This window comes from Allotabrizicola aquatica (SeqCode), assembly GCF_965194375.1.
GTDB classification, from domain to species: Bacteria; Pseudomonadota; Alphaproteobacteria; order Rhodobacterales; family Rhodobacteraceae; genus Tabrizicola_A; species Tabrizicola_A aquatica.
On record NZ_CBDAEL010000003.1, the window covers coordinates 55,947 to 168,233 of the forward strand.

At 63.0% G+C, this 112,287-nt stretch carries 107 protein-coding genes and 2 pseudogenes (2 of these 109 running past the window's edge); 44 read left to right on the forward strand and 65 right to left on the reverse strand.

Going from position 1 to position 112,287, the window contains the following annotated elements; all coding sequences use genetic code 11:
* Positions 1-1,090 carry the 3' portion of a transketolase gene (gene tkt, locus AC72UB_RS05570; RefSeq protein ID WP_505188897.1) on the forward strand. Its footprint begins 926 nt before the window's first position, so the window shows 1,090 of its 2,016 coding nt (coding positions 927-2,016); its start codon lies off the left edge, out of view; its stop codon occupies positions 1,088-1,090.
* Positions 1,091-1,145: 55 nt separating this feature from the next.
* Here the strand turns inward: tkt and AC72UB_RS05575 are convergent, their stop codons facing one another.
* Complete coding sequence (locus AC72UB_RS05575; protein ID WP_505188898.1) at positions 1,146-2,120, reverse strand: DUF808 domain-containing protein; 975 nt, start codon at positions 2,118-2,120, stop codon at positions 1,146-1,148.
* Positions 2,121-2,312: 192 nt separating this feature from the next.
* Here AC72UB_RS05575 and gap (AC72UB_RS05580) point away from each other — a divergent pair, with 192 nt between their 5' ends.
* From gap (AC72UB_RS05580) to AC72UB_RS05595, 4 genes are all read left to right on the forward strand, one after another.
* Positions 2,313-3,317 carry a type I glyceraldehyde-3-phosphate dehydrogenase gene (gap, locus tag AC72UB_RS05580; protein ID WP_505188899.1) on the forward strand — a complete coding sequence of 335 codons (1,005 nt, stop codon included), beginning with the start codon at positions 2,313-2,315 and terminating at the stop codon, positions 3,315-3,317.
* A 13-nt stretch (positions 3,318-3,330) separates the two neighbouring features.
* On the forward strand, positions 3,331-3,474 hold the full coding sequence (locus AC72UB_RS05585; protein WP_463289309.1) for a hypothetical protein: 144 nt from the start codon (positions 3,331-3,333) through the stop codon (positions 3,472-3,474).
* Between the two features lie 116 nt (positions 3,475-3,590).
* Positions 3,591-4,592, forward strand: coding sequence for a type I glyceraldehyde-3-phosphate dehydrogenase (gap, locus tag AC72UB_RS05590; RefSeq protein WP_505188900.1), 1,002 nt, complete (start codon positions 3,591-3,593; stop codon positions 4,590-4,592).
* A gap of 175 nt (positions 4,593-4,767) precedes the next feature.
* Positions 4,768-4,926, forward strand: a complete 159-nt coding sequence (locus AC72UB_RS05595) for a DUF1127 domain-containing protein (RefSeq protein ID WP_463289307.1) — start codon at positions 4,768-4,770, stop codon at positions 4,924-4,926.
* 60 nt (positions 4,927-4,986) lie between these two features.
* On the opposite strand, the gene AC72UB_RS05600 is transcribed toward AC72UB_RS05595, so the two are convergent.
* Positions 4,987-5,649: an HAD hydrolase-like protein gene (locus AC72UB_RS05600; protein WP_505188901.1), complete on the reverse strand. Its 663-nt coding sequence runs from the start codon at positions 5,647-5,649 to the stop codon at positions 4,987-4,989.
* 84 nt (positions 5,650-5,733) lie between these two features.
* Between AC72UB_RS05600 and glmU the strand changes: the two genes are divergently transcribed.
* From glmU to AC72UB_RS05615, 3 genes are read left to right on the forward strand one after another with little or no spacing between them, the layout of a single operon-like run.
* Positions 5,734-7,083 (forward strand): bifunctional UDP-N-acetylglucosamine diphosphorylase/glucosamine-1-phosphate N-acetyltransferase GlmU, encoded by a 1,350-nt coding sequence (gene glmU, locus AC72UB_RS05605; protein ID WP_505188902.1) that lies wholly within the window; start codon positions 5,734-5,736, stop codon positions 7,081-7,083.
* Positions 7,083-8,900 (forward strand): glutamine--fructose-6-phosphate transaminase (isomerizing), encoded by a 1,818-nt coding sequence (gene glmS, locus AC72UB_RS05610; RefSeq protein ID WP_505188903.1) that lies wholly within the window; start codon positions 7,083-7,085, stop codon positions 8,898-8,900. Before glmU ends, glmS begins: the two co-directional genes overlap by 1 nt.
* Complete coding sequence (locus tag AC72UB_RS05615; protein ID WP_505188904.1) at positions 8,897-9,580, forward strand: DNA alkylation repair protein; 684 nt, start codon at positions 8,897-8,899, stop codon at positions 9,578-9,580. Before glmS ends, AC72UB_RS05615 begins: the two co-directional genes overlap by 4 nt.
* A 90-nt stretch (positions 9,581-9,670) precedes the next feature.
* Here the strand turns inward: AC72UB_RS05615 and AC72UB_RS05620 are convergent, their stop codons facing one another.
* From AC72UB_RS05620 to yajC, 9 genes are read right to left on the reverse strand one after another with little or no spacing between them, the layout of a single operon-like run.
* Positions 9,671-10,207, reverse strand: a complete 537-nt coding sequence (locus AC72UB_RS05620; RefSeq protein WP_505188905.1) for a DsbE family thiol:disulfide interchange protein — start codon at positions 10,205-10,207, stop codon at positions 9,671-9,673.
* On the reverse strand, positions 10,200-10,361 hold the full coding sequence (gene ccmD, locus AC72UB_RS05625) for a heme exporter protein CcmD (protein ID WP_505188906.1): 162 nt from the start codon (positions 10,359-10,361) through the stop codon (positions 10,200-10,202). The genes AC72UB_RS05620 and ccmD overlap by 8 nt, the downstream gene beginning before the upstream one ends.
* Positions 10,361-11,089 carry a heme ABC transporter permease gene (locus AC72UB_RS05630; protein WP_505188907.1) on the reverse strand — a complete coding sequence of 243 codons (729 nt, stop codon included), beginning with the start codon at positions 11,087-11,089 and terminating at the stop codon, positions 10,361-10,363. The genes ccmD and AC72UB_RS05630 overlap by 1 nt, the downstream gene beginning before the upstream one ends.
* Before the next feature lie 51 nt (positions 11,090-11,140).
* Entirely contained in the window at positions 11,141-11,797 is a 657-nt protein-coding gene (gene ccmB, locus AC72UB_RS05635) for a heme exporter protein CcmB (protein WP_505188908.1), read from the reverse strand.
* Positions 11,794-12,423: a heme ABC exporter ATP-binding protein CcmA gene (ccmA, locus tag AC72UB_RS05640; RefSeq protein WP_505188909.1), complete on the reverse strand. Its 630-nt coding sequence runs from the start codon at positions 12,421-12,423 to the stop codon at positions 11,794-11,796. The genes ccmB and ccmA overlap by 4 nt, the downstream gene beginning before the upstream one ends.
* The gene (locus AC72UB_RS05645; protein ID WP_505188910.1) at positions 12,420-12,779 is read right to left on the reverse strand and encodes an Mth938-like domain-containing protein; all 360 of its coding nucleotides are present in this window, start codon (positions 12,777-12,779) and stop codon (positions 12,420-12,422) included. The genes ccmA and AC72UB_RS05645 overlap by 4 nt, the downstream gene beginning before the upstream one ends.
* Before the next feature lie 3 nt (positions 12,780-12,782).
* Entirely contained in the window at positions 12,783-13,760 is a 978-nt protein-coding gene (gene secF / locus AC72UB_RS05650) for a protein translocase subunit SecF (protein WP_505188911.1), read from the reverse strand.
* Positions 13,761-13,774: 14 nt separating this feature from the next.
* Entirely contained in the window at positions 13,775-15,442 is a 1,668-nt protein-coding gene (gene secD / locus AC72UB_RS05655; RefSeq protein WP_505188912.1) for a protein translocase subunit SecD, read from the reverse strand.
* 13 nt (positions 15,443-15,455) lie between these two features.
* Positions 15,456-15,791: a preprotein translocase subunit YajC gene (gene yajC, locus AC72UB_RS05660; RefSeq protein WP_463290923.1), complete on the reverse strand. Its 336-nt coding sequence runs from the start codon at positions 15,789-15,791 to the stop codon at positions 15,456-15,458.
* 186 nt (positions 15,792-15,977) lie between these two features.
* Between yajC and AC72UB_RS05665 the strand changes: the two genes are divergently transcribed.
* Genes AC72UB_RS05665 through AC72UB_RS05675 form a run of 3 tightly spaced genes read left to right on the forward strand, consistent with a single transcriptional unit; the run spans position 15,978 to position 19,021 of the window.
* Positions 15,978-16,988 (forward strand): glycosyltransferase family 2 protein, encoded by a 1,011-nt coding sequence (locus AC72UB_RS05665; protein WP_505188913.1) that lies wholly within the window; start codon positions 15,978-15,980, stop codon positions 16,986-16,988.
* Positions 16,989-17,021: 33 nt separating this feature from the next.
* On the forward strand, positions 17,022-18,311 hold the full coding sequence (gene serS / locus AC72UB_RS05670) for a serine--tRNA ligase (RefSeq protein ID WP_505188914.1): 1,290 nt from the start codon (positions 17,022-17,024) through the stop codon (positions 18,309-18,311).
* The gene (locus tag AC72UB_RS05675; RefSeq protein WP_505188915.1) at positions 18,308-19,021 is read left to right on the forward strand and encodes a TspO-related membrane protein; all 714 of its coding nucleotides are present in this window, start codon (positions 18,308-18,310) and stop codon (positions 19,019-19,021) included. The genes serS and AC72UB_RS05675 overlap by 4 nt, the downstream gene beginning before the upstream one ends.
* Positions 19,022-19,053: 32 nt before the next feature.
* Here AC72UB_RS05675 and der read toward each other — a convergent pair whose 3' ends face one another.
* From der to AC72UB_RS05690, 3 genes are all read right to left on the reverse strand, one after another.
* Positions 19,054-20,523 (reverse strand): ribosome biogenesis GTPase Der, encoded by a 1,470-nt coding sequence (gene der, locus AC72UB_RS05680; RefSeq protein WP_505188916.1) that lies wholly within the window; start codon positions 20,521-20,523, stop codon positions 19,054-19,056.
* 46 nt (positions 20,524-20,569) lie between these two features.
* A complete protein-coding gene (locus tag AC72UB_RS05685) occupies positions 20,570-21,925 on the reverse strand; it encodes an outer membrane protein assembly factor BamB family protein (protein WP_505188917.1) in 1,356 nt (451 codons plus the stop codon).
* An 81-nt stretch (positions 21,926-22,006) separates the two neighbouring features.
* On the reverse strand, positions 22,007-22,678 hold the full coding sequence (locus AC72UB_RS05690; RefSeq protein WP_505188918.1) for a tetratricopeptide repeat protein: 672 nt from the start codon (positions 22,676-22,678) through the stop codon (positions 22,007-22,009).
* Between the two features lie 288 nt (positions 22,679-22,966).
* Between AC72UB_RS05690 and AC72UB_RS05695 the strand changes: the two genes are divergently transcribed.
* Positions 22,967-24,595, forward strand: coding sequence for a calcium-binding protein (locus tag AC72UB_RS05695; protein ID WP_505188919.1), 1,629 nt, complete (start codon positions 22,967-22,969; stop codon positions 24,593-24,595).
* On the opposite strand, the gene AC72UB_RS05700 is transcribed toward AC72UB_RS05695, so the two are convergent.
* From AC72UB_RS05700 to AC72UB_RS05725, 6 genes are all read right to left on the reverse strand, one after another.
* Positions 24,592-25,002: a DUF1499 domain-containing protein gene (locus AC72UB_RS05700; protein WP_505188920.1), complete on the reverse strand. Its 411-nt coding sequence runs from the start codon at positions 25,000-25,002 to the stop codon at positions 24,592-24,594. The two genes, AC72UB_RS05695 and AC72UB_RS05700, sit on opposite strands and share 4 nt — an antisense overlap.
* An 11-nt stretch (positions 25,003-25,013) precedes the next feature.
* On the reverse strand, positions 25,014-25,979 hold the full coding sequence (gene speB, locus AC72UB_RS05705; protein WP_505188921.1) for an agmatinase: 966 nt from the start codon (positions 25,977-25,979) through the stop codon (positions 25,014-25,016).
* A 114-nt stretch (positions 25,980-26,093) separates the two neighbouring features.
* Positions 26,094-27,182: a RelA/SpoT domain-containing protein gene (locus AC72UB_RS05710; protein WP_505188922.1), complete on the reverse strand. Its 1,089-nt coding sequence runs from the start codon at positions 27,180-27,182 to the stop codon at positions 26,094-26,096.
* A gap of 289 nt (positions 27,183-27,471) precedes the next feature.
* A complete protein-coding gene (locus AC72UB_RS05715; protein WP_505188923.1) occupies positions 27,472-28,869 on the reverse strand; it encodes an aminotransferase in 1,398 nt (465 codons plus the stop codon).
* A gap of 66 nt (positions 28,870-28,935) precedes the next feature.
* Entirely contained in the window at positions 28,936-29,340 is a 405-nt protein-coding gene (locus tag AC72UB_RS05720; RefSeq protein ID WP_505188924.1) for a DUF6636 domain-containing protein, read from the reverse strand.
* 83 nt (positions 29,341-29,423) lie between these two features.
* Positions 29,424-30,587 (reverse strand): M20 aminoacylase family protein, encoded by a 1,164-nt coding sequence (locus AC72UB_RS05725; RefSeq protein WP_505188925.1) that lies wholly within the window; start codon positions 30,585-30,587, stop codon positions 29,424-29,426.
* Positions 30,588-30,641: 54 nt separating this feature from the next.
* On the opposite strand from AC72UB_RS05725, the gene mazG reads away from it, so the two are divergent.
* The 3 genes from mazG (at position 30,642) to AC72UB_RS05740 (ending at position 33,666) form a co-directional block, all read left to right on the forward strand.
* Positions 30,642-31,493, forward strand: a complete 852-nt coding sequence (gene mazG / locus AC72UB_RS05730; protein WP_505188926.1) for a nucleoside triphosphate pyrophosphohydrolase — start codon at positions 30,642-30,644, stop codon at positions 31,491-31,493.
* A gap of 124 nt (positions 31,494-31,617) precedes the next feature.
* Positions 31,618-32,619, forward strand: a complete 1,002-nt coding sequence (locus AC72UB_RS05735) for a Fe(3+) ABC transporter substrate-binding protein (protein WP_505188927.1) — start codon at positions 31,618-31,620, stop codon at positions 32,617-32,619.
* 111 nt (positions 32,620-32,730) lie between these two features.
* Entirely contained in the window at positions 32,731-33,666 is a 936-nt protein-coding gene (locus tag AC72UB_RS05740; protein ID WP_505188928.1) for a nucleoside hydrolase, read from the forward strand.
* A gap of 28 nt (positions 33,667-33,694) precedes the next feature.
* On the opposite strand, the gene AC72UB_RS05745 is transcribed toward AC72UB_RS05740, so the two are convergent.
* Entirely contained in the window at positions 33,695-34,792 is a 1,098-nt protein-coding gene (locus AC72UB_RS05745; protein ID WP_505188929.1) for an anhydro-N-acetylmuramic acid kinase, read from the reverse strand.
* 60 nt (positions 34,793-34,852) lie between these two features.
* On the opposite strand from AC72UB_RS05745, the gene tyrS reads away from it, so the two are divergent.
* Complete coding sequence (gene tyrS, locus AC72UB_RS05750) at positions 34,853-36,103, forward strand: tyrosine--tRNA ligase (protein WP_505188930.1); 1,251 nt, start codon at positions 34,853-34,855, stop codon at positions 36,101-36,103.
* Between the two features lie 93 nt (positions 36,104-36,196).
* Here tyrS and AC72UB_RS05755 read toward each other — a convergent pair whose 3' ends face one another.
* On the reverse strand, positions 36,197-36,769 hold the full coding sequence (locus AC72UB_RS05755; RefSeq protein WP_505188931.1) for a peptidylprolyl isomerase: 573 nt from the start codon (positions 36,767-36,769) through the stop codon (positions 36,197-36,199).
* Positions 36,759-37,268 carry a peptidylprolyl isomerase gene (locus AC72UB_RS05760; RefSeq protein WP_505188932.1) on the reverse strand — a complete coding sequence of 170 codons (510 nt, stop codon included), beginning with the start codon at positions 37,266-37,268 and terminating at the stop codon, positions 36,759-36,761. Before AC72UB_RS05760 ends, AC72UB_RS05755 begins: the two co-directional genes overlap by 11 nt.
* Before the next feature lie 134 nt (positions 37,269-37,402).
* Here AC72UB_RS05760 and AC72UB_RS05765 point away from each other — a divergent pair, with 134 nt between their 5' ends.
* From AC72UB_RS05765 to AC72UB_RS05790, 6 genes are all read left to right on the forward strand, one after another.
* A complete protein-coding gene (locus AC72UB_RS05765; protein WP_505188933.1) occupies positions 37,403-38,593 on the forward strand; it encodes a phosphoglycerate kinase in 1,191 nt (396 codons plus the stop codon).
* A 159-nt stretch (positions 38,594-38,752) separates the two neighbouring features.
* On the forward strand, positions 38,753-39,646 hold the full coding sequence (locus AC72UB_RS05770; protein WP_505188934.1) for a fructose bisphosphate aldolase: 894 nt from the start codon (positions 38,753-38,755) through the stop codon (positions 39,644-39,646).
* A 115-nt stretch (positions 39,647-39,761) separates the two neighbouring features.
* Positions 39,762-40,064 carry an FtsB family cell division protein gene (locus AC72UB_RS05775; RefSeq protein ID WP_463290902.1) on the forward strand — a complete coding sequence of 101 codons (303 nt, stop codon included), beginning with the start codon at positions 39,762-39,764 and terminating at the stop codon, positions 40,062-40,064.
* A gap of 225 nt (positions 40,065-40,289) precedes the next feature.
* Entirely contained in the window at positions 40,290-41,279 is a 990-nt protein-coding gene (gene pdhA / locus AC72UB_RS05780; RefSeq protein WP_463290411.1) for a pyruvate dehydrogenase (acetyl-transferring) E1 component subunit alpha, read from the forward strand.
* A 13-nt stretch (positions 41,280-41,292) separates the two neighbouring features.
* Positions 41,293-42,672 (forward strand): pyruvate dehydrogenase complex E1 component subunit beta, encoded by a 1,380-nt coding sequence (locus AC72UB_RS05785; RefSeq protein WP_505188935.1) that lies wholly within the window; start codon positions 41,293-41,295, stop codon positions 42,670-42,672.
* 11 nt (positions 42,673-42,683) lie between these two features.
* Positions 42,684-43,982, forward strand: coding sequence for a pyruvate dehydrogenase complex dihydrolipoamide acetyltransferase (locus tag AC72UB_RS05790; RefSeq protein WP_505188936.1), 1,299 nt, complete (start codon positions 42,684-42,686; stop codon positions 43,980-43,982).
* A gap of 134 nt (positions 43,983-44,116) precedes the next feature.
* On the opposite strand, the gene cysE is transcribed toward AC72UB_RS05790, so the two are convergent.
* The 21 genes and pseudogenes from cysE to fabF form a co-directional block, all read right to left on the reverse strand.
* Entirely contained in the window at positions 44,117-44,929 is an 813-nt protein-coding gene (gene cysE, locus AC72UB_RS05795) for a serine O-acetyltransferase (protein ID WP_463290406.1), read from the reverse strand.
* Positions 44,868-45,272 carry a DUF7742 family protein gene (locus AC72UB_RS05800; RefSeq protein WP_505188937.1) on the reverse strand — a complete coding sequence of 135 codons (405 nt, stop codon included), beginning with the start codon at positions 45,270-45,272 and terminating at the stop codon, positions 44,868-44,870. The genes cysE and AC72UB_RS05800 overlap by 62 nt, the downstream gene beginning before the upstream one ends.
* A gap of 4 nt (positions 45,273-45,276) precedes the next feature.
* Positions 45,277-49,169: pseudogene (locus AC72UB_RS05805) on the reverse strand (baseplate multidomain protein megatron).
* Between the two features lie 13 nt (positions 49,170-49,182).
* Positions 49,183-49,614, reverse strand: coding sequence for an NlpC/P60 family protein (locus AC72UB_RS05810; protein ID WP_505188938.1), 432 nt, complete (start codon positions 49,612-49,614; stop codon positions 49,183-49,185).
* Positions 49,611-50,498, reverse strand: coding sequence for a phage/gene transfer agent baseplate hub protein (locus tag AC72UB_RS05815; RefSeq protein ID WP_505188939.1), 888 nt, complete (start codon positions 50,496-50,498; stop codon positions 49,611-49,613). Before AC72UB_RS05815 ends, AC72UB_RS05810 begins: the two co-directional genes overlap by 4 nt.
* The gene (locus tag AC72UB_RS05820; RefSeq protein ID WP_505188940.1) at positions 50,495-51,127 is read right to left on the reverse strand and encodes a phage distal tail protein, Rcc01695 family; all 633 of its coding nucleotides are present in this window, start codon (positions 51,125-51,127) and stop codon (positions 50,495-50,497) included. Before AC72UB_RS05820 ends, AC72UB_RS05815 begins: the two co-directional genes overlap by 4 nt.
* Before the next feature lie 12 nt (positions 51,128-51,139).
* Complete coding sequence (locus AC72UB_RS05825) at positions 51,140-51,793, reverse strand: RcGTA-type gene transfer agent tail tape measure protein (protein ID WP_505188941.1); 654 nt, start codon at positions 51,791-51,793, stop codon at positions 51,140-51,142.
* A complete protein-coding gene (locus AC72UB_RS05830) occupies positions 51,780-51,989 on the reverse strand; it encodes a rcc01693 family protein (protein WP_505188942.1) in 210 nt (69 codons plus the stop codon). The genes AC72UB_RS05825 and AC72UB_RS05830 overlap by 14 nt, the downstream gene beginning before the upstream one ends.
* Entirely contained in the window at positions 51,986-52,306 is a 321-nt protein-coding gene (locus AC72UB_RS05835; RefSeq protein ID WP_463290398.1) for a gene transfer agent family protein, read from the reverse strand. Before AC72UB_RS05835 ends, AC72UB_RS05830 begins: the two co-directional genes overlap by 4 nt.
* Positions 52,307-52,318: 12 nt before the next feature.
* Complete coding sequence (locus AC72UB_RS05840; protein ID WP_505188943.1) at positions 52,319-52,732, reverse strand: phage major tail protein, TP901-1 family; 414 nt, start codon at positions 52,730-52,732, stop codon at positions 52,319-52,321.
* Between the two features lie 51 nt (positions 52,733-52,783).
* Positions 52,784-53,182: a DUF3168 domain-containing protein gene (locus tag AC72UB_RS05845; RefSeq protein WP_505188944.1), complete on the reverse strand. Its 399-nt coding sequence runs from the start codon at positions 53,180-53,182 to the stop codon at positions 52,784-52,786.
* Positions 53,179-53,529 carry a head-tail adaptor protein gene (locus tag AC72UB_RS05850; RefSeq protein WP_463290395.1) on the reverse strand — a complete coding sequence of 117 codons (351 nt, stop codon included), beginning with the start codon at positions 53,527-53,529 and terminating at the stop codon, positions 53,179-53,181. Before AC72UB_RS05850 ends, AC72UB_RS05845 begins: the two co-directional genes overlap by 4 nt.
* The gene (locus AC72UB_RS05855) at positions 53,526-54,122 is read right to left on the reverse strand and encodes a head-tail connector protein (protein WP_505189134.1); all 597 of its coding nucleotides are present in this window, start codon (positions 54,120-54,122) and stop codon (positions 53,526-53,528) included. The genes AC72UB_RS05850 and AC72UB_RS05855 overlap by 4 nt, the downstream gene beginning before the upstream one ends.
* Before the next feature lie 97 nt (positions 54,123-54,219).
* A complete protein-coding gene (locus tag AC72UB_RS05860; protein WP_505188945.1) occupies positions 54,220-55,428 on the reverse strand; it encodes a phage major capsid protein in 1,209 nt (402 codons plus the stop codon).
* Between the two features lie 36 nt (positions 55,429-55,464).
* Positions 55,465-56,001: an HK97 family phage prohead protease gene (locus tag AC72UB_RS05865; protein ID WP_505189135.1), complete on the reverse strand. Its 537-nt coding sequence runs from the start codon at positions 55,999-56,001 to the stop codon at positions 55,465-55,467.
* Between the two features lie 49 nt (positions 56,002-56,050).
* Positions 56,051-56,293 carry a GTA head formation protein, RCAP_rcc01685 family gene (locus AC72UB_RS05870; protein WP_505188946.1) on the reverse strand — a complete coding sequence of 81 codons (243 nt, stop codon included), beginning with the start codon at positions 56,291-56,293 and terminating at the stop codon, positions 56,051-56,053.
* A complete protein-coding gene (locus AC72UB_RS05875; protein ID WP_505188947.1) occupies positions 56,290-57,546 on the reverse strand; it encodes a phage portal protein in 1,257 nt (418 codons plus the stop codon). Before AC72UB_RS05875 ends, AC72UB_RS05870 begins: the two co-directional genes overlap by 4 nt.
* 118 nt (positions 57,547-57,664) lie before the next feature.
* A complete protein-coding gene (locus AC72UB_RS05880) occupies positions 57,665-59,011 on the reverse strand; it encodes a DNA-packaging protein (RefSeq protein WP_505188948.1) in 1,347 nt (448 codons plus the stop codon).
* Positions 58,962-59,285 carry a hypothetical protein gene (locus tag AC72UB_RS05885; RefSeq protein ID WP_505188949.1) on the reverse strand — a complete coding sequence of 108 codons (324 nt, stop codon included), beginning with the start codon at positions 59,283-59,285 and terminating at the stop codon, positions 58,962-58,964. The genes AC72UB_RS05880 and AC72UB_RS05885 overlap by 50 nt, the downstream gene beginning before the upstream one ends.
* 186 nt (positions 59,286-59,471) lie before the next feature.
* The gene (mltG, locus tag AC72UB_RS05890) at positions 59,472-60,653 is read right to left on the reverse strand and encodes an endolytic transglycosylase MltG (RefSeq protein ID WP_505188950.1); all 1,182 of its coding nucleotides are present in this window, start codon (positions 60,651-60,653) and stop codon (positions 59,472-59,474) included.
* 3 nt (positions 60,654-60,656) lie between these two features.
* Positions 60,657-61,916 carry a beta-ketoacyl-ACP synthase II gene (fabF, locus tag AC72UB_RS05895; RefSeq protein WP_505188951.1) on the reverse strand — a complete coding sequence of 420 codons (1,260 nt, stop codon included), beginning with the start codon at positions 61,914-61,916 and terminating at the stop codon, positions 60,657-60,659.
* A gap of 195 nt (positions 61,917-62,111) precedes the next feature.
* Between fabF and AC72UB_RS05900 the strand changes: the two genes are divergently transcribed.
* The 5 genes from AC72UB_RS05900 (at position 62,112) to AC72UB_RS05920 (ending at position 69,099) form a co-directional block, all read left to right on the forward strand.
* Complete coding sequence (locus AC72UB_RS05900) at positions 62,112-62,738, forward strand: TetR/AcrR family transcriptional regulator (protein ID WP_463290386.1); 627 nt, start codon at positions 62,112-62,114, stop codon at positions 62,736-62,738.
* 51 nt (positions 62,739-62,789) lie between these two features.
* Complete coding sequence (locus AC72UB_RS05905; RefSeq protein ID WP_505188952.1) at positions 62,790-63,866, forward strand: efflux RND transporter periplasmic adaptor subunit; 1,077 nt, start codon at positions 62,790-62,792, stop codon at positions 63,864-63,866.
* A gap of 6 nt (positions 63,867-63,872) precedes the next feature.
* Complete coding sequence (locus AC72UB_RS05910) at positions 63,873-67,172, forward strand: efflux RND transporter permease subunit (protein WP_505188953.1); 3,300 nt, start codon at positions 63,873-63,875, stop codon at positions 67,170-67,172.
* Positions 67,173-67,352: 180 nt separating this feature from the next.
* On the forward strand, positions 67,353-68,237 hold the full coding sequence (locus tag AC72UB_RS05915; protein ID WP_505188954.1) for a DMT family transporter: 885 nt from the start codon (positions 67,353-67,355) through the stop codon (positions 68,235-68,237).
* Positions 68,230-69,099, forward strand: coding sequence for a lysophospholipid acyltransferase family protein (locus AC72UB_RS05920; protein ID WP_505188955.1), 870 nt, complete (start codon positions 68,230-68,232; stop codon positions 69,097-69,099). Before AC72UB_RS05915 ends, AC72UB_RS05920 begins: the two co-directional genes overlap by 8 nt.
* Before the next feature lie 25 nt (positions 69,100-69,124).
* On the opposite strand, the gene AC72UB_RS05925 is transcribed toward AC72UB_RS05920, so the two are convergent.
* A complete protein-coding gene (locus AC72UB_RS05925; RefSeq protein ID WP_505189136.1) occupies positions 69,125-69,826 on the reverse strand; it encodes a DUF1223 domain-containing protein in 702 nt (233 codons plus the stop codon).
* A gap of 238 nt (positions 69,827-70,064) precedes the next feature.
* On the opposite strand from AC72UB_RS05925, the gene acnA reads away from it, so the two are divergent.
* Positions 70,065-72,752, forward strand: a complete 2,688-nt coding sequence (gene acnA / locus AC72UB_RS05930) for an aconitate hydratase AcnA (RefSeq protein ID WP_505188956.1) — start codon at positions 70,065-70,067, stop codon at positions 72,750-72,752.
* 322 nt (positions 72,753-73,074) lie between these two features.
* Here the strand turns inward: acnA and AC72UB_RS05935 are convergent, their stop codons facing one another.
* Positions 73,075-73,533: a hypothetical protein gene (locus AC72UB_RS05935; RefSeq protein ID WP_505188957.1), complete on the reverse strand. Its 459-nt coding sequence runs from the start codon at positions 73,531-73,533 to the stop codon at positions 73,075-73,077.
* A gap of 88 nt (positions 73,534-73,621) precedes the next feature.
* On the opposite strand from AC72UB_RS05935, the gene moaA reads away from it, so the two are divergent.
* From moaA to AC72UB_RS05950, 3 genes are all read left to right on the forward strand, one after another.
* Positions 73,622-74,635 carry a GTP 3',8-cyclase MoaA gene (gene moaA / locus AC72UB_RS05940; RefSeq protein WP_505188958.1) on the forward strand — a complete coding sequence of 338 codons (1,014 nt, stop codon included), beginning with the start codon at positions 73,622-73,624 and terminating at the stop codon, positions 74,633-74,635.
* Positions 74,636-74,757: 122 nt separating this feature from the next.
* Positions 74,758-76,116, forward strand: a complete 1,359-nt coding sequence (locus tag AC72UB_RS05945; protein ID WP_505188959.1) for a cytochrome ubiquinol oxidase subunit I — start codon at positions 74,758-74,760, stop codon at positions 76,114-76,116.
* 4 nt (positions 76,117-76,120) lie between these two features.
* Complete coding sequence (locus AC72UB_RS05950; protein ID WP_505188960.1) at positions 76,121-77,119, forward strand: cytochrome d ubiquinol oxidase subunit II; 999 nt, start codon at positions 76,121-76,123, stop codon at positions 77,117-77,119.
* A gap of 22 nt (positions 77,120-77,141) precedes the next feature.
* Here the strand turns inward: AC72UB_RS05950 and AC72UB_RS05955 are convergent, their stop codons facing one another.
* The 4 genes from AC72UB_RS05955 to argE all read right to left on the reverse strand — a co-directional run bounded on the left by AC72UB_RS05955 (position 77,142) and on the right by argE (position 82,205).
* On the reverse strand, positions 77,142-78,308 hold the full coding sequence (locus tag AC72UB_RS05955; RefSeq protein ID WP_505188961.1) for a M20 aminoacylase family protein: 1,167 nt from the start codon (positions 78,306-78,308) through the stop codon (positions 77,142-77,144).
* A gap of 81 nt (positions 78,309-78,389) precedes the next feature.
* Complete coding sequence (locus AC72UB_RS05960) at positions 78,390-79,640, reverse strand: Hsp70 family protein (protein ID WP_505188962.1); 1,251 nt, start codon at positions 79,638-79,640, stop codon at positions 78,390-78,392.
* 67 nt (positions 79,641-79,707) lie between these two features.
* Entirely contained in the window at positions 79,708-81,051 is a 1,344-nt protein-coding gene (locus tag AC72UB_RS05965) for an NAD(P)/FAD-dependent oxidoreductase (RefSeq protein ID WP_505188963.1), read from the reverse strand.
* Positions 81,048-82,205, reverse strand: a complete 1,158-nt coding sequence (gene argE / locus AC72UB_RS05970; protein WP_505188964.1) for an acetylornithine deacetylase — start codon at positions 82,203-82,205, stop codon at positions 81,048-81,050. Before argE ends, AC72UB_RS05965 begins: the two co-directional genes overlap by 4 nt.
* Before the next feature lie 244 nt (positions 82,206-82,449).
* On the opposite strand from argE, the gene AC72UB_RS05975 reads away from it, so the two are divergent.
* The 5 genes from AC72UB_RS05975 to AC72UB_RS05995 all read left to right on the forward strand — a co-directional run bounded on the left by AC72UB_RS05975 (position 82,450) and on the right by AC72UB_RS05995 (position 88,198).
* Positions 82,450-83,460: an ABC transporter ATP-binding protein gene (locus tag AC72UB_RS05975; RefSeq protein WP_505188965.1), complete on the forward strand. Its 1,011-nt coding sequence runs from the start codon at positions 82,450-82,452 to the stop codon at positions 83,458-83,460.
* Positions 83,453-84,505 (forward strand): ABC transporter ATP-binding protein, encoded by a 1,053-nt coding sequence (locus AC72UB_RS05980; protein WP_505188966.1) that lies wholly within the window; start codon positions 83,453-83,455, stop codon positions 84,503-84,505. Before AC72UB_RS05975 ends, AC72UB_RS05980 begins: the two co-directional genes overlap by 8 nt.
* Complete coding sequence (locus tag AC72UB_RS05985) at positions 84,502-86,202, forward strand: peptide ABC transporter substrate-binding protein (RefSeq protein WP_505188967.1); 1,701 nt, start codon at positions 84,502-84,504, stop codon at positions 86,200-86,202. The genes AC72UB_RS05980 and AC72UB_RS05985 overlap by 4 nt, the downstream gene beginning before the upstream one ends.
* 87 nt (positions 86,203-86,289) lie before the next feature.
* Positions 86,290-87,297, forward strand: a complete 1,008-nt coding sequence (locus AC72UB_RS05990; protein WP_463291501.1) for an ABC transporter permease — start codon at positions 86,290-86,292, stop codon at positions 87,295-87,297.
* Positions 87,290-88,198, forward strand: coding sequence for an ABC transporter permease (locus AC72UB_RS05995; protein ID WP_505188968.1), 909 nt, complete (start codon positions 87,290-87,292; stop codon positions 88,196-88,198). The genes AC72UB_RS05990 and AC72UB_RS05995 overlap by 8 nt, the downstream gene beginning before the upstream one ends.
* 29 nt (positions 88,199-88,227) lie before the next feature.
* Here AC72UB_RS05995 and AC72UB_RS06000 read toward each other — a convergent pair whose 3' ends face one another.
* From AC72UB_RS06000 to AC72UB_RS06015, 4 genes are all read right to left on the reverse strand, one after another.
* Complete coding sequence (locus AC72UB_RS06000; protein WP_505189137.1) at positions 88,228-89,511, reverse strand: DUF3422 family protein; 1,284 nt, start codon at positions 89,509-89,511, stop codon at positions 88,228-88,230.
* A gap of 168 nt (positions 89,512-89,679) precedes the next feature.
* On the reverse strand, positions 89,680-91,125 hold the full coding sequence (locus AC72UB_RS06005; RefSeq protein ID WP_463291503.1) for an NAD(P)(+) transhydrogenase (Re/Si-specific) subunit beta: 1,446 nt from the start codon (positions 91,123-91,125) through the stop codon (positions 89,680-89,682).
* Positions 91,126-91,135: 10 nt separating this feature from the next.
* A complete protein-coding gene (locus AC72UB_RS06010; RefSeq protein WP_505188969.1) occupies positions 91,136-92,713 on the reverse strand; it encodes a Re/Si-specific NAD(P)(+) transhydrogenase subunit alpha in 1,578 nt (525 codons plus the stop codon).
* 50 nt (positions 92,714-92,763) lie between these two features.
* A complete protein-coding gene (locus AC72UB_RS06015) occupies positions 92,764-93,222 on the reverse strand; it encodes a methyltransferase family protein (RefSeq protein ID WP_505188970.1) in 459 nt (152 codons plus the stop codon).
* Between the two features lie 204 nt (positions 93,223-93,426).
* Between AC72UB_RS06015 and kynU the strand changes: the two genes are divergently transcribed.
* The 3 genes from kynU to AC72UB_RS06030 all read left to right on the forward strand — a co-directional run bounded on the left by kynU (position 93,427) and on the right by AC72UB_RS06030 (position 96,736).
* Positions 93,427-94,620 carry a kynureninase gene (gene kynU, locus AC72UB_RS06020; RefSeq protein WP_505188971.1) on the forward strand — a complete coding sequence of 398 codons (1,194 nt, stop codon included), beginning with the start codon at positions 93,427-93,429 and terminating at the stop codon, positions 94,618-94,620.
* Between the two features lie 227 nt (positions 94,621-94,847).
* Entirely contained in the window at positions 94,848-95,681 is an 834-nt protein-coding gene (kynA, locus tag AC72UB_RS06025) for a tryptophan 2,3-dioxygenase (RefSeq protein ID WP_505188972.1), read from the forward strand.
* A 128-nt stretch (positions 95,682-95,809) separates the two neighbouring features.
* Complete coding sequence (locus AC72UB_RS06030) at positions 95,810-96,736, forward strand: L,D-transpeptidase (RefSeq protein ID WP_505188973.1); 927 nt, start codon at positions 95,810-95,812, stop codon at positions 96,734-96,736.
* A gap of 86 nt (positions 96,737-96,822) precedes the next feature.
* On the opposite strand, the gene AC72UB_RS06035 is transcribed toward AC72UB_RS06030, so the two are convergent.
* Positions 96,823-97,509: a D-lyxose/D-mannose family sugar isomerase gene (locus AC72UB_RS06035; protein WP_505188974.1), complete on the reverse strand. Its 687-nt coding sequence runs from the start codon at positions 97,507-97,509 to the stop codon at positions 96,823-96,825.
* A 36-nt stretch (positions 97,510-97,545) separates the two neighbouring features.
* Positions 97,546-98,886, reverse strand: a complete 1,341-nt coding sequence (locus AC72UB_RS06040; protein WP_505188975.1) for an MATE family efflux transporter — start codon at positions 98,884-98,886, stop codon at positions 97,546-97,548.
* A gap of 78 nt (positions 98,887-98,964) precedes the next feature.
* On the opposite strand from AC72UB_RS06040, the gene AC72UB_RS06045 reads away from it, so the two are divergent.
* A complete protein-coding gene (locus AC72UB_RS06045) occupies positions 98,965-99,600 on the forward strand; it encodes a TetR/AcrR family transcriptional regulator (protein WP_505188976.1) in 636 nt (211 codons plus the stop codon).
* Here AC72UB_RS06045 and AC72UB_RS06050 read toward each other — a convergent pair.
* Both AC72UB_RS06050 and AC72UB_RS06055 read right to left on the reverse strand, forming a co-directional pair.
* Positions 99,586-100,200 (reverse strand): DUF3291 domain-containing protein, encoded by a 615-nt coding sequence (locus AC72UB_RS06050; protein WP_505188977.1) that lies wholly within the window; start codon positions 100,198-100,200, stop codon positions 99,586-99,588. The two genes, AC72UB_RS06045 and AC72UB_RS06050, sit on opposite strands and share 15 nt — an antisense overlap.
* Positions 100,200-100,973: a gamma-glutamyl-gamma-aminobutyrate hydrolase family protein gene (locus AC72UB_RS06055; RefSeq protein ID WP_505188978.1), complete on the reverse strand. Its 774-nt coding sequence runs from the start codon at positions 100,971-100,973 to the stop codon at positions 100,200-100,202. The genes AC72UB_RS06050 and AC72UB_RS06055 overlap by 1 nt, the downstream gene beginning before the upstream one ends.
* Positions 100,974-101,165: 192 nt before the next feature.
* Between AC72UB_RS06055 and copM the strand changes: the two genes are divergently transcribed.
* Complete coding sequence (copM, locus tag AC72UB_RS06060) at positions 101,166-101,525, forward strand: CopM family metallochaperone (protein WP_505188979.1); 360 nt, start codon at positions 101,166-101,168, stop codon at positions 101,523-101,525.
* Positions 101,526-101,543: 18 nt separating this feature from the next.
* On the opposite strand, the gene AC72UB_RS06065 is transcribed toward copM, so the two are convergent.
* Positions 101,544-102,443 carry a DMT family transporter gene (locus AC72UB_RS06065; RefSeq protein ID WP_505188980.1) on the reverse strand — a complete coding sequence of 300 codons (900 nt, stop codon included), beginning with the start codon at positions 102,441-102,443 and terminating at the stop codon, positions 101,544-101,546.
* Positions 102,440-103,663, reverse strand: a complete 1,224-nt coding sequence (locus tag AC72UB_RS06070; protein ID WP_505188981.1) for a pyridoxal-phosphate-dependent aminotransferase family protein — start codon at positions 103,661-103,663, stop codon at positions 102,440-102,442. Before AC72UB_RS06070 ends, AC72UB_RS06065 begins: the two co-directional genes overlap by 4 nt.
* A gap of 261 nt (positions 103,664-103,924) precedes the next feature.
* Between AC72UB_RS06070 and AC72UB_RS06075 the strand changes: the two genes are divergently transcribed.
* Positions 103,925-105,595: an ABC transporter ATP-binding protein gene (locus tag AC72UB_RS06075; RefSeq protein ID WP_505189138.1), complete on the forward strand. Its 1,671-nt coding sequence runs from the start codon at positions 103,925-103,927 to the stop codon at positions 105,593-105,595.
* Positions 105,596-105,598: 3 nt separating this feature from the next.
* Positions 105,599-106,363, forward strand: a complete 765-nt coding sequence (gene ygfZ / locus AC72UB_RS06080; protein WP_505188982.1) for a CAF17-like 4Fe-4S cluster assembly/insertion protein YgfZ — start codon at positions 105,599-105,601, stop codon at positions 106,361-106,363.
* A 51-nt stretch (positions 106,364-106,414) separates the two neighbouring features.
* Here ygfZ and hisI read toward each other — a convergent pair whose 3' ends face one another.
* Positions 106,415-106,774: a phosphoribosyl-AMP cyclohydrolase gene (hisI, locus tag AC72UB_RS06085; RefSeq protein WP_505188983.1), complete on the reverse strand. Its 360-nt coding sequence runs from the start codon at positions 106,772-106,774 to the stop codon at positions 106,415-106,417.
* A gap of 63 nt (positions 106,775-106,837) precedes the next feature.
* On the opposite strand from hisI, the gene AC72UB_RS06090 reads away from it, so the two are divergent.
* A complete protein-coding gene (locus AC72UB_RS06090) occupies positions 106,838-107,284 on the forward strand; it encodes an iron-sulfur cluster assembly scaffold protein (RefSeq protein WP_505188984.1) in 447 nt (148 codons plus the stop codon).
* A 134-nt stretch (positions 107,285-107,418) separates the two neighbouring features.
* Here AC72UB_RS06090 and AC72UB_RS06095 read toward each other — a convergent pair whose 3' ends face one another.
* From AC72UB_RS06095 to ctrA, 4 genes and pseudogenes are all read right to left on the reverse strand, one after another.
* Complete coding sequence (locus tag AC72UB_RS06095) at positions 107,419-107,541, reverse strand: hypothetical protein (RefSeq protein ID WP_463290509.1); 123 nt, start codon at positions 107,539-107,541, stop codon at positions 107,419-107,421.
* Positions 107,542-107,698: 157 nt separating this feature from the next.
* Positions 107,699-109,783: an ATP-dependent DNA helicase RecG gene (recG, locus tag AC72UB_RS06100; RefSeq protein ID WP_505188985.1), complete on the reverse strand. Its 2,085-nt coding sequence runs from the start codon at positions 109,781-109,783 to the stop codon at positions 107,699-107,701.
* Positions 109,780-111,894: an NAD-dependent DNA ligase LigA gene (gene ligA, locus AC72UB_RS06105; RefSeq protein ID WP_505188986.1), complete on the reverse strand. Its 2,115-nt coding sequence runs from the start codon at positions 111,892-111,894 to the stop codon at positions 109,780-109,782. Before ligA ends, recG begins: the two co-directional genes overlap by 4 nt.
* A gap of 57 nt (positions 111,895-111,951) precedes the next feature.
* Positions 111,952-112,287: pseudogene (gene ctrA, locus AC72UB_RS06110) on the reverse strand (response regulator transcription factor CtrA); it runs 371 nt beyond the window's last position.

Sequence of the window (112,287 nt, forward strand, 5' to 3'; positions counted from 1 at the left end):
TGCTGAATGGTCCGCCCGTGTGGCCAGCCTTTCGGCGGCCAAACAGGCCGAACTGATCCGCATCTTCTCGGATGAGGCCCCGGCCAAACTGCCCGCCGCCATTCGCGCGGTGAAAAAAGCCGCCGTGGCGGCACCCGCCAAACTCGCCACCCGCTCGGCCTCGGAAAAGGTGCTGGCGGCGGTCAATCCGATCATGCCAGAAACCTTTGCCGGTTCCGCTGACCTGACCGGATCGAACAACACGAAGACCGCCGATCTGGGCGTGTTCAATACCGACACCCCCGCAGGCCGCTACATGTATTGGGGCATCCGCGAGCATGGGATGGCGGCGGCGATGAACGGCATGGCGCTGCATGGCGGCGTGCGGCCCTATTCGGGCACCTTCATGGCCTTCACCGACTATGCCCGCCCCTCGATGCGCCTCTCGGCCCTCATGGGCCTGCCAGTGGTCTATGTCATGACACATGACTCGATTGGCCTTGGCGAAGACGGCCCGACCCACCAGCCGGTGGAACATCTGGCCATTTCGCGCAGCACCCCGAACACCTTGGTGTTCCGCCCGGCGGATCTGGTGGAAGTGGCTGAATGCTGGGAACTGGCCTTCAACCAGAAATCCACCCCGTCGGTCATGGCGCTCTCGCGTCAGAACCTCGCGGCCGTGCGGCTTACTCACACCAACACCAACCTCTCGGCCAAAGGCGCCTATGTGCTGGCCGAGGCGACGGGCAAGCGTCAGGTCATCTTGATGGCCACCGGCTCGGAAGTGGAAATCGCGCTGAAGGCCCGCGAGATGCTTGAAGCCCAAGGCATCGGCACCCGCGTGGTCTCCATGCCCTCGATGGAGCTGTTTGCCGCTCAGGACGAAGCCTACCGCAAAAAAGTCCTGCCTGCAGGCCCGGTGCGCGTGGCGATTGAGGCGGGCGTACGCATGGGCTGGGACCGCTGGCTTTTGGGCGAGCGGGGCCGTGACACCAAGGCCGATTTCGTCGGGATGTCGTCCTTCGGGGCATCGGCCCCTTATGACCGGCTTTACAAGGAATTCGGCATCACCGCCGAAGCCACGGTTGAAAAGGTGAAGGCACTGCTTTGACCGCAAATCGCTTCGAAGAGATTTGTAAATTCGTTCGAACGAATTTGGGCCGCGCTTAATGCGCGGCCTTTTTCTTGCCCGTGACCGCCGACCACAAAGGCCCGATCACCCGCGTCGCGACAGGAATCAGCGCCACCCCAAGGGCAAGGCCCAAAACCCCGTCGATCCCGGCCTGCACAGCCCACAGGACAAAGCCCGACGCCACAGGCACCGCATGGGCGGCCGTCTCGGCGATGTGGTGGATTGCTTCATAAGGCCAGGGCCAGAGATGCGTCACCTCTAACCCATGCAGCACGATAGACCCGCCGACCCAAAGCATGGCCGCCGTGCCCACCGCGGACAGAACCGCCATCAGTTTCGGCATCGCCACCACCAACCCACGCCCAAAGGCCCGCGCGGCGGCGGTCTTGCGGTTGGCCGCCATATGCAGCCCAATGTCGTCCATCTTCACGATCAGGGCCACCGCCCCATAGACCGCCGCCGTGATGAACACCCCCACCACCGCGAGCGTGATGCCTTGCATCCAGAAACTGGGGCTTTCCACGGTGGCCAAGGCAATCGTCATGATCTCGGCCGACAAGATGAAATCGGTCTTGATCGCGCCCGCCACCTTTTCCTCTTCCAGATGCGCGGGGTCTTCGGTGTCGAAATCCTCGGCCACCTCGGGATCGGCATGTGGGAACAGAAGATGAAACACCTTCTCCGCCCCCTCAAAGCACAAATACGCCCCGCCCAGCATCAACAAAGGCGTGATCGCCGCAGGCAGAAGGTAATTCAGCGCCATCAGCCCCGGAAGTAAGATCACCAGCTTGTTCTTCACCGACCCCAGCGCAATGCGCCAGATGATCGGCAATTCCCGATCGGCGGAAAACCCATGCACATACTTCGGCGTCACCGCAGCGTCATCGATCACCACGCCCGCCGCCTTGGCCCCCGCCTTGGCCGCCGCCGCCGCGATGTCATCGACGCTGGCCGCGGCCACCTTGGCAATCGCCGCGACGTCATCCAACAGCGCCAGAAGTCCACTCATCGCCTCAACCTCCTGCCAAGCCTTCCTCTCTCTACCCCGCGCAGCCTGCTAAGGCAAAGCCTGTGACTTGTTAGCGCGAACGCGGCATGTTTGCGATAACACTCTGAAAAACCGTCGCTTTTGCGCTTTTTGCACCGGCGCACCTGCGGTATAGCGCGTCAGGGGCATTTCTTGTTGGACAGGATCAGGCGCATGACCATCACCATCGGCATCAACGGTTTCGGACGTATCGGGCGCTGCACGCTGGCCCATATCGCGGAATCGGGGCGCAATGACGTGCAGGTGGTGGCGATGAACGCCACCGGGCCGATTGAAACCAACGCCCACCTATTGAAATATGATTCTGTCCATGGCCGCTTTCCCGGCACGGTGAAGGTCGAAGGCAACACGCTCGACTTGGGCCGGGGCCCGATCCGCGTGATGTCGACCTACAACCCTGAAGAGCTGGACTGGGACGGCGTTGATATCGTTCTGGAATGCACCGGTAAATTCAATGACCGTGACAAGGCCGCTGTCCACCTGACGCGCGGGGCCAAGCGGGTCTTGGTCTCCGCCCCCGCCAAGCGCGCTGATCTGACGGTGGTTTACGGCGTCAACCACCGCAGCCTTCTGCCCGAGCATCTGGTGGTCTCGAACGCCTCGTGCACCACCAACTGCCTTGCCCCCTTGGCCAAGGTGCTGAACGACGCCATCGGCATCGAAGCGGGCATCATGACCACGATCCACAGCTACACCGGTGACCAGCCCACGCTGGATCGCCGCCACAAAGACCTCTACCGCGCCCGCGCCGCCGCCATGGCGATGATCCCCACCTCCACCGGTGCCGGCAAGGCGATTGGTGAAGTTTTGCCGGAGCTTGCGGGCAAGTTGGACGGCTCGGCCATCCGCGTGCCCACCCCCAACGTCTCGGCGGTGGACCTGACCTTTGTGGCTGGAAAATCCGTCACGGTCGACGAGGTCAACGAAATCATCCGCGAAGCCTCGCTTGGTAAGATGAGCGCGGTGCTCGCCTATGACCCCGAGCCCAAAGTCTCCATCGACTTTAACCATACACCGCAATCTTGCATTTTCGCCCCGGATCAGACCAAGGTGGTCGGAGGCCGCACGGTGCGCGTGCTGGCTTGGTATGATAACGAATGGGGCTTTTCCTGCCGTATGGCCGATGTGGCCGTCGCGATGGGGCGGCTTCTGGGTTAAACCGGGAGGGGCTTTGACCGACCGCATCGCTTTTGTTCTGGCCGGGGTCATCGCCTTGGCCGTGCTGGCCGACCTTGCTTTGAACAGCGGGTCGGCCCTTCTGTTCCTCTCACGCAAGCTGATCGACCTGATTGAGCTTGTCGCCATCTGGCGCTGACGCCGCATCTGAGCAGAATTTGACCGATCCAAGCTTTGCAGCTTGATCTTTTCCTTCATATGTCGATGTTAGCGCTAACGAAGCATGCGCGAGTCGCAGCCCAGAGAGGGAACGCCATGACCGTCAAGGTAGCCATCAATGGATTTGGCCGCATCGGCCGCAACATCCTGCGCGCCATCATTGAATCGGGGCGCACTGACATTCAGGTCGTCGCCATCAACGACCTTGGCCCGGTTGAGACCAACGCCCACCTTGTGCGCTTTGATTCTGTCCATGGCCGCTTTCCCGCCACCGTGACAACGGGCGAGGATTGGATCGACGTTGGCCGCGGGCGCATGCGCGTGACTGCGCTGAAAAACCCGGCCGATCTGCCGTGGGGCGACGTCGATATCGTGCTGGAATGCACCGGCATCTTTACCAGCAAAGAAAAATGCGCGGCCCATCTGGAAAACGGGTCAAAGCGCGTTTTGATCTCTGCCCCCGGCGACGGCGCCGACAAGACCATCGTTTTCGGCGTCAACCACAAGACCCTGACCGCTGCCGACATTGTGGTGTCCAATGCCTCGTGCACGACGAACTGCCTGTCTCCGGTGGCACAGGTGCTGAACGCGGCCATCGGCATTGAAAAAGGCATGATGACCACGATCCACAGCTACACCGGCGACCAGCCGACGCTGGACACCATGCACAAGGACCTCTACCGCGGCCGCGCCGCTGCCTTGTCGATGATCCCCACCTCGACCGGGGCCGCCAAAGCGGTCGGGTTGGTCTTGCCCGAGTTGAAGGGAAAGCTGGACGGTTTTGCCATCCGCGTGCCCACCCCCAATGTGTCGGCAGTGGATCTGAAGTTCATCGCCAAGCGCGCGACCAGCGCCGAAGAGATCAACGCGGCCATCAAGGCGGCAGCCGATGGCCCGCTCAAGGGCATTCTGGGCTATACCGAGTGGAAGAATGTGTCGTCGGATTTCAACCATGATCCGCATTCTTCCGTGTTCCACATGGACCAGACCAAGGTGATGGACGGCACCTTCTGCTCGGTTCTTGCCTGGTATGACAATGAATGGGGCTTTTCCAACCGGATGGCCGATACAGCCGTGGCGATGGGCAAGCTTCTGTAATTAAATAATATTTGGCAAAGTGCCCTCGGGCGCCCTTTTGCTATGCGTCAGACGCATAGCGGAAAGCCCATTTTCCACGGTTGTTACCGCTAACGCCGCGGGCCATATGCTGCACATGCGAATAAGGGGTTGGCCATTCGGGCCGCCCGGTCGCACGTCGAAAGGACATATGATGATGAACCTGATCACCCGCCTGCGCAGCATGGCCGCCGAACAGGCCACCTACCGCCGCCTGCGCGCCGAAATCGCCGGGCTCAGCCACGCCGAGGCGCTGGACCTTGGGATCTTCCCCGGTGACGCCGACCGCATCGCGCGCCAAGCTGTCTGGGGATGACCGCCGTCTGGGGCTAACCCCTCAAACAACACGCTGGATCGGGCCCCTAGGGGCCCTTTTTCATGCCAAAAGCCGCGCCGCCAGCGCTGGCAGATCGTCGTAGTGATCCAAAAGCGCCTCGGGTTGCAGCCGCTCAATCGCGCGGCCCTCGGGGCCAAAGGTGACCAAGGCCACCGGCACCCCCACCGCAAGGCCGGTGTTTCGATCGGTCTCAGTGTCGCCAATCAACATCGACCGCCGCACATCTCCCCCTGCCCGCGTGACCGAGGCCACATAGGGCGCCGCATCGGGCTTGCGCGTCGGCAAGGTATCCGCCCCGATCAGCGCCCCGAACAAGGGCGCAATCCCCAAGCGCCGCACCAGTTCTACCGCCAAGCCCTCGGGCTTGTTGGTGCAGATCGCGGTGGCAAAGCCAAGGCCACGCAAAGCCTCCACCGCGGCCACCGCCCCGGGATACAACCGAGTGTGGGTGTCGATCCCCTCGGCATAGGCCGCCAACAGCCGGGGATAGTGCCGCGAGATGTCGTCCTCGCTGACCGCAATCCCCAGCCGCGTATAGCCCGCCCGCAGCATGGCCCGCCCACCGTGAAAGGCGACCAGCCGGTCACGCCCGTCCAATACCGCGCCATGGCCCTCGGCTTCAAAACAGGCATTGGCGGCGGCCAAGAGGTCATCGCTGGTATCGGCCAGCGTGCCATCCAGATCAAACACCACAGTGCGCATATTGTAACCTTCCGTGAACCATCGCGGGCTTGCAGTGCCCGTGATCCGGGGTAAAACGGGCGGCATCGAATTGAAAGGGGCGTCATGCCGGTTTCGTTGATTGTTCTGGCCGCAGGCATGGGCACGCGGATGAATTCCGACCTGCCCAAGGTCTTGCACAAGGTGGCCGCGGCCCCGCTTTTGCATCACGCCTTGCAGGCCGGTGCCAGCCTTGCACCTGAGAAGGTGGTCGTTGTCACCGGTCACGGGGCCGAGGAGGTCGCGCGCGCCGCGCGCGACTACGACGAGGCGACGGTGACCGTCCTGCAAGAGCCGCAGCTTGGCACCGCCCATGCCGTCGCCCAAGCCGCACCACTTCTGGCAGATGCCACGGGCGATGCCATCGTTCTGTACGGCGACACGCCCTTTATCCGCCCCGAGACGCTCGAGGCGATGCTTGCAGCCCGCAGCGCGCATGCGGTGGTGGTCTTGGGCTTTCACGCCGCCAATCCCGGCCGCTATGGCCGTCTGCTGACCCAAGGCAATGACCTTTTGGCCATCCGCGAATTCAAAGATGCGACAGATGAGGAACGTCTGATAACCCTTTGCAATTCAGGCGTGATCTGCGCTGACGCCAAAACGCTTTTCTCGCTGGTGGCCGATGTGGGCAATGCCAATGCGAGCGGCGAATACTACCTGACCGACATCGTCGAACTCGCCCGCGCGCGCGGCCTCTCAGCGGGCGTGGTGATCTGCGACGAGGCGGAAACCATGGGCATCAACACCCGCACCGAACTTGCCGCCGCCGAGGCCGCCTTTCAGGCGCGCGCCCGCGCCGAGGCCTTGGACAATGGCGTCACCCTGACCGCCCCCGAAACCGTGTTCTTCGCCCTCGACACCCACATCGGCCGCGATGCCATCATCGGCCCGAATGTCCTCTTTGGCCCCGGCGTCACCATCGAATCTGGCGCGGAGATTAAAGGCTTTTGCCACCTAGAAGGCTGCCATGTGTCGCGTGGGGCCGATGTCGGCCCCTTCGCCCGCCTGCGCCCCGGGGCAGAGCTTGCCGAAGATGTCCATGTCGGCAATTTTGTGGAAATCAAGAACGCCATTCTGGACGAAGGCGTCAAGGTGGGCCATCTGAGCTATATCGGGGATGCCGATGTGGGCGAGTTTACCAACATTGGCGCGGGCACCGTTACCTGCAACTACGACGGCGTGATGAAGCACCGCACCCGCATCGGCAGACGCGCCTTCATCGGCTCGGACACCATGCTGGTCGCCCCCGTCAGCATTGGTGACGGCGCGCTGACCGCCTCGGGCTCGGTCATCACCGAAGATGTGCCCGCCGAGGCTGTGGCCTTGGCCCGGGCCAAACAAGTGAACAAGGCAGGACTTGCCACCAAGCTTTTTGAACGGCTGCGCGCCATTAAGGCCGCGAAAGGAAAATCATAATGTGCGGAATTGTTGGGGTTTTGGGCCATCACGAGGTGGCCCCCCTTTTGGTCGAGGCGTTGAAGCGGCTGGAATATCGCGGCTATGACAGCGCCGGGATCGCCACCATCAACGAGGGCAAGCTGGACCGTCGCCGCGCGGTGGGCAAGCTCATTAACCTCTCCGATCTTTTGGTCCACAACCCCCTGCCCGGCAAATCCGGCATCGGCCACACCCGCTGGGCCACCCATGGCGCGGCCACCACGCTGAACGCCCATCCGCATCTTTCGGGCCGCGTCGCGGTGGTGCACAACGGCATTATCGAGAACTTCCGCGAGTTGCGCGCCGAGCTTACCGCAGGCGGGGCGGTGTTCGAATCTGAAACCGACACCGAAACCGTCAGCCACCTTCTGCGCCACCATTTGGACAAAGGTGCAAAACCCATTGAGGCCGCGCGCGAAACGCTCAAACGCCTGCACGGGGCCTTTGCGCTCTGCATCCTCTTCGAAGGCGAGCAAGATCTGATGATCTGCGCCCGCAAGGGCAGCCCCTTGGCCATCGGCCATGGCGATGGTGAGATGTTCGTCGGCTCGGACGCCATCGCGCTCGCACCAATGACCGACCGCATCACCTATCTGGAAGAGGGCGACTGGGCCGTCATCACCCGTGGCGGGGCGCAGATCTTTGATGAGGCGGGCCATCTTGCCAACCGCCCCGAGGCGCGGATTCAGGTTGACCAGACCCGCATCGAAAAGGCCGGTTACAAGCATTTCATGGCCAAGGAAATCGCCGAACAGCCGGTGGTGATTGCCGACGCGCTCAAGCATTACGTGTCGGGCGAAAACACCCTGCGCCTGCCTGCCGAGCTTGATTTTGCGGCTGTGGACCGTCTGACCATGGTGGCCTGCGGCACCGCAAGCTATGCCACCCATGTGGCGAAATACTGGTTCGAACAGATCGCGGGCCTGCCCGTCGAAATCGACATCGCGTCGGAATTCCGCTACCGCGAGCCGCCGCTGTCGCCCCACCAATGGGCGCTGTTTGTCAGCCAATCCGGCGAAACCGCCGACACGCTGGCCGCGCTGCGCTATGCCAAGGAACGCGTGGGCAAGGTGGTCTCGGTGGTCAATGTGCCGACCTCCTCGATTGCCCGCGAAAGCCATCTGGCGCTGCCGATCATGGCGGGGGTCGAGGTGGGGGTCGCCTCCACCAAGGCTTTCACCTGCCAGCTGACCGTGCTGGCCATTCTGGCGCTGAAAGCCGCCGTCGACCGGGGCCGTCTCGACGCGGCGGGCCTTGCCGCGCACCTCACCGCGCTGCGCAGCCTGCCGGGCCTGATGAACCACGCGCTGGCGCTCTCCACCGATGTGGCCGCCGTCGCCAAGGACCTGGCCGAGGCGCAGGATATCTTGTTCCTGGGCCGTGGCCCGATGTATCCGCTCGCCTTGGAAGGTGCGCTGAAGCTCAAGGAAATCAGCTATATCCACGCCGAAGGCTATGCGAGCGGAGAGTTGAAGCACGGCCCCATCGCGCTGATTGACAACCGCGTGCCGGTGATCGTGCTGGCCCCGCGCGATGCGCTTTTCGACAAGACCGTGTCGAACATGCAAGAGGTCATGGCACGCCACGGCAAGGTGGTGCTGATCTCGGACGCCGCCGGCATCGCCGAGGCGGGTGCGGGCTGCTGGAAGACCCTCACCTTGCCCGAGGTGGCCCCACAATTTGCCCCGATCCTCTATTCGATCCCGGCGCAGCTTTTGGCCTATCATACCGCCATCGCCAAAGGCACCGATGTGGACCAGCCGCGCAATCTGGCCAAATCGGTGACAGTGGAATGACCGTCAGCCTTGATCAGGCCATCGCCGCGCTGGAGGCATTGGCCAACCCCGAGAAGGCCACCGAAATGGCGGCCTATCACAAATCCACCCGCCGGTTCTTCGGCGTCAGCGTGCCGCAGATCGACGATCTCACCGACGCATGGCGCGCCGAGTGCACGCTGGACGAACGGCTTGCCTTGGCCGCAGCGCTTTGGGCGGCCGATATTCATGAGACCCGCGTGGCGGCGGCCAAGCTTTTGACCCAAGCCCGCATCCGCCCGGATGACGAGGGCGCATGGCAGCTTTTGCAAAGCTGGGTGCCTGATTCCGATGGCTGGTCTTTGGCCGATCACGCCATGATCGCCGCGCAAAAGCGGCTGGTCTGGCAGCCCGACCGGATCGAGGCGGTTGAGGGCTGGACCAATAGCCCCCACATGTGGACCCGCCGCGCCGCCATGGTCATCACCCTGCCCTATGCCAAGCAAAACCACCCCAAACCCTTAGAAAACGCCATCCGCGAGCGGGTTCTGGACTGGGCCGTGCGCTATGCAACAGACCCGGACTGGTTCATCCAGAAATCCGTGGCGTGGTGGCTGCGCGATCTGTCCAAACATGACAAACCCCGGGTGGAGCGCTGGCTGGCCGAGCATGGCGACAGCTTGAAACCCTTTGCCCGCAAAGAAGCGTCCCGGCATTTCTGATCGCGCAGCTCCTCGTCGACTTCGTCGCGCGTCGGGGTAAACCGAGGAGAAGCCGAAGGCGCCCGACGAGGTGCACGGCGAGACGCCCAATTACTCCGCCGCCAGCGCCTTCTCCAGTTCCGGCCGGAAACGCTGCAGATAATCATCGCCCACCAAGGGGCCGATGAAGCGATAGACCACCTCGCCCTTGCCGTTCACGATAAAGGTCTCGGGCGGGGCGGTGACGCCCCATTCCAGCCGCGTCCGGCCCTTGGGGTCAAAGGCGATGCTGGCAAAGGGATTGCCATCATCTGCCAAAAACGCCAGCGCATCCCCCTCACGGTCCATCATATTGACGCCGATCACCGGAATGCCTTCGGCAGCCAGCGCGGTCAGCGTCGGATGCTCCGCCCGGCAAGGGGGGCACCATGAAGCCCAAAAGTTCACCAACACAACGCGACCCTGTGCCAGATCGGACTGCACCGGCGCTGGAATTCCCGGCAAGGCCGCCTGCTCAATCGCGGGGGCCGGCTTGCCCAGAAAGACCGAGGGCAGATCATTAGGATTATCGCGGGTCATGCCCGTATAAAACAGCACCGCCAGCCCCAAAAACAGCAACGGCGGAATCAACAACAGCCACTTAAGCATCGCCTGCCCCTTCCTGCCGCGCCTCAACCTCGTGCAAGGCCTGCTTTACCCGGCGGCCCTGCCACAGCGTCACCGCCACCAGCCCGACCAACAGCGCAATGGTCGAGACATAAGACCAAATCACCGCATCGGCGTATTTTCCCAGATCAGGCATCAAGCCAACCTCTCGCGTGACAACAGCGCCTGCAACCGGCGGGCGCGAATTTCAGTGCGGGTGCGCATCAAAACCAGCATGACGAACAACAGGACAAAGCCGATGATGCAAACCAAGAGCGGGAACCAATAGACATCCGACACATTCTCTTCCTTGTCCAAAGACAGGCTCGCCCCTTGATGCAGGCCTTGGTTCCAAAACAAGACCGCATAGCGCGACAAAAAGGCAAAGACCGATCCCACAATAGCCAGAACGCTGGTCAGGTCCGCCGCCGTGTCGGGGTTCTCCACCGCCGCCCAAAGCGCGATATAGCCCAGATAGAATAAGGCAAGGATCAGGAACGACGTCAGACGCGGGTCCCAAGCCCACCATGTGCCCCACATCGGCTGGCCCCAGATTGCCCCGGTCACCAGCCCGATCACGGTAAAGACCAGCCCAATCGGGGCCGCCGCCTTGGCCGCCAGCGCCGAGACATGATGCCGCCGGATCAGCCAGATCAGCGAGGTGACCAGCATCATCGTCCAGGCCGAGATGGCCATCATCGCGGCAGGCACATGCAGGTAGATGATCTTGACGGTGGAGCCGAACTTGTCAGCGTCCGGTGTGAAGAAAAAGCCCCAGACCAGCCCCACCACCAGCGTGATCGCCGTCAGCCCGCTGACCCAAGGCAACAAAAGCCCCGAGGTCTGCATGAACTTTTTCGGGTTGGCATATTCCCAGATCGACATGGTTTATCCTTGGATTGCCGCGCGCTGCCGTTTGCTTAGCATGGCGCGGGCCTAACGCAAATTGACGCGGATTGCCGCAGATGCGGCAAAGGGCAACAGGGCCAGCGACCCAGCGGTGATCGCGGCCAAAAGCGCAAGCGGCGTACCGACGGCCATGCCCACAGCGCCCCGCTTGACCACCTCGGCCCCGAAAATCAGCGTTGGCATGTAAAGCGGCAGCACCAACAGGCTCATCAACAGCCCGCCGCGCTTGAGCCCCACCGTCAGCGCCGCGCCAAAGGCCCCGATGATCGACAGGGCTGGAGTGCCCAATGCCAAGCTGATGACCAACCACACATAGCCCGGCCCCGGCAGGTTCAGCAGAACGCCCAGCACAGGCGCCACCAGCACCAAAGGCAGCCCCGTCACCAGCCAATGCGCCAAGGCCTTGACCGCCACCGCGCCCTCCATCGGCACGGGCGAGGTGGCCAAAAGGTCCAGCGAGCCATCCTCGAAATCCAAGGCAAAGATGCGGTCGAGCGACAAAAGGCAGGACAAAAGCGCCCCCACCCACAGGATGCCAGGTGCAATCTTGGCCAGCGTCGCGGGTTCCGGCCCCACGCCCAAAGGCACGATCACCGCCACCAGCAGGAAAAACGCAAGGCCCAGCCCAAAGCCGCCGCCCGCGCGAATGGCCAATCGCAGATCACGGCTCAGAAGGGCGATCATGTGAAGGCCTCATCAAAGGCCGAGCGCACCCCGCCTTGCGACAGTTTGCGCGCCTTGAACGGGGTCAGGTCGAGAACATCGGCCTCCAAGCCCAGATCGATATGCGTGGCAATCAACGCCGCCCCCCCGGCGGCCAGATGGTCACGCACCACCGCGCCAAAAAGCTGGACCGAGGCCACGTCCAAAGACACCGTCGGCTCATCCATCACCCAAATCGCCCGTCCGCTGACCAAAAGCCGCGCAAGACCAAGGCGGCGCTTTTGCCCGGCCGACAGGTTCGCCGCCCGCCGGTCGGCCAATTCGCGCAGCGCCATCCGATCGATCGCGGCACCCACCGCATCGGTGCCAAAGACCCGCGCCCAGAAGGTCAGGTTTTCCGCCACTGTCAGCGTGGCCTTCACCCCATCGGCATGGGCGGCATAGGTGATGCTATCCGCGGCCGTCTCAACCCGGCCCTCCAAGGGCGGCTGCAACCCGGCTATGGTGCGCAGAAGCGTGGTCTTGCCAATGCCGTTAGGTCCGCGCAGCACCAAGGCCCGCCCCGGCTCCAGCGCAAAACTCACCCCTTGCAAGACCGGCACCCCGGCCCGCGCCACGGCCAGATCGTGCACCGCAAGGCGCGTCATGGACCCACCGGCAACAGGGCGGCGGCAATCCGGCGCCCCTCTCCCAATAAGACGTTATAGGTGCGGCACGCGGCGGGCGAGGACATCGGCTCGACCCCGATCCCTGCTGCCTCTAGTGCGTCACGAAAGGCGCGCGGCACCGGGGTGATCTGCGGACCAAGCCCCACCAAAAGGACGTCAATCCGCCCTGCCAGCGCCAAAGGCGTGGCGCTGTCACCCAGCCCACCCCAACCGCCCGCATCCCACGGCGTCACCAGCGTCGCACCCTGCAAGGCATGGGTCCCCACCCGGAAAAAACCCGGCCCATAGCCCTCAATCGCCAAGGCAGCCCCGTAGCTGACCTCGATCAGGCGCATGGCTTAGGCGTCCACATCGGCGAATTCGTGATCCGCCGGTTTGCCGGTCTTGGGCTTGTCGCTGCGGTCCAGCCCCAGCATCAAGACGATGTTTTTGGCCACGTAAAGCGTCGAATAGGTGCCGATGATCACGCCAAAGAGCATGGCAAAGACAAAGCCCCGGATCACATCGCCGCCCAAGATCACCAGGCAAGTCAACGACAGTAGTGTGGTCGTCGCCGTCATGATCGTGCGGCTCAGCGTCTCGTTCGCGGTCAGGTTCATCATCTCGCGCAGCGGCATCGCTTTGTACTTGGCCAGATTCTCTCGCAGCCGGTCAAAGATCACCACCGTGTCGTTGATCGAATAGCCAAGGATGGTCAGCAAAGCCGCCACGATGGTCAGGTCGAACTTCAGCTGAAAGATCGCAAAGACGCCAACGGTCACAACCACATCATGGATCAGGGCGGCCACGCTGCCGACGGCGAATTGCCATTCAAAGCGCAGCCAGACATAGATCCAGATCCCCAAAGAGCCCGCCGCCACAGCCAAAAGCGCGGCCCAAATCAATTCAGCGGAAACCTTGGGCCCGACCGATTCGACCGAGGGGAAGGTAATCGCCGGGTCCACGGCGCGCAGCGCCCCTTCAATGGCGGCAATGGTTTCGGGGGTGATCGCCTCTTCGCCCTCTTGGGCCTCAATCCGCACCATCGCAACATGCTGATCTTCGCGGAAGGTCGGATCAAAGACCTGCGTGATGGCGACATCGCCCAGATCCAGCCCTGTCATCGCCTCGCGGTAGACGCCGACGTCCACCGCCTGCGTGCTCTCGGTGCGAATGGTGGTGCCGCCTTTGAAATCGACACCAAAGTTCAGCCCCATGATCGCCACCGCCAGAATGGAGACGACAACCGCCGCGATGGAGGCCCCGAAGGTCACCCACTGCAATTTGAAGAAATCGATGTTGGTCTTGACCGGAACCAGCCGCAAACGCCATGCCATGATATCGCTCCCCCTCAGACCACAAGCTCTTTGGGCTGTTTCCAGTTGATGTAGGACGTCACGATCAAACGCGTCACCAAGATCGTCGTGAACATCGAGGTGAAGATCCCGATCCCCGTCGTGACCGCAAAGCCGCGCACGGCGCCAGAGCCAATCACGAACATGATAAGCGCCGTGATCAACCCTGTGATGTTACTGTCCAAAATGGCCGAGAACGCGCGCTCAAAGCCCAGTTCAATCGCCCGGGCGGGTGACTTACCATCGCGCAACTCCTCGCGGATGCGCTCAAAGATCAGCACGTTGCTGTCCACCGCGATGCCCGTCGTCAAGACGATCCCGGCGATGCCCGGCAATGTGAGCGTGGCCCCAATCGTCGACATCAACGCAATCAGCAAGGTCATGTTGATCGCCAGAGCGATATTGGCAAAAACGCCGAACAGGCCATAGCTGAGCACCATATAGCTCGCCACGGCGATCAGCCCGACGATGCCCGCCATCTTGCCCGCATCAATGCTGTCTTGGCCCAGTTCCGGGCCAATCGTGCGCTCTTCCAAAAACACCATCTTGGCCGGCAGGGCGCCCGCGCGCAGCAAAACGGCGAGGTTGGTCGATTCCTCGACCGTGAAATTGCCGGTGATGATCCCCGACCCACCCGCGATATGGCTTTGGATCGTCGGGGCTGAAATCACCTCATCATCCAAGACAATCGCAAAGGGCTCGCCGATATGGGCGGCGGTATAGTCGCCAAACGCGCGCGCGCCTGTCGGATTGAACCGGAAACTCACCGCAGGGCGGCCGTTTTGGTCAAACGACGGCTGGGCGTCGGTCAATTCGTCGCCGCCCACCACCGATTCCTCGGCGATGATGTGATAAACGCCCTCTTCATCGGCATCGGCCACCAGCCGGTTGCGCGGCCCCGGATCGGCCCCCGCATCCGAGGTGCGACCCAAGACCTGATGGAAGGTCAGCTTGGCTGTCGTGCCGATGACCGCCTTCAACTCCTGCGCCGAGCCAATGCCCGGCACCTGAATCAGGATCCGGTCATCGCCCTGCCGCTGGATCGTGGGTTCGCGCGTGCCCACCTCATCCACCCGGCGGCGAATGATCTCAAGGCTTTGCTGCACCGTGCGGCTGTCGCTGGCCAGACGTTCGGCCTCAGACAGTTGCACAATGATCTCCAACCCCTCAACCGACACGTCAAGGTCCGAGGCCCCTGCCCCGGTTAGCGTCATCACCGGCGTGGCCAGTGCCCGCACCTTTTCCAAGGCCACGGGCACACCATCCGGGTTCGAGATCGCCACGCGCAACACGCCGGGCACCGAGGGCTGACGGCGCACCGCGCCCACCTCGTCCCGCACTTCGCGCAGCGCATCGCGCACGTCGGGCCACAGCCCGTCGATCCGCTGGGCATAGACATCTGCCACTTCGACGCGCGCCAAAAGATGCGCGCCGCCCCGCAGGTCCAACCCAAGGCTCATCAGAGCCGAGGGCAAGACATCGGGCCACAAGGCACGGTCGGCGGCCTGCGCCTCGGTGGCCACGCCACCGTTGGCCTCGATCACCTTCACAGCGTCATTGTGACGTTCGACTTGCGTGTAGAGCGCGTTTGGAACAGCGGCCAGTATCCCCCAGCCAACAACCAAAACGATCAACAAACGCTTCCACAGCGGGGTATGCAGCATGATAAAAGTGCCTTCAGGCGGCCGCAGCCGGTTCAGTCTTGTTCATCACCTGAACGATGGTGTGCTTCATGACCTTAACTTTGACGCCCTCGGCAATCTCGATATCCAAGACGCCATCATCGCCCACACGGTGAATTTTGCCGATGATGCCGCCTTGGGTCAGCACCTGATCACCCTTGCGCAGGGCTTCGATCATCGCCTTCAGCTCTTTCACCTTCTTTTGCTGCGGACGGATCAGCAGGAAATACATGATCGCAAAGATCAGGATCAACGGCAAGAAAGAGCCAAGGGCAGCCCCGGCCCCACCAGCGGCACCAGCATCTTGCGCATAAGCGGCGGTCACGAACATCAGAAGTCCTCTCGTTGGGGCACCACGGGCCCAGTATGGTTCGGCGTATAGATCGGCGCGCACCCTACCCTTGGCCAATGACCGGCGCAAGGTTGCCACGCTCCTCGCTGTCACTTGGGCAAGCCCCGTGCAATGCGCAAGAGATTTGGCTATTCATTCCCCATCCATTTGACAAAAAGGGCCATTATGGCGCGTATTTTTTTGCTTTCAGCGATGAAGAACGAAGGGCCCGACGTGTTGGAATGGGCGCTTTACCATCGGCTGATCGGTTTTGATCACATACTTGTTTACACCAATGACTGCACGGATGGCTCAGATCGGCTGTTGGATGCCATCGCCGATCTCGGCTGGTTAACCCATCACCGCCACACCCCGCCCGCTGGGACATCGCCACAAGATGCGGTCGCAGCCCTCGCCAAAACGGACCCCGTCATTCGAGAGTCTGAGTGGGGGATGTGGCTCGATGCGGACGAGTTTCTTGTGGTGCATGCGGGCCAGCGACAGGTGGCGGACCTTGTCGCCGCCGCCCGCGGGGCCGACGCGCTTGCGCTCAACTGGCGCAACTTTGGCGATTGTGGGCATCAGACCACGCCTGCGGGGCTGGTGATTGAAAACTTCACCCACGGCATGAGGCTAGACAATCCGCAAAGCCGCAGCGTGAAAACGCTGTTCCGCCTGACCCCGCGCATCGCAGATTTTGCCATCCACCGCCCGATCATCACGACAGGCGAAGAGATCGCCTTTCGCGACGGTGGCGGAAAACCCCTGCGTCACCACTTCCAGTTTGACCGCAACAAGGACAACCGCCCCAAGCACCGCGTCCCCGAAGGCCGCCAAAGCTGGAAAATCGGTCAGATCAACCACTACCCGATCAAGGCGCTGGACCGCTATCTTCTGAAACGCCTGCGCGGCAACGGGCTTGAACCCGATTGTGCGCCCGAACGCTTTGATCCGGAATATCTGGACATCTTCAACTTCAACGACGTGCAGGACCTCAGCCTGCACCGAGATCTGCCTGTGCTGAAATCGGCCATGGCGACCGCACTCGCCACACCCGCCATCGCCGCGGCGTATGCCGAGTGCGCCGCCCGCGACGCCGCCCGCCGGGCCGAGGTTGCCCCGCTGATCCCGGCCCTACTGCCCCTGCGCTACCGCCGGGGCGGCCCCCCTTCCCCCTTGCAGGCGAATGGGGCATAACCCGGCCAGCCATTTGCCACACGAGGCCCAGACATGCACGACATCCGCGCCATCCGCGAAAATCCCTCCGCCTTTGATGCGGCCCTCGCACGCCGGGGCCTGTCGCCGATGTCGCCCGCCATTTTGGCCCTCGACAACAACCGCCGCGCAAAGATCTTGGCGTCCGAGACCGCCGCCGCCGCGCAAAATGCCGCCTCGAAAGAGGTGGGTGCCGCTAAGGCGCGCGGAGACGACGCCGAGTTTGAACGCCTTCGCGCGCTGGTGGCCGAGAAAAAGGCCGAAATCGCCAAGCTGACCGAAGAAGCCGCCGACGAGGACAGCGCCCTGCGCGACATGCTGATGCGGATCCCGAACCTGCCTTTGGATGCGGTGCCGCAAGGGGCCGATGAAAACGACAATGTCGAAATCCGCCGCTGGGGCACACCCCGGACCTTTGATTTCACCCCGCATGAACATTTCGACATTGCTGGCGTCAAACCGGGGATGGACTTTGAAACCGCCGCCAAACTCTCGGGCGCGCGCTTTGTCGTGCTGCGCGGCGCGGTGATCCGCGTCCACCGTGCGCTTGGCCAGTTCATGCTGGACACCCATATCAACGATCATGGCCTGTCGGAAACTTGGACCCCGGTTCTGGTGAAGGAAGAGGCGATGTATGGCACCAACCAACTGCCGAAATTCGCCGAGGACAGCTATCAAACCACCAATGGCTGGTGGCTGGTGCCAACCTCCGAGGTCACGCTAACCAACACCGTCGCGGGCGATGTGCTGGACGAGGCGCAACTGCCCATCCGCATGACCGCCCTGACCCAATGCTTCCGCTCGGAAGCCGGGTCTGCGGGCAAGGACACCTCGGGCATGCTGCGCCAGCACCAGTTCGAAAAGGTCGAGATGGTCACGATCTGTGCGGCGGATAAGGCGCTGGACGAGCACGAGCGCATGACCAAATGCGCCGAAGCCATCCTTGAAAAGCTGGGAATCCCCTATCGCACCATCGTCTTGTGCACCGGTGACATGGGCTTTGGCGCGCAGAAAACCCATGACCTTGAGGCGTGGTTGCCGGGCCAAAACAAATTCCGCGAAATCTCAAGCGTTTCCACCTGTGGCACCTTCCAAGCCCGCCGCATGAACGCCCGCGCCAAAGCCCCCGGCGGCAAGCCCGAGTTTGTCGCCACGCTGAACGGATCGGGCCTTGCGGTCGGGCGCTGCCTGATTGCGGTTTTGGAAAACGGCCAGCAGGCCGATGGATCGGTCGATCTTCCGGCAGCCCTGCACCCCTATCTCGGCGGCAAGACCCGGATTTCGGCCTCAGGCGTGCTCGAGTGAGCGTCGCGCGGCTGATCCAACCCGCGCTTTTGCTGGCGATCCTCGCCATGGTCGCCGCCCCGGCGCTGACCCCCGCCTTCACGGGCTATGATCCGGCAACCTTCCCGGTGCGGATCGAGCGTCCCGCGATCCAACCCGCTGGCTATGCCTTTTCGATCTGGGGGCTAATTTACCTTTGGCTGCTGGCCCATGCCGTCTTTGGCCTGTTGAAACGCCGCAATGACCCGGCCTTTCTGCGCCCGGCCCTGCCGCTCCTGGTCTCGGGGCTTTTGGGCAGCGTCTGGCTGGCCATCGCCTCCAGCGCACCGATCACGGCCACATTCGTCATCCTCGTGATGGGCTGGCTGGCGATGCTGGCCTATCTGCGTGCCGACCAGACCCAAGACCGCTGGCTTTTGGCGGCACCTTTGGCGATTTACGCAGGCTGGCTGACCGCCGCCTGTGGCGTGTCGGTGGGGGTGATCTTGGCGGGATACGGGGTGCTGTCGAACACGGGCGCGGCCCTACTCATGCTGACCGTGGTGATCGCGGTCGCCTTGTTCGTGCAGGCCCGCCGCCCCAAGATGCCGGTTTATGGAGCCACCGTGGTTTGGGCCGCCATCGGCGTTGTGTTGGCCAATTGGGCCGATACCCAGACCGTCGCCCTGACCGCGGCAGGCGGCGCGCTGATCGTCGCCCTCTGGACCCTCATCACCCTACGCCGCGCCTAAGACAAAAGCCCCAACCGGGGCCTTTGCAGGGCTTACTCGCCCGTGTTCTTTGCCTTGTGTTTGCGCAACCGGCTGGGCGTGTGGAACTTGCGTTCCTTCCACGGATTTTCATTGGCTTGGCTGCGGAAAAACAGCCGAATGGGCGTGCCCGGCATGTCAAAATGATCGCGCAACCCATTGACCAGATAGCGTTTATAGCTTTCGGGCAATTCATCGGGGCGCGAGCATTTCACCATGAACCCCGGCGGGCGGGTTTTCACTTGGGTCATATAGCGCAGCTTGATCCGGTGGCCCCCGGGGGCCGGTGGCGGATGCGCCTCTGTCATGGCCCCAAGCCAGGTGTTCAGCCGCGCCGTCGGCACACGGCGGTTCCAGACGTCATGCGCTTTGCGGATGGCGTCGTGCAGCCGGTCCAAACCCCGGCCTGTCTTGGCCGAAACCGTGACCAAGGGCGCGCCGCGCAACTGCGGCAAAAGCCGCTCGAACATCTCTTTCAGATCGGCCAGCTTTTCCTGCTTGTCGTCCTCAAGATCCCATTTGTTGATCGCCACCACCACCGCACGACCCTCGGTCTCGGCAAAGTCGGCGATCCGCAAGTCTTGGGTTTCAAACGGAATTTCTACGTCCAGAAGGACGACCACCACCTCGGCAAAGCGCACGGCGCGAAGCCCGTCCGACACCGACAGCTTTTCCAGCTTTTCGGTGACCTTGGCCTTCTTGCGCATGCCAGCGGTGTCGAAAATCCGGATCGGCGTGCCCTGCCACTCGGCCCGGACTGAAATCGCATCGCGGGTGATCCCGGCCTCGGGGCCTGTCAAAAGGCGATCATAGCCCAGAATCTTGTTGATCAGAGTCGATTTGCCCGCATTCGGGCGGCCAATCACAGCGATCTGCAGCGGCTTCTTGGCGGTCGGGTAATGGGCGAATTCATCGGCCTCAAGCTCGGCCTCATCTTCCGAGATATCGACATCCACCACCGGGGCGTTTTCCGCCTCACGCTCGGCAAACTCGCCCTCAAGCGGTTTGAGCATGTGGTAAAGGTCGTCCATCCCCTCGCCATGTTCGGCCGACAGCCGCACAGGCTCGCCCAGACCCAAGGAATAGGCCTCCAAAGCGCCTGCGTCGCCTGCTTTGCCCTCGGCCTTGTTGACGCCCAAGATCACCCGCGCCGATTTCTTGCGCAGGATCTCGGCAAAAACCTCGTCCGAAGGTGTCACCCCCACGCGGCCATCAATCAGGAAGAGGCAGACATCGGCCATATCCACCGCGCGTTCGGTCAAGCGCCGCATCCGGCCCTGAAGGCTGTCGTCGGTGACCTCCTCCAGCCCCGCCGTGTCAATCACGGTGAAGCGCAGGTCAAACAGCTTGGCATCCCCCTCGCGCAAATCGCGCGTCACACCGGGCTGGTCATCCACCAGCGCCAGCTTGCGGCCCACAAGCCGATTGAACAGGGTCGATTTTCCCACATTGGGGCGGCCTACGATGGCCAGCGTAAAGCTCATGATGCGTCCGTTTCTCTCAAGCCGCCCCCCTTACAGGGCTTTGGCCCTAACGGAAAGCGTGAAGTTGCCCATTGGTGCCAACCACAAACAGCATCCCCGCCGCCAGCGCCGCCGGCGAGGCTGCGCCTCCGGGGATTTCAGCCGATCCGACCATCGCCCCATCTACCGGATTGAAGAGCCGCAGCCCGCCGTCCGAGGAGACAATCGCAATCCGCCCACCGGCCAGAACCGGCCCGTAATGCGCGGTGATTTCCTTCCAGCGCTTGGGCTTTTCGGCCTTGTAATAGGGCATCTGCACCGCCCAGATCACTGCCCCGCTTTGGGCGTCAAGACGCACCAGCTTGGCCTGGTCATTGACCACAAAGACCGATCCCCCCACCACCAAGGCGGGGTTCATCGCGCCCTCATTCGCCGTCCAAAGCCGCTGTCCGGTTTGCGCGTTAAAGGCTGAGGTCCGCCCCGAAGCCGAGCCGACATAAACCGCCCCACCGGCAATCACCGGATCGCCCGTCAGATCGGACGTGCCCGCCGCATAGGCCCGGCCAAGCCGTTGGCCTGCCACTGCACCGCCCCAGCTGCGCGTGCCATCCTCGGGCTTGATAGCGGCCACCTCGCCCCCGGCGAAGGGCAAGAGCACGAGCCCCTCCCCCACCCCCGGAGAGCCGCTGCCCACCATGCCCGACACCGCACGCGTGCCGCTGACGCTCCAGCGCTGTTTGCCGCTTGTGGCATCCACGGCCACAGCCGTGCCATCGCGCGCCACGGCATAGACCGTGCCGCCGTCAACCGCCGGTGCGCCGATCACAGGTGCATCAAAGCGCTGGCGCCACTGCACCGTGCCGGTCGCGGCATCCAGCGCCACCAGTTCCCCAAAGGCCGTGGTGACAAAGAGCTGCCCGCCCTGCGCGGCCAAGCCGCCGCCCGAGACTTCGGACGCGTTCTTGTCAAACTCGGCCCGCAGATCGGCCTGCCACAGCACAGCGCCCGAGGTCGAAAGACCCGTGACCTGCGCGCGCGAATCCATCGCAAAGACCCGGCCATTCGCCACCACGGGCGCGGCTGTCAGGCGGTTGCGCTTGGAATTGCCCGCGCCGATCGCGGCGCTCCACACCCGGACAGGCGCGGCCGACAAGGCCCCATGCGGCCCAGAATGGCGCACTGACCCGCCGCGATGGGTCCAATCGGCATTGGCCACGGCGCCCGGCAGCGCAATCGGACGCGCCTCGTTTTGCAGCACAAAGGCTTCGGCGGTCGGATCAGGCTGGCCCTCAACCGGGATCGAGGCTTCCAAGGGCGTGCGCAGATCAAACCGCTCGCCTTCCAGCACGACATCGCGTTCGCAGCCCGCGAGTGCGGTCGCCAAAAGCGTCATCCCCAGGATTGGCCGCAAACCCCCTGCCATCGCCCGTCTCTCCACTTGCCGAACCGTCATTGCCGCCTCAATTCACATCGCCCCGGCCCAAGGGCCAAAGGCTTTTCGTCATCAACCCTGATCGGGCGCAGCTTCAGCCGTTTCGGGCAAGCTGCCCCCCAGCGCGGTGATCATCTGTGCCGCGCGCGCCCGCAGACCCTGCGTCGCCTCTTGATCCTGCATCAGCGTGGCGAGCGCGGCAATTGCCGCCTCGGTGTTGCCCTCTTCGAGCATCAGATAGGCCAGCTGCTCGGCCGCCATCACCCGAAATGCCCGACCGGGGGCGGAAATGCCCTCAAGCGCTGCGCGGCGGTCGGCCAAGGCCATATCGGTCCCCGCCACCATCACCCGGCGCAACTGCGCCATGTCGCGGTAAATCTCGGGCTGGGTGACATCGGCGATCAAAGCGTCCAAGGCCGCCAAAGCCGCCGCTTTATCCTCGGCAGGGTCCGAAGCGACCATCAACGCGCGCAGGGCAAGCTGCGCCCCATCAGCCGGAACAGACCCCATCGCGGCGCGCCGTTCGGACGCACCCCCAATGTCCAGCGCATCCAGCATCGCCTCGCCAAAGCCCTCGGCCCGGGCCAGCGCCTGCGCCTTTTGCCATTCGCTATAGGCCGCACCGCCCACGATGGCGACCACCAAAAGACCGCCGATCCAGCCGTATTTGCGGAACATCGCAAACAGCCGGTCACGGCGCACCTCTTCGGTCACCTCCTCGATGAAACTGTCGGGATTGCTCACTTCCGTGCCTCTCCTTGGCGGCCTGTCGGGTCTCTGCCCACGGGCCTTGTTCGGTCCACCATCAACCCTTGGGTCAACTCTTTGGTTTGTCTTACAGGGCTTGCGCCCGCCCGCCAAGCCCTTGCGCCGGAATGGGCTCAAATCTGCACGCCCAAATCTGGCCGGGGTGCCCTTGCGCGCCCATCCCCCCCCTGCGACGTCGCCGGGCAAAGACCGCGATTGCGCCCAGCTTGGGCCACAATCCCACGTCAAACTGCGCATTGATCGCGGTTCTTCACAGGTTCCAGAATGGACGTCGCCACCCTCGTCAACCTTCTCCTCTTCGTTGGGGCCTTTGGTGCCAGCCTATCCTCGGACGATGACAGCCCCAGTTCCAGTGCCGCAAATGACCGTCTTTATGACGAAGACAATTACAGCCGCACCGACCGGTTTGCCGAGGGAGATGACACCGTCACCGCCGATGCCGACAACCTAGCCTGGTTTATGGGGGGCGGCGATGACGATCTCACCGGCTCGTCAGCCGCCGATTACGCAGATCTTGGCTCGGGCGACGATCAGGCGGCTATGGGGGCGGGCAATGACATTGTTCTGGCCGGAGCGGGCCACGACACGTTGCATGGCGAGAATGGCAATGATCTTTTGCGGGGCGAAGAGGGCGATGACAACATCTTTGGCGACCTCGGCGATGACAGCCTGGCCGGTGAGACGGGCAATGACCAGCTTGCGGGTGGCAGCGGGGCCGACATCCTGTCGGGCGGCCTGGGCGATGATCTGATCTCGGGCTTTTCCATCCAAGGTGGGGCTGCGGCTGGAATGGGTGCCCCTGATGGCGCCGACCAGCTTTTTGGCGGGGCGGGCGATGACAGGCTGATCTTGGGCCGGGGTGACAGCGCCACCGGCGGCGCGGGTGCCGACCGGTTCGAGATGGACGCGCGCTGGCGCGAGGGGGAGGCAGCCTTTGTGATTGCCGATTACCGGGCGGGTGAGGACAGCCTTGTGCTACAGCACCCGATCACCCTTGATCCCAACACCTCACTGCCTGTGGCACCGACCCTGACCGTCCAGACCACGCCCGATGGGCTGTCGAGCCGGATCTTGCTGAATGGCGAGGTGGTCGCCATCGTGGAAGGCGTGCCCGATCTCGACCCTGAAGCGATCACGTTGCAGGTCGACCCCACGGTGGATGCCGGATACCGCGCGGACGGCTTTGACAGCACCCTGCCCGGCACGCCCAGTGGCGACAACGCCACTGGAACCACAGGAGACGACTATGGCCGCTTTGGTGCGGGCAGTGACAGCGTCAGCGCCGGGGCGGGCAACGATTCGCTCTTGGGCGAGGATGGCGCCGACAGCCTGCTGGGCGAGGCTGGCAATGACACCCTGTCCGGCGGCCAAGGCGATGATGCGCTGGCAGGCGGGGTGGGTGATGATCTTTTGCGCGGCGAGATCGGTCAGGATGCGCTTGTCGGGGATGACGGGGACGACAGGCTCTATGGCGGGGCGGGTGATGACACCCTTTCGGGCCACGGGCCGGACGGCGCGGGTGGCACCGCGCCTACCATCGACGGGGCGGATCGGCTGTTCGGGGGCGACGGGGCCGATGCGCTGATCCTTGGCAAGGGCGATTTCGCCAATGGCGGCGCCGGGGCCGATCTCTTCTGGCTCGACGGCAGTTCCAACGCCGACGCCACCACCTTCGCGACGATTGACGACTACCTGCGCGGCACCGACCAGATCGAGGTGCATTACACCCCAATCCTTGGCACCAACGGCGTAGAGGTGCCGCCGACCCTTTCGGTGATCATGGGGCCAAACAACGCCTATGCAGTCATCCTGTTCAACGGCGCCCCCTTGGCGCATGTCACAGGGGCGACCACGCTGACCACCGCCGATATCCGGCTGGTGCGCGAAAGCTAAAGCTGGGCGAGCCAATCCTCAAGCCGCGCCCGGTTCACCCCCAGATCCGACCGCCCGAACCGCAGCCGCGACCAGACCGCGAGCCCCTTTGGCCCGGCCTCGGCGGTTATGTAATCGGGAAAGCCCCAAAGAGCCGAGCGCGCGACCCAGGTCATCCGCCCCTCTTCCACGCTGCCCGCCAAGAGCCGCACCCTTGGGCTGGCCTCGGCCACCGCTGCCAGCCGCGCCAGCCCCGCGCGGCCATCGGCCATCGGCACAAGCGCCCGCGCCCCGCCGGGATCGGTCACGATCCCGGCCGCCGTCGGCATCCCTTCCAGCGGTTGATGCCAGCGCGCCACCACATCGGGGGCGAGCCGCACATAGGCGGCCATCCCCGCAAAACAGGCCAACAGAAGCCAAAAGATCATCCTACGCGTCCTCACCTTTGCGTCTTGGCCCAGTGGTAAAGGCAGACCAACTCATGCGCCACATGAGCCCCTGCAATCGCCGTGGCTCCGGTGGTGTCATAGGGCGGCGAGACTTCCACCACATCGCCCCCCACCATGTTGATCCCCGCAAGGTCGCGCAGACAGGCCGCCGCCTGCCAAGACTGCAAACCGCCCCAAACCGGCGTGCCGGTGCCCGGCGCCGCCGAAGGGTCCAAACAATCAATGTCAAAGGTGACATAGGTTGGCCGATTGCCGACAATCTCTTTGGCCCGCGCCACCACATAAGCGCAGCCCCGCTCATGCACGGTCCGGGCGTCGATGAACTCCACCCCCAGATAATCGTCACAGGCCGTGCGGATACCGATCTGAACGCTGGTCTTGGGGTCGACGAGGCCGGTCTTCACCGCCTTGTAGAAGAACGTGCCATGATCGATCCGGCTCATATCGTCGTCTTGCCAAAGATCGGAATGGGCATCGAAATGGATCACTGACATCGGGCCGTATTTCTCGGCATAGGCGCGCAGGATCGGCAGGGTGATGAAATGATCCCCCCCCAGCGTGATGCTGCCCGCACCCGCGCTGAGGATCGTGCGGATGTGGTCGGTCACGAGACCCGGAAAGCTGGGGGTATGGGCATAGTCAAAGGCCACATCGCCGTAATCGACAATGGTCATCTCTTCCAAGGGGTTGGTCGGCCAGCCATAGGGCGGATCAAAGGGCTGCAAGGCGCTCGCCTCGCGGATCGCGCGGGGGCCAAAGCGCGTGCCGGTGCGGTGCGTCACAGCTTGGTCAAAGGGCACGCCCGTGATCGCGAGATCCACCCCTGTGAGGTCCTTGGTATAGGTGCGGCGCAGGAAACTGGTCGCCCCCCCAAACGCGTTTTCAAAGGAAAGCCCCCGCTTTGATGCACGGGTAAAGGCGGTGTCCACCTCGTCTTTGGCGTCTTCCATGGCCATGATGTATCTCGGAAATTTACAGATCGCGTCGTCGTTATGGCAGGCCCCGGAGACGCCGCGGATCACATGGGCAAGGGTGAGGGTGGCGGGTGAGGGGGTGGGGTGTCAAGGGTCTCACTCTTTAGGACCCTGTTTTCCGGCAAATGTGTTGAACACCCCTAAAGAACTTGGCTCGGAGCGCACTTCAGCCAACGAATTTCGCGACTTAGCGCCAGATAACAAATCACTTGCTGACAAACCCATAGCATCCGGCCTTGCACCCAAACCAGCGAGGGCATTGTAAGTTGGCTCGCGGACTAATGCTTGCCTCATGCGCGACACTTCATGCTTCAACCGATCGATTGTATCCTGCTTTTCCTCCGCGCTTTGTTTCACTCCTCCCAATTCCAACGATAGCTTGTCTATCTGGGCAAGCGCTTCATCAAGCTCACTTCGAATTACTTCGGTTTCCTGTGCGCTCTTCGAAAGCGAGTTGCTCAACTGTAGTGCATAAGTCGACATTTCATCTGCCATGCCGGAAAGTCTGTTAAGGATCGCACTAGCATGCGCTACGAGATGGTCCTTTGAAAAATTTGGATATCTTATTCTATGGTCTACTTCGCTCCAACCTTCCTCGAAAACGGTTCGAACCTGAATTTCCAAGTGAAGCTTACGTTTTATGGGCTTAACAGTTTTTACATAGTGGATTGATCTATATCCTTCAGGGTGAAATCTAACTTGTAAACCAAGTGATTTATAGTGTTCTGTCCACTCGTCTGGATCGCCCTCGCGTAGGTTGGCAACTGGATCTTCTTTATTTTGGAAGAAAGGATCAAGAAACTCATGAATTTGCGCAAAATCTCCCTTAAAGAGATGCAAGGCCCTTATTCCCACTAAATCTGTAACTCGATCAAAATAGTTATCGCCCGATATATCAGTATACCCTTCTTTCTGTTCATTCCTTTTTCGGACAATTTTTGCCATAAGATGGTCAGCGCTCTTTACTCTCCATCGCACTGAATGAACACCATGAATTGACTGAATCAGACTGGCATACATGCTTGCACTCTGCGATAGAGATTTGATCTGTTGTTCGTGATCATCCCCTATACTGCGCAGTTCACGCCATTCGATCTTTGCTCCCACCCATTCATGAGGAGAAATCCGGTTACTCTTACAAAAATCTACTCCTAAGGCGTCCAGGTCTTTGGGAAAATCACTCATCTTCGTCCTCGATCAAATAATCAGCGCAATACAACCCTTACGCTAGTCGTGTACGAGTAGGCATTCAAGCGAAACTCAACACAGGGCCGCGCCCGACCTCGGGATGGCGCGCCGAGGCTGGTTCTAGGCGCTTTATCCGTCAACCCCTCCCACCGAAGTTCTGCTGGCCACGCTCGCAAACGCGCCCTCCCGGGGGGAGGTCGGGCGCGGGCCGGCGGCGCATACGCGCCTTGATTCCGGCCTTTTGGCGGCGCAAGCGCCGCGAGATTTCGAGCCGAAAGGCCGCGGCTCACCCCACCCGATACCCTTCGCGCACCAGATCATCCGTGACCTTGGCAATCGCCTTGCGCAGCGTGTCGACCACAAAATCCACCTGACCTTCGGTGATCGTCAGCGCCGGGCTCATCACGTTCAGATGGCCCAAGGGCCGCACCATCAGCCCAAGGCTTTCGGCATAGTCCGAGATGCGTTTGCTCTCGTTCGCCTCATCCGGCAACAGCGCCTTGGTCGCCTTGTTGGCCACCGATTCCACGCACATCATCAGCTTGCGGCCGCGCACGTCGCCCACCAAGGGCAGGTCCGACAGACCCGCCAGACGCGTCTCGAAATAGGTCCCGACGCGGGCGGCATTGCCCAGAAGATCCTCGCGCTCCATGATCTCGATGTTCTTCAACGCCGCCGCGCAGGACACCGGATGGCCGGAATAGGTAAAGCCCGTCGTAAACCAGCGATGCCCCCCTTCCGCCATCACATCCCAGATGCGGTCGGACATGATCATCGCGCCCAAAGGCACATAGCCCGAGGTCAGCCCCTTGGCCGTGGCCACCATATCGGGCATGACGCCGAACTCATCCCAAGAGGAGAACCAGTGGCCCAGACGGCCAAACGAGGTCACCACCTCATCAGCAATGAACAGGATGTCGTGGCGCTGGCAGACCTCCCACATCCGTTTCAAATAGCCCTCTGGCGGCACGATGATGCCCCCGCTGGCCTGAATGGGTTCCGCGATGAACCCACCGATGCGGTCCGCCCCCTCACGGGCAATCAGCGCCTCAAACTCAGCGATCAGATGGTCGCAGAACTGGGCCTCGGTCATGTGGTCGGGGCGGCGGTAAAGGTAGGGCGAGGAGAGGTGGTAGATGCCTTCGGACTGATACCGGAACTCGTCCACCCGGTCGCCATTCCGCTTACCCACCGATTGGGTCAGATAGGTGGAGCCGTGGTAGGAGTTTTCGCGCGCCACGATCCCGGTTTTCTGTGGGTTGCCCTTGCAATGGTGGTAAAAGGCGACCGTGCGCACCGCCGTCTCGACCGCCGTGGAGCCACCGGTGGTGAAGAACACCCGGTTCAGATCGCCGGAAGCAAGGCTGGCCAGTTTGCCCGCCAAACGGGCTGCGGTGTCCGAGGTGACGTCGCAGAAATAGTTGGTATAGGCCAGTTGCATCGCCTGATCCGCCATGGCCTGCGCCATCTCGGCCCGGCCCAGCCCGATGTTGGTGCACCACATGCCGCCGATGGCGTCAAAGTATTCGCGCCCCGAAGCATCCCACAGCTGGCACCCCTGCCCTTTGACCATCACCAAAGACCCCGCCGCCTCGAACGCGCCAAAGTTCACCCAAGGATGCACCGCATGGGCGCGGTCCAACTCAAAAGGGTTGTCATTTGGCAGGTTCAGCGGGGCGTTCATTTTGAATCTCCAGTCAATATAACATCTGACTAGCCGATTCCCGCAAAAAACGCCACCAGAATTTGATCAAAAGACGCTTTGCTTGGCCTTTGACACCGTAAACCCATGCCCAGAGTCATTCGTGCAGGTCATGCCTGATTGGGCAGAACTGCAGGTGATCCCACCCAGACTGATCTCTTGGCCGTACCCAAGCTCGAGCCCCGCATCATCGGCCACGGTATCCGACACGCAGGCCAGATAGCCCTCACCTGTCGCGTCCACCGCGAAACTGTTGCCCCAGTCAAATTCGCAATCTGCAGGCGCGCTGGTGAAGCTTTGAGCCGTTATCTGGAAGATATCACAGCGCGCGCCGGTATAGTCTGCGCTGACAGTCAAACCGCAGTGAATGTTGCCGGAGGGCGAATGGAAGGCGATGTATTCATCGGCCAGAACCGGCGTCGAGATAAGGCAAAGGGCGAGGGCAAACCGCATGGGATGTTCCTGTTATGGAAAAAGCGCGAGGCCAGAGCATCGCGCTTTTTGTGCCTGACAGGAACAGGCATTTGACAGGGGGCTTAGGCCAAAGGCTGCGCGCGTTCGACCAGCCTTGCGAAGAAGCTGGCGCCAATCGGGGCGGCTTCGTCGTTGAAGTCATAGGCGGCGTGGTGCAGGCCTGCGCCGGGGCCAGTACCTAGGAAAAGATAGGCGCCGGGGCGGGCTTCGAGCATGTAGGAAAAGTCCTCGGACCCCATTTCGCGCACAGAATTACCGTTCACCAGCCCCTCGCCCACCACTTCAGAGGCCACTTCGCAGGCAAAAGCGGCGTTTTCGGCGCGGTTGATGGTGGCGGGATAGCCCCAGTCATAATCGATGCGCGCCTGCACACCGTAGGCGGCGGCATGGCCTTCGACGATCTCATAGAACCGCTTTTTCAAAAGCGCCCGCACATCGGGCTTGAAGGACCGGATGGTGGCGCAAAACATCGCCTCTTCGGGGATGATGTTCGAGGCCGTGCCGGTGTGGATTTGCGTGACCGAGACCACCGCCTCATCCAGCGCATAGACATTGCGCGGGATGATGGTCTGGATCGCGCCCACCATGCCGACCACGGCCACCACCGGGTCCACGCATTCATGCGGGGTGGCACCATGGCCGCCCTTGCCGGTGATATAGACAAAGGCCGTGTCCACACTTGCCATCAGCGCATCGGGCGTGGTCAGGAACTGGCCAAAGGGCACGTTCGGGGCGTTGTGGATGCCGTAAACCTGGGTGATGGCAAAGCGGTCCATCACGCCCTCTTGCACCATGACCTGACCGCCGCCGCCGTCTTCCTCGGCGGGTTGGAACAAGAGCGCCACCCGGCCCGAGAATTTGCGGGTTTCGGCCAGATATTTGGCCGCGCCCAGAAGCATGGTCACATGGCCATCATGGCCGCAGGCGTGCATCTTGCCGGGGATGGTCGAGGCATGCTCGGCCTTCGTCAGCTCTTCGATCGGCAGCGCGTCCATATCGGCGCGCAGGCCGATGGTCGGCCCAGCTCCCTGCCCGTTGATGATGGCAACGATGCCGGTCTTGGCGATGCCGGGGTGAATCTCATCCACGCCGATCTCTTTGAGCCGATCGATGATGAAGGCGGCGGTGTTGTGACAGTCAAACGCCAGCTCGGGATGCTGGTGCAAATGGCGCCGCCAGCCCTTCATTTCTTCGGCATAGGCTGCGATACGGTTGAGAAGGGGCATGGGCGACTCCTGATGTCTGGCCTTTGATCAAATCGCAAAACCGGGGACTCGGCAATGACAGATGCGGCATCCGACCGTCTTGTTCACGACCTTGAGGGCGGAATGCCCCGGCTTTTGGAGATCATGCGGCGGTTGCGCGACCCGGTTGCGGGATGCCCTTGGGACATTGAGCAGACCTTCGCCACCATCGCGCCCTATACGCTGGAAGAGGCGCATGAGGTGGCCGATGTGATCGAACGGCAGGCTTGGGACGAGTTGCCGGGTGAGTTGGGGGATCTTTTGTTTCAGGTCGTCTATCACGCGCAGATGGCGCGGGATGCGGGCCTCTTTGGCTTTGACGAGGTGGTGCGGGCGATCTCGGACAAGATGGTGGCGCGCCATCCGCATGTGTTCGGGGCGGAGAGCCGCGAGAAATCCGCCGCGCAGCAGGTCGCCGATTGGGAGAAGATCAAGGCCGCCGAGCGCGGGCCTGCGGGGGTCTTGGATGGCGTGGCGCTGGGGCTTCCGGCGCTGGTGCGGGCGGTGAAGCTGCAAAAGCGCGCGGCTCGGGTGGGGTTTGACTGGCCCTCCACCGATGAGGTTCTGGCCAAAATGCGTGAGGAAATGGCCGAATTGGTCGAGGCACGCGAGAGCCTTGGACCCGATGAGGTGGTTGAGGAGTTTGGCGATCTGATGTTCGTGATGGCCAATCTGGCGCGGCACATGCAGGTGGACCCGGAAGCCGCGCTGCGCGCCGCGAATGCCAAGTTCACCAGGCGGTTTGCGAAGATCGAGGCTTGGCTGGCCGAGGCTGGCAAGACCCCGGCGATGAGCGATCTGGCCGAGATGGATGCGCTGTGGAACCGCGCCAAGTTTGAGGATAAGGCGAAGGCCGGGTCCAAGACCCCGACCGGAACGCCGGGGTGATCTGGGGAAGCCTCCGGCGGGAGTATTTTGGCCAAGATGAAACCAATTCTTTTTGTCAGGTATTGACCCGAGTAAAAGACTCGGGTTATTGAGGCCGTGCAATTTCCGACTAAAGGACTCAGTGATGCGATCTTCTCTTCTGGCTCTTGCCCTTCTGTCCACCGCCCTGCCCGCACTGGCGCAGGAGGTGAATGTCTATTCCCACCGCCAGCCCGAATTGCTGCAGCCGCTGGTCGATGCCTTTACTGCCGAGACCGGCATTGCCGTGAATGTGGCCTTTGTTGACAAGGGAATGGCCGAGCGGCTGGTGGCCGAGGGCGACCGTTCACCCGCCGATCTGGTGCTGACGGTCGATATCGCGCGGCTGATGCAGGTGGTGGATGCCGGCGTGATCCAGCCCGTGCAATCGGATGTGTTGGAGGCCAATATCCCGGACTCACTGCGCGATCCCGCGGATCAGTGGTTCGGCCTGACTTCTCGCGCGCGCATTGTCTATGCCTCGAAAGAGCGGGTGCAGCCCGGTGAAGTGACGACCTATGAAGATCTGGCCACAGAAAAGTGGAAAGGCCGCATCTGCTCGCGTTCGGGTCTGCATGATTACAACGTGGCGCTTCTGGGCGCGGTGATTGCCCATTATGACGAGGCGACTGCAACGGCCTGGGCCGAGGGTCTGAAGGCCAATCTGGCGCGCAAGCCTGACGGCGGCGACCGCGATCAGGTCAAGGCGATTGCGGCCGGGGAATGCGACATTGCCATCGGCAACACCTATTACATGGGTCAGATGCTGGACGATCCCGAGCAGGTTCCGGCGGCCGAGTCCGTGAACATCGTGTTCCCGACCTTTGCAAGCGGCGGCACGCATCTGAACATCTCGGGGGTGGCGATGACGGCGGCGGCACCGAACAAAGAGAACGCGTTTAAGTTCATGGAATGGCTGTCGGGAGACGCGGCGCAGAAGATCTATGCCGAGACGAACCACGAATACCCGGTCAAGCCGGGCGTTGAACGTTCGGCGCTTGTCGCCTCCTGGGGCGAGTTCACGGCCGATACCAAGACCTTGGCCGAGATCGCGGCGCAGCGTCCGGCGGCGGTGAAGATCATGGAGACCGTGAACTTCGACGGCTGATCGGGAATTTCCAAGACAGGCGAACGGGGGCCGGGTGCGGCCCCCTTTTTCTTTGACCCTGCGGATAAGGTTGGGCTAGCTAAGCGTCTTGACCGGCACGGAGGCCCGCACATGACCCGCAAGATCATCATCGACACCGACCCCGGGCAGGACGATGCCTTTGCCATCCTCTTGGCACTGGCCAGTCCCGAGTTGGAGGTTCTGGGGGTGACGGCCGTGGCAGGCAATGTGCCCTTGCAGTTCACCGAAAAGAACAGCCGGATCATCTGCGAACTGGCAGGCAAACCACAAACGCGGGTTTATGCGGGCTGTGATCGGCCGATCAAGCGCAAGCTGGTCACGGCGGAATATGTGCATGGGCAAACGGGCCTGAACGGGCCGCAACTGGCCGATCCGAGCATGGCGCTTCAGGCGCAGCATGGCGTTGATTTCATTATTGAAACCCTGCGGCGTGAGCCCGCGCATACGGTGACCCTATGCCCGCTTGGCCCCCTGACCAACATCGCGGTGGCCTTTGAAAAGGCGCCCGATATCGTCGCCCGCGTGCAGCAGATCGTGCTGATGGGCGGGGCCTATTTTGAGGTGGGCAATGTCACACCTGCGGCCGAGTTCAACATCTATGTGGACCCTGAAGCCGCGGACATCGTGTTCAAATCGGGCGTGCCCTTGGTGGTGATGCCCTTGGATGTGACCCACAAGGTGCTGACCACCCGCGCGCGGGTGGAGCGGTTCCGCGCCATGGGCACCGAGGTCGGCCGCGTTTGTGCCGAGTGGCTGGAGTTCTTTGAGCGCTATGACATGGAGAAATACGGCAGCGATGGCGGGCCTTTGCATGACCCGACGGTGATTGCCTATTTGTTGCAGCCGGGGCTTTTCAAGGGGCGGCATATCAATGTTGAAATCGAGACGGGGTCGGAATTGACCCTGGGCATGACGGTGGCCGATTGGTGGGGTGTGACGGGCCGTCCGGCCAATGCGCTGTTTATCGGCAGTGTGGATGCGGATGGGTTCTTTGATCTTTTGACCGAGCGGATTGCGCGGCTGTGATGCCTCTTCGTCGCCGTGCCGGCGCTCATCAGCGCGACGGACGGCTGATCTGACCACCGCCCACAGCGGCGGACACGCCGGTGGTTGTGGGGCATGACGTGGGCAGGCCGCGCATGACGCGCACGGCAAGATAGGCGAAGGCCTGCGCTTCCAGCATGTCGCCGTTCAGGCCCGCCGCCTCGACCGGCGCCACCGGGCAAGAAAGCCGCGTGGCGAGTTCGCGCATCATCGTCGCATTATGCCGCCCGCCCCCGGCGACAAGAAGCCGCGTCACGGGGCGGGGAAAGTGCTCGGCCCCGCGGGCGACCGAGGCGGCGGCGATGGCGGTGAGGGTGGCGGCGGCATCTGCGGGCGAGAGGCCCTCCACCACCTGCAGCGCGGCGTGAAACTCATTGCGGTCCAAGGACTTCGGCGGCATTTTGAAGAAATAGGGATGGTCCAGAAAGCTGGCCACTGCTGTCTCATCCACCCGCCCACTGGCCGCCAAGGCGCCGCCCTCATCTTGCGCGCGGCCTAGCCGGGCCTGCATCAGATCGTTGATCGGCGCATTGGCCGGGCCGGTGTCAAAGGCCAGAAGCGCGCCGGAGGCGTCGGGGGTGGCACAGCTTGGATCGACCCAAGTCAGGTTGCCTACCCCGCCCAGATTGAGAAAGGCGACGGGTTCGGTCGCCCCCGCCCATTTGGCGCAGGCGAAATGGAAGAACGGGGCCAAGGGCGCGCCCTGACCGCCCATCGCCACATCGTTTGATCTAAAGTCCCAGACCACGGCGGTGCCCAAGAGTTCAGCCAAGAGCGCGCCGTTGCCGCATTGATGGGTGCCGCGCTGGCCGGGGTCATGCGCCAAGGTCTGGCCGTGAAAGCCAACGACATCTGCCCCCGAAAAGCGCTCCAAAAGCTCGGCATGGGCGCGCTCAATCACTTCAGCGGCGGCCTCGACGCCCGGATCACCGGGCCAGCGGCCAAAGGCGGCGCGGATCGTGGCACGCTCAGCCTCACTCAGCGGGCGATAGGCGTGGGGGCCAAATTCGGCAATCGTCTCGCCATCGGTGAGCACCATGGCGGCATCCACCCCATCCAGAGAGGTGCCCGACATCGCGCCCAAAGCCCAGATCGGCCCCGCTTTCATGCCTTCCCCTGCCCCTTTTGCCCCGCTATACCGCTGCCATCCTTAAAGCATGAGACGGCCATGACCTACCATCCGAAATCCGACTTCCTGCGTGTGATGTTCGAGCGCGGCTTTGTGGCCGATTGCACGGATTATCAGGCGCTTGACGAGGCTTTCAAGGCGGGCGTGGTGCCGGGCTATATCGGCTTTGATGCCACGGCGAAATCGCTTCATGTGGGCAGCCTGATCCAGATCATGATGCTGCGCTGGTTGCAGAAAACCGGCGGCAAACCGATTGTGCTGATGGGCGGCGGGACCACCAAGGTGGGCGATCCCAGCTTTCGCGCCGATGAGCGTCCTTTGCTGACCAATGCCCAGATTGATGACAACATCGCCGGGATCAAGCGGGCCTTTTCGCCCTATGTGACCTTTGGGACCGGCGCCACCGATGCGGTGATGGTCAACAATGCCGAATGGCTGGATGATCTGAACTATCTGGAATTCCTGCGCGTGATCGGGCGGCATTTCTCGGTCAACCGGATGCTGAGTTTTGAATCGGTCAAGTCGCGGCTGGACCGCGAACAAAGCCTCTCGTTCCTTGAATTCAACTATATGATCCTGCAAGCCTATGATTTCCTTGAGCTGAACCGCCGCTATGGCTGCTTGTTGCAGATGGGCGGGTCGGATCAGTGGGGCAATATCGTGAACGGTGTGGACCTGACACGCCGGGTGATCGACCATGAGGTTTATGGCCTGACCTCGCCTTTGTTGACCACGAGCGATGGCAAGAAGATGGGCAAGTCGCAATCGGGCGCGGTCTGGCTGAATGGCGATATGTTCAGCCCCTATGAGTTCTGGCAGTTCTGGCGCAACACGACCGATGCCGATGTGGGCCGGTTCTTGAAGCTGTACACTGAATTGCCGATTGATGAGTGCAACCGTCTGGGTGCCTTGCAAGGATCCGAGATCAACGGGGCCAAGATTGTCTTGGCCAATGCGGTGACGACGCTTCTGCACGGGGCCGAGGCTGCGGCGGCGGCCGAGGCCACTGCGCGTGAGGTGTTTGAGCGGGGCGGCGTGGGCGATGATCTGCCCACCGTCACCGTGTCGTCCGTTGATCTGGCCGAAGGGCTTGGGATTGTTCAGCTTTTCGTCAAGGCGGGGCTCGCTCCTTCGGGCAAAGAGGCCAAGCGGCTGATCTCGGAAGGCGGGGCCAAGGTGAATGATGAAACCGTCACCGACACCGGCCTGCGCTATGGCGCGGACGATCTGGCCCAGCCGATCAAGCTGACGGCGGGCAAGAAGCGGCACGCTTTGGTGGTTTTGGGCTAACGCCCCGTCGACATCGTCGCGCGCCGTGGCGCGGAGACGCCCGACGCGTGCTATGTGAATGACAAAGGCCGGGGTTTCCCCCGGCCTTTTGCATTATTCCTGCACGGTGACCTTGGCCATAACGTCCGGCTCAGAGGTGACCTCGCCGTTCGCGCCATCGCCGCGCTTGATGGCGTCGACGATCTCCATGCCAGAGATCACCTGACCAACCACGGTGTATTGCCCGTTCAGGAAATCGCCCTGATCGAACATGATGAAAAACTGGCTGTTGGCCGAATCCGGGTCTGCGGCCCGGGCCATGCCCACGACACCGCGCGCAAAGGCGAGATCCGAGAACTCGGCCGGAAGGTCGGGCAGAGTCGAGCCGCCGGTGCCGGCCATCGACAGATCGCCCCCGGCTTTGCCGTTCGACACGTCGCCGGTTTGCGCCATGAACCCGTCGATCACACGGTGAAACACCACGCCGTCATAGGCGCCAGATTTCGCAAGCTCAACGATCTGGGCCACGTGCTTCGGGGCCTTATGATCGGCCATATCGATGACCACGGTGCCATTGGCCACCCCGGCAATCTCGATCACAAGGTTCGGGCCGGGGCCGTCAACCACGTCTTGGGCCAGCGCGGGAGATGCCGCAAAAGCGGACAGGATCAAAGCTTTACGCAACATCGGCAGCCACCCGGACAGTGATCATGCGGTCAGGCGAGGCTGGCGGCTCACCGCGGGTGATCTTGTCGACATGCTCCATGCCCGAAATCACCCGGCCATACAGGGTGTACTGGCGGTTCAGGAAATGGTTGTCGTTGAAGTTGATGAAGAACTGCGAATTGGCCGAGTTCGGGTTCTGCGAGCGCGCCGCACCGATGGTGCCACGGTCATGCGGGATGCCCGAAAACTCTGCCGGAAGATCCGGGTGCTCTGACCCGCCCGTGCCTGCGCGGCGCAGGTTGAAGTCTTTTTCCATGTTGCCATTGGCCACGTCGCCGGTCTGAGCCATGAACCCGTCAATGACACGGTGGAAACACACGTTGTCATAGGCCTTGGCGCGGGCAAGCGCCCTCATCCGCTCGCAATGCTTGGGCGCGATGTCGTTCAGAAGTTCGATCACCACTTCGCCGTCTTTCAGCGTGATGATGACGGTGTTTTCGGGGTCTTTGATCTCGGCCATTGGGGGCGTCTCCATTTTTTTCTGCGGCGAACCTAATGTCGCATGGGCGAAAGGGAAAGGCCTTATGGTTGACGAAGCCGCGAGATGCGCGGAAAGAAGGGACTGACAAACAAGGCTGGGATTTGGAGGTCAAGATGGGCTGGAAAACGCTGGATGATGTGGCTTTGGCGGGCAAAACCGTGCTGTGCCGTGTGGACATCAACGTGCCGATGGAGGGGGGGCGGGTCACCGACACCACCCGCATCGACAAGATCGCGCCCACGGTGGAAGACATCATCGCGCGCGGGGGCAAAGTGGTGCTTTTGGCGCATTTTGACCGGCCCAAGGGCAAGGTTGTGCCCGAAATGAGCCTTGGCCATGTGAAAGACGCGCTGGCCGCGGCCTTGGGCCGCAAGGTGGTGTTTGGCAGTGATTGCATCGGTGCCCCTGCCCGCGCGGCGATTGCGGCAGCGGGTCAGGGCGATGTGGTTTTGCTGGAAAACACCCGCTTTCATGCCGGTGAGGAAAAGAATGATCCGGCTTTGGCGGCCGAATTGGCGGCTTTGGGCGATATCTTTGTGAACGACGCCTTTTCGGCTGCGCATCGGGCGCATGCCTCGACTGAGGGGATCGCCAAGCTCATGCCCAAGGCCGCCGGTCGGCTGATGGAGGCCGAGCTGCGCGCGCTGGAGGCCGCCCTTGGTACCCCGCAGCGCCCGGTGGTGGCGGTTGTGGGCGGGGCTAAGGTTTCGACCAAGCTCGACCTTTTGGGCAATCTTGTCGGCAAGGTGGATCATCTGGTGATCGGCGGCGGCATGGCCAATACTTTCCTTGTCGCTCAAGGGGTTGAGGTGGGCAAGTCGCTGGCCGAACGCGACATGTCCGACACCGCGCGCGAGATTTTGGCCAAGGCCAAAGCCGCTGGATGCGCCATTCATCTGCCCGTCGATGTGGTGGTGGCGCGCGAGTTCAAGGCGGGGGCTGCGCATGAGACGGTGGCGGCGGGCGCTTGCCCCGCGGATGCGATGATTCTGGACGCAGGGCCGCAGACCGTGGCGGCGCTGACGCAGGTGTTTGAGACCTGCAAGACCTTGATCTGGAACGGTCCTTTGGGCGCGTTTGAGATTGAACCCTTCAACGCCGCGACCAATGCCGCGGCCAAGGTGGCGGCGGATCTGACCCGCGCGGGCAAGCTTATCTCGGTCGCGGGTGGCGGCGATACGGTGGCGGCGCTGAACCAAGCCGGGGCGGCTGAGGAGTTTACCTTTATCTCCACCGCTGGCGGCGCCTTCTTGGAGTGGATGGAGGGCAAGACCCTGCCCGGCGTTGCCGCGTTGAACGGCTAATTTCGCCCTTTTGGCGCTGAAGTTCGGGCCCTGCGACGCCTTGTGCGTGGCGGGGCCAATTTGTTTCCAGATGGCTGGCACATGTTGGCGCTATCAGATTTGCCAGCGCCTTTGCGAGACGTTATGGCCGATCCAACGATTGCCAAAATGGATACGGACATGACCAAGGCGCAGCAGACGGAACGGGTGGAACAGGGCAACGGGTTTATCGCAGCGCTTGACCAATCGGGCGGCTCTACCCCCAAGGCGCTGCGGCTGTATGGCATGCCGGAGACTGCCTATTCGGGCGAGACCGAGATGTATGACATGATCCATGCGATGCGCTCGCGGATCATCAAATCGCCTGCCTTTACGGGTGACAAGGTGGTGGGTGCCATTTTGTTTGAGCAGACGATGGACCGCGAGATCGACGGGATTCCGACCGCGACCTATCTCTGGGACAAGCGCAAAGTTGTGCCGTTCTTGAAGATCGATAAGGGTCTGGAGGCCGAGGTTGACGGCTGCCAGATTCTGAAACCGATGCCGACGCTGGATGCGCTTTTGGACAAGGCGGTGGCGGCGGGCATCTATGGGACTAAGGAACGCTCGGTCATCTCGGCGGCGAATTCCAAAGGAATTCAAGCGGTTGTGGACCAGCAATTCGCCGTGGCCGCCCAGGTGCTGGCCAAGGGGTTGATGCCGATCATCGAGCCGGAAGTGACGATTTCGATTGCCGACAAGGTCGAGGCCGAGGCGCTTTTGCGCGATGCGTTGATCCGTGGGCTGGACACATTGCCCAAGGGGCAGAAGGTCATGCTGAAGCTGACGCTGCCGAGCGTGCCGAACTTCTATGCGCCCTTGGTGGACCACCCGAATGTGCTGAAAGTGGTGGCGCTGTCGGGCGGCTATGTCCGCGATGAGGCCAATGCGATTTTGGCCAAGAACCGGGGGATCATCGCCTCGTTCAGCCGCGCGCTGACCGAAGGGCTGAGTGCCCAGCAATCGGACGCCGAGTTTGATGCCGCCCTTGGCGCAGCGATTTCTGCCATTCACGCCGCCTCGATCGCTGGGTAAAACACCCAAAATTTAAAGGGAATCCACTGTTTAGGGGATTCCCTTTGTGATTCGCTTGTGTCATGATTCTGATGCGACCTCCCCCGGCACATGAGGGGCGGCGCAGAGGCAGAGCATGACGAACACCCCATCTCGCATTTCGCTGGGCGGAATCTTCTATCTGGTGTTGGCCTTCACGCTGGGGGGCTATTTCACCTTTGCCGCCGTGCAGGGCGATTATGGGGTGTTGCGTCGTGTTCAGATCGATGCCGAGGCGGATGCCTTGCGCGTGGAGCGCGACCGGCTGGCGCAGGAATTGACGCAGTTGACCAACCTGACGCGGCGGCTGTCGGATGGGTTTCTGGACATCGACCTTCTCGATCAGCAGGCCCGCGACGTGCTGGGCTATATGCGCGCTGATGAGATCGTGATCCGCTAAACACCCCCCTTTCAACCGTCTGGTTTGCGTCTGGCGGGCGTCTGGTCTGCGTATGGCATCTGTCCCGACACGCGTCTCGCCGCAGCCCTAAGGCAATTCCCGCCTCCGATTTGCGCGCCGTGCATGGCAGCCATGCAGGCCGCATTTTCTGTTTTGCGTTATTTCACCGATGCTGTATAAATAGTTTAACGTTAAACTATTCCAAAAGTATCGGGAGGATGCGCCGTGGTCGCCAAGAAAGCGCCGGAAAAATCCAACGTCTCCAAGGACGATTTGCTGAAATACTACCGCGAGATGCTGCTGATCCGGCGATTCGAGGAGAAGGCGGGCCAGCTTTATGGCATGGGTCTGATTGGCGGGTTTTGCCACCTCTACATCGGCCAAGAGGCGGTGGTGGTCGGGCTTGAGGCCTGCACCAAGCCCGGCGACAAGCGTCTGACCAGCTACCGCGACCATGGCCACATGCTCGCATGCGGGATGAGCGCGAATGGCGTGATGGCGGAACTGACGGGGCGCGAGGGGGGATACTCGAAGGGCAAGGGCGGGAGCATGCACATGTTCTCGAAGGAAAAGCATTTCTACGGCGGCCATGGCATTGTGGGCGCGCAGGTGCCGCTGGGGGCCGGTCTGGCGATGTCGGACTGGTACAAGGGCAATGACAATGTCACCTTCACCTATTTCGGCGATGGCGCGGCCAATCAGGGCCAAGTCTATGAGACCTATAACATGGCCGAGCTGTGGAAGCTGCCGGTGATTTTCGTCATTGAAAACAATGGCTATGCCATGGGCACTTCGATGAAGCGGTCCACCAAATCGACCACCTTCTTTGGCCGGGGTGCCGCCTATGGCATTGAGGGCGAGCAGGTGGACGGCATGGACGTGCTGGCGGTGAAAGCGGCGGGCGAAAAGGCCGTGGCGCACTGCCGGGCGGGCAAAGGGCCGTATATTCTGGAAATGATGACCTACCGCTATCGCGGCCACTCGATGAGCGACCCGGCCAAGTACCGGACCCGCGAAGAGGTGGAAAAGATCAAGCAAGAGAAGGACTGCATCGAGCATGTCCGCGATTTGCTGACCCAAGGCGGCTTGGCTTCTGAGGAGGAGCTGAAGGCGATTGACAAGGATATCAAGGAGATCGTCAACGCCAGCGCCGAGTTTGCCAAGGAAAGCCCCGAGCCCGCACTGAGCGAGCTTTGGACCGACATTTACGCCTGAGGGGAGAGAGACCATGGCAACCGAAGTATTGATGCCCGCCCTGTCCCCGACGATGGAGGAAGGCACGCTGGCCAAATGGCTGGTGAAGGAAGGCGACACCGTCAAATCTGGCCAGATCCTGGCCGAGATCGAGACCGACAAGGCGACGATGGAGTTTGAGGCGGTGGATGAGGGGGTGATCGGCAAGCTGCTGGTGGCCGAAGGCACCGCCAATGTGAAGGTGAACACGCCGATTGCGGTGCTGGTGGAGGAAGGTGAGAGCGTTTCGGCGTCCCCTGCGGCCTCCTCGTCCGCCTCTGGCGGCTCGTCGGTGGCCCCTGCCCCGATGGCGGCGGCTCCGGTGGCCGCAGTTGCGGCGGCCCCGGTCGCCGTGGTCTCAAAAGCCAGCCCTGATTGGGCGCCGGGCACACCGATGAAGACCATGACCGTGCGGGAAGCGCTGCGCGAGGCGATGGCCGAGGAGATGCGCGCCAACCCGAACGTGTTCCTGATGGGCGAAGAGGTGGGCGAGTATCAAGGGGCTTACAAGATCTCGCAGGGCCTCTTGGATGAGTTCGGCCCCAAGCGCGTGATCGACACGCCGATCACTGAAATTGGCTTTACCGGCATTGCGGTGGGTGCTGCATGGGGTGGATTGAACCCGATTGTCGAGTTCATGACCTTTAACTTTGCCATGCAAGCGATTGACCACATCATCAACTCGGCCGCCAAGACCAATTACATGTCGGGTGGCCAAGTTCCCTGCCCGATCGTGTTCCGCGGCGCCAATGGTGCGGCGGCGCGGGTTGGCGCGCAGCATTCTCAGGATTACGCGGCGTGGTATTCGGCCATTCCGGGCCTGCGCGTTGTGATGCCTTACTCGGCGTCGGATGCGAAGGGGCTGCTCAAGATGGCCATCCGGGACCCGAACCCGGTGGTGTTCTTGGAAAATGAGATCCTCTACGGGCAGTCTTTCGAGGTGCCGGATCTGCCCGATTTCACCATTCCCTTTGGCAAGGCGCGGGTCTGGCGTGAGGGCAGCGATGTGACCATCGTGTCCTTTGGGATTGGCATGCGCTATGCGCTGGAAGCAGCGGATATCCTTGCGAAAGATGGGATTTCGGCCGAGGTGATCGATCTGCGCACGCTGCGCCCGATTGACTATGACACGGTGATTGCAAGCGTGCAGAAAACCAACCGTTGCGTGACGGTGGAAGAGGGCTTCCCTGTGGGGTCCATCGGCGATCACATGGCAAGCACGATCATGCAGCGCGCGTTTGATTATCTGGATGCGCCTGTCGTGACCTGCACCGGCAAGGATGTGCCGATGCCCTATGCGGCGAACCTTGAGAAACTGGCGCTGGTGACGACGGCTGAGGTCGTCGCTGCCGTCAAATCCGTTTGCTACCGGTAAGGGAGGGGAACATGGCTGTGGAAATTCTGATGCCCGCGCTGTCTCCAACCATGGAGGAGGGCACGCTGGCCAAGTGGCTGGTAAAAGAGGGCGATGTGGTGAAGTCTGGGCAGGTGATTGCCGAGATTGAGACCGACAAGGCCACGATGGAGTTTGAGGCGGTGGATGAAGGCACTATCGGCCAGATTCTGGTGGCCGAGGGCACGGCAGGCGTCAAGGTGAACACCGCAATTGCCGTTTTGCTGGAAGAGGGCGAGGCGGCGGGTGCGGCTGTGGCCAAGCCTGCGGCGGCTACCCCGGTTGTGGCTGTTGCGGCGGCTACCGTGTCGGTTGCTGCGCCTGTTGCGGCTGCGGTGGCTCCGGTGGCGGCTGGCGCGCGGGTGTTTGCATCGCCCCTTGCGCGGCGAATTGCCAAGGAAAAGGGGCTGGACCTGAGACGGGTTGCCGGCTCGGGTCCGCATGGGCGCATTGTGCGGGCGGATGTTGAGAGGGCAAGCCCGGTGGCGGCAGTGGCTTCGGCGGCAGCGCCAGCGGCGGTTACCGCAACGGCGGCCCCGACCAAGGCGGCGATGCCCACGGGCATGGCGGCGGAAACCGTGATGAAGATGTACGCGGACCGCGCCTTCACCGAGGTGCCCTTGGACGGCATGCGCCGCACGGTGGCGGCGCGTCTGACCGAAGCCAAGCAGACCATCCCGCATTTCTATCTGCGCCGCGAGGTGCGGCTGGATGCGCTGATGGCCTTCCGCGAGCAGTTGAATAAGGGTCTCGAGGCGCGAGGCGTCAAGCTGTCAGTCAATGACTTCATCATCAAGGCTTCTGCGATTGCCTTGCAGGCGGTGCCGGGGGCCAACCGGGTTTGGGCCGGCGACCGGATGCTGCAGCTGACGCCGTCGGATGTGGCTGTGGCCGTGGCGGTTGAGGGGGGGCTCTTTACCCCTGTGCTGCGCGATGCGGAGACCAAGACACTCTCGGCGCTCTCGGCTGAGATGAAGGATCTCGCGGCGCGGGCCAAGTCAAAAAAGCTGGCGCCGCAGGAATATCAGGGCGGGTCGTTCGCGATTTCCAACCTTGGAATGATGGGGATCGAGAACTTTGACGCCGTGATCAATCCGCCGCATGGGTCAATCTTGGCCGTTGGGGCGGGGATCAAAAAGCCGGTTGTTCAGGCGGACGGGTCGATTGGCGTGGCGACGGTCATGTCGATGACGCTGTCGGTCGATCACCGGGTGATCGACGGGGCCTTGGGGGCGGAGTTCCTTAAGGTGATCGTGGAGTGCTTGGAAAACCCGATCTCGATGCTGGTCTGATCGCACTCCAATAAAACAAAAAGAGCGGGCAACAGGGCCCACTCTTTTCATGTAAGCTCTATGGATTGCCCCGCCCCTTCATCTGTTCCCAAATATCCTCGGGGGGTCCGGGGGGCGAAGCGCCCCCGGGGGTGTCAGCAGTCGCAGTCTTTCAACCGCTGATCCATGGTAACCGACGGGGTATCGCATCCCGCCTCGCCCACGATGCGGGCGGGAACCCCGGCGACGGTCTTGCAGGGCGGCACGTCTTGCAGCACGACAGAGCCTGCCGCGATGCGGGTGCAATAGCCGATCTCGATATTGCCCAGAACCTTTGCCCCGGCCCCGATCAACACGCCATTCCCGATCTTGGGGTGACGGTCGCCATCTTCCTTGCCCGTGCCGCCCAAGGTGACGGAATGCAGCATCGAGACATTGTCGCCGACGACCGCCGTCTCACCGATGACGATGGAATGGGCGTGGTCAATCATCAGTCCGCGCCCGATGCGGGCGGCGGGGTGGATGTCGACGCCGAACACCTCGGACACCCGCATCTGGACGAAATAGGCCATGTCGCGGCGGCCTTGTTGCCACAGCCAATGGCCGATGCGATACGCCTGAACCGCCTGAAATCCCTTGAAGAACAGGATCGGCTGGATGAAGCGGTGGCAGGCCGGATCACGGTCATAGATCGCCATGATATCGGCGCGGGCGGCCTGACCGATCTCGCTGTCTTCGGCATAGGCCTCATCGGCGATTTCGCGCAGGATTTGCTCGCTCATCTCGCCCGAGGCGAGTTTCAGCGAAAAGCGGTAGGCCAGCGCGCGTTCCATCGTCGGATGGTGCAAGAGGCTGGAATGGACCAAACCGCCCAACAAGGGCTCGGCCTTGACCATTTCGGAGGCCTCATCGCAGACGCGCGACCAGACCGGATCGACCGCTGTCAGTTTTGCTTTGATTTCTGCCATGATCATCTCCCAGTTCGGGGGGAGTATAACACAGGCCAGTATCGGGTGACAAACCATGTCGGCGTATGGCGGCGTCTTGGCGGAACGCAGCCACCGCCAAGGCCATCACGGCCAATGCCTGCAGGCAGAGCGGGCGGCCTGTCGGGGCCGCATCGCCCAGCGCGCGGGCCATCAGGCTGCCATTGCCCCAGCGCGGATGCGGCACGCCAAAGCGGCGCATGAAGTGGTGGGCGGCGTGGGCCTCGTGCAACAGGCGGTGCGCGAGACCGGGCCGCTCGGGGTGTGGGACCAGAGCCAAGCGCCCAGCCCCCGCCAAGAGATCATCGAGAAGGCAGGCACGCATCGGGTTAGCCGAGCGTCAGCGCCCGCGCCGGGCCTGCGCCAAAGCTGGCCGAGACCTGCGCCACCTCGATCCTTGTCAGCGGTCCTGCCCCGTCCACCGCTTGCAGCGCGGCGGGATAGGTCCAGCCCGGTTGCATTGTGCTCACTTCGCGCAACAGCGTAGCGCCAGAGAATACCTGCAGACGATAGCGCTCGCTCTCTTCGCCCAAAGGCACCTCAATCGACTGCCAGCTGTCGCCGTCGATCCGGGTCCGGCGGATCCAGTTAAGGTCGATGTCCGCGCCCAGCGCGCCGCGCTTTTTCAGATGGCAGACCGAGTAGGGCCGCAGCCCGTTGCCCTGAAACGCGGCGTTCAGTGCGACGACCCCCTCGGCATCAAAGCCGCGCGTGGCGTCGCCGACGCGGTAATGGCGCACCAAGCCGCGGGCCGATTGTGGCAGGGTGATCTGGCGCAGGGCCGCGTCGAGAAGCACCACCGTGCTGCCAGCAGGCCAAAGATCGGGCATCAGCCCGTCGGTGCCAAGTTGGCCCCGCAAGCGGGTGTGGATCTCATAGGTCCCCGGTGCCACCAGCACGGCATCGGCGAATTGCAGCACCTCCCACAGGTCGGCGCTGCCGTCGCCGATGGCCAGCGCATTTCCCCCTGCCAACACCGAAAGCGCATCGGCCGAGGACAGCTGCCCGGACCCCAACCGGATGCGCAGGGCCGGGCCGCGCTCCCATCGCCCGGCCTGACCACGGGCGAGCGCGGTCTCGGTCACGCCCACAATCGCAGGACGGTTGAGAAGGGTGTTGAGTGTGAAACCCGCCTCGGTCGGTGAGGACCAGAGCGCCACCTGCCCCGGCCAAGGGCTGGCCGCCACCGCCAGATGCGGCACATGCGGCTGTTCCGAACCTGTCAGCAAGGGCAGGTCCAGAAATACCGGATAGGGCGGCAAAGGGGGTTGGTAGGGCTTCCAGCTGGTCGCCTCGGGGTCGATCCTGGGGTCGCGGTAGACCGAAGGGTCAATGCGCACCGCCTCAATGTTTTGCATCGCGGTCAACTCGCAGCGATCCACCCGGTAGCGTTTGCCCGCCACCTCGATCACCGATCCGGCCCCGATCTCGCGGCGCGAGGGTGGCAGGCCCAGCCGCAGGCTGTCACGGGCCAGACGCGCCTCAATCAGCCAACGCTCGGCCATGGCTGCGGCCTCGGCCCGTGTCAGGGCCAAGGGCAGATCGCTTTGTGCCACGGAGGCCCCTGTGGCGTCGGGCAGGCTTGCAGCCACGGCACGCACCGCAAAGTCGCTTTCGGCCTCGAGATAGATCAGGCGCAGATGGTCATGCGTCTCGGTCTCTCCCAGCCGCGTTGCCTCAAGACCCGCATCAGCACCCTCCATCAGGGCAAGGCTCTCGGGGGTCAAAGGCGTCGGGGCAAGCCCGGTGCGGCGCAGAAAGCTCATGCGCCCCTCGCGTTCCACCGCATCGACCGAGGCGGCCTGCAACATCGGCTGCAAAACGGCACGGGCCGAGGCAACGTCGGTCACATGATACCCCCGCACCACACCATGGGCGCGGGTAGTGTCGACGTTGCTGAGACGTGCCGCAACGCAGACATCCTCGATCACGGCGGCCAGCGACTGATTGGCCGATCGCCCGTTCAACCAATGCCCGGCCTCAAAGTTTCCGCCATCGCTCCACAGCGTCTGGTTCAAGGGAAAGGCCGGGAACGGCCGGGCATCCCAAGCCCAAGCAAGGGAACGGTCAAAATCCAGCATCGACCCAGCATAGGCCAAAGAGGCGGGGTTGTTGGCCGGATCACGCCAGAACCGCGCCATGGCGGTGTAATAGGCCATCTGCACCAGATCATCACGCTGGCCGGTCGAGAACTTGGGCAGCGCGGATTCCGAAGATTTCGGATCCAGAAACTTGTTGGGCTGATTGGTGCCCTTGTCGATGGCTGCACAGCCATATTCGACAAAACGGAAGGGCTTGGATTGCGGCACCCAAGGGGTGGGCGTGGATTGGCGCACCCCGGCAATGCGCGGATGGTGCTGCGACAGCCACCAATTGCGCAAATCCTTATAGCGGTAGACCCAAGGCTCGTCATGGGCGCCATCGGTGATGGGGGTGCGGGTTTGCGCGGCCTCATCGAGCTCATTGGCGTAATACCAGTCAAACCCCTCGCCGCCCGCGATATTGGCGATCAGGTAATCGGGGTCATAAAGGGATTGCCATGCGCTGTCGGCATGCACCTCTCCTTCGCGCCATTCGGACAAGGGCATGTAATTGTCGATGCCGATGAAGTCGATGTTGGCGTTGGCCCATAGGGGATCAAGGTGGAAGTAGACGTTGTTGCCGACATGATAACCGAAATACTCCGACCAATCCGCGGCATAGGACAGCTTGCAGGTCGGCCCCAGAATGGTGCGCACCTCGGCGGCCAGCGCGATCAAGGCCGTCACTGCCGGAAAGCTGTCGCCCGCCCCCCGGATCTGCGTCAGCCCCCGCATTTCTGAGCCGATGCAGAACGCCTCGACCCCGCCGGCCGCCGCACAAAGCATGGCGTTGTGCAGGATGAAGCGTCGATAGCTCCATTCATTCGGTCCGCTATAGCTGATCGTGGTGCCCGACAGCGAAAAATGTGCCGCCGTGGCCGTGCCGATAAAGGCTGCCACCTCGGCCGCAGCGGTGGCGGTACGGTCCGGGGTGCCAGCAAGGCCCGGCGCCAGCGAGGTGGTGATGCGCCCGCGCCAGGGCAGCTTTGGCTGGCCCACATGCCCGGTCCAGGGGTTTACAAGGCTATTGCCCTCCAACTGGTCCATCAGGATGAAGGGGTAGAAGGTCACGTCCTTTCCCGCGGCTTTCATTGCGACAATTGCCTCGATGACGGCCTGATCGGTCGGCGTGCCGCCATAGATCGAGCGCCCCCCCACCTTGGGCACTTCCTCGGCCATGGCCCGGGTGATACCGCCCGACCGCCACGGCATGCCAACGCCGTCCAGCGTTTTTTGTTCCACCTTCGGTCGAATTGTGCATTGCCCACAGCGCAGATCATCGCCGAACCACGACACCACCAAAGAGGCCGCCCCCACCCCCGGCATCTCTTCGGTCAACTGCTCCAGCGACAGCGCAAAGTCGGTCTGGTCGGTTGGCATGTTCACATTAGCCGTGCGGTTCTGGCCGGGACCGGTCTGGTAATGCACAGGCGTTGTTGCCAACGAGTATTCGCCCGTGCCCGGAATCACGCAAACACCCGAGATGCTGGCCGCCAACTCCTCAACCCGCGCTCCGGCAGCGGTCTGTGCCGGACGCACCACCTCAAAGCTGAACTGCGGCACCCGGTTGCCAAAGGCCGAAAGATCGAGATCCTCGATCACCACATAGGCATCCCGCGATAGGCCGGCGCATTGCCCGCGCCCTCGACCGCCGCAATCTTGGGATCGGCAAGCTGCGTCTCGGTCCCTTTGTAGACCCGCAGGGTCAGCGTGTTGGTGGCTATCTCGTTGCCATCGGCCCAGATCCGACCCACGCGGCGGATTTCGCCTTCGCAAAGCGCAATCGAAAGGCTGACCGAATAGCTGTATTGCGTCACCCGGCCCCCACCGCCGCCCTTGCCGCTGCCGGTCTCGGACACCGTTTCGCGAAAGCGCGTCGCCCAGATGACCTGCCCCCCCAGCCGCACCCGGCCCCAGGCCCGCGTGACCGCCGCACCTTCGCTGGCCCCGGTCAGGCGAAAGCGCTCGACCCGGCCCACCTCCACTGCCTCGGACCCTGCCCCAAGGAGGCGCTGGTCAATGACCTGGCCCAGCGTGGCCCCGATGGCCCGGCCAATCACCGCCCCTGACAGGCCCAGCACCGTGCCGCCGAACCCCGCCCCGACGGCCGCTCCGACTGCTGACAAAAGGATGGTCGCCATGATTCAGGCTCCTTCAAGGAAAACGAAAAACGGCGGCGATCTTGCGCAGCCAAGGCCCCGACAGCGGCGAGATCACAACCCCATGACCGCTGTAGGCATGAATGAACGCGGGTACAGAGCCCGTTTCGGCCAGAATGCCCAGATGCTTAGCCACCGCCCCGGGCCGCATGCGAAACAGCAAGATGTCGCCGGGCACCTCTTGGCCCGGCACCACGGGCTGCAAGATCGCCTGCGCGGCCTGCAACAGCACCTCCTGCCCGGTCGGCTCGCCCCAGTCTGCGGTGTAGGCTGGCACAATGCGCGGCTCATCGCCGTGAATCTCGCGCCAGATACCGCGCAAAAGGCCCAGACAATCCGTGCCCGCACCTTTACAACTCGCCTGATGGCGATAGGGCGTGCCCAGCCAGTCACGGGCACGCGCCAGAACCTCGTCATTGCGGGTCATCCCTGCAGGCTCCCCCCGTCATTCACAGTGCCCGAGACGGGGTACGAGGTCAGCCAATCCTCCCCCGGTACATGGGGAAAGCCACGAAAGTTCAGGAAATTCGCAAACTTCGTCTGGCAGGTCGCCGCGCGCCGATCACAACCGGCAATCAGCCGAATGCTGTCGCCCGCGCCCAACACCGCACCCGTGCCGTGCCAAAGGTCCACCACCCGGCCCGTCGCGGTCAGCCGGTCGGCCTTGACCATCACCGACATGCCGGCCGAGGCCCCGCTTAGCACCTCGATCTGGCCCCGCTCGAACCACTGATCGGCAAAGCCGGTCAGACCCTCGATCCTGATCCGGCCCAGCACATCAATCTCGGCAATCGGCGCGCTGGCCCGATAGGCCGGCAGGCCAAGGTTCACCCCACAGCGCGCATCCCCCAGAACCGCGCCACAGCCCGCCTGATAGACCAACCCCTGTGCTTGGTTCAGCCGCTCGCTTAGGCCCCGCAGTTCCACCCGAAAGGCACCAGCCTTGCGCGTTACCTCACCGAAATTGCCGCGAAACTCGGTCACCCGCGCGCTCACATCGGCCCAATTCACCAGCCAGCTTTGCACTTCGGCCCCGTCAAAGCGCCCCTCCGCCAGATCTTCCTCGCCGATCGAGACATCCGACAAGGCCCCCACCGCCTCGGAATTGTCCACCGACAGGCCCGTCGTCTGCTGGAAGGCCCCAGCCGACAGCCCGCTGGCCGCCTTGAACACATGCCCCTCAAAGGTCAGATCGCGGTCATGGTCGGTAAAGCCATAGGTCTCGCCATCCTTGCGCGTCACCAGCCAGCAATGACAGACCGTGGTGATGCCGTCGCCCAGATGCTGATAAAGCGCCTCACGCCCGCTCATAGCCGCACCTCGATCACCGGCACATCCGGCACCTCACCCGCCTTGAACGAGGCCAGCGACACTGCGATGCGGTCGGTGTCGAACCGCACCGGCACATCAAACTCAAACCCCGCCGTGACCTGCGCACCAATGTCAGGGGGCGTGACAAAGCTCACAAGCCCGGTCGTCGCATCGACCGTGAACTCCACCCCTTCCACCTTGGGATCATATGCAATCGCAACCGTCACCGTGCCCGCCACGGGCTTGGCAATCGGGCGCCAATAGTCCTGAGACCCTGACAGATACCGCTTGCGCAGCTGGAACGTCGTCCGCACCCCATCGCCAGCGCCCAAGATCTGATCCACAGGCCCGGTCGCCGCCGAAGGGAGCGAAGATTTCCAATCCGCCCAATCCTTCCAGCGAAAGGCGTGCAAAGGCCCGCGACGCGCCTCGAAGAACGCGATCAGCGCCTCCAGATCATCAAGCGACCGCAGCCCCATCCCCGCGTCATAGCGCCGACGCGAATGTTCCCAGGGCGTGTTGCGCTCCTCGTGGCCATTGGCCAGCGTCACAATTTCGGTGCGCCGCTCGGGCCCGCCCAGCGCGCCGAACGAACGGTTCGCCGGAAAGCGGATGTCGTGAAATGCCATGGTCCTGCCCCCTCAGCGGTTTCTTTGCCCACGCGCCAGCATCCGCTGGGCCTGGGCGGCGATCTGGGTCTGACTGCGTTGAAAGCCCTGCACATCAGGGGTCGTGATATTCATCACCACCGTCACAGGCCGTGCCGATCCCGTCGCCTGCACACCCAACCGGCCATCCGCCCCGCGCGCCAAGGGCATGATCGCCTCTGGCCCCGCTTCACCCATCAACCCCGTGGCGCCCCGCATCGGAAAGGCCGTGGCCTGTGCCACCACACCGCCCTTGGCAAAGGGCATCACTCGGCCCTGGGCAAAGGCACCGCCCTTTTCAAAGGGCATCAAACCACCCAAAAGCCCGTTCAACCCTTGCGCCAGTGCGCCACCCAGCGCGTTCTGCACCGGCCTCATCGCCACGCCATAGATCGTGTCGGCCATAGTCCGCGCCACACCGCGCAGCGCATCCGACAGCTTGACCCCATCAAACACCAGCCCATCGAAAGCCCGCCGCAAGCCGCCACCGATCCCCGAGGACAGCGTGTTCACCTCGCGCCCCGTGAACACCAGACTGTCGCGCATCCGCGCCAACTCGCCATCAAAGGCCGCCACCATCCCCGCACTGCCGGCCAATGTGGCCTCAAGTGCGGCGATCTGGTCTTGCAGCTCGTCAATCTCTGCCATGATCCTTGCCCTTTCCCTGATCAGGATATGCCGCAGCCAGTTCTTCCAGCCGCGCCCGCGTCAAAGGCGGCACCGTCGCCTCTGCGCCCAACATGATCCGCAACTCCACCGGACTAAGCCGCCAGAACTGATCAGGCGTCAGGCCCAAGCGGCCCATCCCGGCCCGCATCAGCCCCGGCCAATCGATCCCGCTCATGCCTCGCCCGGCAGCTGGAACGCCCGTGCGAGCAACTCTGCCGCCACCCGCGCCGCCGCAACCGGCCCGCCAGCAATCTCGGCGGTGCGCAAATCGGCGGCCGTGCCTTGCCAGCCCCCGCCCCGCAGCCCCGCCACAACCAGCGCCAGCACATCGCGTGTGGTAAAGGCTCGCGTCTCGAACCGCTCCACCAGCTCCATCAACGACCCCGCCTCCAGCGCGGCCTCCAACTCGGCCAGCGTGCCCAGGGTCAGCTTGGCCACATGGCGCTGCCCATCCAGCACAATCGCCACCTCACCGGCATAGGGGTTGGCCATCCGCCCGCCCCCTTACAGCGCGACAAAGGTCAAAAGACCGGCCGAGGCGAGGCTGATCTCATAAGTCGCCTCGCCATTGTGGCTGCCGGCATATTCGATGCTGGTGATCTGGAACGGCCCCTCGATGGTGCCGAAATCCGGAACCACCACCTGAAAATCCGGGGTTTCGGCATCAAAGAAAATCTGCCGCGCCCGCCCATCCGTTGCAGCATCGCGAAAGACGCCCGAGCCCGAGATCGAGGCCGACTTCACCCCAGCCCCCGCCAGCAATTCCCGCCAGCCGCCCGCACTTTCCAGACTGGTGACATCCACCTGATCGGCGTTCAAGCTGAACCGCTGCGCGCGCAACCCCGCCAGCGTCTGAAACTGCCCGTCCCCAACCATATCGACCTTGATCAACAGGTCTTTGCCGTTCTGCACCGCCATGTCTCATCTCCTTAACCGCCAAAAGGCCGCGCCCTTGGCTGTGAAAATCCGCTAAAGCTCCACCCGCGCCCGAAACGTCATGTCGATGCGCCGCGTGGAGCCCTCCTCCAGCCGCCGCGCTACGGCGCGCTGGAAATTGATCGACACCAGATGCCCCGTCGTCAGGCTAAGCCCCCCCGTCAACACCGCCGCCGAAGCGGCCGAGGCCACCGATTTCGCGGTCAAGAACCCCGTCGCATCGCTGATGACGCTGATGGTGAAGCGGTGCTCCGCCCCCGCCCCCGTGCCATCCGACTGATCCACCGCCACTTCGGGGCCGATCAAAATGAAGGTGCCGGGCGTGGTGCCGGGGGGCATGGCATCAACGATGCTCACCCCCGAAAGCGCAGGTGCCGCACTTAACGCCCCGTAAATGATCGCCTGCAAGGCCGCTGCCGCTGCATAGCTCATGCCGGATCCTCCTCACGGGCAAAACAGGTCAGATACTGGCCACGCGGGCCCTCTTCGGTCACGGCCAGCAAGGTGAACACCCGCGCCCCATCCCGCAGCCGATCCTCAGGCCGAGGCCGCGCCGTAGACCCTACCGGCGCGCCGCGCACGGTGATGCGGTAAGGCACTTGCGCTGCACGCACCTCGACCCCTGCCGCCTCGCGCCCCGCCCCGGGCGTCAGCGCGGCCCACAAAACACCCCGCACCACCCAGGTCAGCTGAAACCCACCCGCCCCATCGGCCACCCGCGTGGGCGCCTCCAAGACCATCCGGCGATCCAGACGCGGCGTCTTTCGAGGGGCGCTCATGGCTTACCCCCCAAGATCCGCACGGTGCGCCAGCGCTCAATCAACGCCTGCACCGCAAAGGGCAGCCCCGCCTGCCCCCCATCTCCGGGCTGGCGCGTCTCATAATACTCAGCCGCCAGCAGCATCACCGCCTGCGCCAGATCCACCGGCACCTCGGCCCATGTCGCGCCAAAGCCTGCGTCAAATACCACCTCGGCGCGTCCATCCATCGGCACGACGGGCAACAAGACCCCCACCGCCACAAGCTTTGGCCGATGCATGTCCGGCACCAGCCGATAACGCGCGGGCTCCACCACCGTGGCCGCACCCTGCACATCCAGAACCGTGACCGACACCACCGAACTCACCGGTGCCACCGGCAAGGGCTGCTCGCCTGCCCCGCGCCAATCCTGAAGCTCCAACTTGAACCGCCGGGCGATCAGCATCTTGCCGATCCGCCCCTCCACCACCGCAATCGCGGCGCGCAGATAGGCCTCGATCAACCCATCCTGCAGCCCATCCTCGGTGAACCCCGACCCCAGCCGCAAATGGTCTTTCAACCCTTGCACGGGCAGGGCCGCAACGGGGACCGTCGTCATTTCCGTCAGCATCATCTTCAGATCCTTTGCCATCAGCCCCAAAGGCCCGTTTCGAACCCGCGCGCGCCAATAGATCCGGCCCCCTCACAGGGGCCGGACCCGCAGCCTCGCCTTACGAGACCGCGACACGCAGCAGCTTGATCGCTGCAAAGTCGGTGACATCCCCACCAACGCGCTTGTTGGCGTAGAACAGCACGTTCGGCTTGGCCGAGAAGGGATCGCGCAGGATGCGCAGATCGGGGCGTTCGGCGATCGTGTAGCCAGCGGTGAAATCGCCAAAGGCGATGGGGTGGCTGTTGGCCGCCACATCCGGCATGTCCTCGCAGATCAGCACCGGATAGCCCATCAGACGCGCGGGCTCCCCGGCCTGCAGGCTGTCGCCCCACATGAAGCGACCATCGGCATCCTTCATCTTGCGCACCGCACCTGCGGTTTTCGAATTCATGATGAAGGTGCCATTGGCGCGGTAATCCGCCCCCAGCGCATAGACCAGATTCACGATGCAATCGCTGGCATTGGTGGTGGCAAAATCCGCTGCAGCGCCCGTCGGGATGTAGCCCAGATTGCCCCAGGTCCAGGACGCATTGGCCACCTTCGGCGGCAACAAAATCCCGCGCGGCTTGTCCACACCATCCCCGTTGATAAAGGCCGCAGCCTCGGCACGAATAAAGCGCGTGGCGATCTTGCCAGCCAGCCAGCCCTCAACGTCAAAGGCGGTGTCATCCAGCAACCGCTGGCTTGCCTTAGGCATGGCCGACAGCTCATGCAACTTGATCGAAATGCGATCAATCAACGGGGTCGCGGTTTCCGCCTGCGGCGCCACTTCCGTCGCCCAGCCCGAACCGACCTCCGACCGATCAATCAGCACGTCAAACGACGTCGCATCCACCTGCACCACATTGGCCGCAGCCCGCAAGCTAGAGGTCGACACCAGCATTGAGCGAATGGTCTCGGCGGTCTGCGGATCGACCAGATAGCCGCCATCAGCGGCCACTGCGGTCGACAAGGCCTTGCCCTCCAAGACAAGGCCACGCAGGCCATCATCATCGCCCGAACGCAAGTAGGCGCCAAAGGCCTTCTTGTGGGGCACTTCCACCTCGGCACTGGTGGCCAGTGCAGGGCGGCCAAAAGTCATCTGTTTGCGATCCAGCATGGTCAAACGCTCTTCCTGATGTTGCAACGATTGTTTCACTTCACCCTGAAAGCCCTTGAAGGCGTTCAGAAATCCAACCAGAGCGGTTTTCACTTCCGCACCCGGAGTTTGGGCCGATTGGGTGGCCATAGGCACACCTTCCCCGGCCCGAGCCTTCGTCTCGGTCATTCCATTCATCCTTTGGTTTGGTCGTAAAAACCGGGCCTAGGGCCGCCCGGCCATGGCCTCTGCCGCTTCGGTCAAAGCCTGCGCCAGACTGCGCCAGATCTCGGCCTCAGGCAGGTCGCCCTTGGCCGCCACCCGCGCTTCGGGAAGCATCGGAAAGGTCACCAAGGACACCTCCCAAAGCTCCAACTCCTGCAAAAGGCGCTGCCCCTTGCCATCGCGTTCCGCCTTTACGGTGCGGTAGCCAATCGACAACCCGTCAATCGCGCCCGCCGCCAAAAGGGCCGCCGCCTCGCGGCCCTTCTCCACATCGAGCAACAAGCGCCCCTTGACCCAAAGGCCCGTGGCATCCTCGCGCACCTCATCCCAAATGCCGATCGGCTGGGCCGGGTCATGCTGCCACAGCATCTTGACCGCCCTCCCGCCCGCCGCCAATCGCTTGAGGCTGGCCGCATAGGCGCCCTTCAGCACCACATCGCCGCCCTGATCGCGCTTGCCAAAGAGGCTGGCATAGCCCTCGATCCCGTGGCCCTCGGTCAGCCGCAGGCCCATCCTGGCCCCTGCCACCGCCTGCATGTCTTTGCGTTCAAGCTCACCCGCAATCGTCATCTCACACCTCACCGTTCTACCTAGTGGCCGCCTGGATCAAAGCCTCGGCCATCTGCGCCAACAAAAACGCGGCCACCCCGTAAACCCCCAGCCAGATGCGCTTTTCCAACCGCTCCAGCACCGCATCAATCTGGCCCAGCCGCCATTCCAGCGCTGCCCAACGCTCCTCGGCCACCCGCTCATTCGCCTCGATCCGGGCCGCCGCGGCGTCAAAACTGTCGTAGACAAAGCGCGACCCGCTTTCGCCCGGCTTTCTCACGCCTCACCATCCTCCACCACTCCCGCCTCAGGCAGGCGCGGCAAACCCAGCAAAGCCCGCTTTTCGACCGACGTCAGGAAATCCGCCGCCCCCACCCGCGCCCATTGCTGATCACGCTCCACCGCCAAGGCCGGAATCTGGTCCAGATCGGGCCGCAACTCCACCGCCTCGCCCGTAAACCCCGACAGCCAATGCGACACCCCCGCCGCCACCCGCTGCACCAAGGGCAGCACGGTCAGCCGGTAAAATGCGCGGTTCGCCTCCTGGTAATTGGCATAGGTCGCATCCCCCGGAATCCCCATCAGCATCGGCGGCACGCCAAAGGCGATGGCAATCTCCCGCGCCGCCGCCTGTTTGGTCTGGTGAAACTCCATGTCGCTGGGGCTGAACCCCATCGGCTTCCAGTCAAGCCCGCCTTCCAACAGCATCGGACGGCCCGCATTCTTGGCCCCCTGATGATGGTTTTCCATCTCACTCAACAGCCGGTCATATTGGTCATTGCTCAAATGGCTCTGCCCATCTGCACCTCTGTACACAATCGCCCCTGAGGGCCGCGCGGCATTGTCCAACAACGCCTTTGACCAAGCACTCGCGCTGGTATGGACATCCAAAGCCACCGCCGCCGCCTGCAAGGGGCTGAACCCGTAATGGTCATCCTGCGGATGGAAGGTTTTGATATGGCAAATGGGCTGCGCGTCGATGCTCATGGCAAAACGGTGCGTGCGCCCCGACACGGTGTAATCATAAGCCACCGGCCAGCCATCCGCCCCCGGCACCAGCGCCATCCGGTCGGATCGCAGCACATGCAACTCCCCCGGAAGCGCGCCCACCCCCGGCACCGCCTCGATATAGGCATTGCCCGACAACAAGAGATGCCCGTAAACCGCCTCAAACAGCTCCGCGCGCCCCTGCACACCATTGGGGCGGCGGATCAAGTCCAGCACCGGGTGCGCCTCATAGCGCCGCTCGGCATCCTGCAAAACCAGGGGAAGCGCCGCCGCCGCCTCGGCAATCAGCTTGACCGCGCGAAAGCCGATCGGGTTGCCCTGAAACCCCGACCGCGCCAAGCTCACCGCATCGCGCGGGCTCCACGCCACCCGGCCTGAGGAGCCAAAGGCCACCACGCGCCCCGTGGCCGAGGCTTTTGCCTCGGTCACGAAGCCTCCAGCATGGGCCGAGGCCTTTGCCTCGGTCACACTCGCCGCAGCCGCCTTCTCCGCCCCCGGCGCGCGCTTCAGGAAATCGAACACCATCTCGCAAAGCTCCTTTGTCGCGTGCCCCGCAAAAGGCCCGCCGTTCACGGTCCCCCAACTCGGCGGCCGCTGTCTTGTGATCTGAACACCACCCTAAAGCGGCAATCCTTAAGGGGCGTTAACCCAGCGTGCGCAGCCTTGGGGCGACAAAGGCTTGCGAGGGGTCAACAATCAGCTCGGTCAACGCCCAAACCAGCGCATCCACCCGGTCAGGGCTGCCCTTGCCCCGATAACCTTGCACCGTCATGCGGCACATCTGCTCTTCCAGCGCGGTAAGCCCGCGCAGATGCGCCACACGGCCCTGCTCATACAAGGCCGCCACCGGCTCGGCCCGCGCCACCTTGCCCTTGCTGGCATGCACCGCCTTGATCGGCACCAGCGCATCCACGCCCCGGATCACGCTGGTCACCAGATCCCCGCCTTGGTTCACCTCAACGACAAGCCGATCCGCCTTATGCCGCGCCATCGCCGCCAAGGCGGCCCGCGCCCATGTCTCGGGCGAGGACATCCGCACAGAGGCATCCTCCAAGACCACCGCCCGCCAGTTTTGCGGCGGCCCCTCTGTCACCGCCCCCACCACCACAATCCCGCACTCATCGCTGCCACCGCCTTGGCTCACCGCCGGGTCCACCGCCACGACGATCCGGCTAAAGACAGGCACCACCGCCACCCGCGCCGCGTCCAATTGCGCCGCAGACCACAGGCTGCCCTCCACATCCTCCAACAAAAGCCCGTCCAACTCCTGCCGCCCCAGCCGCGTGCCGCCATAGCGCGCGCGCACCTCCTCCAGGAAACTCGCCGCCAGATGCGCGCGGTTGGCCTCGGTCGGCGCATGGGTGGTCACGGTCGAGGGGTTCTTCAAGATCGCCTTCAACACCTCAACATTCTGCGGCGTCGTCGTCACCACCTGCCGAGGCGCCTCGCCAAGCCGCAAGCCAAACTGCAACTGGTCCCAAGCCTCTTGCGCCTTGGGCCATTTCGCCAACTCATCGGCCCAAGCGGCATCGAACTGCGGACCGCGCAAACTGGCCGGATTATGGGCCGAAAACACCTGCGCCACCGCGCCATTGGGCCAGACAAGCTGGCGCCGCGTCGCATGCCACTCGGGCCGCCGATCCGGTGGCGAGCAGGCCAGAATCCCGCTCTCCCCCATCACCATCACCTCGCGCACCTGATCCACCGTTTCGCCCACAAGCGCGACCCGCCGCGCGCGGCCCGGCGCCATCGGGGTCGCCCCCTCCACCTCGGCGCGCACCCATTCAGCCCCAGCGCGGGTTTTCCCCGCACCGCGCCCGCCCATGATCACCCATGTTTTCCACGCGCCTTCGGGCGGCACCTGATGCGGCAAAGCCCAGAATTCAAAAAGCCACGGCAGCGCCAACAGCGCGTTGTCGCTGAGCCCTTCCAAAAACGCCTCAATCGCCTCCGGCGTCGCGGAGGCGAGCCAACCTGCGCCCGATTTCATCGCGCGCGGCGTCCATGTCGAGGCTGCCGGTTCCGACAGACCCGGCAACTTGCTTGCGGAGTTTTTCAACACGATTTCCTTCTTCTATGGCCAGATGCACCGCCGCCTTCAGCCCCTTGATGCACTCCACCGCGTCCTTGACCTTGCCGAACTCGCCGGACTTGATCGAGTGAACGGTGCCTGCCAAAGCCTCAGCCGCCTCACGTAGCCAGATTTCTGTGGTCGCCAGCATGTCCACTGGCGGCTCGTCCCCCGAGGAGAAATTGATTGTCATCGTCGCTGGCTGCCCCCTCATGCTCCTCACATGCGCGAAATGAAAAAGCGGCACGGGGTTGCCCCCGGCCGCTTGCCCATCTCTCCTAGCATGACAGAAACCCTACATCAGAGCGCCCGCAGAGTCAAAGCATTTCCGTTCAAGATCAATGTCTTGGCGCGCGCGCCCTTAACCACACGTTAACCCTCAATCCCCCGCCGCCTCGGCCTCTTCCTGCGCCTTCAGCAACTCCGCCTCAATCTCGCGCCACTTGGCGACGTTGGCATTGTGCTCGTCCAGAGTGCGGGCAAAGGCATGGCCGCCCGTGCCATCGGCCACAAAGAACAGGAAATCCGACCCGTCCGGGTTCAAAGCCGCTTCAATCGCCGCGCGTCCCGGATTGGCAATTGGCCCCGGCGGCAGTCCGTCGATGACATAGGTGTTATAAGGTGTCTCGCGCCGCAACTCGCTTTGACGAAGGCCCCGACCCAAGACGCCCTCGCCATTGGTGATGCCGTAAATCACCGTGGGGTCGGTCTGCAACCGCATCCCCTGACGCAAACGGTTGACGAAGACGCTGGCCACCCGGCCCCGTTCGTCGGCCACCGCGGTTTCCTTTTCCACGATCGACGCCATGACCATCGCCTCTTCGGGCGTGTCATAGGGCAGATCGGCCGCCCGCGTCTCCCAAAGCTCGGCCACGATCCGCGCCTGCCGGTCTGCCATCTCGCCCAACAAAGCCGCACGGTCCGCGCCGCGGTCCACCTCATAACTGTCAGGGGCCAAAGATCCCTCTGGCGGCACCTGATCCAACTCGCCCGCCATAAACTCGGCCCGCTTCAGCCCTTCCACCACCTGCCAACTGGTAACACCTTCGGCGACCGTGATGCGCAAACGAACATCATCGGCCGTCGCCGCCTCGGTATACTCCGCTGGCACCGGACCCACGGCGGGATCGAACTTCACCACCTCAACATAGCGGTCGGTTGCAGGGTCCAACTCGCGCAGCACCACATCTGTCGAGTTCACGCTGATGCGAAAATTGACCTCACGCCCACAGCTGGACTGGCCGCCCGCCGTCAACTGGTCAATCACTTGCTCCATCGAAGATCCCGGTGGGATCAGGTAACTGCCAAACTTCAGCGCCCCGCTTTTGTCGGTGTAATCCGCCCCGATCCGGAAGATCCGTGCATCACTGATCGCCCCTTGCGCCTCCAAAGCCCGGCTCACCTGACTTAAACTCGCACCGCGCTCCACCTTGAAACACACAGCCTGTGCCAAGGGCCCGGGTCCCGTATAGGCCTGCCGACCCAAGGTCAGCAGGCCCGCTGCAACAACCAGCAGCACAATGAACAACGTCAGCGCGTTCGAGGCAACCGCGCGCCACATGGCTTAGCTCACCCGGCCCAGCACAAGGCTGGCATTGGTGCCGCCAAAGCCAAAGCTGTTGGACAAAGCCACGTCGATCTTGCGCTTCACAGCCTTGTTCGGAGCAAGGTCCAGTTTAGGCTGCACCGCAGGCGTGTCGAGGTTGATCGTCGGCGGCGCGATCTGGTCCCGCAGGGCAAGCACGCAGAAAATCGCCTCTACGGCACCTGCAGCCCCCAACAAATGGCCAATCGAGGATTTGGTCGATGACATCGTGGCCTTTCCCGCCGCATGGCCCAAGAGCCGCTCCACCGCGCCAAGCTCAATCGTATCCGCCATGGTCGAGGTGCCATGGGCGTTGATGTAATCCACCTGATCCGCCGTGATCCCGGCGCGGTTCAGCGCCATGGTCATCGACCGGAACCCCCCATCCCCATCTTCCGAGGGCGCGGTGATGTGATAGGCATCGCCCGACATTCCGTAACCCAAAACCTCGGCATAAATCTTGGCCCCGCGCGCCTTGGCGTGCTCGTATTCCTCCAAGACCACCACGCCAGCGCCTTCCCCCATCACGAACCCGTCGCGGTCCGCATCATAGGGGCGACTGGCCTTGGCAGGCTCATCGGCCCGCTTGGTGGACAGCGCCTTGCAGGCGTTGAACCCAGCAATGCCGATCTCGCTGATCGGGCTTTCTGCGCCCCCGGCCACCATCACATCGGCATCACCAAAGGCAATCATCCGGGCCGCATCGCCAATCGCATGGGCGCCCGTCGAACAGGCCGTCACCACCGCATGGTTCGGTCCCTTAAAGCCAAAGCGAATAGACACCTGCCCCGACACAAGGTTGATCAGCGCGCCCGGAATAAAGAACGGCGACACGCGCTTTGGTCCCTTTTCCTTGATCAAGACCGCCGTCTCGGCGATCGAGGTCAGCCCGCCAATGCCCGAGCCAATCATCACGCCAGTGCGGCAGCGATCGTCTTCCGTCACCGGCTCCCAGCCCGAATCCCGCACCGCTTGCGTCGCCGCCGCCATGCCATAAAGGATGAAGTCATCCACCTTGCGGCGGTCCTTCGCGTCCATCCAATCATCCGGATTAAAGGTGCCGTCCGAGCCATCCCCCATCGGGATCTCGCAGGCATATTGCGTGACAACATTCACCGGATCGAACCGGGTGATCGGTCCTGCCCCCGACTGGCCAGCCAACAGACGGCTCCAGGTTTCCTCAACCCCGCACGCCAAAGGCGTAACCATCCCAAGACCTGTGACCACCACTCGACGCATGTCGCCCTCCTGACCCCGTGTCGTTCGTTCCTCGCCTGATACACGGCAGCCCTCGGCTTCGCAACGGGAACTGGCCAAACCCCGCCGATGCCTGATCCGCGCCGCACCAAACTAACCCAGCACCAGGGCTTGACCTTTCGCCGCGCAAAACCAACTATGAATGAACGTTCATTCTCAATCGGCAGACTTACCCCCATGACCGCCACCCAATTGTCCTTGCGCCCCGAGGCCAGACATGACGGCCGCACTGTCGAAATCCTTGCGCTCGTGCGCGGGGCCTTTGCCGAAAAAGGCTTTGACGGCGCCTCCATGCAAGATCTCGCCCGCGCCGCCGGGATGAGCGTCGGCAACTTCTACCGCTATTTTCCGTCGAAATACGCCATCGTTCAGGCGCTCATCGCCCAAGATCTGGCCGAGATGGAGGGCGAATTCCTGACCGTCCTGCAATCGCCCGCCCCGATGGAGGGCCTGCGCAGCCTGATGCAAGCCCGGCTCGACGTCCACCGAACCCGCGAAGACGGCCAGCTTTGGGCCGAAATCACCGCCGCCGCCCAGCGCAAGCCGGAAATCGGTCAAGCCGCCTGCGACATGGAAACCCAGATCGCGGCCTATCTCAATCGCATCTTCGCGGCTGAAACCGGCCTGACCGAGGCCGAGATCACGGCCCGCTTCCCCGCCCATGCGGCCTTTGCCATCACTCTCTTCAAATCCGCCGCCATGCTGCCGCCCACGGCCGAGCCGATCCGCGCCGACCTCACCGCGCTGATCCAACGCGCCATCGACACGACCATGAGCGACATCCTCGCCCTTCGGAAAGCCTGACCCATGCGCCTCACCATTGCCCTTTGCACCGCTGCCCTTTTCGCCTTGCCTATGAGCCCCCTCTGGGCCGAGGCGGCAAGCCCCGAGGCTGCGGCCGCCGTGCCCGCGCCCCATATCACCGTGACCACCGTTCAAAGCCGCACCATGCGCGATATCGTCATCGCTTCGGGCTTGATCGGTGCGGTGGAACAGGTGCAGGTCGCCCCCCTTGTTGAAGGACAGCAGATCGAAGCGCTTCTGGCCGATATCGGCGATCAGGTCACCGACGGCCAAGTGCTCGCGCGACTTTCGACCTCCACCCTCACCTTGCAAAAGGCCCAACTCACGGCCTCCCTTGCCGCCGCCCGTGCTGCCATTCCGCAAGGTGAGGCACAGGCCGATGAGGCCCAGCGCGTCGCCACCCGCGCCGAAACGCTTCTCGCCCAAGGTTCCTCCTCGCAGGCCGCCGCCGACAAGGCCCGCGCCGCCGCCATTGGCGCGGTGCAATCGCTCGAAGCCGCCCGCGCCAATCTCGCCCTTGTCGAGGCGCAGCTCGCCAATGTCGAATTGTTGCTCTCACGCACCGAGGTCAAGGCCCCGGTCGCTGGCGAAATCACCGCCCGCTCCGCCCAAGTCGGCGCGATTGCCTCTGCCGCCATGCCCATGTTCTCCATGATCCGCGACAATGCGCTGGAACTGCGCGCTGATGTGGCCGAAGGCGATGTCCTGCGCCTTGCCCCCGGCCAAACCGTGACACTGCACCTCGTGGGCGACACCGGCCCGCGCAAAGGCACCGTGCGTCTGGTGGAACCCGCCATTGACACCGCCACCCGCATGGGCCGCGTCCGCATCACCATCGACGATGCCGCAGGGGTCCGCCCGGGCATGTATGCCATGGCCGAAGTCCTTGTGACAGAACGCGAAACCGCCGCCGCCCCGATCACCGCTCTTGGCGTCAGCGCGGGCGGTCAAACCGCACTTAAGGTCACCGGCGACACCGCAAACTTGGTGCCGGTCACCACCGGCATCCGCGATTCTGGCTGGATCGAGATCCTCACCGGCCTTGCCCCCGGCGACCAGATCGTCGCCAAGGCCGGGGCCTTTGTCCGCGACGGCGACCGGATCACCCCGGTTGCAGCCAAGGAGTAAGCCCACATGAACTTCTCCGCTTGGGCCATCAAGAACCCCGTCGCGCCCCTTCTAGCGTTCTTCATGCTCATGGTGCTGGGCTGGCAATCCTTCAACGCCCTGCCCGTCACCCGGTTTCCGAACATCGACATTCCCGTCGTCGCCGTCGCCGTCGCCCAACCGGGTGCCGCGCCTGCCGAGATGGAAACTCAGATCACCAAAAAGATCGAAGACGCGGTTGCGGGCCTGACAGGTGCCAAGAACGTCACCACGACGATCTCTGACGGCATCTCGACCACAGCTGTCGAATTCCGCATGGAGGTGCCAACCGACAAGGCGGTGCAAGACACCAAAGACGCCATCGACCGCATCCGGGGCGACCTGCCTTCCTCGATCGAAGCCCCCATCGTCACCCGCATCGACATCGAAGGTCAGGCCATCATGACCTTTGCGGTCACCGCGCCCGACATGACGCTTGAAGAAATGTCATGGTTCGTCGATGACACCATCATCCGCGTGCTTCAGGGCCGCCCCGGCGTCGGCAAGGTCGAACGCTATGGCGGGGCCGACCGCGAGGTGCGCGTGGCGCTTGATCCGGTCAAGCTGGAAAGCTACGGCATCACCGCCACCACCGTGTCGAACCAACTTCGGCTCACCAACACCAACGTCGGCGGCGGCAAGGCCGAGATCGGCACCGCCCAGCAGGCCATCCGCACCCTTGGCGATGCCCAAACCGTCCAAGGTCTGGCCGAGACGCCAATCTTCCTGCCCGGCGGTCGCCATGTGCGGCTCGCCGATCTGGGCGAAGTGGTCGACGGCTATCAGGACCTCAAATCTTTCTCGCGGCTGAACGGCGATCAGGTCGTCACCTTCGCCATCTTCCGCGCCAAAGGCGCATCTGAGGTGTCGGTGGCCGAAACCGTCAACGCCACGCTCGACACGCTTCGCGCCGACCACCCCACCGTCGGCATCACCCTTGTCGATGAAACCGTGTTCTACACCTATGGCAATTACGAAAGCGCGATCCACACGCTTATCGAAGGCTCGATCCTCGCGGTCCTTGTGGTGTTCGCCTTCCTGCGCAACTGGCGCGCCACGCTGATCACCGCGGTGGCCCTGCCCCTGTCGGCCGTACCCACCTTCTGGATCATGGACCTTCTGGGCTTCTCGCTCAACCTTGTCAGCTTTCTGGCCATCACGCTTGCCACCGGCATCCTTGTCGACGATGCGATTGTGGAAATCGAGAACATCGCCCGACACATCCGAATGGGAAAAACCCCCTACCGCGCGTCGATTGACGCTGCCGATGAAATCGGCCTTGCGGTGATTGCCACCACCTTCACCATCATCGCAGTCTTTGTGCCCGTCAGCTTTATGGGCGGCATTCCCGGCCAATACTTCCGCCAGTTTGGCCTGACCGTTGCCATCGCTGTCGGCTTTTCGCTTCTCGTCGCCCGCCTCATCACCCCGATGATGGCCGCTTACCTCATGACCACCAAGGACGCCAACGCTGGACATCATGAAGGCGAAGGCGATGGCCCGGTCATGACGCGCTATCTGGCCTTCGTGAACCGCTCCATCCAAGGCGGCATCCCGCTGCCCCTGACCCGTTGGAAATTGCCCAGCTATTTCATCACCCTTCTGTCCGCCATCGGCGTCTTGATCGTCTCGGTCTATTTCATGCTGCAAGTGCCCGGCTCTTTCTTGCCGCCCGAAGATGTCAGCCGCATCTCGGTCTCGGTCGAACTCCCGCCCGGATCAACGCTGGAAGACACCGACCGTACCACGCAAAACATCACCGCGGCGATCAAGGACATCGAAGGCGTGCGCGATGTGTTTGTGCTTGGCGGCACCTCACCGCGCGGCGAGTTGGACCTGCGCCGCGCCTCAGTGGCCGTGGTGCTTGAGCGGCTGGATCACTCGCTCATCCGCCGCCTGACCGAGATCGGCAACAAGATCCCGGTGCTGTCCCTTGTGGTGCCCACACTTGAAAACCCGGGCCGCACCCGCACGCAAAACCAGATCGAGGTCGATATCTTTGAAAAGCTCGCCCTCATCCCCGACATCCGCACTGCCAAGCTGAACGACCGTGGCGACCGCGATATTTCCTATTCGGTCTTGGCCAGCAATGACGCCGATCTCAACACCGCCGTGCAAGCCCTGCAAGACGCGCTGCGCGGTGAACCCACGCTGACCGGCCTCTCCGCCGAAGGCGCGCTCCCGCGCCCCGAGGTACAGATCACCCCCCGCGCCGATGAGGCCGCCCGCCTTGGCGTCACCGCCGCCGCCATCGCGCAAACCCTGCGCATCGCCACCATCGGCGATCTGGATGCAGCCTTGGCGCAAGTGTCGCTGGACAACCGGCTGATCCCGGTGCGCGTCCAACTGGCCGACATCAGCCGCGAGGATCTGGCCCGCATCGCCGCGCTCAAGGTGCAAACCGCCACCGGCGCGCTGGTGCCGCTTTCGGCAGTGGCCGATGTTGAGATCGGCGAGGGTCCGGCTACGGTGAAGCGCTTCAACCGCGAACGCCAAGCCGTGATCGGCGCCTCTTTGCCCTTGGGCGTAGCCCTTGGCACCGCCAAAGAGCGCTTTAACGAGATCGTCGCCGCAACCCCGCTGCCCGCGGGCGTCAAGGTGTCGGAAGCCGGCGACGCCGAGGTGCAGGCAGAACTAAATACCTCCTTCGGCAATGCCATGATCATGGGGCTGATGTTGGTTCTCAGCGTGCTGATCCTCCTCTTCCGCTCGGTCATCCAGCCCTTCACCATCCTCCTCTCGCTCCCACTCGCCATCGGCGGGGTAGCCGCCGCGCTGATCCTCACCGGCTCCGCCCTGTCGATGCCGGTCCTGATCGGCATCCTGATGCTGATGGGAATCGTGACCAAAAACGCCATCCTGCTGATCGACTTCATCATCGAGATGCGCGCCCGCGGGCTTGACCGCATGGCCGCAGTGATCGAGGCCGGACACAAACGCGCCCAACCCATCGTCATGACCTCAATCGCCATGTCGGCGGGCATGCTACCCTCGGCCCTTGGCGTCGGCGAGGGCGGGGCCTTCCGCGCACCGATGGCGACAGCCGTGATCGGCGGCATCATCGTCTCGACCGTGCTGTCGCTTGTCGTGGTGCCGTCCTTCTACCTCATCATGGACGACCTCTCGCGCCTCATCAGCCGCTTCTTCTCGTACTTCATCGGCGACAAAGAGGCCGAGCCGGAAAGCCCCAGCCCCGAGACGCTGGCCGCCCAGATCGCCGCGCTTGAGGCCGGTCAAGCAGACCTGCGCAGCCGCCTAGAGGGCCCCGGCCTGCGCGCCGCCGAGTAATCCGGCCCGTCACCTCCCGCGTCTTCCCTCCCCCTCGTGGGGAGGGGCCGGGGCTGGGGGCACGACTTCACTCTACCCCATAAACCCACCCCCACCCTTGGGCCGCCGCCCCATCCGCCCTTTCCCCCGCGACCAATCTCGTCCATGTTGCGCCCACTGCCCAACCCCGGACCCCGCCCCATGACCGCCCATTCCACCCGCAAGGGCATCCTTCTGATGATCCTTGCGGTGTTCCTCTTCACCATCATGGACGCGGTCGCCAAAGGGCTGATCGAACGCTACCCGGCACCGCAGGTGATCTGGGCCCGCTTTGCCGGGCAAGCGTTGATCGTCGCCATCCTGCTGGGTCCCCGCATGGGCCCAATGCTGCGCACCCAGCACCCTTGGCTACATGTGGTCCGCTCGGCTTGCCAATTCATGGCCACCGCCTTTTTCTTTGTGTCACTGGCCTATATCAGCCTGCCCGAAGCCACCGCCCTGGCCGACACCAGCCCCGTCCTCATCACCCTTGGCGCGGCGCTGTTTTTGGGCGAGAAACTCGGCCCCCGCCGCATCTTTGGCGTCGTGGCCGCCCTGATCGGCGCGCTCATCATCATCCGCCCGGGGGCCGAGGTCTTTACCCTCGCCGCCCTTCTGCCCTTGGCCAATGCCGTGGCCTATGCGGGAAATGCGCTTCTCACGCGCCATATCGGCATGAAAGAGCCGTTCTGGACCTCGCTGATGTACGGTGCCCTCTTTGGGGCGATCCTTGGCGGGTTCGCGCTGCCCTTCGTCTGGGTCACGCCCACCTTACCCGACCTTGGGCTGTTCTTCCTCGTCGGCTGTCTTGGCACGGCGGCGCAGCTTTGCATCATCCGGTCCTTTTCCACCACCGAAGCCTCGGTCGTTGCCCCCTTCACCTATCTGGGCATCCTGTTTTCTACGCTCTGGTCGGTCCTGTTCTTCAACCACTGGCCCGATGGCTGGACGATGGTCGGAGCGCTTGTGATCGTGGGGGCGGGGCTTTATGTCTGGCACCGCGAAACCCTCCATGCGCGGAAATCCCAGACAGGGTCTGATGACTGACACCCCCCACCACACCGCCGCCCACTGGCTGCAAGACCGTGCCCTCCGCGCGCTCTTTTGGGGGATGCTTCGCCTGCCCTACCGCTGGCGCGTGCCCTTGGCGGGTTGGGTCGTCTCGCGCCTTGTGGCCCCTCTAGCAGGATATAGCCGCCGCATTCGGGCGAACCTTGCGCTGATCCTGCCAGATCTGCCCGCCGCCGAGGTGGCCCGCATCACGCGGGCCGTGCCCGACAACGTCGGCCGCACCCTGATCGAAATCTATTCCGGTGCCGAATTCACTGCCCATGCCGTCAGCCACCCCCTGACGGGCGACGGCGTAGCCGCCCTAGAAGCCGCGCATCAGGCGGGCCGACCGGTCATTCTGGTGACGGGGCATTTCGGCAATTACGACGCCAGCCGCGCCGCCCTGATCGCGCGCGGCTATCGGGTCGGCGCGCTCTATAACCCGATGAAGAACCCCTACTTCAACGACCACTATGTCGCCGCGATCTCCCAGATCGGCACGCCACTATTTCCGCGCGGCAAAAAGGGGCTGGGTGACATGGTGCGGCATCTGCGGTCGGGCGGTATGCTGGGGCTCTTGATGGATCAGGCCATGCGCCACGGCGCCCCCCTGACCTTCTTCGACCAGACCGCGATGACCGCACTTTCGGCCGCAGAACTCGCGCTGAAATACGACGCTTTGGTGATCCCGACCTATGCTGTGCGCCAGCCCGACGGGTTGTCTTTCCAGATCATCGTCGAAGCGCCAATCCCCCACGGCACACCCGAAGCCATGACCCAAGCGCTGAACGACAGCCTTGAAGCCATTGTCCGCCAGAACATCGACCAATGGTTTTGGATTCACCGCCGCTGGAAGTGACCAGCGGCCTCGCGCCCTGCATCCCTTATTCGACCGCCACCGCCGCCAGAATTTCGGCCAGCCCAGCGCGCTGCACGATCACCACGGCCCGCCCCTCAATATCCGGCGCGCGGATCGACAAAGGCTCTTGGCCTGACCAATCACCCAACTGGTCCCATGAGGTCACGATGTTGCGGTACTCGATCGCCAACCCGGCATTCTCGCCGCGTGCAATCTCAACCTTCGCGGACTCGCGATAGCCCACAAGCTGCACCATCGCAGGTGAGGTCAAGGGCGGGTCCGCCTCAACCTCGATCATGATCTGCCCACCCTGCCGCCACACCGTTAGCCGCACCGGTGCCGGGCGGTCTGCTGCCGCCGCAATGGCCGCCGCCACCGCCTCGGGCTCATGGCCCACCACGCGCACACCGCCATGCACAATCATTTGCGGGGTATAGACCATCCGCTCACCCGCCGCCTTCGCATAGGCTTTTTGCCGCTTGGTAAAGCCGGGATGGGCGAATTCATCTTTCCAGCCGATGTAATCCCAGTAATCCACATGCAGCGCCAAAGGAATAACGCCAGGCTGATCGGCCAGATCGGCCAAAAGCGCGTCTGCAGGGGGACAAGACGAACAGCCCTGCGAGGTGTAAAGCTCCACCACCACCGGCGATGCGGCCTCTTGGGCCAACACAGGGCTGAGCCCGCACAGCCAAAGCCCACAGGCGGCACGCATCATTTGTCGCATCATGGTGAACCCGTTCCCTGCTTGCCGCCTCTGTCTACAAGACCCCAACCCCGCGCGCCAATCAAGGTTTTGCGAGCCACCCCGCCCTGCATCACACGGAGCCGTCATCAAAGCAGCACAACGCCTCTTTCATTTCGGCATACAATTGCATACAATGCCGCCCAAGCCAGAATGATTCCCTTGCGCGGGTCGCGTCCTTGCGGCAAACACCCGTCCAGTCCAGCCAATGGAGGCCCCCATGACCGTGACCGTCGGACACGACACCGCCAAAACCCGCCAGACCCTGACTGCAGGCGGCAAAACCATATCCTATTACTCGATCCCCGCCGCTGAAAAGGCAGGCTTGGGAGAGTTCTCCAAACTTCCCGCAGCGCTCAAGGTCGTGTTGGAAAACATGCTGCGGTTTGAAGATGGCAAGACGGTTTCGGTGAACGATATCAAAGCCTTCTCCGACTGGGGCAAGATGGGCGGCAAGAACCCCATTGAAATTGCCTACCGCCCCGCCCGCGTCTTGATGCAGGACTTCACCGGCGTTCCGGCCGTGGTCGATTTGGCGGCGATGCGCGACGGCATCAAGGGGCTGGGCGGCAAGGCCCAAGCCATCAACCCGCTGGCACCTGTTGATCTGGTCATCGACCACTCGGTGATGATCGACGAATTCGGCACCCCCCGCGCGTTTCAGGCCAACGTCGATCGCGAATATGAGCGGAACATGGAGCGTTATGTCTTCCTGAAATGGGGCCAGAACGCGTTTAACAACTTCCGCGTCGTGCCGCCCGGAACCGGGATTTGCCATCAGGTGAACCTTGAATATCTGGCCCAGACCGTCTGGACCGACACCGACCAGAACGGCCATGAGGTCGCCTATCCCGACACGCTCGTCGGCACCGACAGCCACACCACCATGGTCAACGGCATGGCCGTTCTGGGCTGGGGCGTCGGCGGGATCGAGGCCGAAGCCGCCATGCTGGGCCAGCCCGTCTCCATGCTGATCCCCGAAGTTGTCGGCTTCAAACTGACCGGCGCGATGATGGAAGGCACCACGGCAACTGACCTTGTGCTGAAAGTCGTGCAGATGCTGCGCAAGCATGGCGTGGTGAACAAATTCGTCGAATTCTACGGCGAAGGTCTGGACAATCTGCCGCTCGCCGACCGTGCCACGATCGCCAACATGGCCCCCGAATACGGCGCCACCTGCGGCTTCTTCCCGATTGATGCCGAAACCATCCGCTATCTGAAGAACACCGGCCGCGATGAGACCCGGATTGCGCTGGTTGAGGCTTACGCCAAGGCCAACGGCATGTGGCGCGATGGGTCTTATGACCCGATCTACACCTCGACCCTGCACCTTGACATGGGCACCATCGTTCCGGCCATCTCCGGCCCGAAGCGCCCGCAGGACTTCTTGCCCCTGACCGATGCAAAAGCCTCGTTTGCTAAGGAAATGGAAGGCTCGTTCAAACGCCCGCAGGGCGTGGAAGTCGCTGTAAAGGGCGAAAGCTACACCATGTCCTCGGGCAAGGTCGTAATCGCCTCGATCACGTCGTGCACCAACACCTCGAACCCCTATGTGATGATCGGCGCTGGCCTTGTGGCCCGCAAAGCCCGCGCACTGGGCCTGACCCGCAAGCCGTGGGTGAAGACCTCGCTCGCCCCCGGAAGCCAAGTCGTAAGCGAATACCTGAACGCCGCGGGCCTGCAGGAAGACCTTGATGCCGTCGGCTTCAACCTTGTCGGCTATGGCTGCACCACCTGCATCGGCAACTCGGGCCCCTTGCAGCCGGAAATCTCTGCCGCCATCGCCGAGGGGGATCTGGTGGCGACCGCCGTCCTCTCCGGCAACCGCAATTTCGAAGGCCGCATCTCGCCCGACGTGCGCGCCAACTATCTTGCCTCGCCGCCTTTGGTCGTCGCTTATGCGCTGGCCGGTGACATGAACATCGACCTGACCACTGAGCCTTTGGGCACCTCGAAAGACGGCAAGCCGGTCTATCTGAAAGACATCTGGCCCACGAACAAGGAAATCGCCGACCTCGTCCACGCCACCGTGACGCGCGAAGCCTTCCAGAAGAAATACGCCGATGTGTTCAAGGGCGATGCCAAGTGGCAAGGCGTCAAGGTGACGGATTCGGAAACCTACGACTGGCCGGCAGATTCCACCTACATCCAGAACCCGCCCTATTTCAAAGGCATGGCCAAGACCAAGGGCGCGATCAAGAACCTGTCTGGCGCCCGCGTGCTGGCGCTTCTGGGCGACATGATCACCACCGACCACATCTCGCCGGCAGGCGGCTTCAAAGCCAACCACCCGGCAGGCCAGTATCTGACCGAACGTCAGGTTCCGGTTTCCGAGTTCAATTCCTACGGCTCACGTCGCGGCAACCACGAAGTCATGATGCGCGGCACCTTCGCCAATATCCGCATCAAGAACGAGATGCTTGATGGCGTTGAAGGCGGCTATACCCTTGGCCCGGACGGCAAGCAGACCTCGATCTATGACGCCTCGATGGCCTATCAGGCAAACGGCACGCCCTTGGTGATCTTCGGCGGCATCGAATACGGCGCAGGCTCCTCGCGCGATTGGGCCGCCAAGGGCACGGCCCTTCTGGGCGTCAAGGCGGTGATCGCGGAATCGTTTGAGCGTATCCACCGCTCGAACCTTGTCGGCATGGGCGTGATCCCCTTCGAATTCACCGGCGGCGACACCCGCAAATCGCTGGGCCTGAAGGGGGACGAAGTGGTCTCCATCGAAGGGCTGGAGGGCAACCTGAAGCCACTGTCGACGGTGCCTTGCCACATCACCTATGGCGACGGATCGAAGAAAACCATCCAGATCAAGTGCCGCATCGATACCGCGATCGAGATCGAATACATCGAACACGGCGGCGTGCTGCACTACGTGCTGCGCGATCTGGCATCGCGCTAAGAAACGCACTGTTTCCAAATCAAAGGCCCGGAGCGATCCGGGCCTTCTGTTTTGTTAAACTCTTGTCAAATCTTTCACGACATGCTGGCTGCAGACCCTAAATTCTGGCCCCACCATGCCCCAGCCCCGCTTTCCCACCCTCGCACCACAAGAGCCGATCCTGGAAGGCAAAGCACAGGCAACGCCCTTGCGCCTGTCGCTCACACTCATTCCGCTTCCGATTGGTGAAATCTCAGTGCTGATAACGGGTTGGCTTATCATCATGCAAAGCTAACCGCGCAAAGCAGGCCCTTGCACAGGCGCGCGGGGCAACCACGGACCATTACTCCATAAACACTGTCACCTCAGGCAAATCCGTCAAGGAAAGCCCAAGCGCCCGATAGGCCGCGAGTGACAACAGCGCCCCGCCCGATCCGGGCTGAAGGTCCACCGCCACACTCGCCCCGCTTGCGGTCACCACCTTGCCCTTGCCCGGCGCAGTGACGAGCGCGGTTCTCAACCAAAACCCCGGCTCTGCCGGGCTGCCCAGCGCCACGGTGACTTTGCCCAGTTCGCGCGCACCTGCCACAGGGGCGGCCACAGCGGCCGCGCGCTGCGCCTCGGTCGTGGTGTCGAGCGTCGCTGCGGTATTCGCCCCCACCGGCGGCGGCAAGACAACCGTCGGGTCCAGCGGCATCACAATCTGCACATCGGGCGTCTGCGACTTGGGCTGCAGCCCGCCAAAGGCGCCACAAGACGCCAACACCACCGCACCCAAGGTCAAAAGTAAAATCTGTTTCATGATACCCCGACGATAGTCTGCCGCCCCAGCCCGCGCAACTGCCGCTTTCCACCTTGTCGCAGCCCCTCCCAGCGCCTACCTTTCACTTATGAGCACGCCCCTGCCCCCCCTTGTCGACCCTTTCGCCCGCGCGATCAGCTATCTGCGCGTCTCGGTCACCGACCGCTGCGATTTCCGCTGCACCTATTGCATGACCGAACACATGACCTTCCTGCCAAAGGCCGACCTCCTGACGCTGGAAGAGCTTGACCGGCTGTGCTCGGCCTTCGTCGCATCCGGGGTGCAAAAGCTGCGGATCACCGGGGGGGAGCCTTTGGTGCGCAAAGGGATCATGACCTTCTTCCGCGCCATGTCGCGGCACCTTGCCTCGGGCGCACTGAAAGAACTCACGCTGACCACCAACGGCAGCCAGTTGGCGAAACACGCCACCGAACTCGCCGAGTGCGGGATCAAGCGCATCAACGTCTCGCTTGACACTCTGGACCCAACTAAGTTTGCCGAAATCACCCGCTGGGGCCGCCTGCCGCAAGTGCTCGACGGGATCAAGGCAGCGCAAGCCGCCGGGATGAAGGTCAAAATCAACGCCGTCGCCCTCAAGGGCTTCAACGAAGATGAGCTTTTCCCGCTGGTCGACTGGTGCGCGGATCAAGGCCATGACCTGACCTTCATCGAAGTCATGCCAATGGGCGAGATGGGCGATATCCAGCGGATCGACCAGTACTGGAGCCTGAAAGATCTGCGCGCCAGGCTGGAAACCCGCTTTACCCTGACCGATCTGGCCGAGCGCAGCGGCGGTCCAGCCCGCTATGTCCGGCTGAACGAGACCGGGCAAAAGGTGGGGTTCATCACCCCCCTGACCCATAACTTCTGCGAAAGCTGCAACCGGGTGCGCCTGACCTGCACGGGCGAACTCTACATGTGCCTTGGCCAAGAGGACATGGCCGACCTGCGCGCGCCCTTGCGCGCCAGCGCCGATGATGCAGCCCTGCACGCCGCGATCCGCGCCGCCATCGCCCGCAAACCCAAGGGCCATGATTTCGACTATTCGCGCCAAGGCGTTGCAGGCCAGATGACCCGCCATATGAGCCACACGGGCGGTTAAGCGCGCCGGTTGCCCCCCCTCCGACTGCTCCTTGACAGCCTGTCGCATGGGGCAGCCCGTCGCAGGACCCTTCCAACCCCAGCAAACGGGCCTATCTCTGCACCAAAGCAAAAAGGTGCATCATGGATACGCTGTTACTGTCCCGGATCCAGTTCGCGACGAATATCTCGTTCCACATCCTGTTTCCAACGATCACCATCGCGCTTGGCTGGGTGCTGTTGTTCTTCAAACTGCGCTTCAATCGCACGGCGGACCGCAAGTGGATGGATCTGTACCTGTTCTGGGTCAAAGTCTTTGCCCTGTCCTTTGCCCTTGGCGTCGTCTCGGGCATCACCATGTCCTTCCAGTTTGGCACCAACTGGCCGGGCTTCATGGAGGTCGTTGGCAATGTCGCGGGGCCCCTTCTGGCCTATGAGGTGCTGACCGCCTTTTTCCTTGAGGCGGTGTTCTTGGGCATCATGCTTTTTGGGGCCAGCCGCGTGCCGGGCTGGCTGCACACGCTGGCCACCTTCCTTGTCGCCTTCGGCACCACGATGAGTGCGTTCTGGATCCTTGTCCTCAACAGCTGGATGCACACCCCCGCGGGGTATGAGCTGCGCGACGGGATCGTCTATGCCGTCGACTGGTGGGCCATCATCTTCAACCCTTCACTGCCCTACCGGCTGGCCCATATGCTTTTGGCCAGCGGTCTGACGGTGGCCTTCCTGATTGCGGGGCTTTCCGCTTGGCGCTGGCTGCGCCACGACCGCACGCCCGCCGTGGCCACAGGGCTTCGCTTTGGCCTGGCGCTGGGCGCGCTCCTCATTCCCGTGCAGATCTTTGCGGGCGACATGCACGGGCTGAACACTCTGGAACACCAACCCGCCAAGGTCGCCGCGATGGAAGGCAATTGGGAGACCGGCGGCCATGTGCCCTTGCTGCTGTTTGCCCTGCCCGACGAGGCCGCCCGCGAGAACCGGTTTGAAGTTGGCATCCCGTCGATGGCCTCGGTGATCCTGAAACACGATCCTGCGGGCGTGGTGCCGGGGTTGAACGACTTTGTGGCCGAGGATGGCACACCGCAACATCCGCCGGTGGCCGCCGTGTTCTGGTCGTTCCGCATCATGGTCGGGATCGGGATGCTGATGCTTTTGGTCAGCTGGGGCGGCGTCTGGCTGATCTGGCGGCGCGGGGTTGAGGCGTTGCCGCGCCCCGCCCTCTGGGGCCTTGCAGGCATGAGCTTTGCCGGATGGGGTGCCACACTCGCCGGGTGGTACACCACCGAAATCGGCCGCCAGCCTTGGCTGGTCCATGGGGTGCTGACGGTGAAAGAGGCCGTGGGCGATGTGGCGGCCGGGATGGTTCTGTCAACGCTGCTGGCCTATTTGGTGGTCTATGCCGCGCTGATCGCGGCCTATGTCGGGGTGCTGTTCCATCTGGCCGCCAAGGCCGGGCAGCCCCCCGCCCCGCACCCCATGCCCAGCCTGCAACCGGCGGAGTAAGGCCATGTTTCACCCCGAAGCCCTGCCCCTGATCTTCGCCGCCCTGATGGGGGCGTCGATCCTTCTCTATGTCGTACTGGACGGCTTTGACCTTGGCGTCGGCCTTCTCTTCCCCTTCGCCACCGAACCCGAGCGTGACCGCATGATCGCCTCGATCGGTCCGTTCTGGGATGCGAACGAGACTTGGCTTGTGCTGGCCATCGGTCTTTTGCTGGTGGCCTTTCCCACCGCGCATGGCACGATCCTGACCGCGCTTTACCTGCCCGTGGCGGTTATGCTGATCGGGCTGATCCTGCGCGGCGTGGCCTTTGAGTTTCGCGCCAAGGCACCGCTTGGGCACAAGAAACCTTGGGACACCGCCTTTTGGGCTGGGTCCTTGATGACCTCGCTCTCGCAGGGCTTTATGCTCGGCATCTACATCATGGGGCTGGAGTGGAGCCTTGCGACCATGGCCTTCGCCATGCTGACCGCCGGGGCGCTGACGGTGGCCTATTCCTTCATCGGGGCGGGCTGGGTGATCTTCAAGACCGATGGCGCGCTGCAACTCAAGGCGGTGCACTGGGCCAAGGGCGGCATCTGGGGCGTGGTCTTGGGGATGGGGGCAGTGTCCGCCGCCACGCCCCTCGTCTCACAGCGCATCTTCGACAAATGGTTCAGCTTCCCCGAAGTGGTGGCGCTGGTCCCCCTGCCCTTGATGTCGGCGCTTCTGGTGGCGCTCCTCTGGCTCTCACTGCGCCGCCTGCCCACGCGGGATGACAGCTTTGCCTGGTTCCCCTTTGTGGGCGCGGTTGTGCTGATGGTCTTGGGCTTTTTCGGAATGGCCTACAGCTTTTACCCCTATATCGTGCCCGAAAAGATGACGATCTGGCAGGCGGCCGCCGCCACCGAAAGCCTGTCGATCATCCTTGTCGGCACGCTTGTCGTGCTGCCGGTGATCTTGGGCTATACGGTGCTGGCCTATGTCATCTTTCGCGGGAAGGCGACTAAGCTTAGCTATGACTAAGCCGTGGCCAGCCCTGCAGCGATCATGCCGCAGGCAACCGCGCCTCGACCATGCCGGCATACCAGCTTGACCCAAAGGGAATGGCGCTGTCGTCAAAGTTATAGGCGGGGTGATGCACCATCGCGGTGTCGCCATTGCCCAAGAAGATATAGGCGCCGGGGCGTTCCAGCAGCATAAAGCTGAAATCCTCAGCCCCCATCAGGGGCGCGGTATCCGTGTCGACCTTACCCGACACCGCCTTGGCCACTTCGGCCGCATAATCGGTGTTCTCGGGCGTATTCACCGTCACCGGATAGCCGCGCGTATAGGTCACCTCGGCCTTGGCGCCCAAGGCGAGTGCGGTGCCCTCGGCAATCTCTTTCACCCGGCGCTCGACAAAATCCTGCACGCCGAAATCCATCGTCCGTGCGGTGCCCTTCATCTTGACCACCTGCGGGATGACATTATGCGCCGTGCTGTCGGTGGCCACGGTGCAGACCGAAACCACCACCTGCTTCAACGGATCCACCCCGCGCGAGGCAATGGTCTGCAAGGCCACGATGATATGGGCCGCGACCACCGTGGTATCAATGCAGTCATGCGGTTTGGCCGCATGGCCGCCCTTACCTGTGACCACTATTTCGAACTGATCCGCCGCCGCCATCATCGCACCGGGGCGAATGGCGAACTGGCCCACCGGAATGCCGGGCATGTTGTGCATGCCGTACACCTCATTGATACCCCAGCGATCCATCATGCCATCGGCGCACATCTCGCGCCCGCCGCCGCCACCCTCTTCGGCAGGCTGGAAAATCATTACGGCGGTGCCGTCAAAGTTGCGGGTTTCCGCCAAATACTTGGCCGCGCCCATCAGCATAGTCGTATGCCCGTCATGGCCGCAGGCATGCATCTTGCCCGGAGTTTTCGAGGCATAACCCACCCCGGTCTGCTCATGAATCGGCAGCGCGTCCATATCGGCGCGCAATCCGATCACCCGGCCCTTGGTATCCGTCTTGCCCTTGATCACCGCGACAACCCCGGTGCGGCCAATACCTTCCACCACCTCGTCACAGCCAATGGCATGGCAGAACTCGGCCACCTTGGCGGCAGTGCGGTGCACATCGAACAACAGCTCGGGGTTTTCGTGGAAATCGTGGCGGATCGCGGTCAGCTCGGGCAGCATCTCGGCAAAGCGGTTCTTGGGCGGCATGGGAGGACTCCTTTGGCCGACAGCTTCGGCCAATCGCACGCGCGCCGCAAGCCCCCGGTTCCGGGCGATCTGACCAAAGCCTCAGGCGAAACGCCGCCGCGCCTCAAGCGCCAGCCCCGCCCCAACCGAGCCAAGCATATCCCCCGTCGCCACCGGCACACCGGGCAGCACGCGGCCCACCAGCGCGCGCAAGGCGGGCAGGTCGGATGATCCGCCGGTCAAGAACACCGTCCCCACCTGCGCCGGTGTCAGCCCGCCTTCAGCAAGCACCTCGGCCATGAGCCCGCCGATCCGGTCCAGGCCCGATGCCAGACACTCGGCCAACCGCTCGGCACTCGCCATCGGGTTCGGCCCACCGGTGATCGGCTTTAGCTGCATCCGATGCATAGGCGCAGACGACAGCGCAATCTTCGTCGCTTCCACCTCCATCGCCAACGCATGCCCCGCGCGCAGGCCCACCACATGGGCAAAGCGGCCCACCAGATCGGCGCGGTCAGCGTCCGCCAAAAGCGATTTGATTTCAGTTGCTTTCTTCGGAGTATACAGGCTGTTGATCCGGTGCCACGTCGCCAGATCAAGGAAATAATGGTTCGGAACCAATGCCTTGCCGCCATTCAGGCTGCTGCCATGGCCCAGATGCGGCATCACCTCGGCCAAGGACAGGCTGCGGTCAAAATCCGTACCGCCCAGACGAATGCCGCCATTGCCCAAAATGTCAGCGGCCCGGTCCACCGCCCGCGCCCGTTCGGGCGAGACGCGGACCAAGGAGATGTCCGAGGTGCCGCCGCCGATATCGACGATCAGCACGATCTCTTCGCGCACCACCCCCGCCTCATACTGCAAGGCCGCCGCGATCGGTTCGAACTGAAAGGCAATGTCCTTGAACCCCACCGCCGCCGCAATCTCGGCCAGCGCGGTTTCGGCCGCCTGATCGGCCGCCGCATCACCGTCAACGAAATGCACCGGGCGGCCCAGAACGACCCGGTCAACGCCCGGCGAATTTTCCTCAAGAACGTCGCGCATGTGTCTGATGAATTTTGACAAAACATCCCGGAACGTCACCGCGCGGCGTCCCACCACCGTGCGCTCATCAATCAACCCCGACCCCAGCGTTGATTTCAGCCCGCGCATCAGGCGGCCTTCGTCGCCCTCGATATAGGCGGCCATCGCGGCGCGCCCAAAGAGAGCCGGCCCATCCTCGGCCCAGAACACCGCCGAAGGCAGCGTCAGATGCGCATCCTCCAGCGCGATCAGCCGCGCAGGCCCGGTTGGCCCGGCCAGCGAAACCGTGGAGTTTGATGTGCCAAAGTCGATACCGCAGAATTCGGTCATGGTCTTTCCCCGCGCGAAGCGCCCCTCATAGGGGCCACATCGGCGGCGTCTAGGGAAAAGTGCCGCGCTACAACCCGCGCGCCACTTTCAATGAGGACCCGTCCCGGAACCGCGACAGCCGAAAGCGCGACAGATCATGCCCGGGCGCGCGGCCCCGCACCAGATCGGCCACCACCCGGCCCAGACCGGGACCGATGCCAAAGCCATGCCCAGAAAGGCCCGTGGCGATCACCAGCCCCTCAATCGGGGCGCGGTCGATCACCGGCACCACATCGGGCATGGTGTCGATCATCCCAGCCCAAGCGCTGCGCAGTTTGGGTCGGCCCAGCGCAGGCAAAGCGGCGGCGAATTCGTCCTGAACCCGGCCCAGCGTGGCCATGTTCGGTTTGGGGTCCAAGATCCGCAACTGTTCAAAGGGCGATACCTCATCGCCTTGCCAACCGCGCGCGGTGCGCCAACCATCGGGGTAATGGCGCGGCGCGGTGGCGCGAAACCGGGTCTTGCGCCAATCGGCCTTGAGTGTCGGCAAGTACTTGAAGACATGACGAAACGCATCGGGACCCAAAAAGAAATCATGATGTGATCCGGGTGCGATCGAATAGCTGCCGTCCTGACGACGGCGAAAGGCAAAAAGATCATCCGCCGCATTGCCGGCAAAGACCTCGGGCATCGGTTCGGTCTGCGCCACCGACGCCAGCACCGACAGCTGCGGGATCTCCACCCCCTCGGCCCGCAAGAACAAGGACGACCACGCGCCCCCCGCCACAACGACCTGATCGCAGGCGATGCGGCCCTTTTCGGTGTAAACCCCGGTGATGCGCCCGCCTGCGCGATCCAGCCGCCGCACCGCGCAGTCTTCCACAATCACCGCGCCACGTGCCTCCGCGCCCTCGGCCAGCATCGGCACGGCCACCCAAGGCTCGGCCCGCGCATCTGACGGGGTCAACATCCCACCGATCCAAGGAGCAGCAACCCCCGAAATCCGCGCCTTGATCTGGTCGGGCGTCTGCATCACCGTATCCAGTTGATGCACCATCGCTTGTTTGCGCCAGTCCTCAAACCCCGCCATCTCGGCCTCGGTGCGGGCAAGGTACATCACGCCTTCTTGGCGAAAGCCCAAGCCTGCGCCGAACTCGGACGACAGCCCTTTCCACAGGCGCATCGATTCAACCATGATCGGCAGTTCCGCCAGATCCCGGCCCTGCTGGCGGATCCAGCCCCAGTTGCGGCTGGATTGCTCGCCCGCCACGCGGCCCTTTTCGCACAAGACCACCTTGACCCCGGCCTCGGCCAGATACCATGCGGTCATGACCCCCATGATGCCGCCGCCGATGACCACCACATCGGCGGCCGTAGGCAAAGGTGCCGTGAACCGCGCCGGGCGCGCCAGTGAGATCGGAAAGCCGCTCATGCGCATTCGTCCAAAAGCCGCTCCATAAACCGTTGGCCTGCCTGAAACTCGCTCACTTCAAGGTATTCATCCGGCTGATGCGCCTGCGCGATGTCGCCCGGCCCGCAGACGATGGCGGAATAGCCCGCCTCCTGAAACTGCCCGGCCTCCGTGCCATAGCTGACCACGCCGGTCGCGTTGTCGCCGGTCAGGCGGCGCGCAATCGCCTCAGCCTCGCCGTCGGCCTCGGGCACCAGAGCGGGCACCCCGAAGAACCGCTCCAGATGCACCCCCGCTTCGGGGCGCTGCGCCTTGAGAAGTGCATCCATGCGTGCAGCTTCGGCCTCAAAGGTGCGGGCATGCGCCTCGACATCCTCACCCGGCACCACCCGCATTTCCACCGCGAACCGGCAATCGGCGGCTGTGATGTTATGCGCCGTGCCGCCCGAGATCATGCCGACATGCAGCGTGGTGAAGGGCGGATAAAACGTCGACGCAATCGGGGTCGGCGCATGGGCCTGAATTTCGGCGTTGCGGTCATTGACCCAACCGATCAGCCGCGCGCCCTCCATGATGGCAGACACGCCATAGGGCAGAAGCGAGGAATGCACCTCAAACCCCTTCACATGCACATGAAACCCAGTGCCACCCTTATGACCAGTGATGATCTTCATGTTCGACGGCTCGCCAATCAGCGCAGCGGCCCCTTTGGGCAAAACCTTCCCCATCGTCTCGATCATCGGCGGCGCGCCGGTGCAGCCCACCTCTTCGTCATAGGACAATGCCAGTTGCACAGGCCGCCGCACGCCCATCTTTTGCGCCCGCACCAAGGCCCAGACCGACAGGGCGACATAGCCCTTCATGTCGCAGGTGCCGCGCCCGTAAAGCCGACCATTGCGTTCGACAACAGTCCAAGGGTCGGTTGTCCAGTCCTGCCCATCCACTGGCACCACATCGGAATGGCCCGACAAGACGACCGCCCCCTCAACCCGCGGCCCGGCATGGGCCATCAGCGCGGCTTTCTGCCGATCCTCATTCCAATGGCGGTGACATTCGATGCCATGGCCGGTCAAATAGCCCTCAAGCCAATCGACCAGCGCCAGATTGCTGTCCCGGCTGACCGTGGGAAAAGCCACCAACCGTTCCAACACCTGACGCGACGTCAATTCTTCCATGGCTAGGCCTCCCCTATATCTTGCGGCGAAGGTGGCGCTGCCTCTGGTCCCTGTCAATCCATGGCATTTCGCCCGACTCCCCGTGCAGATTGCCGCGCCCCTCCGTCATATCGGCGCATAGAAACAGGGTTGATAGGTGCATCAAAATCGGAAAGACTTGCCAAACTGTGCGCGGCAATGCTGTCAAAGAACAGCGGGCGCATCGCCAAAAACAAAATAAAAACAAGAAGCTGGGGAGTTACATATGCCCGATGGGGCCGCGCCCGTCCTTGATGTCAGGGGGCTGAAGACCGTTTTCCGCACCCGCGGGGGCGAGATTCACGCCGTGAACTCGGTCAGCTTTCACCTCAACCGGGGGGAAGTGCTGGGCGTGGTGGGTGAAAGTGGCTCGGGCAAGTCGGTCACCATGATGAGCTTGATCGGCCTACTCCCCTCGCCGCCCGCCGAAATTCGGGGCGGTCAGGTGATGCTGGGCGACCAAGATCTGCTGAAGATCGGGGCCGAGGATTTGCGCCATGTGCGCGGGGCCAGAATCGGCTTTGTATTCCAAGACCCAATGACCAGCCTCAACCCGGTGTTCACCGTCGGCATGCAGATCATGGAGCCGCTGCGCGAGCATATGGGCATGGACAAGGCCCGCGCCGAGGCCCGCGCGGTTGAGCTGTTGGAACTGGTCGGCATCCCCGATGCGCGCAGCCGACTGAAATCCTATCCGCATCAGTTTTCCGGCGGCATGCGTCAGCGGGTGATGATTGCCATCGCCTTGGCCTGCAATCCCGATGTGCTGATTGCCGATGAACCCACCACCGCGCTGGACGTGACGATTCAGGCGCAAATTCTTGAACTGGTGAAGGAACTTCGCCAAAAGCTGGGCATGGCGATCATCTGGATCACCCATGACCTGGGCGTTATCGCCGCCGTGGCCGACCGGGTGATGGTGATGTACGGCGGTCAGGTGGCCGAACATGGCCCGGTGAAAGAGATTTTCGCCAATCCGCGCCACCCCTACACCCGCGCTTTGCTGAAAACCATTCCCTCGATTTCCGGCGCGCGTGAAGCGCGGTTGCAAGTGATCGAAGGCCAGCCGCCGATTTTGAACGACGCACCGACATCCTGTCCGTTCCGGGCGCGCTGCAGCCATGCCATGGCGATCTGTGAGGCGGAAAACCCCGCCCGCCGCGCCATTGATGGCGCGCCCTTGGGCCATGGCCATGATGTCGCATGCCACTGGACCCCGGAGGTCGCCGATGCGTGACACCCGCCCCGATCCGCTGGTTCAGGTCGAAGATCTGAAGATGCACTTTCCGATCTATACCGGCGTCTTTCGCCGCCACACCGGCGACGTCAAGGCGGTGGATGGGGTGTCCTTTACCATTCAAGCCGGGGAAACCCTTGGTCTTGTGGGCGAATCTGGCTGCGGCAAATCCACCGTGGGCCGCGCGCTGTTGCGGCTTTATGAGCCGACTGCGGGCCGCGTGGTGATTGAGGGCGAGGATATCGCGACGCTCGACGCCGAAACCCTGCGCAAGAAACGCCCCTCGATGCAGATGGTGTTTCAAGACCCTCAGGCCAGCCTGAACCCGCGCATGACGCTTTCGGCGATCATTTCCGAGCCGATGGTGGAACACACCCGCATGACGGCGGACGAACGCCAAGCGCGCGTTTATGAGCTGATGGATGCGGTCGGCCTGAACCGCCGCTTTGCCAACCGCTACCCGCATGAGTTTTCCGGCGGTCAGCGGCAGCGCATCGGCATTGCCCGCGCGCTGGCGCTGAACCCGAAGTTCATCGTCTGCGACGAACCGATTGCCGCGCTGGATGTGTCGATTCAGGCGCAGGTGGTCAACCTTCTGGAAGACTTGCAGGAAAAGTTCGGGCTGACCTATCTCTTCATCAGCCACGATCTGTCGATGGTGCGCCATATCGCGGACCGGGTGGCGGTGATGTATCTGGGCCGGATTGCCGAGCTTTCCCCGCGCGATGACCTTTACGCAAAGCCCCTGCACCCTTACGCCGAGGCGCTGTTGTCAGCGGTCAACGAACCCGATCCGAACCGCGCCCGGCGCGAACGGATCATTCTGAAGGGCGATGTGCCCTCGCCCGCCAATCCGCCCAAAGGCTGCAGCTTTTCCACCCGCTGCCCCAAGGTCTTTGACCAATGCCGCATCACGCGCCCCAACCTGACGCAGGTTGAAGCGGGCCGCTTTGTGGCATGCCATCTTTTTACCCAAAACACGGACGCCGGACCAACCGGCGCACCCGAGGTTATCGAGCTTAACCAACAAGGAGAGACGACATGAAACTGAAAACAGCCCTTCTGGGCGCCGCCTGCGCCGTGGCCTTCGCGCCCGCCGCATTCGCCGAACGTGGCGCCGATGGCAATGTCAACGTGCTGTATTGGCAGGCCCCCTCGACGTTGAACCCCTACCTGTCTTCGGGCACCAAAGACGTGGAAACCGCGTCGCTGATCCTCGAAGGTCTGGCTGGTTTTAACGAAAAGGGCGAAGTGGTCGCCCGTCTGGCTGACGGCGTTCCGACCGTGGAAAACGGCGGCGTGGCCGCTGACCTGACCTCGATCACTTGGAAGCTGCAGCCCGGCCTTCTGTGGTCCGACGGCACGCCGGTGACCTCGGCCGATGCGAAATTCACGTGGGAATATTGCACCCATCCCGAAGGTGGCTGCGCCCAAGCGGCCCGTTATGAGGGCATCACGGCCATCGACACCCCGGACGAGCTGACCATCGTCATCACGTTCTCGGGCCCGAAGCCGAACCCCTACACCGCCTTTGTCGGCGGCACCTCGCCCATCCTGCAGGCCGCACAATTCGCCAACTGCCTTGGCGCAGCGGCCTCGACCTGCACCGATCAGAACTTTGGCCCGATCGGGACTGGCCCCTTTGTCGTGACCGAGTTCAAGACCAACGACACCGTGTCCTTGGCCGCGAACACCAACTACCGTGACCCGGCAAAGCCCGCCTTCGCCACCATGACCGTCAAGGGCGGCGGCGATGCCGAAGCCGCAGCACGCGCTGTGATGGAAACCGGCGAGTTTGACTATGCTTGGAACACCCAGATCAACCCCGAACTGCAGGCAGCCATGGCTGGCGGCGGCAAGGGCGTGTTCCTGAACGGTTTCGGCACGCTCGTTGAGCGGATCGAGATGAACATGACCGATCCTTCGGCAGACCTGCCCGAGGGTGAGCGTTCGACCACCAAGCATCCGCACCCGATCCTTTCCGATATCAAGGTGCGCACCGCACTGTCGAAGGCGATTGACCGTCAGATCCTCGTCGATATCGGCTATGGCGCGGCTGGCCGTCCGACCTGCAATCTGGTGCCCGCACCGGAAATGTTTGCCTCGGACAACACCGGCTGCTTGACCCAGGACCTCGAAGGCGCCAAGGCGCTTTTGGATGAGGCTGGCTGGGTCGTGGGTGCTGACGGCATCCGCGAAAAAGACGGCAAGAAGCTGCAGCTCTTGTACCAAACCTCGACCAACCCCGTCCGTCAGGACTTCCAAGCGCTGATCAAGGGCTGGTGGAACGAGATTGGCGTCGGCGTTGAGTTGAAGAACATCGACGCTTCGGTCTTCTTCGGTGGGGATGCCGGTTCGCCCGACACCTTCCAGAAGTTCTATTCGGATGTCGAAATGTACGCCAACAACTTCGACGGCACCGATCCCGAGCCCTATCTGGCGCAGTACATGTGCGACAAGATCCCGGGCCCGGACAACCAGTGGCAGGGCGAAAACATCAACCGTTTCTGCGACCCGGCATATGACGCCTTGGTCAAGGAAATGTCGGCAACCGCCGAGATGGGCAAGCGCTCTGAGCTGGCCAAGAAGATGAACGACATGCTGACCAAAGACAGCATGGTCGTGGTGCCGCTGGTTGACCGTGGCCGCCTGTCGGCTGCTTCGACCACCCTTGGCGGTGTGGTTCTAAACACCTGGGACACCGAACTGTGGAACGCCCAGGATTGGTTCCGCGTCAAGTGATCTAAGCGTTTCTGGGGGGCGGGCCCGCATCGGCCCGCCCCTTTTTCACCCCTTCGTAAAGACTGCTGACCAAAGGCGCACCGCCCCATGCTCACTTACACGCTGAGACGGCTTTTGCTGGCCATCCCGACGCTTTTGCTGATCAGTCTTGTCATTTTTCTGCTGGTTGATCTGGCTCCCGGCAGCCCCGCGTCAGAGATCCCGCTGACCGTGCCGCCCGAAGTGCGCGAAAAGATCCTGGAATCCTTGGGCGTAAACCAGCCGATTTATGTGCGCTATCTTCTTTGGTTAAAACAGTTTTTCTGGGTTGAACCCCTGAACGGCATCGATGCCCTCTTTGGCACGACCTATGCCGAAGGCATGCAGCGCATCATCAGCTATCAAACCCGCAGCCCGGTGTTCCCGCTGATCGCGGAACGTCTGCCACAAACCCTCACGGTGATCGGCACGGCCTATCTGGTCGGCGTCCTGATTGCGCTGCCGATCGGGATCTATTCGGCCTACAAACAGTATTCGCTCTTTGACCAATTCGGCACCATGTTCGCCATGATCGGCTTTTCGGTGCCGACCTTCTTCACCGGCACGGTGTTCATCATCATCTTTGGCGTTTGGTTGGGCTGGTTCCCGACCAAATATGACACCACGCTGGAAGTGACGGACTGGGAAAGCTTCCTGAAACAACTGCGCCAGATGGCGATGCCGGTCATGGTGCTGGGTCTGGCAAATGCGGCCGCCATCAGCCGCTATATGCGGTCATCCATGCTGGACAACATGAAGCAAGACTATGTCCGCACCGCCCGCGCCAAAGGCATGTCGGAACGCACGGTGGTTTTGAAACACGTGCTGCGCAATTCGATGATCCCGGTTGTCACCATCATCGCCCTTGGCATCCCGTCGATCTTTGGCGGTGCAATTATCACGGAAAACCTCTTTGGCGTCAGCGGCATCGGCGCGGCCCTGATCGGGGCGATCCATGCCAATGACCTGCCGATGGTGCAGACGCTGGCCTTTATCTTCGCGATCCTGATCGTGACCTTCAACCTGATTGCCGATGTGCTTTACGGCCTTCTCGATCCGAGGATCCGCTATGACTGATACCTCTGCCTTCGACAAACCCGAAAGCCAGTCCGCCGCGATCTGGCGACAGTTCCGCCAGCACAAAGGCGCGGTCTTTGGCCTGTGCGTCTTGGGCTTTCTGGTGGTTTTCGTGCTGATCGGCCCGTTGTTTTGGCAAGCGCCCGAGCTGACCACCACCCAACAGATCCTGAACAAGAACAAACCGCCAAGCTGGGCGCATCCGATGGGCACCGACCAGATCGGCCGCGACATCCTTGAGCGCATGATGCAGGCGGGCCGGGTGTCCCTCGCCGTGGGCTTTGCCGCCATGCTGATCGCGATCTTTGTCGGCACCTTCATCGGCGTGCTGGCAGGCTATTTCAAGCGGCTGGATGGTCCGTTGATGCGGCTGACCGATATGTTTCTGGCTCTGCCGCTGATCCCGCTTCTCCTCGTCATGGTGATGCTCTTTCGCGACAAGATCGCGGGCATCGTTGGCCCGGAAATGGGGGCGTTTATCCTGATCGTCTTTGCCATCGGGGTGACAAGCTGGATGCACGCTGCCCGCATCGTGCGGGGCGAAGTGCTGGCCTTGAAAGAACGCGAATATGTGCTGGCCGCGCGGTCCATCGGTACCCCACCGCGCCGGGTGATCCTGCGCCACATCCTGCCCAATGTGATCTCGCCCGTCATGGTGGCCGCCACCTTGGGCATTGCCGAGGCGATCATCACTGAAAGCGTGCTCTCGTTCCTTGGTCTGGGCTTTCCGCCCGATTTCCCGACTTGGGGGCGGTTGTTGTTTGACGGGCTGCAATACATGCAGCTTTACCCCGAGCGGGTGATCTGGCCGGGTCTGGCGATTTCACTGACCGTGCTCAGCGTCAATTACATCGGCGACGGCTTGCGCGACGCGCTGGATCCCAAAGCGCGCGGGCGCTGACCCCGCGCGCGCCTCGCAAGAACATCGGCTTATTGCATCGCCTTGCGAATGCGCCGCACCATGAACCAAACGGCGCCCACCACCGGCAGCACAAGCGCTGCCGTCAGGGCCTCTTTGCTCATGCCCAGCCCTTTGCCAAAGGGTGCCGCCAGATAGGCCACAAGGCTGACCGCGTAATAGCTGATCGCCACCACCGACAGCCCTTCCACCGTGTGCTGCAACCGCAGCGCCAGATCGGCGCGGCGGTCCATGCTTTCCAAAAGCTTCTGGTTCTGGGCTGACCGCTCCACATCCACCCGCGTGCGCAAGAGTTCCGCCGCGCGTTCCGCCCGTTCGGCCATTTCCTTCAACCGCTTTTCGGCCGATTTCACCGTGCGCATCGCCGGATCATAGCGGCGCATCATGAATTCGCCAAAGGTCTGCCGCCCCGCCACCCGCTCTTCGCGCAAGACCTGCACGCGTTGATTGAGGATCGCCTCATAGGCCGCCGTCGCCCCAAAGCGGAACGAGAACTTGACCGCAAGGCTTTCCAGCTCAGCCGAGATGGCCAAAAGGTTGTGAAGCGCCGCATCCGGCGACGGCTCGGTGTCATCCAAGGCCCCGACCAATGCCGCCAGCCGCGGATCCAGTGAATTGAGCTGCGCCGTCAACTGCCGCGAGCGCATCAGCCCCAGCATCGACATGGCGCGGTAAGTTTCGATCTCGCAGAGCCGCTGCACGATGCGACCCACCCGACGCCCCCCGGTGCCGGGCTGCACAAACACGGCAAAGCGCATGTGGCCCGCCGGATCAATGCGGAAATCCCCCGCAATCACGGCCGCCCCGTCGACCACGCGGGCGACGGCAAGGCTTTCACCGACAAACCAGTCATCCAGCCGCGCCACCAATTCGGCCTCATCCGTAGGCAGCGTCTCAACCCGGATCAAGACCGAGGTCAGCCGCTTGCCCGGCGCGGCTGCGACCCACTCCGCCGGGAACACCTCGGCCTCGATGGGGTCAAAGACGCGCGCCGACAGACCCGGGGTAAAGGCCGAATAGGTCACGAACTCCGTGTGGCTTTCCCATTTCAATTCAGACCGGCCAATGGGTCCTGCATAATGCGTCGCATCGGGCTGAGGATGGGCCGCGCCGTTGCGATCCAAAAGCGCCAGCAGATGCGCCTTGTCCAAGGTCCGGTCGCGGTTGGCGGCATCCACCGGCTCCTTGATGGCGACATAGGCGGCCATGCACGGCGCTTCCAGCACGGGAAAGGGCCGCGCGTGCAGCTCATTCACCATGGCATAGCGCTGGGGATGGTCGGGCAGGTTCGGCAAGGCAGGCATGGGGGTCATCCGGATGTTGTAAGTCCTTGATTGCCCAAGCCCGAGCCCCTCGCGCCATGCAAAAACGCAGCATACCGGCGTATGCCCCTCACCTGTTGCCGAAATGCAAAGGCCCCGGGGGTGTCCCCGGGGCCAGATGCCTGATTTTGATGCCGAAGCTTAATCGATCAGCGGCAACAGGGCGTCGAGCGACTTCTTCGCATCGCCATAGAACATCCGGGTGTTCTCTTTGTAAAAGAGCGGATTCTCGATGCCCGAATAGCCGGTGCCCTGCCCGCGCTTGGACACGAACACCTGCTTGGCCTTCCAGCATTCCAAAACCGGCATCCCGGCGATCGGGCTGTTGGGGTCTTCCTGTGCGGCCGGGTTCACGATGTCGTTCGATCCGATCACGATGGCCACGTCGGTGGACGGGAAATCGTCGTTGATCTCGTCCATTTCCAGAACGATATCGTAAGGCACCTTCGCTTCGGCCAAAAGCACGTTCATGTGGCCCGGCAAGCGCCCCGCCACCGGGTGAATGGCGAAACGCACGGTCTTGCCCTTCGCCCGCAGCTTGCGGGTCAGTTCGCTGACCGATTGCTGCGCCTGCGCCACCGCCATGCCGTAGCCCGGAATGATGATGATGCTGTCCGCCTCATTCAGCGCCGCCGCCACACCGTCAGTATCGATGGCAATCTGCTCGCCGGTGACTTCCATCGCCGGGCCCGTGGTGCCGCCAAAGCCGCCCAAGATCACCGAGATAAAGCTGCGGTTCATCGCCTTACACATGATGTAAGACAGGATCGCACCCGACGAACCCACCAGCGCGCCAACCACGATCAGCAGGTCATTCGACAGCGAAAAGCCAATCGCCGCTGCCGCCCAGCCGGAATAGCTGTTCAGCATCGACACGACGACCGGCATGTCTGCCCCGCCAATGCCCATGATCAGGTGATAGCCGATGAAGAAGGCGGCAATCGTCATGGCGATCAGCGCCCAAGTGCCGGCCCCGTTAAAGTACATCACCATCAAGATCAGCGACAGCGCTGCAGCGCTTGCGTTCAGCACATGACCGCCCGGAAGCTTGGTCGCCTTGCCGTCCACCTTGCCTGCCAGTTTGCCATAGGCAATCACCGACCCGGTGAAGGTCACCGCACCGATGAACACGCCAAGGAAGGTTTCAATCTTCAAAATGGCGATTTCCGAGGCCGATTTCTCGGCGATCTTAAGGGCAAAACCCGACAGGGCTGCCAATGCATCGGCGTCACCCGCCGCTTGCAGCGCAGCAATGCCCGCCATCTCGATCTCGGTGTTATAGCCGATGAACACCGCCGCCAGACCCACAAGCGAGTGCATTGCGGCCACCAGCTGTGGCATTTCCGTCATCTGCACGCGCTGTGCCACAACCCAGCCAATGGCGCCGCCGACGGCAATCATCACTAGGGAAATCAACCAGTTGCCATAGCCCGGTCCCATAAGCGTGGCCGCCACGGCCAAAGCCATGCCCGCAATGCCATACCAAACCGCGCGCTTGGCGCTTTCTTGTCCCGACAAGCCGCCCAGCGACTGAATCGACAAAACTGCCGCAACCACATAGGCCGCCGTGGTAAATCCGTATTCCATTTCGGCCCCCTTACGACTTTTGGAACATGGCGAGCATGCGCCGGGTGACCATAAAGCCCCCGAAAATGTTGATCCCCGCCATGAAGACCGACAAAGCCGCAAGGATGACCACCAGCCAGTTGCCCGACCCGATTTGCATCAGGGCGCCCAGAATGATGATCGACGAAATCGCGTTGGTGACCGCCATCAGGGGCGTGTGCAGCGAGTGGCTGACATTCCAGATCACCTGCACGCCGACATAGACCGACAGCACAAAGACGATGAAGTGCGACATAAAGCTGGCCGGGGTGAACAAGCCCGCAAGCAGGATCAGCGCCCCGCCCCCGATCAGCATGCCCACTTGGGTGCGCGTCTCGGCCTTGAAGGCCGCGGCTTCCGCAGCGCGGCGCTCTTCAGGGGTAAGCTCTTTGACCTTTTCTTTCGGCTTGGCTGCAGCAATCGCTGCGATCTTCGGCGGCGGCGGCGGGAAGGTTACCGCCTTGTCCTTCGCCACAGTCGCGCCCCGGATCACGTCATCTTCCATATTGTGGAAGATGACGCCGTCCTTCTTGGGCGTCAGATCCGTCAGCATGTGGCGGATGTTGGTCGAATAAAGCGTCGAGGCCTGCGCCGCCATCCGGCTGGGAAAATCGGTGTAGCCGACAATGGTGACGCCATTTTCGGAAACGATCTTTTCATCGGCAATCGTCAGATCACAGTTGCCGCCGCGTTCCGCCGCAAGGTCGATAATGACCGAGCCCGGCTTCATCATGGCGACCATGTCCTTGGTCCACAGTTTCGGCGCGGGCCGACCCGGGATCAGGGCGGTGGTGATGACGATGTCCATCTCGGGCGCCAATTCGCGGAACTTCGCCAATTGCTTGGCCGCGAACGCCGGGCTTGAGGGCGCGGCATAGCCGCCCGTCGCGGCCCCATCGGGCAACTCGCTGGCGTCAAATTCCAGATAGACGAACGACGCGCCCATCGATTCAATCTGTTCGGCCACCTCGGGACGCACGTCAAAGGCATGCACAATGGCACCCAGCGACACGCTTGTGCCGATGGCAGCAAGCCCTGCGACACCTGCGCCGACGATCAGCACCTTGGCGGGCGGCACCTTGCCTGCCGCTGTCACCTGACCGGTGAAAAAGCGGCCAAAGTTATTGCCCGCCTCGATCACCGCGCGGTAGCCCGCGATATTGGCCATCGACGACAGCGCGTCCATCTTCTGAGCGCGCGAAATCCGCGGCACCATATCCATGGCGACAACGGTTGCGCCACGCTCGGCCACCAGCTTCAGCAAAGCTTCATTCTGAGCAGGCCAGAAGAAGGAAATCAGCGTCTGGCCCTCGCGCAGAAGCTTGGCCTCTTTTTCTTCAGGCCCCCGCACTTTGACAAGCACATCCGCCGCCTCAATGACGGCCTTGGCGTTTTTCAACACCTCAACCCCGGCGGCCGCATAAAGCGCGTCGGAAAAGCCCGCCTTGGCCCCAGCCCCCGCCTCAATGCAGCAACTATGCCCCAGCTTGACCAGCTGCAGCGCCGACTCCGGCGTCATCGCAACCCGGTTCTCGCCGTCAAAGATTTCCTTCAAAGCTCCGATTTTCACTGAATTCCCCCCGTTTCCCAAAGGCGCAGCCGCCCCGGCTTCTTGTTTCGTCAGATCCAGCGCCTGACACGCGTAAACCATTCCGCCGCCCGGTCGCCAAAGGCAGCCGCAAGACGCTCTTCTTCGGGTTTGATGAACCGATTGGTGATCACCCAAACAAATCCCGCTAGCACAGCTAGGCCGGTTATTGAATTTGTCCAAAATGTCGCAGAAAAAAGGATCAGCACGTCGCCAAGATAGATCGGATTGCGCGACAGCGCGAACACACCGTCGGTCACCAAAGCCTGCGGCACCCTATGCGGGATCACAGTTGTTCCATGGGCGCGCATCCGCAAGACCGCCTTGCCCATCAGCCAGAGGCCAAGGATCAAACAGGCCAGCGCAAGACCCGGCGCGAAGGTGCCAAAGCCAATTGGCAAGGGAATCAAGGCCAGCAGCCAGATCGCCACCAGCCCGCCCAATGTCCACACCGGCGGCCAATCCAGCCCTTTTGCCAAAAGTGCCTGCACTCTGGCCTCTCCCCCGCATTCTGCGGATGCATAATGCCCAAGGGCCCTGCACATGCAACCGCTTTCCAGCATCAAAGCGTCGCATTCTTCCAAGCCCTCCGTCGCAAAACCGCATCAAGAATTTCAAGCTTGAAGTTTTTTCGGCCGCTCCCTTGATTGCCGCAACGAAGGGTGCGACCCTTGCGCCAAATCCAGAGGACCAAAATGACCGATTTCGCCGCCACCCGTGCCCAGTTTCACCTGCCCACCGGGCTGATTTATCTGGACGGCAATTCGCTGGGTCCCTTGCCGCGCGCCGCTGTGGCGCGGGTGGCCAAAACCGTGCAGGACGAATGGGGCGACATGCTCATCACCGGCTGGAACCGGGCCGGATGGATGGACAAACCGATGAGCGTGGGCAACCGAATTGCCCGGCTGATCGGGGCGGAAGCGAACTCGGTCGCCATGGGGGACACGCTGTCGATCAAGGTCTATCAGGCACTGGCTTCAGCGCTTGAGATGAACGCCCCGCGCAAGGTTATTCTCAGCGATTCCGGGAACTTCCCGTCCGACCTTTACATGGCGCAAGGCCTCTGCCGCACGCTCGGCGAGGGCTATGCCTTGAAAATCGTCGCCCCTGAAGAGGTGATGGACGCCATTGACGACACCGTGGCCGTCACCCTGATCACCGAGGTGGACTACCGCACGGGGCGCAAACATGACATGGCCGCGATCACCAAGCGCGCCCATGAAAAAGGCGCGCTGACGATCTGGGATCTGGCCCATTCGGCAGGTGCCTTCCCGGTCGAATTGGCTCGCGCGGGCGCAGATTTCGCCTGCGGCTGCACCTACAAATACCTGAATTCCGGCCCCGGCGGCCCGGCCTTCATCTATGTCGCGCCCCGCCATCAGGACCGCGCCCGCCCCGCGCTTGCTGGCTGGCAAGGCCATGACGCGCCTTTCGCCTTTGACCTTGACTACCGCCCCGCCACGGGCGTCGAACGGATGCGCGTAGGCACCCCGCCGATTTTGCAACTGGCCGCCCTCGAAGCCTCGCTCGACATTTGGGACAGCGTCGATATGGCAGCACTGCGCGCCCGCTCGCTCGCGCTCACCGACCAGTTCATCGCGGGGGTCGAGGCGGCCTGCCCCACCCTCACCCTTGCCACCCCGCGCGATCACACGATGCGCGGCAGTCAGGTGTCGTTCCGTCACCCAGAAGGCTACGCCATCATGCAGGCGCTGATTTCCAAAGGCGTGATCGGCGATTTCCGCGCGGCTGATATCATCCGCTTTGGCTTCACCCCGCTCTACACCACCCATGACGAGGTGGCACAGGCCGTGGCAATCCTGGCCGAGATCATGGCCAAATCGCTGTGGGATACCCCCGAATTCAAGACCCGCAAAAAGGTCACCTGAAGATGCGGAATTTCATCTTGGCTCAAATACTCCCGCCGGAGGCTCCTGCCCTTGGCGTCGAAGCCTCCGGCGGGAGTATTTTGACCAAAGTGAAAGCCGCAAGCGCGCCGTTGTGCCGTCCCTCAGGCTGGACGTGCCTGTGGCGGCAGATCGGCAATCTTTCGGTGCTGAACCGGAGGGGCGGCGTCGCCTGACGCCCCCTTCCCTTCACACCGACGGAGAGTTTCATGACCACCTATGACCCCGCCCGCGAGGGTGCTCAGATGTCGTTCGACGGCCGCATGTCCTATGGCGACTATCTGCAGATCGACCGTATTCTCGACGCCCAGCGCCTGTTGACGGGCGCACATGACGAGATGCTGTTCATCATTCAGCACCAAACCTCTGAGCTCTGGATGCGCCTTGCGCTGCATGAGTTGGACGCCGCGCGCCACGCGATTGCCTCTGACCGCGCGCCCGAGGCGTTCAAGATGTTGGCCCGGATCAGCCGAATCTTTGAACAACTGAACAACGCCTGGGACGTGCTGCGCACGATGACGCCGTCCGATTACACCACCTTTCGCAACGGTCTAGGCCAGTCGTCGGGCTTTCAGTCTTGGCAATACCGGCTGATCGAATATGCGGTCGGCAATCGCAATCTGGCCATGCTGAAGCCCCATGCCCACCGTGCCGATCTGACGGCCAAGCTTGAGGCCGAACTGGCGCGCCGATCGCTTTATGATGAGGCCTTGCACCATCTGGCGCGGGCTGGGCTTCCAGTTCCAGCAGACGTGCTAACCCGCGATCTGCGCCAGCCTTGGGTGGCGCAGGATGCGGTGCGCGAGGTCTGGGAGATCGTCTATCGCGACCCAACCCGCTATTGGCAGGCCTATGAACTGGCCGAGAAGCTGGTGGATTTTGAAGATTACTTCCGACGCTGGCGGTTCAACCATGTCACCACGGTGGAACGCGTGATTGGCCTGAAGCGCGGCACAGGTGGCACATCGGGTGTCAGCTATCTGCGGCGGATGCTAGAGGTGGAGTTGTTCCCCGAACTTTGGCACCTGCGCACAACGCTTTAGCACCGGTCTTGATCTTTCCGGTCGCATTCACCATTGCGTGAGCCATGGGGCTTTGACGTGACCGGGCCACTGGAGTAGTCATACTCAAAATAATGGCCCTTTGGGCCCGGATTCTCTTGGATATCTCCATGCTGACGCTTGCCTCTCGCCTCGTTGCTGCAACCTGCCTGTCGCTTGCGCTTTCCGCCTGCGTGGTCGACCCTTCCGCGACGGGCAGCGGTGTGATGACCGCTGATCTGCCCAAAGCGCCTCAGCTGATTGAGGGGGTCTATTCGGCCAAGGCGGACAACGAGTTCAATCTGCCAGCCGTCCCGGTGGAAAAGGTGCCGCAGCAGTTCCAACGCCAGACTGTGGCCTATGAAACCGACCAGCCGGTCGGGACCATCATCATCGATCCAGCCAGCAAACACCTCTTTTTGGTGACGGGCAAGAACAGGGCGATCCGCTATGGCATTTCCGTCGGCAAGGCGGGTTTCCAGTGGTCGGGCGAAGCCTTGATCACAGGGCGCAAGCCCTGGCCAACCTGGACCCCGCCAAAGGAAATGATCGAGCGCAAGCCCGAACTGTCCAAGTGGGAAAAGGGTCAGCCCGGCGGGTTGGACAACCCATTGGGGGCACGGGCCTTGTATCTGACCACCAATGGCATCGACCATGGCTACCGGATTCATGGCACGCCGGAATGGAAGTCTATCGGGCGCAATGCCTCGTCGGGCTGCATCCGCATGATCAACCAAGACGTGATCGACCTTTATGAGCGGGTGCCCGACAACACCAAAGTGATCGTTCTGAACGCCGATGGCTCGATGCCCAAGGGGCTAACCCTGCCGCCGCCCCAGCCCAAGAAACCGGTGGAGCCCGTGATCATCGTGCCAAAACCCAGCGTTATGCCCGTGCCGGTCGTGACATTAGGTTCCGTGGCCCCGGCGCCCGCGACGGCAACAGCGGTCACCACCACGGCACCGACCACGGCTTCAGCCACCACCGCGCCGGCCACCACCACGCCGACCGTGGTTTGTACGGTCCCGCTGGTGAACCGGGTTTGCCCGTCGAACTAAGCCGGGCACAGACCAATTCAAAAGGCGGCCCTAATCCGGGCCGCCTTTTTTCTTGATAACTTAGGGGTCGCAGGCCGTTACAGGCCCTAGCTCAACCAACGCTGATAATCGCTGACCAGAAGATGCAGCGGGGCCTCGTCTTCCTCGATCTCGGCAAATCGGCCGATGGGTTCGCGGAAAACGTTGTCGGTCTCATCATCGTTGACGGTCGAGACCTCGCCGATCAGCACATCGCCGCCCTCGCCCCAGAAGGCATGCCAATCGCCCGGCATCAGGGTGACGCTTTCACCGGGCGCGAGCCGCAGCTTTTCGCCGGGGGCAAAAGCGCGGTCGATCCCGTCGCAGCGCACAAGGCCACCCCGGTCGGGCGCAAAGCCGCCCTTTTCGTCCGATCCAAACAGCTCCACCACCAAAGTCGCGCCACCGCGGTTGATGATATCCTCGGCCTTGATGACATGGGTGTGCATCGGCGACAGTTGATCTTGGCGTGAAATCAACAGCTTTTCGGCATAGCACATACCGCCCCCGCGCTGCAGGTCGGACAGAAGGCCATTGCGCAACGTAAAGAGGAACAGACCCAGATCGTCAAAGCGCCCTTGCCCGTAATCTGTAATGTCCCACCCACAGCGCCCCGAAATGACCCGCGCGGCACGGGTCTTATTCGCGGCGAACTGGTCGGGGGTCCAATCGGCAAAGGGCGGCAAGGTAAAGCCGTGATGGCGGATCATCTCATCCGCCGCCTGCATGATCTGGTTGATGGTTGAGCGTTTCATCCCCGCCTTCTCCTGCGTTGGAACCGTTGCCACCATCTAGACCAAGGGGCTTTGCGCCAACAAGGCCGTTTTGCGCCAGAACCTTAGGGTCAACGCCGCCCCTGCCCCCGCCAGCGCAAGGATATAGCCCGCCCAAATGCCCGAGGGGCCCATCTGGGCCCAATGTGCCAAGGCATAGCCCAAAGGCAGGGCCACCGGCCAATAGGCAATGGCCGACACAAGTGCGGGCCACGCGGTGTCGGACAAGGCGCGCAGCGATCCCAGCATCGCCGATTGCACCGCGTCGCTGATCTGCATGGGGGCGAAGACGAGGAAGATCGCAGCCGCAACAGCCACCACCTCGGGGTCATCGGTAACAAGCCGGGCGATTGCAGCCCCTTGCAGCGCCAAGACCAATGCCGCCGTTACAAGCCAAAGGCCCGCCACCACGACCGCTGCCAGCGCGATCGGCCGCAGTGCGCCCATGTTCTGCGCTCCGCGCTCTTGCGCCACGCGGATCGCGACAGCCCCGGCCACGCCCAGCGGCAGCATATAAAGCACCCCGCCCACCGACTGGGCCACCTGATTGCCCGCCAAGGCCACCGTGCCAAAAGCACCGATCATCAGCGTCGCCACGCTGACCGAGGCGGTCTCGACCACATACATCGCCCCAAGTGGCACGCCTTCGCGGAAGGTCAGGCGCATCTCGCTTAGCGCCACATTGCGCCGCAGCCGCAGACGCCGCATCGACGGCGCGTAGCCCCACCATAGAAACGCGGCCCCCAGCGCCATCGTCTCGGCCAGAAACGAGGCCAGGCCTGCCCCCGTCAACCCAAGCTCCGGCAAAGGGCCGATCCCCCAGATCAGCGCATAGTTCAGCGGAACGTTGATCACCACGCCCAGAAAGGCAAAAGCCGTTCCAAGCCACGGTTTGTCAGCGGCCTCAAAGGCCGACTTGAAGGCGGTCAGAACCGAAAACGGGATCAAGAAGGCGCAGATCCAGAACCAATAGCCCCGCATCGCGCCGACCACCTCATCAGGCTGGCCCAAAAGCGGAAGCAGAGGCCAGAGCGCGGCCATGATAAGGGCCGAACCCACTCCCACCAACAGCCCCAAGGCAAGACCTGACCGCAACATGCCCGGGATCGCAAGCCCCGCCCCCGCCCCCCAAGCGGCACCGATCCGCACCGACAAGGCCGACAAAAGGCCATAGATCGCCGCGTAAAAAAGCACGGCCACGGCACCTGTCAGGCCGACAGCCGCCAAAGGCACAGGCCCCAAAGGGGCCAACATGACAGAATCTGTCACCCCGATCAGGGTTGATGCAGCAAGACCAATCACAATGGGCAAGGCCAAGACGACAATGCCCGGCACCTCGTGCCAGATCGCCCCGATCAATCCCCGGCCCTGCACTTGCCCCATCCCTTCATTTCACATACGGTACGTATGCCAGCTCCTAACTTACATACGGACCGTATGTCAACCACCGCCCCACCTATTCCCACCGCAACACCACGCCCGCAAGCGCGGGCTGAAGCTGCGGAGCAAACCGCCAACCGCCTTGTCGCCACGGCGCGTCACGCTTTTGCCATTCTAGGCTTTGCCCATGTCTCGCTCGATGCGCTGGCAGCTGAAGCAGGCGTCACCCGCGGAGCGCTTCACCACCATTTCAAGAACAAGGCCGGGCTGTTCGAGGCTGTCTTTCGCGCCGTCGATGCCGAGATTGCCATTGAACTGGACCGCATCTACGAAGCGGAACCCGATGCATGGGGGGGCCTAACCGCCTGCTATCACGCCTATCTTGACCTTGCGCTGCGGCCTGAAAACGCCCGCATCCTCTTTCGCGACGCCCCGGCGGTGATGGGCGCACGGGCGATGGATATCCTGATGGAGAGCGGCTTCTCGATCATCGTTGAGGAACTGGCCGCGTTGATCGCTGCAGACCGTCTGCGCCCGCTTGATCCGGTGGCAACCGCCCATCTCCTGAACGGCGCGGTTATGGCGCAGGCGCTGTGGCTTGCGGGCTGTGAGGGCGGGACAGAGGCGCAACGCGCCGCCGCCCATGCTGTCCTTGCCGCCACCTTTGACGGCCTGACACTAAGGACGGCTTAGCCCCGCCTTACCCCCGCCCGCCCGATCGCGCGCATCATCCTCAAAGGTCGGGTGCTCGGCGCGCGAGGCAAGGTCATTGGTGGCATTCCGGGCCGCAATCTCTCGCACCCGCGCGCGGTCTGGCGCAGCATGCCGTCCCGCCGCGTCAAAGGCCTGACGAAAGCCAAAGGCGTGCGCGCTGGCGCCGTGGTCGTGCAGCTGCTCATGCCGCGCCACGCCCTCGACCCAATCGGGGCGCATCTCGCTCCACCACATCACCAGCGGCGGCCAATCGCCCTTGCGGAACCAGGTTCGCCCTTTGGCCAGGGCCTCGGCATGGATACCGGAATAGGTATAGGCCCAGATCGATTCCAGATCGCGCCACCATGACAAAGTGGACGGCGCCCAACCATCACCGAACGGGTCTTGCCAGAACCGCGGAAAAACCTGCGTCCCCCAGCTTTCCGGTCCCGGATCTCCCTCATAGCCCGATCGGCCGATCAGACCCTCGGCCCGGTCCACCGCCGCCAGATTGGCGTCATTGCGGTCATGAAAACCCCGATTGTCCGGGTGTTCAGATGGGAGGATGAACTGGCCAAAGGTGTAAAGCGCGACTGGCATCAGTCCCGCTCAGACCAGTCGCGCACCGCCTGCCCAAAGGCGGTGAACAAGGGGCGCGAGACCGGGTCGTTGGCGGCGTTCCATTCAGGATGCCACTGCACCGCCAGCGTAAAGCCCGGCGCGTCCTTGACATAAATCGCCTCGGGCGTCCCGTCAGGCGCGTGGCCGTCAATCACGATCCGCGCGCCGGGGCGGGCAATGCCTTGGCCATGCAGCGTGTTGGTCATCACCTCATCGGCCCCCATCAGCCGGTGAAACACCCCGCCTTCGGTAAACCGAACCGCATGGCGCAGGGCGAAGACCTCTTCCAAGCTGCCCTCGGGGGGCATTCGGTGGTTCATGCGGCCCGGAAGCTCGCGGATTTCGGGATAGAGGCTGCCACCCATCGCCACGTTGATCTCTTGAAAGCCCCGGCAGATGCCCAAGAACGGCTGGCCGCGGTCAACGCAGGCCCGGATCAAGGGCAGCGTAATGGCATCGCGGTTGCGGTCAAAAGCCCCATGGGCAGGGGTTTCCGGCTCGCCATATTCGGACGGGTGTACATTCGGCTGGCCGCCCGTCAGCAAGAACCCATCGAACGTGTCCAAAAGCTCATCCACCGTCACCAGACGCGGGTCCGAGGGCAGGATCACCGGCAGACAACGCGCCACCTCAGCGACCGCGATCGAATTGATGTGGCCCGAGGCATGCACCTCATAGCGGTCGTTCATCTGGTAGGAGTTCGAGATGATCCCCACCGTAGGCCGTTTCGGGGGCCGTTTGGGCTGTGCCATAGTCAACCTGCTTTTCCTCGTTGCGCGCAGCATAGAAAGGCAAGTCTCCAAGGTGAAGCCCCAGACGTGCAGAAATCGGGGTAAAGAAACCTTGGGCGTCAAAGCGCTGTCGCAGGCTCACCCAAGGGTGATTTGCATCCTGTGCGGCGCGGCCTGCATGGTAGGACCTGAACCCCGCCTCAGGAGCCCCGCATGATCCGCACCCTCATCGTTGCCGCCAGCCTGTTCTCTGCCAGCTCAGCCCTTGCAGAAACCGTCGTCGACCCCCACGCCGGGCATCAAATGACCGGGGCTGAGACGCCCGCGACCATGGCCTTCATGCAGGCCAATGCCGCGATGCACGAAGGCATGGCTATTGCCTTCACCGGAGATGCCGACATTGACTTTATCCGGGGCATGATCCCGCATCATCAGGGCGCGGTCGATATGGCCCGCATCGTCTTGGAACACGGCAAAGACCCCGAGGTGCGCAAGCTGGCCGAAGCGGTGATCGCTGCTCAAGAGGCTGAAATCGCTTGGATGCAGGACTGGCTGGCCAAACACGGACAATAACCAGCCCGCGCAGGTGCTTTAGGGCTGCGCCTGCACTTTTGGCGCGGGGACTTGGCCGTTGGCACGTTCCCGCATGGAAATATAGATCGCGCAGGAAATCAGGATCGCCACGCCAAGGAAGGTGTAGGCATCGGGAAAATCGCTGAAGAACAACCACCCGAGCGCGACCGAGGTGATCATCTCGGTATAGGCCAAGGGGGCCAGCAACGACGCTTCGGCGTGGTCATAGGCGCGCACGATCAAGAGATGGCCAGCAGTCCCAATAAAGGCAAGCGCCGCAAGCATCGCCCATTGCGTCGGACTGGGCCAGACCCAAACCCACCAAATCCCCGCCGACAGGATCAACCCACCCAAAAGCGAGGTCTGGAACATGGTCACCATGGCATGGGCGCGGCCCGAAATTGCCCGCGTCATCACGAAATAGAAGGCCAGAGTGACCCCCGCCCCAAACGCCAGCCATGACCCGGGGTTCAACTCGGCAATGCCAGGGCGGATGATGATGAGGGTGCCGATAAAGCCCACCGCCACCGCGATCCAACGACGCGGACCCACCGCCTCGCGCAGGACAAAGGCCGACAGGACGGTCACGATCAGCGGTTGCACAAAGAAGATCGCCAAGGCATCGGCAATCGGCAGCCATTTCAGCGATAGGAAAAAGAAGAAGGTCGCCGCCACCAGAAAGGCCGCGCGCAAGGTGTGATACCAAGGCCGGTCCGGCCAAAGCGCCTTGGGCCCCGCAATCCGCAAGGCAAAGGGCAGCGTCATCAGCGCCCCAAGCGCCAGCCGCGCCCAGACCACTTGCAAGATCGGCATGCCCTGCTGGCCAAGAAGTTTCGCAATCACATCAATGCCAGGCAAAACCGCCATGGCCCCCAGCATCAGGGCAACCCCAATGATCGGGCGTTTGACTTGGTTCATGCGCGCATGGCCCCGGCCACCACCGCCGTTGCCGCCTCTAAGGCGCCCTTGCCATGCGGAATGGACAGGGCCTGCATCCCCGCCTCCATCACCGCCAGCGCCCCCAGCGTCATATGGGCGTTCACATGACCCATATGGGCCACCCGCAGATACCCTGTGCTTTGGGGGTCTTCGGGCGTGGCCATGCCCAGCCCAATGCCCAAGGTGACCCCCGCCAGCCCCTCGCACCATTGACGCAGCGCTTGGCCATCAGGTGCGCCCAGCCGGGCCGAGGTCACCGCCCGCGCCCGCGATGCGGGGTCGGCGATGTTCAACGCGATGCGGTCATGCCCCTGCCCCCAAGCGTCAAAGGCCGCCCAAACGGTGCGGGCCAATGTCGCATGCCGGGCCCAGACATTCGACAGCCCCTCTTCATGCAAAAGCATGGTCAGCGCCTCGCGCAGGCCATAAAGGTGATGCGTCGGTGCCGTGCCATGCCAACACTGCCAAAACTCTGGCCCATCAGCGCGCGGGGTCCAATCCCAATAGGGCGTGCGCAAATTCGCCTTGCGGCCCACGGCGCGGGCCTTTTCGGAAAACCACACAAAGCCGATGCCGGGCGGCAGCAAAAGCCCCTTTTGGCTCGCCGCGAAGGCAACATCGACGCCCCAGTCATCCATACGAAACTCATCGCAGCCCATCGAGGCGATGCAGTCTACCGCCAACAGGGCCGGATGCCCGGCGCGGTCCATCGCCGCGCGTAAAGCGACAACATCGGTGCGGGCCGTGGTGGCGGTGTCAACATGGGTGGTCAGGACGGCCACGATCTGCGCCCCTGCATCAGCGCGCAAGCGCGCCTCGACCCGGGCCATATCGGGGGCTGAACTGCGGCCGAAATCCATGATCTCGACATCCACACCCATGGCACTTGCCACATTGGCCCAGCCCAAGCCAAAAGGCCCAGAGGCCAGCACCAAGACCTTATCACCGCGCGAAAACAGGTTGGTGTTCACCGCTTCCCACAAAGCATGGCCATTGCCGATGTAGCAGGCCACGTTGTGCACCGTGCCCGCGACAGCCCGCAGATCGGGCCAAAGCGAGGCCGTCAGGCTGTGCAACTCGCCCTCGTAGATGTTCGGGGCGGCGCGGTGCATGGCGCGCTGCACGCGGTCGGGCACGACCGAGGGGCCGGGGATCGCAAGATAGGGGCGGCCATGGGACAGATTGACGATGGCGGGCATGGCAGCTCCTGTGCGGGCATTCGCAGCCTCAAGGGCTAGCGGCGCGCCCCGGCGCCGTCAACCACCGCAGGTCGGCTGGCACCATCACGCCGGATCAACTGGATGCGCACGAGGGGCGGCCTTCTGGACAGCACCGCCCGCCCCAGCTAGACCTTCCACCCAGACGAGTTGCATCAAAGGCCCTGCGTGACCGACCAAACGCCCTCAAAGAGCCCGCTCTTCCGCCGCTACTGGCGCGATTACCTCAAGTCGGAGACGGCTATGATCGGGCTGGCCTTTGGCCTGATGCTGATCGAAGGGGCCACATTGGGCGCGCTGGCCCGTGCGATCGAACCCTTGTTCGATCAGGTGTTCAAAACCGGCGGCCAAGGCCCGCTTCTGGCGGTGGGGCTTATCATCTTTGGCCTGTTCGCCGTGCGTGGTCTGGCGACCATCGCCTCGCGCACGGTCATTTCGGCGGTGACCCAAAAGGTCGCGGCGGCCATGCAATCGGCACTTCTCCGCCATCTCCTGACGCTGGAGGGTGCGTTCTTTCAGCAAAACGCCCCCGGCGCGCTGATTGAACGGGTGCAAGGTGACACGCTGGCCGTGCAAAGCCTGTGGAGCGCGGTGGTCACCGGGATTGGCCGCGACCTCTTCAGCCTGATCTTTCTGTTTGCCGTGGCGCTTTCGATCGATCCGGTCTGGACGCTGGCCGCCCTTGTCGGGGCGCCTTTGCTGATCCTGCCGTCGCTGGCCGTGCAGCGCTATATCCGGCGCAAGACCACCCACCTGCGCGATCAGGCCGGACTGCGCGCGACCCGGCTGGATGAGATTTTTCACGGCATTCAAGCGGTCAAACTGAACCGGATGGAAGCCTATCAGGCCGGGCGGTTTGACCGCGTCCTTGGCCTCATCCGCCGGGCAGAGGTCAAGATCATGGCCGGGCGCGCGCTGATGCCCGGGATGATGGATTTTGTCACAGGTTTTGGCTTTTTCGCCGTTCTTTTGATGGCAGGAGGAGAGATTGCCAGTGGCGAACGCACCACCGGCGAATTCATGTCCTTCTTCACCGCCATGTCGCTGACCTTTCAACCCCTGCGCCGTTTGGGCGATCTGTCGGGCACATGGCAGGTGGCCGCGGCCAGTCTGGAGCGGATCTATGAGCTGTTCGACACCCAGCCCGTTCAGACCCGCCCCGCCACCAGCGCAGCGCTTCCCGCCCCCGGCGCGCCCGAGATCCGCTTTGACGCCGTTACCTTTGCCTATGGCGACCAGCCCATCCTGCGGGGCCTAAGTTTTACCGCGCCAGCCGGGGCGACCACCGCGATTGTCGGCGCCTCGGGTGCGGGCAAATCGACGGTGTTCCAGCTGTTGACCGGGCTTTTGGACCCGGCGGCGGGCAAAGTCCTGATCGGTGGGATCGACGCGTCCAGCCTTGCACTGTCGGACCAGCGCCGCCTTTTTGCCAGTGTGACGCAGGACTCTGCCTTGTTTGATGAAACCTTGCGCGACAACATCGCGCTGGGGCGGGACCTGCCCGATGCGGCACTGCAGGCCGCCTGCCATGACGCCCATGTGGCTGATTTCCTGCCGCAACTGTCGCAAGGGATCGACACCCCGGTCGGCCCGCGCGGCTCGGCCTTGTCAGGCGGTCAACGCCAGCGCGTGGCCATCGCCCGCGCCTTGGCGCAGGACCGCCCCGTATTGCTCTTGGATGAGGCCACCAGCGCTTTGGACGCCCAGTCCGAAGCTGCCGTGGCCGATGCCCTGTCCAAGGCCGCGCAGGGGCGCACGACGCTGATCATCGCCCACAGGCTTGCGACAGTGCGGGCGGCCAACCATATCCTTGTGATGGACCAAGGCCGCGTGGTTGAAGAGGGCACGCATGACGCGCTGATCGCGCAGAACGGGCTTTACGCGCGGCTTTATCAGTTACAATTCAAGGGCTAAGCCATGGATAGGACGTCAGGCGAAACCGCCTCGGATCGCCGCATCTTTCAGATCTCCGGGGCCGATGCGCTGCCTTTTTTGCAGGGGCTGACGTCGAATGACGTGCTGCCGCTGGCCAAGGCACCGGGCATCGTCTGGACCGCGCTTTTGACGCCGCAAGGCAAGTATCTGGCTGACTTCTTCGTGGTGAACACCGGCGAGATGCTCTTGCTCGACATCAACGAGAGCTTGGCCGACACCACCCTGCGCCGCCTGACCATGTACAAGCTGCGCAGCGACGTGGCCTTTGGTCCAAGCGCACTGATGGCGATCCGTGGGCTGGGTGAGACCCCCGTAGATGCCCTGCCCGACCCGCGCCATGAGGCGCTGGGCTGGCGGGCCTATCGCAGCTTGGGGGACACCCCGCAGATCGACTGGGACACGATCCGCGTCGCCCATGTGATACCCGAAAGCGGGCTCGAGCTGATCCCCGATGACAGCTATCTGTTGGAAAACGGATTTGAACGGCTACATGGCGTGAATTTCCGCAAGGGCTGCTATGTCGGCCAAGAAGTCACCGCGCGGATGAAGCACAAGACCGAACTGCGCAAGGGTCTGACGCGGGTGACGATTGACGGGCAAGCCCCAGTGGGAACCGATGTTCTGGCCGCAGGCAAGGTGGTGGGGCGGCTTTTCACCCAATCAGGGACCCATGCGCTGGCCCATCTGCGCCTTGATCAGGCCAAAGGAATCATGACCGCCGGATCAGCCCGGATCACCCTCGACTGACCAAGACCGCAGCTTGTGCGGCGGATGCCGACAGGCCGCGCGCGGGCCCCCTCATGCCATGGGCGTCAGGATCTCAACCTCTTCGCAGTCCCGCAGGGCGGTGTAAAAACATGACCGTCGGTTGGTATGACAGGCCGGCCCCTCTTGGGTCACAAGCGCCAACAGGCAATCGCGGTCGCAATCCAACCGCAACTCCACCAGCCGTTGGACATGACCCGATGTTTCGCCCTTGGCCCAAAACGCCTGACGCGACCGGCTCCAATATGTGACGTTGCCAGTCTCCAGCGTCCGCGCGAGACTTGTCGCGTTCATCCAGGCAAACATCAACACCTCGCCCGTCTGATGGTCTTGCGCGATGCAGGGGATCAGGCCGTTGGCATCATACTTTAGGCTTGCAGGATCAAAGGGCATCGGGTTGGTCCTTGGCGGCGGTTGAATTGCGGCCTATCTCATAGGCAGTCGAAGGGGAAGTCTATGGCCGACAGCGATCTGATCAAGCTTTACTCGGGCCGGATTTTGGAGCTCGCGGCCTCGATCCCGCATCAGGGCCGACTTTCGGCGCCGATGGGCAGCGCAAAGAAACGCTCGCCCCTGTGTGGGTCAACCGTCACGGTGGATGTGGTCGTGAAGGATGGCCGGATCACCCAGTTTGCACAGGACGTCAAGGCTTGCGCGCTTGGCCAAGCCTCCGCCTCGGTTCTGGGGCGTGTGCTGGTTGGCAAGGACCGCGCCGAGCTTGAGGCGGCGCGTGACAGCCTGCGTGCCATGCTCAGAGACGCAGGCCCCGTTCCTGCGGCGCCCTTTGAGGGCTACGAGGTGCTGATCCCGGCGCGCGAGTACAAGAACCGCCACGCCTCAATCCTCCTCCCGCTGGAGGCCGCCTGCGAGGCGATGATCGCGGCCGAAAGCGCCGGGACATAAAAAAACCGCCGCCCCCTTAAGGGAGACGGCGGTCAGGCGCGTATCTATCATCGGCGGGCCGGGGCTTGCCTAGCGGCGCATCCCTTGGGGACAGATGCGCGGCACCGATGGGCAAAGATCGCAGGCAGAACAGATCAGAAGGCGCCGGACAGCGTCAGCCCGGCATAAAGCATCACAAACAGCGACAGCACACCGGCGGCATCTTCGATCAGCGTGGCGCGCGAACGATTCACGATTTCGGCAATCTCAGTCAGCATGGCTGTCTCCTGTGGTTGTTGCCGTATTGTTCTCATGAGATTCGCAATGCGTCAAGAACTTTATGAGAACATTTGAGAACAAAGCGGCACTTTGCGTTAGGCTGTTCGTGGTCGGGCAACAAAAATACGCCTGTTCACCACCGAACCCAAGCACCCCTCAGCCGACTGACAAAAGCCGAATTGCGCGGTCCTGATCCAACAGCCATAACAGGTGCCGCGCCGCGCGCCCGCGCGGGCTGTCGAGCGTGGGGTCATCTGCCAAGAGACGCCGCGCATCCGTCTGGGCAATCGCCATCAGACCCGCCTGCCGCTCCAGATCCGCCACGCGAAAACGCGGCAAGCCGGATTGCGCCGTGCCGATCAGGTCCCCTGCCCCGCGCATCGCCAGATCTTCTTCGGCGATGCGAAAGCCGTCCTCAGTGTCGCGCAGCACCGTCAAGCGCCGCTCGCCACTTTCTGACAAGGGGGCTTGATACATCAAGAGGCACGTCGAGGCGGCACTCCCGCGCCCGACACGCCCGCGCAACTGATGGAGCTGGGCGAGCCCGAAAATCTCGGCCCGTTCGATCACCATGATCGAGGCATTGGGCACGTTGACGCCGACTTCGATCACCGTGGTGGCGACCAGAACCTTGGTCTCGCCCGCCACGAACCGCGCCATGGCTGCGTCTTTCTCCACCGGGGCCATCTGCCCATGCACAAGGCCAACACAGTCACCCAAAGCCGCGCGCAGGCTGGCAAAGCGCGCCTCGGCGCTGGCATAGTCGAGCACCTCACTGTCCTCGACCAAGGGGCAGACCCAATAGGCCTGCCGCCCTTCGGCCACCGCCCGAGCCATATGGCCCACCACCTCATCCAGCCGGGTGGAGGACACCAGAACCGTCTTGATCGGCTTACGGCCTGCGGGCTTTTCATCCAGCACCGACACATCCATGTCACCGTAACTGGCCAAAGCAAGGCTGCGCGGGATGGGGGTGGCGGTCATCACCAGCACATCGGCCATCTCGCCCTTGGCACCCAGCTCCATGCGCTGCGCCACACCAAAGCGGTGCTGTTCATCAACGATGGCAAGGCGAAGATCTTGGAACACCACGTCTTTTTGAAAGACCGCATGGGTGCCGACCAAAATGCCGATCTGACCTTGGGCAAGGGCTGCCAGTTTGGCCGCCCGCTCGCCCCCCTTGTCGCGTCCCGTGAGAATCTCCAGCCGGACCCCGGCAGCGGCGGCCAAAGGGGCGAGCCCTTCGTAATGCTGACGGGCCAAGATTTCGGTCGGGGCCATCATCACCCCCTGCCCGCCCGCTTCGACCGCGATCAAAAGCGACATCAACGCGACCAGCGTCTTGCCCGCCCCGACATCGCCCTGCAAAAGCCGGTTCATCCGCAACGGACTTTCCATATCCAGCGCGATCTCACCCACCGCGCGGGTTTGGGCCGTCGTCGGAGCATAGGGCAGGCTTTGCAAGACCTTGGCCTGCAGCGCGCCTGTGCCGCGCGTCACCTGCCCCTTGGCGCGGCGCAATTGGCTGCGCGCCAAAGACAGCGTCAGCTGATGGGCAAAAAGCTCATCATAGGCCAGCCGCTGCCGGGCGGGGGCGGTCATGGCCAGATCCGCAGCGCCTTCCGGGGCATGGGCGGCGCGCACAGCGGCCTGCCAGCCGGGCCAGCCCTCACGCGCCAAAAGCGGGCCATCAATCCATTCAGGCAGATCGGGCGCGCGTGCGAGCGCACCCTCGGCGGCCTTTGCCAAAGCGCGCTGACCAAGCCCCGCGCCCAAGGGATAGACCGGCTCCCACAGGGGCAGATCTTTGGCCTCTTCAGGGCGCAAGACATGATCGGGGTGGACGATTTGCGCAATGCTATCAAAGATTTCCAGCTTGCCCGAGATCAGGCGACGCTGCCCTGTCGGCAAAAGCTTTTGCAGGTAGTCCCCCCGGGCATGGAAGAACACCAATTGGAATTCCGTCGCGGCATCGCGCACCATCACCCGGTAGGGCTTGCCTTTCTGGCGCGGCGGCACGTGGCCACCGACGTCAACCTCGACGGTTACGGTGCAAGGTGGCACCACATCGCGGATGCTGGGCTTGCGGCTGCGGTCAATCGCGGCATGGGGCAAAAGATACAACAGATCCTTGGGCTTGGTCACACCCAGCGCGCCAAAGGCCTGCGCGGTTTTCGGCCCCACGCCCTCGAGCGTTTCAAGATCGGCAAAGAGCGGAAACAGGGCCTCGGGGCGGGTCATCCGGCGCCTGCAAGGTCAAGCCAGGCCTCTTCGGTCAGAATGGCGATGCCCAGCCGTTCGGCCTCTTTCGCTTTGGAACCGGCACCGGGGCCCGCCACCAGAAAATCGGTCTTGGCGCTGACCGACCCTGCCACTTTGGCCCCCAGCGCCTCGGCCCGGGCCTTGGCCTCGGCGCGGGTCATGCGTTCTAGCGTGCCGGTGAAAACGACCGTCTTGCCCGCTATGGCACTGTCGCCCTTTGGTTTTTCCACCGGCTGGGGGTCAAGCTGGGCGACCAGCGCATCAATTGCGGCGCGTTCGGCGGGGTTTTGAAACGCCTCGGTCAGGGAACTGGCCAGCACGCCGCCGACCCCGTCAATCGCGGTTAACTCGGTCCATTCCGGGTTGCCGGGGGTTGCGGAGGTCACGGCGGCCTCAAACGCGGGCCATGTGCTGTAATGACGGGCCAAAAGCCCTGCCGCCGCCTCACCCGCGTGGCGGATACCAAGGGCGAAGATCAACCGATCCAGCCCGATCCGGCGCTTGGCCTCAATCGCGGCAAACAGCTTGGCGACCGAGGTTTTGCCATAGCCGTCGCGGTTTTCCAGCCGGCCCAGATTGGCCCCATCGCGCGCGGCAAGGGTGAAGATATCCGCCGGGGTTCTGATCGGCAGCACCCGGTCATTGAAGAACATCTCAATCTGCTTGGCGCCCAGACCTTCAATGTCAAAGGCCCCGCGTGAGACGAAATGCTTCAGCCGTTCAATGGCTTGCGCGGGACAGATCAACCCGCCGGTGCAGCGGCGCACCGCGTCCCCCTCGGCCCGGTGCGCCTCGGACCCACATTCGGGGCACAGGGTGGGAAAGAGGAAGGCTTGGGCGTCAGGCAGGCGTTGGGCCAGATCCACATCGTTGATCTTCGGGATCACGTCCCCCGCCCGGTACACCTGCACCCAGTCGCCAATGCGAATATCCTTGCCACTGCGGATCGGGTGGCCCTTGGCGTCACGCCCGGCGATGTAATCTTCGTTGTGCAAGGTCGCGTTCGACACCACCACACCGCCCACCGTAACCGGCGCAAGCCGGGCGACAGGGGACAAAGCCCCCGTGCGACCAACCTGAATGTCGATCCCTTCAAGCCGGGTCCAAGCCAGTTCGGCGGGGAATTTATGCGCAATCGCCCAGCGCGGGGTGGTGGACCGAAAGCCCAGCCGCGCCTGCAAGGCAAGGTCGTTCACCTTGTAGACCACGCCATCAATGTCATAGCCCAAGCTGGCGCGCTGCGCCTCGATCCTGCGGTACTGTGCCACAAGGGCTTCGGGGCTGTTGGCCAAAACGGTCAGCGGGTTGGTCTGAAACCCCATGTCGCGCAACCGCTGGATCGCGCCAAACTGGGTGTCAGACAAAGGTGCGGACAGATCGCCCCAGGCATAGGCGAAAAAGCGCAAGGGGCGGGCGGCGGTGATCGTCGCATCCAACTGGCGCAAAGACCCGGCAGCGGCGTTGCGGGGGTTGGCAAAGATCTTGTCACCATTGGCCGCTTGCCGGGCGTTCAACGCGGCGAAATCGGCGTGGGACATATAGACCTCGCCGCGCACCTCCATCACATCCGGCGCGCTGGTGACGTGCTGGGGAATATCGGCAATCGTGCGGGCATTGTCGGTGACGTTTTCGCCCACCGCGCCATCCCCGCGCGTGGCCGCCTGCACCAGAACGCCGCCCTCATAGCGCAAGGACAAGGACAGCCCGTCAATCTTGGGCTCGGCTGTAAAGGCCAAGGGGCCGCTATGGCCCAAAAAGCTGCGGATGCGGTACGCAAAATCGGTGATGTCGCTGTCTTCAAAAGCATTTTCCAACGACAACATCGGCACGGCATGGGTGATTTTGCCAAACCCGCCGCCCAGACCGCCGCCCACCTGATCGGAGGGGCTGTCTGCCCGTTTCAGCGCGGGAAACCGCGCCTCGATGGCGGCATTGCGCCGTTTCAGGGCGTCGTATTCGGCATCCGTTATCTCGGGCGCGTCGAGCGTGTGATAGGCGCGGTTGGCCTCAGCCAGCGCTTGCGCCAGCCGGGCAAGCTCACCCCGGGCCTCAGCCTCGGTCAGCTGATCAACATCGCTTCGCACTGGCATCCCGCCCTCCCCCTTGCGCGCCCCAAGTTATGGGGCGGCGCGGGAAAGGTCTAGGCGTCACGCAGTGGCCGCAAGGTTCCCCACCGCGACCGCCGGTTCGCGCAGCACATAGCCCCGCCCCCAGACGGTTTCGATGTAGTTCTGCCCCCCGTCGCCTCAGCCAGCTTTTTGCGCAGCTTGCAGATGAAGACGTCGATGATCTTCAGCTCCGGCTCATCCATGCCGCCGTAAAGATGGTTGAGGAACATCTCCTTGGTCAGCGTGGTGCCCTTGCGCAAGGACAACAGCTCCAGCATCTGGTATTCCTTGCCGGTCAGATGTACGGCCTTGCCGCCGACATCCACCGTCTTGGCGTCAAGATTCACATGCACCGCCCCCGTGCGAATGACCGAT

What these genes read in the sequence shown, in the direction of transcription:
- AC72UB_RS06095 (WP_463290509.1), bottom strand. Translation starts at nt 107,541, where the DNA reads ATGCTGACTGAGATTGCCGAAATCGTGAATCGTTCGCGCGCCACGCTG.
- AC72UB_RS05925 (WP_505189136.1), bottom strand. Translation starts at nt 69,826, where the DNA reads ATGCGACAAATGATGCGTGCCGCCTGTGGGCTTTGGCTGTGCGGGCTC.
- AC72UB_RS05985 (WP_505188967.1), top strand. Translation starts at nt 84,502, where the DNA reads ATGAAACTGAAAACAGCCCTTCTGGGCGCCGCCTGCGCCGTGGCCTTC.
- AC72UB_RS05800 (WP_505188937.1), bottom strand. Translation starts at nt 45,272, where the DNA reads ATGCGTGCCTGCCTTCTCGATGATCTCTTGGCGGGGGCTGGGCGCTTG.
- serS (WP_505188914.1), top strand. Translation starts at nt 17,022, where the DNA reads ATGCACGACATCCGCGCCATCCGCGAAAATCCCTCCGCCTTTGATGCG.
- recG (WP_505188985.1), bottom strand. Translation starts at nt 109,783, where the DNA reads ATGACCCGCCCCGAGGCCCTGTTTCCGCTCTTTGCCGATCTTGAAACG.
- AC72UB_RS06075 (WP_505189138.1), top strand. Translation starts at nt 103,925, where the DNA reads ATGATCGGGCTGGCCTTTGGCCTGATGCTGATCGAAGGGGCCACATTG.
- AC72UB_RS05630 (WP_505188907.1), bottom strand. Translation starts at nt 11,089, where the DNA reads ATGTCGATCTGGGAATATGCCAACCCGAAAAAGTTCATGCAGACCTCG.
- AC72UB_RS05850 (WP_463290395.1), bottom strand. Translation starts at nt 53,529, where the DNA reads ATGAGCGCCCCTCGAAAGACGCCGCGTCTGGATCGCCGGATGGTCTTG.
- AC72UB_RS05695 (WP_505188919.1), top strand. Translation starts at nt 22,967, where the DNA reads ATGGACGTCGCCACCCTCGTCAACCTTCTCCTCTTCGTTGGGGCCTTT.
- glmU (WP_505188902.1), top strand. Translation starts at nt 5,734, where the DNA reads ATGCCGGTTTCGTTGATTGTTCTGGCCGCAGGCATGGGCACGCGGATG.
- AC72UB_RS06030 (WP_505188973.1), top strand. Translation starts at nt 95,810, where the DNA reads ATGCTGACGCTTGCCTCTCGCCTCGTTGCTGCAACCTGCCTGTCGCTT.
- AC72UB_RS05710 (WP_505188922.1), bottom strand. Translation starts at nt 27,182, where the DNA reads ATGAGTGATTTTCCCAAAGACCTGGACGCCTTAGGAGTAGATTTTTGT.
- speB (WP_505188921.1), bottom strand. Translation starts at nt 25,979, where the DNA reads ATGGCCATGGAAGACGCCAAAGACGAGGTGGACACCGCCTTTACCCGT.
- AC72UB_RS06035 (WP_505188974.1), bottom strand. Translation starts at nt 97,509, where the DNA reads ATGAAACGCTCAACCATCAACCAGATCATGCAGGCGGCGGATGAGATG.
- gap (WP_505188899.1), top strand. Translation starts at nt 2,313, where the DNA reads ATGACCATCACCATCGGCATCAACGGTTTCGGACGTATCGGGCGCTGC.
- AC72UB_RS05820 (WP_505188940.1), bottom strand. Translation starts at nt 51,127, where the DNA reads ATGGCATTTCACGACATCCGCTTTCCGGCGAACCGTTCGTTCGGCGCG.
- yajC (WP_463290923.1), bottom strand. Translation starts at nt 15,791, where the DNA reads ATGTTCGTGACCGCCGCTTATGCGCAAGATGCTGGTGCCGCTGGTGGG.
- AC72UB_RS06090 (WP_505188984.1), top strand. Translation starts at nt 106,838, where the DNA reads ATGGCCGACAGCGATCTGATCAAGCTTTACTCGGGCCGGATTTTGGAG.
- AC72UB_RS05735 (WP_505188927.1), top strand. Translation starts at nt 31,618, where the DNA reads ATGCGATCTTCTCTTCTGGCTCTTGCCCTTCTGTCCACCGCCCTGCCC.
- moaA (WP_505188958.1), top strand. Translation starts at nt 73,622, where the DNA reads ATGAGCACGCCCCTGCCCCCCCTTGTCGACCCTTTCGCCCGCGCGATC.
- AC72UB_RS05685 (WP_505188917.1), bottom strand. Translation starts at nt 21,925, where the DNA reads ATGGCAGGGGGTTTGCGGCCAATCCTGGGGATGACGCTTTTGGCGACC.
- secF (WP_505188911.1), bottom strand. Translation starts at nt 13,760, where the DNA reads ATGGCATGGCGTTTGCGGCTGGTTCCGGTCAAGACCAACATCGATTTC.
- copM (WP_505188979.1), top strand. Translation starts at nt 101,166, where the DNA reads ATGATCCGCACCCTCATCGTTGCCGCCAGCCTGTTCTCTGCCAGCTCA.
- ygfZ (WP_505188982.1), top strand. Translation starts at nt 105,599, where the DNA reads ATGGATAGGACGTCAGGCGAAACCGCCTCGGATCGCCGCATCTTTCAG.
- AC72UB_RS05715 (WP_505188923.1), bottom strand. Translation starts at nt 28,869, where the DNA reads ATGAACGCCCCGCTGAACCTGCCAAATGACAACCCTTTTGAGTTGGAC.
- AC72UB_RS05900 (WP_463290386.1), top strand. Translation starts at nt 62,112, where the DNA reads ATGACCGCCACCCAATTGTCCTTGCGCCCCGAGGCCAGACATGACGGC.
- AC72UB_RS05645 (WP_505188910.1), bottom strand. Translation starts at nt 12,779, where the DNA reads ATGCGCCTGATCGAGGTCAGCTACGGGGCTGCCTTGGCGATTGAGGGC.
- der (WP_505188916.1), bottom strand. Translation starts at nt 20,523, where the DNA reads ATGAGCTTTACGCTGGCCATCGTAGGCCGCCCCAATGTGGGAAAATCG.
- tyrS (WP_505188930.1), top strand. Translation starts at nt 34,853, where the DNA reads ATGACCTACCATCCGAAATCCGACTTCCTGCGTGTGATGTTCGAGCGC.
- AC72UB_RS05935 (WP_505188957.1), bottom strand. Translation starts at nt 73,533, where the DNA reads ATGAAACAGATTTTACTTTTGACCTTGGGTGCGGTGGTGTTGGCGTCT.
- glmS (WP_505188903.1), top strand. Translation starts at nt 7,083, where the DNA reads ATGTGCGGAATTGTTGGGGTTTTGGGCCATCACGAGGTGGCCCCCCTT.
- secD (WP_505188912.1), bottom strand. Translation starts at nt 15,442, where the DNA reads ATGCTGCATACCCCGCTGTGGAAGCGTTTGTTGATCGTTTTGGTTGTT.
- AC72UB_RS05720 (WP_505188924.1), bottom strand. Translation starts at nt 29,340, where the DNA reads ATGCGGTTTGCCCTCGCCCTTTGCCTTATCTCGACGCCGGTTCTGGCC.
- AC72UB_RS05785 (WP_505188935.1), top strand. Translation starts at nt 41,293, where the DNA reads ATGGCAACCGAAGTATTGATGCCCGCCCTGTCCCCGACGATGGAGGAA.
- ccmD (WP_505188906.1), bottom strand. Translation starts at nt 10,361, where the DNA reads ATGCCTGATCTGGGAAAATACGCCGATGCGGTGATTTGGTCTTATGTC.
- kynU (WP_505188971.1), top strand. Translation starts at nt 93,427, where the DNA reads ATGACCGATTTCGCCGCCACCCGTGCCCAGTTTCACCTGCCCACCGGG.
- AC72UB_RS05885 (WP_505188949.1), bottom strand. Translation starts at nt 59,285, where the DNA reads ATGACAATCAATTTCTCCTCGGGGGACGAGCCGCCAGTGGACATGCTG.
- AC72UB_RS05830 (WP_505188942.1), bottom strand. Translation starts at nt 51,989, where the DNA reads ATGAGCGGGATCGATTGGCCGGGGCTGATGCGGGCCGGGATGGGCCGC.
- AC72UB_RS05790 (WP_505188936.1), top strand. Translation starts at nt 42,684, where the DNA reads ATGGCTGTGGAAATTCTGATGCCCGCGCTGTCTCCAACCATGGAGGAG.
- AC72UB_RS05575 (WP_505188898.1), bottom strand. Translation starts at nt 2,120, where the DNA reads ATGAGTGGACTTCTGGCGCTGTTGGATGACGTCGCGGCGATTGCCAAG.
- AC72UB_RS05965 (WP_505188963.1), bottom strand. Translation starts at nt 81,051, where the DNA reads ATGAGCGGCTTTCCGATCTCACTGGCGCGCCCGGCGCGGTTCACGGCA.
- AC72UB_RS06065 (WP_505188980.1), bottom strand. Translation starts at nt 102,443, where the DNA reads ATGAACCAAGTCAAACGCCCGATCATTGGGGTTGCCCTGATGCTGGGG.
- kynA (WP_505188972.1), top strand. Translation starts at nt 94,848, where the DNA reads ATGACCACCTATGACCCCGCCCGCGAGGGTGCTCAGATGTCGTTCGAC.
- AC72UB_RS05975 (WP_505188965.1), top strand. Translation starts at nt 82,450, where the DNA reads ATGCCCGATGGGGCCGCGCCCGTCCTTGATGTCAGGGGGCTGAAGACC.
- AC72UB_RS05875 (WP_505188947.1), bottom strand. Translation starts at nt 57,546, where the DNA reads ATGGTGTTCGATTTCCTGAAGCGCGCGCCGGGGGCGGAGAAGGCGGCT.
- AC72UB_RS06005 (WP_463291503.1), bottom strand. Translation starts at nt 91,125, where the DNA reads ATGGAATACGGATTTACCACGGCGGCCTATGTGGTTGCGGCAGTTTTG.
- AC72UB_RS05960 (WP_505188962.1), bottom strand. Translation starts at nt 79,640, where the DNA reads ATGACCGAATTCTGCGGTATCGACTTTGGCACATCAAACTCCACGGTT.
- AC72UB_RS05740 (WP_505188928.1), top strand. Translation starts at nt 32,731, where the DNA reads ATGACCCGCAAGATCATCATCGACACCGACCCCGGGCAGGACGATGCC.
- AC72UB_RS05980 (WP_505188966.1), top strand. Translation starts at nt 83,453, where the DNA reads ATGCGTGACACCCGCCCCGATCCGCTGGTTCAGGTCGAAGATCTGAAG.
- AC72UB_RS05910 (WP_505188953.1), top strand. Translation starts at nt 63,873, where the DNA reads ATGAACTTCTCCGCTTGGGCCATCAAGAACCCCGTCGCGCCCCTTCTA.
- mazG (WP_505188926.1), top strand. Translation starts at nt 30,642, where the DNA reads ATGACAGATGCGGCATCCGACCGTCTTGTTCACGACCTTGAGGGCGGA.
- AC72UB_RS05990 (WP_463291501.1), top strand. Translation starts at nt 86,290, where the DNA reads ATGCTCACTTACACGCTGAGACGGCTTTTGCTGGCCATCCCGACGCTT.
- AC72UB_RS05725 (WP_505188925.1), bottom strand. Translation starts at nt 30,587, where the DNA reads ATGCCCCTTCTCAACCGTATCGCAGCCTATGCCGAAGAAATGAAGGGC.
- AC72UB_RS05845 (WP_505188944.1), bottom strand. Translation starts at nt 53,182, where the DNA reads ATGAGCTATGCAGCGGCAGCGGCCTTGCAGGCGATCATTTACGGGGCG.
- AC72UB_RS05600 (WP_505188901.1), bottom strand. Translation starts at nt 5,649, where the DNA reads ATGCGCACTGTGGTGTTTGATCTGGATGGCACGCTGGCCGATACCAGC.
- AC72UB_RS05775 (WP_463290902.1), top strand. Translation starts at nt 39,762, where the DNA reads ATGACGAACACCCCATCTCGCATTTCGCTGGGCGGAATCTTCTATCTG.
- AC72UB_RS05745 (WP_505188929.1), bottom strand. Translation starts at nt 34,792, where the DNA reads ATGAAAGCGGGGCCGATCTGGGCTTTGGGCGCGATGTCGGGCACCTCT.
- ligA (WP_505188986.1), bottom strand. Translation starts at nt 111,894, where the DNA reads ATGCCAGTGCGAAGCGATGTTGATCAGCTGACCGAGGCTGAGGCCCGG.
- AC72UB_RS05865 (WP_505189135.1), bottom strand. Translation starts at nt 56,001, where the DNA reads ATGCAGGCGGTGGCAGGGGCCAGGATGGGCCTGCGGCTGACCGAGGGC.
- ccmA (WP_505188909.1), bottom strand. Translation starts at nt 12,423, where the DNA reads ATGACGCGCCTTGCGGTGCACGATCTGGCCGTGGCGCGGGCCGGGGTG.
- AC72UB_RS05825 (WP_505188941.1), bottom strand. Translation starts at nt 51,793, where the DNA reads ATGGCAGAGATTGACGAGCTGCAAGACCAGATCGCCGCACTTGAGGCC.
- AC72UB_RS05950 (WP_505188960.1), top strand. Translation starts at nt 76,121, where the DNA reads ATGTTTCACCCCGAAGCCCTGCCCCTGATCTTCGCCGCCCTGATGGGG.
- AC72UB_RS05755 (WP_505188931.1), bottom strand. Translation starts at nt 36,769, where the DNA reads ATGTTGCGTAAAGCTTTGATCCTGTCCGCTTTTGCGGCATCTCCCGCG.
- AC72UB_RS05700 (WP_505188920.1), bottom strand. Translation starts at nt 25,002, where the DNA reads ATGATCTTTTGGCTTCTGTTGGCCTGTTTTGCGGGGATGGCCGCCTAT.
- hisI (WP_505188983.1), bottom strand. Translation starts at nt 106,774, where the DNA reads ATGCCCTTTGATCCTGCAAGCCTAAAGTATGATGCCAACGGCCTGATC.
- AC72UB_RS05860 (WP_505188945.1), bottom strand. Translation starts at nt 55,428, where the DNA reads ATGACCGAGACGAAGGCTCGGGCCGGGGAAGGTGTGCCTATGGCCACC.
- mltG (WP_505188950.1), bottom strand. Translation starts at nt 60,653, where the DNA reads ATGTGGCGCGCGGTTGCCTCGAACGCGCTGACGTTGTTCATTGTGCTG.
- fabF (WP_505188951.1), bottom strand. Translation starts at nt 61,916, where the DNA reads ATGCGTCGAGTGGTGGTCACAGGTCTTGGGATGGTTACGCCTTTGGCG.
- AC72UB_RS05770 (WP_505188934.1), top strand. Translation starts at nt 38,753, where the DNA reads ATGACCAAGGCGCAGCAGACGGAACGGGTGGAACAGGGCAACGGGTTT.
- AC72UB_RS06045 (WP_505188976.1), top strand. Translation starts at nt 98,965, where the DNA reads ATGTCAACCACCGCCCCACCTATTCCCACCGCAACACCACGCCCGCAA.
- AC72UB_RS05840 (WP_505188943.1), bottom strand. Translation starts at nt 52,732, where the DNA reads ATGGCGGTGCAGAACGGCAAAGACCTGTTGATCAAGGTCGATATGGTT.
- AC72UB_RS06070 (WP_505188981.1), bottom strand. Translation starts at nt 103,663, where the DNA reads ATGCCCGCCATCGTCAATCTGTCCCATGGCCGCCCCTATCTTGCGATC.
- AC72UB_RS05915 (WP_505188954.1), top strand. Translation starts at nt 67,353, where the DNA reads ATGACCGCCCATTCCACCCGCAAGGGCATCCTTCTGATGATCCTTGCG.
- AC72UB_RS05955 (WP_505188961.1), bottom strand. Translation starts at nt 78,308, where the DNA reads ATGCCGCCCAAGAACCGCTTTGCCGAGATGCTGCCCGAGCTGACCGCG.
- AC72UB_RS05760 (WP_505188932.1), bottom strand. Translation starts at nt 37,268, where the DNA reads ATGGCCGAGATCAAAGACCCCGAAAACACCGTCATCATCACGCTGAAA.
- ccmB (WP_505188908.1), bottom strand. Translation starts at nt 11,797, where the DNA reads ATGATCGCCCTTCTGAGCCGTGATCTGCGATTGGCCATTCGCGCGGGC.
- AC72UB_RS05855 (WP_505189134.1), bottom strand. Translation starts at nt 54,122, where the DNA reads ATGATGCTGACGGAAATGACGACGGTCCCCGTTGCGGCCCTGCCCGTG.
- AC72UB_RS05765 (WP_505188933.1), top strand. Translation starts at nt 37,403, where the DNA reads ATGGGCTGGAAAACGCTGGATGATGTGGCTTTGGCGGGCAAAACCGTG.
- cysE (WP_463290406.1), bottom strand. Translation starts at nt 44,929, where the DNA reads ATGGCAGAAATCAAAGCAAAACTGACAGCGGTCGATCCGGTCTGGTCG.
- AC72UB_RS05945 (WP_505188959.1), top strand. Translation starts at nt 74,758, where the DNA reads ATGGATACGCTGTTACTGTCCCGGATCCAGTTCGCGACGAATATCTCG.
- AC72UB_RS05595 (WP_463289307.1), top strand. Translation starts at nt 4,768, where the DNA reads ATGAACCTGATCACCCGCCTGCGCAGCATGGCCGCCGAACAGGCCACC.
- AC72UB_RS05615 (WP_505188904.1), top strand. Translation starts at nt 8,897, where the DNA reads ATGACCGTCAGCCTTGATCAGGCCATCGCCGCGCTGGAGGCATTGGCC.
- AC72UB_RS05995 (WP_505188968.1), top strand. Translation starts at nt 87,290, where the DNA reads ATGACTGATACCTCTGCCTTCGACAAACCCGAAAGCCAGTCCGCCGCG.
- AC72UB_RS05620 (WP_505188905.1), bottom strand. Translation starts at nt 10,207, where the DNA reads ATGCTTAAGTGGCTGTTGTTGATTCCGCCGTTGCTGTTTTTGGGGCTG.
- AC72UB_RS05665 (WP_505188913.1), top strand. Translation starts at nt 15,978, where the DNA reads ATGGCGCGTATTTTTTTGCTTTCAGCGATGAAGAACGAAGGGCCCGAC.
- AC72UB_RS05905 (WP_505188952.1), top strand. Translation starts at nt 62,790, where the DNA reads ATGAGCCCCCTCTGGGCCGAGGCGGCAAGCCCCGAGGCTGCGGCCGCC.
- AC72UB_RS05880 (WP_505188948.1), bottom strand. Translation starts at nt 59,011, where the DNA reads ATGAAATCGGGCGCAGGTTGGCTCGCCTCCGCGACGCCGGAGGCGATT.
- AC72UB_RS05835 (WP_463290398.1), bottom strand. Translation starts at nt 52,306, where the DNA reads ATGGCCAACCCCTATGCCGGTGAGGTGGCGATTGTGCTGGATGGGCAG.
- AC72UB_RS05810 (WP_505188938.1), bottom strand. Translation starts at nt 49,614, where the DNA reads ATGACCCGCAATGACGAGGTTCTGGCGCGTGCCCGTGACTGGCTGGGC.
- AC72UB_RS05920 (WP_505188955.1), top strand. Translation starts at nt 68,230, where the DNA reads ATGACTGACACCCCCCACCACACCGCCGCCCACTGGCTGCAAGACCGT.
- argE (WP_505188964.1), bottom strand. Translation starts at nt 82,205, where the DNA reads ATGGAAGAATTGACGTCGCGTCAGGTGTTGGAACGGTTGGTGGCTTTT.
- gap (WP_505188900.1), top strand. Translation starts at nt 3,591, where the DNA reads ATGACCGTCAAGGTAGCCATCAATGGATTTGGCCGCATCGGCCGCAAC.
- AC72UB_RS06050 (WP_505188977.1), bottom strand. Translation starts at nt 100,200, where the DNA reads ATGCCAGTCGCGCTTTACACCTTTGGCCAGTTCATCCTCCCATCTGAA.
- AC72UB_RS06055 (WP_505188978.1), bottom strand. Translation starts at nt 100,973, where the DNA reads ATGGCACAGCCCAAACGGCCCCCGAAACGGCCTACGGTGGGGATCATC.
- acnA (WP_505188956.1), top strand. Translation starts at nt 70,065, where the DNA reads ATGACCGTGACCGTCGGACACGACACCGCCAAAACCCGCCAGACCCTG.
- AC72UB_RS05815 (WP_505188939.1), bottom strand. Translation starts at nt 50,498, where the DNA reads ATGAGCGGGCGTGAGGCGCTTTATCAGCATCTGGGCGACGGCATCACC.